Origin of the sequence: Candidatus Manganitrophus noduliformans (assembly GCF_012184425.1) — a bacterium.
Taxonomy (GTDB): domain Bacteria; phylum Nitrospirota; class Nitrospiria; order SBBL01; family Manganitrophaceae; genus Manganitrophus; species Manganitrophus noduliformans.
Window position 1 is genome coordinate 1 of record NZ_VTOW01000006.1, and the last position, 113,985, is coordinate 113,985.

Sequence of the window (113,985 nt, forward strand, 5' to 3'; positions counted from 1 at the left end):
AGGAAAAGCTCCTGAGAGTGACATCTAAACTAAAAGAAAAATGAAATTCAGCCGGCTTCATAAAGGCAACCAGAGGTTAACAGATAGACTTCGTGATCCAATATCCATTTTTTCAGCACCCTGCTAGAACCCGTGTTCGGACAAAGAAGCTCGCGGCGGTTACTAAGGCCTCTGAATTAACTCCAAAGCCAGAAGTTGAAGGGATATCCCAACACCTTAAGGAACTCATATCTGCTATAGATCAACGAATTTCTCAGCTTGAAAAAACTTTGGACCCAGAGCAACGGAAGGCCAACGAAAGAGAATTACAAGAGCTAGAAGACCGTAACTGGTTATCGACAATACTCCCTGAGGTTGAAGAAGAAATCTCTAGGCTCAAGATAATTGCTGCATTTGACATGGCTATTCAGGATACCGATACGAATCGCATTACGAGAAAAGCGACCGAGGTATCCCGCTCCTTGGTAACTGATAAGATACGTGATGCGTTTGCTGCGGAAGTAGCAGCATTAGGAATCGCAGACAGGCGGATTGAACTTGTCCAAGAGCCGAGCGGGTATGGTTCAACGAAGTTTAGAGTTTCGTTAATCCGTAGCCCCAGCAGCAAGGTCGCACAAGTCCTCAGCGAGGGAGAGCACCGATGCGTTGCTTTAGCAGCCTTTCTGGCTGAGCTCTCCACAGCTAACAACCCTTCCGGAGTTATATTTGACGATCCGGTATCTTCTCTTGACCACAATCATCGAGGTGTATTAGCAACCAGATTAGTACGTGAAGCAGCAAGCCAACGACAGGTTATCGTCTTTACCCATGATATTCCTTTTCTCATGCTACTGGATGATGAGGCACGCAGGGTTGGGCTCGATCCGAATTACCAAAGCGTTAACCGGGCCGACGACCGGTCCGGCATCTGCTCCCAGGGAACCCCTCTCAAAGCTCAGTCGATTCCGGAAATTCTTGACAAAATAGAGAAGCGTCTAAGTTCGACCAAAGAACTCTATCATTCCGGCCGCAAAGATGAATGGTGTGAACAATTTAAGGCAATGGCAGGCCGCTTGCGGGACGCATGGGAGCTTGCTGTCGAAAACGTGGTCGCACCCGTATTCCGGCGCTTTACCCACAAGGTCCACATCTCTGGCTTACGTCAACTAATTGTCATAACTGAACAAGATTTTATCAATATGAAGGAAGGTTACGATATCTGCTGTACCTATTGTCATACAGACCCTGCAGAGCTAAATAGACCAATACCAACTCCTGATCAAATTGACCTTGAGTTGAAACGTTTGCGTCTTTGGTTTGATAGCGTTCGGACCCGTCAAGACCAAAAGAGGTAGTTTACTGTTCATGCCCCATTTCTATACCGAAGACCAGCTTTGCGAGCAACCCGCGATTCAACTTTTTGCGACATTGGGCTGGGCAACCATTTCGGCAATGGAAGAAGTCTTCGGTCCAAGCGGAACGCTCGGGCGCGAGACAAAGGGCGAAGTGGCCCTGGGGCGGCCACTTCGGACCGCGCTAGAGCGGCTGAATCCTGGCCTGCCGACAGAAGCAATCACCACCGCAATCGATGACCTCACGCGCAACCGCTCCGCAATGATCCTCACAGCAGCAAACCGTGAAGTCTACACGCTGCTGAAGGAAGGCATTCCCGTCTCCGTGCCGGACCGGGAACGGGGCGGGCAGAAAACCGAGCGGGTCCGGATGATCGATTGGGAAAACCCGGAATCCAACGACTTTCTCCTCGTCAGCCAGATGACCATCACGGGCCCCCTCTACACCTGCCGTCCGGATCTGATCGGCTTCGTCAACGGGCTGCCGTGGATCGTCATCGAACTAAAGAAACCCGGCATTCCCGCCCGGCAAGCCTTCGACGACAACCTCACCAGCTATAAAGACCCGCAAAACGGCATCCCAGCCCTCTTCTGGTTTAACGCGCTCCTCATCGCATCGAACGGCACCGACAGCCGCATCGGCTCGCTCACCGCCGATTGGGAGCGGTTCTTCGAATGGAAGCGGATTGAGCGGGAAGACGAGCCGCGACGCGTGTCGCTGGAAGTGATGATCCGCGGCACCTGCGCGCCGCCGCGCCTGCTCGACCTCGTGGAGAACTTCACCCTCTTCTCCGAGCAAAAAGCCGGACTCGTGAAAGTGCTCGCGCAGAACCATCAGCTCCTCGGCGTTAACAACGCCATCGCCGCCACCCTCGCCGCGCGGAAGCAGGGCCACGGGCGCGGCGGGGTCTTCTGGCAGACGCAAGGTTCCGGCAAAAGCCTCTCGATGGTTTTCTTTTCCCAAAAGATTCTTCGCAAGGTGCCGGGGAACTGGACCTTTGTCGTGGTGACCGACCGCACCGAGTTGGACGACCAGATCGCGAAGACCTTCAAAGCATGCGGCGCGGTCAGCGAAGCGGAGGGGGAGATCTGCCACGCCCAGAGCGGCGCGCACCTTCGGCAACTGCTCGGCGAAAACCACCGCTACGTCTTCACCCTCATCCACAAGTTCCAGACGACCGAAGTTCTCTGCGACCGGCCCGACGTGATTGTCTTGACCGACGAAGCACACCGAAGCCAGTACGACACCCTTGCCCTGAACATGCGCACCGCGCTGCCGCGCGCGCTCTTCCTCGCCTTTACCGGAACGCCCCTCATCGCCGGGGAGGAGCGGACGCGCGAAGTCTTCGGCGACTATGTGTCGATCTACGACTTCCAGCAGTCGGTGGAAGACGGCGCGACGGTGCCGCTGTTCTATGAGAACCGCACACCGGAGCTGCGGCTGGAGAACCCAAACCTCAATGACGACATTTACGCCCTCATCGAAGCCGCGGAGCTGGACGAAGAGCAGGAGAGGCGATTGGAGCGGGAGTTGGGCCGGCAATATCACCTCCTCACCCGCGACAACCGGCTCGAAACGGTCGCGAAGGACATCGTAAAGCATTTCCTCGGCCGCGGCTTTCAGGGGAAAGCGATGGTCGTCTCCATCGATAAGGCGACCGCGTTTCGGATGTACGACAAAGTGCGCAAGCACTGGGAGGCCGAGTGCAAGCGGGTGGAAAAAGAGTTAGACCGGCTCACCCGCTACGGCGCGAAGTCCGACCCCGACCAGGTGAAGGAGCTTCAACGGCGACTCGACCTAATTCAAAGCACCGACATGGCGCTGATCGTCTCACCGGGCCAAAACGAAATTGCCCAGATGAAAGAGCATGGCCTCGACATCATCCCCCATCGAAAACGAATGAACGAGGAAGAACTGGACGAGGAGTTCAAGAACCCAACCAATCGGCTCCGCCTTGTCTTCGTTTGCGCGATGTGGCTGACCGGATTTGATGCGCCGAGCTGCTCGACGATCTATCTCGACAAGCCGATGCGGAACCACTCGCTGATGCAGACGATCGCGCGCGCCAACCGCGTCTTTCCCGGCAAGCAGAGCGGCCTGATCGTCGATTATGCGAACGTCTTCACCTCTCTGGAAAAGGCATTGGCGATCTACGGCGCAGGCAAAGGGGGGGCGATGCCGGTGCGGGACAAGCAAAAGCTGGTAGAGGAGTTGCGGCAAGCGGTTACGGGAGCGGCGGCGTTCTGTGCGGAGCAGGGAGTCTCGATTGAAGCGATCGAGGCGGTCCCCTCCGGAAATTTCGACCGGGTCAAGCGAATCGGCGAAGCGGTGGAAGCACTGATCACCCCCGACCCCCTCCGCAAAGGATTTCTGGCCCAGGAGCATCTGGTGCGAACGCTGTTCCAGGCCGTCAAGCCCGATCCGGTCGTCACCGAATTTGCCCCCCGCGTCTCTTGTCTCAGCACGATCGCCGATTCGATTCGCGAAAGAACCGGCGAGGGCCGGGCCGATATCTCGGCCATCCTCTCCGATGTGAACCATCTGCTGGACGAGTCGATCGCTTCCGACGGCTTCGTTATCAAGGAGAGTAAAGAAGGCTACGGCCGCATCGACCTCACGAAGATCGATTTTGCGGCGCTGGCGAAGCGGTTTGGTAAATCGAAAACAAAGAACATCGAGCTGGAACAGCTCAAGGCGGCGATTCGCGCCCAGTTGGACAGGATGGTTCGCCTCAACAAAACACGGGCCGACTACCTGGTCAAGTTCGAGGAGCTGATCGAGTCTTACAACACCGGCAGCCGGAACATCGAGGAGCTTTTTAAAGAACTCCTGAATCTGAGCCGAGCGCTTTCCGAGGAGCAGCAGCGCCACGTCCGGGAGCATCTCTCCGAAGAAGAGCTGGTGGTCTTCGACATCCTGACGCGCCCCGCGCCCGAGTTGAGTTCCGAAGAACGCGACGAGGTAAAAAAGATCGCGCGTGAGCTTCTTCAAAAACTGAAGGAGCTTCTGGTCTTGGATTGGCGGCAGAGATCGTCCGCCCGTTCTCAGGTAAAGCTTGCAATCGAAGATCTGTTGGACCGCGGTCTCCCGCGCGCCTATTCGCCCGACCTCTATCGGCAAAAATGCTCGGCGGTGTTCGAACACTTTTATGAAGCCTATACCGATAGGGGAGAGAGTCTCTATGGAAATGTAAGCTGAGAAAGAATAGATGAGCTCGCAATTAATCTGTTAGAAACCGGTTCTGCTCCCAATGGCGAGGAATCGCCCGGGTCATCCCTTCTTACCGTCCCGCCGCGCCTCTTCCGCCAGCTCGGCGAGTATCTGAAGCGCCTGCAGCGGGGTGAGGTTCATCGGGTCGATTTTCCGGAGGCGTTCTACAATAGGGCTGGTTTCCGCCGCGGGGGACGCAGGGGCGGGAGGAGCGGCGAAGAGATCGGGCTGCGCCGGGGGGGAGAGGGCCGGCTGCCAGGCATTTTCTTCAAGTTGTTTCAGCACCGCCTTGGCCCGATGGATGATCTCCGCGGGAAGCCCGGCGAGCCGGGCCACCTGAATGCCGTAGCTTTTGTCGGCCCCCCCTTCGACCATTCTTCTCAAGAAGATGATCTCGTCGTTCCACTCCCGGACCGAGACGTGATAGTTCCGAATCCCTTCGTTGGCGCCGGCCAGCTGCGTCAGCTCATGGTAGTGGGTGGCGAAGAGGGTCCGCGCCCCGAGGCGGTCCGAATGGGCGTGCTCCGCGATCGCCCAGGCGATGCTCATCCCGTCGAAGGTGCTCGTCCCCCGGCCGATCTCATCGAGCAGAATCAAACTCCGGGGAGTCGCGTGCCGGAGGATCTGGGCCATTTCGGTCATCTCGACCATGAAGGTGCTCATCCCTTCCGAGAGGGCGTCCTGCGCCCCGACCCGCGTGAAGATCTGATCGACCACGCCGATCGTCGCCTCGCGCGCCGGGACGAAGCTTCCCATCTGCGCCATTAAAACGATCAGCGCCACCTGCCGCATGTAGGTCGATTTCCCCGCCATGTTCGGGCCGGTGAGAATCAACAGCCGCTGGGAGGGGGGATCGAGGAGGGTATCGTTGGGAACGAAGCGCTCCCTCGCCCTCAACTGCTCCAGGACCGGATGTCGCCCTTCGACGATGCGGATCGTCCTCCCTTCGTTCACCGTAGGACAGACGTAGTTGTTTTGATGCGCCACCTCCGCGAGGGCCGCCGTCAGATCGAGAAGCGCGACCTTCTTTGCCATCGACTGGACCCGACCCGCCATCAGCGAGAGGTCGTGCCGGATCTCTTCGAAGGCCGACTCCTCCATTGCCCGGATCGCCTCCTCCGCCCCGGTCAGCTTTTCTTCGATTCTTCGCAGTTCGTCGGTGGTGAATCGCTCGGCCCGGGTGAGGGTCTGCTTGCGAACGTAGTCGGGGGGAATCTTCTTCAACTGGCTCTCGCTCACTTCGATGTAGTAGCCGAAGACCTGGTTGTAGCGGACCTTGAGCGATTCGATCCCGGTCCGCCGCCGCTCCTGAAGCTCGACCTGGGTCAGCATCGCGCGTCCCTCTTTCTGAAAACGCCGAAGCTCGTCCAGTTGCGGAAGATACCCTTCCCGAATCACCCCTCCTTCTTTGATCGAGAGGGGGGGCTCGGGGACGATGGCGCTCTCGATGAGCCGGTAGGCCTCATCGAGGTTATCCCAACTCCGGAGGGTCTCTTCCAACAGAGGCGCCGTCGCGCTCGACAAGGCCTTGTGAATCTCCGGAAGAAGCGCGATCGACTCCTTCAGCGCCACCAGATCCCTCGGGTGAGCCGCCTTGAGGCTGATTCGTCCGATGAGCCGTTCGAGGTCGGAGATCTTCTCGAGCAGATTTCGAAGGCGGGTCCGAAGCAGGAGATCGTCGTAGAACGAAGCGACCGCCTCCTGCCGTTCGATGATCTTCGCGGGGGAGAGGAGAGGACGGAGGATCCATTCCCTCAAGAGGCGTCCCCCCATGGCGGTCACCGTCCGATCGAGCAGGTGAAGCAGCGTTCCTGGGGCCCCCTCGCGCGAAGTCGGAACCAATTCCAGGTGCCGCTGCGCCAAGGGATGCAGGCGCATCTGCTCCCCGGAAGCGTGCGGCCGAAGCGAGAGGATGTTGCCGAGGGCGGTCTTTTGCGTCTCCTGAACGTGGCCCAAGAGGGCGCCGGCGGCAAGGAGCGCGGGACGATCCCCGCCGAGGGCGGCGACGGAATGGATTTGAAAGTGAGATTTCAGCAGGGCTTCCGTCCGCTCCGGAATGAAGAGGGCGGGCGCCGTGTAGCGGATCGGCCATCGCCGGAAAAAGAGCGGCGCCTCTTTCCCTTCGAGGGAGGCGGGGAGAATCACCTCCCTCGGATCGATCTTCGAAAGCTCGCTTTCGATCTCGCTCCAGCCGTCGGCGGAGGCGATCCGAAAATCGCCGGTGGAAAGATCGAGATAGGCAAGGCCGAGCGACTTGGCTTTTTCCAGCGGCGAGGCGAAATCCCAGGCGACGGCGGCGACGTAGTTGTTCTCCTTGGGGGAGAGGAGCTCCGGCTCGATCAGCGTTCCGGGGGTGATGATCCGCACGACCTCCCGTTTCACCAGCCCCTTCGCCAAGGCGGGGTCTTCCACCTGCTCGCAGACCGCCACCGCGAGGCCGGCCTTGATCAGCTTGGCGATGTAGCCGGAGGCGGCATGGTAGGGAATGCCGCAAAGCGGAACGGAGTTCTCTTTGCTTTTATCCCGTGAAGTGAGGGCGATCTGGAGGATCTTCGACGCGGTCACCGCATCTTCGTAGAACATCTCGTAGAAGTCGCCGACGCGGAAGAAAAGAATGGCGTCGGGATGCCGCCGCTTGGTATCGAGGTATTGTTTCATGAGGGGGGTGACTTCAGCCATTTCTTAAATCTCATTTTCCATTGACCATTTTTCATTTATCATTTTCCATTGCTCAATGACAAATGAAAAATGGCAAATGACAAATGGAAAATTGTTCCCCCGTTACCCGTCTCCCATTGTATCGTCCTGGCTGTCGTCATCGGTTGAATAGGCCGGACGTTTGGGGCCGGACGTCCTTAACGCTTCCGCGCGCAGATGGTCGAGGTCGGCCTCCAACACTTCGATCCGCTTGTTCAGCTTTCGTTTCTCCAGCTTCATCTTCAGCCATCCCGGAAAGGTCATCAGCACCGCGAAGAGAATCCCGATCAAAAAGGAGCCGATCACGATCAGATAAGCCGGGACGGGGGGGAAGGGCCCTCCCCCGATGAAGTGAAGCGAGATCTGCTCCTCTTGATTCATGTAGGAAAAGGTGAAGAGAAAGAAGACGACGATAATGAAGAGGATCAGTCGGAGCACGGCGGCCTCATTTGAAATGACGCTTCAATTGGCGGTAGGTCTCCCGGATGTCTTCCGGGATGACCCGCACTTCCGGGGTCACCGTCATGAAGTTGGTGTCGCCTCCCCAACGCGGGACGATGTGGAAGTGAAGATGCTCTTCGATCCCGGCCCCCGCGGCCTTCCCGAGATTCAGCCCCATGTTGAATCCGTCCGGTTTGTGCGTTTTGCGAAGAACCGCCAGCGATTTCTTCATCAGACGCATCATCTCGGTCGTGATCGTATCGGAAAGCGCTTCCAGGCTGTTCACATGCCGATAGGGCGAGACCATCAGATGCCCGTTGTTGTAGGGGTAGAGATTCATCATCACGAAGGCATGTTTCCCCCGCGCCAGAATCAGATTGTCACGGTCTTTCTTCTCCCCCGGCTTATCGCAGAGGATGCAGCCGGGCGTTTTCTCCCCTTTGATGTAGTCGATCCGCCAAGGCGCCCAGAGATGCTTCATCCTTTTTTCAGCTCCTCCATGATCTTCTTGAGGTCTTCCCAGACGGTTTTCTTCTCGTTGGGGTTGCGCAGGAGGTAGGCGGGGTGGAAGGTCGGAAGGAGCTTCACGCCGTGATAGTCGTGGAATTTCCCGCGCAGGGCCGAGATCTTCTGCTGCGTTTCGAGAAGGGTTTGGGCCGAGAAGGTGCCGAGGGCGCAGATGACCTTGGGGCGGATCGCCTCGATCTGCTTCAGCAAAAAGGGGCTGCACGCCGCGATTTCATCCGGCTGCGGGTTCCGGTTCTCCGGGGGGCGGCACTTGATGATGTTGGCGATGTAAACCGTTTCCCGAGAGAGCCCCATCGCCTCGATCATCTTGGTCAAAAGCTGTCCGGCCCGCCCGACGAAGGGTTGCCCCTGAGCGTCTTCATCGGCGCCGGGCGCCTCGCCGACGAACATCAACGCTGCATGGGGATTTCCCGTTCCGAAGACGATGTTCTTCCGGGTCGAGCAGAGTTTGCAGCGCCGGCAGTCGCCGATCTCGTCTCTCACCTCCGACAGGGTGCTTGCCGGGGTCGCCTCGGAGGCGATCGGAAAAAGGGCGCTCGGCGCTTCGGCGGCGAGGAGCGATGGCTCCGCCGGTTCGTAGGGTTTTGGTTTATTTTGATTTGGCATCCGTTGCGTCCCTTCATCCACTTGTATTGTGGGCACCGGCGAGACCTTCCAGGCATCGATCCCTTCCTGGCGATACCAGGAGAGCCGGGCCTTCATCTCGCGCGCAATCGCCGCTATTTCTTCCCGTCGAGGATCTTCCACCGGCGCGCCTCCCGAATTTTACGAAGCCATTCTTGATAATGCGATCCCGACGCGGAGAGGTGGAGCTCCCGCTGATCCTCTCCTGCATACTGAAAGGTGATCGTCAGCCGGGCCGGGGGGAGAACCTCCAGCCCTTTGTCGGCCCATTCGACGGCGGCGACACCCTCTCCCTCCAGGAATTCTTCCAGGCCGAGCGCCTCCATCTCGGCCGCCTTCTCCATTCGATAAAGATCGATGTGATAGAGCGGAAGCCGTCCTTCGTAACACTGCATCAGGATGAAGGTCGGGCTGGTGATGTAGCGCTCGGCGACCTCCAGTCCCTTCGCCAGTCCCTGAACGAAACGGGTCTTCCCGGCCCCCAACGGTCCGACGAGGGCGAGGACTTCGCCGCCGGCCGCTTCTCTTCCGATCCACTCCCCCAGGGCGAAGGTCGATTCGGAGCGATCGCTCCAGAGGGAGAGGCTCTCTTCGGGACGATCCTGGGCGGCCGGAGGAACCATCGATCCCTTCTTTCCTAAGCCGGGATGAAGCATCGCTCCATCGCCTTGGCCAAATTTTTGAGCGTTTCGACGTTGCGCACGATATGGGAAGGCTCCGTATCGGAGGGGCCGTCGTACGGCTTCCCCACCACCAGGGCGTCGGGGCCGAGCTGGAGGCTTGAGAACTCATCGAGGGGGGAGAGGAATTCTTTGACGCCGGCCTTCTCGAAGATCTCCCGGGCCGCTTCCGGGTTGAGCGATCGAAGTTGATAATTCGGCGCGGCCTCCGGCACGATTTGGCCGGCGTCTCCGGAAAAGGTCTCCTCATTCTTGATCGGCTTGAAATACTCCGCCTTGAGAAGAAGAAGATCGCACGGCAGATCGGCTTTGAGGCTGTAGATATAGTAGAGGATATGCTGGCGGCCGACTTTGACGACCTTGAAGAAGAGGTCGAATCGTCTGCCGTCGATATCGCCGGTGAAGTAGGGATAAACGAGCGCGTTTTCCTGCGCGACCAAACCTTGCAGCTCGGCGGCGAGGCGGAGGAAATTTTTCTTGATCCGTCGTTTGTCGATCCAGGAATGGACCACCATCGAAATGCCGATGACGGAGAGGATGAGGAGGAAAAAAGCGGTAATTTGGGACAGTGTCATGTAATGCCTCTTCATTTTTGTTTGTTTCATGATGTTCTGTAGGGGCGTATTGCAATACGCCCCTACGGCGGTAAGACGCCGGAATGACGTCTCACATAATTTTGAATCGCCTCCGGGATCTTCTGAATCAAATCGGAGGCGATCAGGCCGATCTCCCCGCGGTCGGCGGCGGCGAGATCGCCGGCCGTGCCATGGAGCGCCACCCCCCCGGCGGCGGCCTCGGCCGGGTCGATCCCCTGCGCCAGCCAGGCGCCGATCATCCCGGTGAGGGCGTCCCCGGTTCCGGCGGTCGCCATTCCCGGATTGCCGGTGTTGTTGACCCGAACGAATCCGTCGGGGGTGGCGACGACGGTGTGCGCTCCCTTCAAGACCAGAATGGCCCCCCATTGCTCCGCAAAATGGGCCGCGACGGTGAAGCGCTCTTTTTGAATGAGATCGGTCCGCTTTCCGATCAAACGGCTCATCTCTCCCGGATGCGGGGTCAAAATCGCCGGGGCCTTCCGTTTCTTCAGCGCCGAGAGATCGCCCGCGAGGGCATTCAGGCCGTCGGCATCGACGACGATCGGAAGAGAGATCTCGGCGATCAAGGTTCGGATCAGCCGCTGCGTCTCCTCGTTTTGCAAAAGACCCGGTCCGATGGCCACGGCATCTTTCCCCTGAACCGCTTGAAGAAGACTTTTCTCCGCCGCAAGCGAGAGGGTCCCCTCCGGCGTTTCCGGAAGGGGAAGGGTCATCACCTCCATCAAATCGGCCGTCGCGAGATCAATCGATTTCGGAAGGGCGACCGTCACCAGTCCGGCGCCGCAGCGCAGCGCCGCGAGAGAGGTCATCAGCGCCGCCCCTTTTTTGCCGAACGAGCCGGCGATGACGAGAAGGTGTCCCGCCGTCCCCTTGTGCGCGCCGCGCGGGCGGGGAGGGGGGAAGCCGGCGAGTCCTTCCGGGGTGATCAGATCGACCGGGATTTTGGCCGCCTCGATCATCGCCGGCGGGAAGCCGATGTCGATCACGGCGAGTCGGCCCCGGACCTCCAGCCCCTCCTGAAGAAAGTGGCCCCATTTCGGGAGGGCCATCGTAAAAGTGTAGTCGGCCTTCACCGCGACGCCGAGGACCTCGCCGGTATCGGCCGAGATCCCGGAGGGGATATCGACCGCAACGACCTTCCGGCCCGATCGGTTGATCAGGGTGATCGCCTTGGCGTAGTCCCCCTCGACCGGATGGGAGAGCCCGGTGCCGAGGAGGGCGTCGATGATCAGATCGCTTTCCGACAGCTCCCGCGTCAGATGGTTCCAGCGGAACGAGCCGGCCACGTGAAGGACGCCGCCGGTCTGCATCCAGATGTCGAGCGACGTCTTCGCGTCCCCCCCGACCTTCTCGATCGGCGAGAAGAGGTAGACGATGACCTGCGCGCCGCGCATCCGCAGATGCCGCGCCGCCGCGATGCCGTCCCCGCCGTTGTTCCCGCGTCCCGCCAGGATGACCACCCGCTTGCCGGCGGCCGGGCCGAGCGTTTTCTCGATCTCGTCTACCAATCCCCGGGCCGCATTCTCCATCAGCAGGAGCGAGGGAATGGCGTAGTCGGTCGTCGCCTTCCGGTCGAGCTTTTTCATCTCCTCCGCGGTCACGATTTTCATTGATTCGTCACCAAAATCACTTGCGCGATCGAATAGTCATGATCATGCGTGATGCTGGCGAAGACGTCGGCGACGTTTCGCGCGTCGGCCAGCTCGCGCGTCCGGCCCCAGAGCTTCACCTCCGGTTTGCCCGCCGGGTTGTTGATCGTTTCGATCTCCCGCCATCGGGTCCCCATCCGAAGTCCCGTCCCCAGCGCCTTGAGGATCGCCTCCTTCACCGCGAACCGGGCGGAGAGGTGGACGTGGGGCGCCTTTCGATGAAGGCAATAGGCCTGCTCGGTGGGGGTGAAGACCCGGTCGAGAAAACGAGGGCCCCATCGCGCCGTCATCTCTTGAATCCGGGAGATTTTGACCAGATCGACCCCGATTCCGACAATCGTCATGACTGAAAACCGGGGGCCAGGGGCCGGGGGCCAGGTGTCGGGGAAGAACGAAAAAGAGAGTTCCTTTGAGGCGCCCCCAGGATTTTCTTTTGGTTTTCCCCGGCCCCTGACACCCGGCCCCCGGCCCCCATCATCGGATTCGTTCCTTCATCTCGCGGACGGCCCGCTCCATCCCGACCAAGACGGCCCGGGCGATGATGCTGTGGCCGATGTTCAGCTCCTCGATCTCCGGGATCCGCGCCACGGCGGCGACATTCTGATAGTCGAGGCCGTGCCCCGCGTTGACTCCCATCCCGAGTTTGGCGGCGAGCCGGGCCGCCTCTAAAATTTGATTCAGCTCCGTCCGGCGGTCTTTTCCCCGGCTGTTGGCGTACGGGCCGGTATGGATCTCGATCAGATCGGCCGAGACCTTATGCGCCTCCTTGATTTGCGCCGGATCGGGATCGATGAAGAGGGAGACCTCAATTCCCCCGTCGTGAAGCAGGTCGATCGCTTTCTGCAATTCATCCCGGTTCGAGACGACGTTGAGTCCCCCCTCGGTTGTCAGCTCTTGCCGCCGCTCCGGGACAAAGGTCACCATTTCCGGTTTCACCTCAAGGGCGATCCGGACCATCTCATCCGTCGCGGCCATCTCCAGGTCAAGCTTGGTTTGAATCGTTTCCCGAAGGATTTTGAGGTCTCGATCGTGGATGTGGCGTCGGTCTTCACGGAGGTGGACGACGATCCCGTCCGCTCCTCCCAATTCCGCCAGGACCGCCGCAGCGATCGGATCGGGCTGTTTCGCCTTCCGCGCTTCGCGCACCGTCGCCACATGATCGATATTCACCCCGAGTCTCGCCAAGCGTTTCTCCTCTTTGTTGAACACGCACGCGCGTCGCATTCCCCGCAGCTTGCTGCGAAAGTTAGACGCGCGAATACAAATAGAGTCTTTCCATCCTTTCGGGTCGAAGATTCCCCGCAGCTTGCTGCGGGGAGCTTCAATAGGAAATTTTAGAAGAACCCCTTTAAATTCGGACCATTATTGCAGAAACGGACCAGGGGGTCAAGGGCCGAGGCGGGCGGTTTTTATCCATTTTACGGGATGTGCGGGGGCGGGTTTTAAACCCGCCCCCGCAGGAAATCTCGATCCAAAATCCGAAATCGCCGATCCGGCAATCGTCAGGCGAGGATCGCCATCCCCGCGGGGGGGAGATCGATCCGGACCGTCGCCCGGTCCTGATCATAGAGGACCGGAACCCGTTTGTTCCGGGGGGGGTGGCGAAGCTCCGTCTCGCCCCAATCGCCCCGGTAGAGAAAGGTCATCATCGAACCGGGGGGGTGCAAGGAGGCGTCTACCGTGACATCGGCTCCGCGGGGCGCGGTTCCATGGGGGTTGAGCGCGACCAATACCTCCTGATCGAAGAGAAGGCGCGACCAGGCGGCCAGCTCCCCGGCGCCGGGGATCGAGAAGGGCTGTCCCAGAAAGGAGGTCTCGCGAAGGTACTGGCGGCCGCGCCGCAGCGCGAGGCCGGTGGGGCTGTTCTGGTTTCGGATCCGCGCGATCGCCCTGATCCGAAGGAAGGTCGGATGGTTGGGATCGAAGAAATGGCAGCCGGCGGTTCCGAATGCGCCGAAGCTCCCGCCGAACATCGCCTCGCGGATGTAGCGGTCTTCGAAACCGGAGTCGATCGCCGGATCGTGGCGGTCCTCCGTCCCGTCGAAGGCCTGCTCGGTGCCGTAGTAGAGGCAGGGGATGCCGAGGGTGGTCAGCTGGACCCCGACCGCGTGGGCGACCTGCTCGGCCTTGTTGGGGATCGGATTGCGCGCCGCAAAGCGGTGCTTTCCATCGCGTCCGACCATATCGTGATCGTCGAGGATCGAGATATGGTAGCGCCCGGTCTCCCGATGGCTTCCGAGGATGTCGTGGCCGCTGAACTGATTGAAGAATCGGGCCGGCTCGGTCAGCCCTTTGACCAGGGCGGTGAGATTCCGGGCCGGCTCGCCGATATCGAGGGCGGCGTCCAGGTTGCGGCCGAAGATGTCTAGATAATCGCGCGCGAGCGCGGCGCCGCCGGTGACCTCGCCGACCAGGAAGAAGTTTTCTTTTCCGATCGACTCGGCATATTCGCGGATCGCCCCGCAGAAGTTTCGGGAGCCTTCGAAGCTGACATGTTTCACCGTGTCGATCCGGAAGCCGTCGCAGTCGCTCAACGCGATCCAATATTGATAAACACGGGCGACCGCCGAGAGGGCTTCGTTCCGGTTCAGGTTGATATCTTTGAGATCGAAGAAGTCGCCCCGGCGGAATTCATTTTCGGGATGGAGCGGATCTTCCCACGGCTCCGGATCCCACCGCCCGATCCGCCCGGCGCGGGTGTACCAATCGCTGTTTTGAAACTCCTTCGGCCAGACCCCGTCGTCGAGCGAGAGGATATCGGGAATGCTGGCGCCGGTTCCGGATCGCCAGCCGTGCATCGGATACGGTGGCGCATAGCGGTAGGGGAGGTCGCTCTTCGGCCGGCCCCCCTCATCGTAGAACCAGTTGTTGCCGGAGTGGTTGTAGATGATATCGAGGAGAATGTACATCTCGCGGTCGTGGGCGGCGTCGACCAGATCCCTCAGCTCCTGAAGGGTCCCGAATCGGGGATCGATATCGAGAAAGTTCTGAATCCCGTAGCCGTGATAGGTCTCCAGATCGGGCCGCTGGCGCCAGATCGGGCCGATCCAGAGGGTGGTGACGCCGAGCTCTTTCAAGTAATCGAGTTTGCCGGCAATCCCCTTGAGGGTGCCTCCCTGGAATCGCCTTCCCGATTCCTGCCAGAGTCGCCGATCGGCGGCGGCATGTTGATCGGGACGTTTCCAATCGAATAAGGGGCGTTCTTCTTCATGCCCGTCGCTGAAGCGATCGGGGAGAAAAAAGTAAAGGGTCTGGTCGCGCCAGGTGGCGGGGCTTGGCTGAACGCGGCCGCGGGGTCTAAGGTCGGCGGCCGAGAGGGTCGTGGGGGCGGATGGTTCGACGATGGTCGGCATGGTCGGTCCTCCTGGGATTGAGGTGAGGGGCTTTCCTCAGGATAGCCAAATGAGAGGAGAGAATTCAACTGTCGGTTTCGGAACGGGCTTATGTTAGAATAAAATTAAATGGTCATCACGGAGACGGAATCATGCCGATTACCATCGGGCGAGGGCCCGAGGTTACATTCACCAATCCATTGGGATGGCTTCGCGGTTGCCACGACCGGATCGCGCACTTTCTGAAAGTGCTGGCGACCGTGGCGATCCGGCGGCAATGGGGGGCGCTTCACCGGGCCGATCGGGAGGCGCTCGAAGCGTTTCTCCGCTACTTCCGGGAGGCGGCCCCGAAGCATACCGAAGATGAGGAGCAGTCGCTTTTTCCGAGGTTGAAGGAATCAACCGCTCCGTCCGCGGTCGCGTTGCGGCCGACGCTGGATGCGCTGGCGGCGGAGCATCGGACGATCCAAAAGATCCAATCTGAGGCTGAACAGCTTGTCGAACGGTGGCTGATGGAAGGGCAACTCCTCCCTCATGAAGGGAAGCGGCTGCTGGCGCTGCTTCCGCCGCTGCAGGGATCGTATGAAAAGCATATGGAGGTTGAGGATCGGGAGGTTTTTTCGGTCGCCGCCCGTGTCCTGACCGCATCGCAGATGGTTGCGATGGGGCGCGAGATGGCGAAGCGGCGCGGGATCGATCCCGACCTGGCGATCGCCTATCCGATGGAAGGTCCCCCGGCCGACTGAAGCAAGGCTGAAGAGGAGCGAAGCGAATGTCCCAAAAGCCCCTTGTGTTGTACCATGCCGGATGCGCGGACGGTTTTTCCGCCGCCTGGGTGGTGCATCAACTCGGAATCGACGCCGAGTTTCGCCCGGTCGACTATGAGCATGGCCCGCCCGACGCCACGGGGCGCGACGTGATGATCTTCGATTTCGCCTACCCGCGCGAAGCGCTTCTGGCGATGAAGGAAAGGGCCGCTTCGCTCGTCGTCCTCGATCACCATAAAACCCACGCGGAAGTTCTCTCCGATCTGCCGTTTTGCCGGTTCGATATGGAGAAATCGGGGGGACAGATGGCGTGGGAATATTTTAAGAAGGATGAGCCCCCTCCCTGGCTGGTCGCCTATACGGAAGATCGGGACCTCTGGCGCTGGGCGCTGCCTCACTCCCGTGAAGTAAACGCGGCCCTTCGCTCCTACCCGAGAAAGCTCGACGTTTGGGACGCGCTCGCAAAACGGGACGTGCTCGAATTGGTGGCGGAGGGAAAGGCGATCGCCCGCTACGAGGACCAGCTGGTCCGGGCGCTCGTCCGGCTGGCGCGGGAAATCGAATTCGACGGCCACAAGGTCCTCGCGGTCAATACCTCCGCCCTTCTTTCGGAAGTGGCGGGGAAGCTGGCGGAGGGCCGTCCCTTCGGGATCGCCTGGTTTACCCGCGCGGACGGAAAACGATCGGTCGCTCTTCGCTCCCGCGAGGGGGGAATCGACGTTTCGGAGATCGCCAAGCGCCACGGCGGCGGGGGGCATCGGAACGCGTCCGGCTTTATCGCCGAGGCGAAGGGGTTTGATTATTGATCGTCGAACGCAAACGATCGTGAGGTCGGCCGTCCTTCCTCCAGAAAAATCAGCTTCAACCGAACCGCCTCCTTGCTCCACGCCATCAAACCGATCGATCGCTTCAGCGAGAACCGCTTCGGTCCGGCGCCGCCCGGATTGAAGTAGATCATCCCGTCCTTCTGCTCGATGATTCCCTTGTGGCTGTGGCCGGAGATCACCAGATCGGGATCGGCCCCTTTCAGCCGCTCTTTCATTTCACCGGCCGGCTTCCAGTAATCTTTGACATTGTGAATCAGCAGGATTTCTCTTCCGTCGAGCTCGATCCGATCCACATCGGGGAGGCGTTCGAGCGGTGTGCCGAGATCATTGTTTCCCCGAATCGCCGTGACCGGCGCGATCTTCTCCAGGGCCGAGAGGACCTCCTCGCTTCCGATGTCGCCGGCGTGAAGAATTCGGTCGACCTTTTCGAAATGCTTCAGCGCCGCCGGATCGAGCCGGCCATGTGTGTCGGAAATGATGCCGAATCGGGTCATCGCCGCCCCGCTATAAAGCCCGGAAGGGATCGAGCGGTTCCAGCCCGTCGATTTTCCAACTCCCCTCCTCGAAAACCATCCGGTACTCGACCGCGGCGAGCCGGGCGTTTGCCCCGGCGACATCGACCTCCAGCGCGGCGCGGGTGTCGCCCGGGCGGAAATGAAGCCTTCGGAAGAGGACCTGCGCCGGCCGGGCGATCTCCTTAAAGCGGGCGCGAATCCTCGCCTCAAAGAGGTCCCGCGGGAATTTCTTTTGGAAGGCCTTGGAGACGAAGGTATAGGCGCCGCTGTAGTCGTCCCGCTTAAAGGCGTCGAGTTGTTGCCGGATGACCGACGCGATCTGCGCCAGCGTTTCCTTTCGATCGGCCGGGGGAGCGGCCGGTTCGGTGAGAGCGGCCGCTCCGTTCGATCCGTGGAGGGGGCCCCCTGCGGTGCAGCCGAGGAGAAGAGAAAGGAGCATCATCATCCCGGGAAGGATCAGGGCTCTTATCCCCACCCGATCGGCCCCCTTGCCCGAAGGGTGGTGATCGTGATGCCGTCCACTCGCCACCCTTCCTCTTCCCGGATCATTTGATATTCCGCCGTGACTTTTTTATGATTGAACCCGGTGATCTCGACCCGGGCGGTCGCGTGGGTCGGATCGGGGGCGAAGCGGATCTCACCGAGCGACACACTGAGCGACTTGGTGATTTCCGGATACTCGGCGCGGACCATCTGCGCGTACTGGTCGAGTGAGAGCCGGTCTTTGGTCTTTTTGGACACGAGGCGGTAGGCTTCCTCATAATTGTTGAACGTGAACGCGTCGAGCTGCTGCCGGATGACCGACGCGATCTCTTGCGCTTCGGGAGAGGGATCCGGGGCTTGAATGGGGCGCGTCGAGGGGCGCAAGGTAAACAGGGTGAACCAGAGGATCAGGCTGGGGATCATGGCGGCCTCCGAGGAAGGGGGTTTCTGCCGGATCGGATTATAACATGAGAAGTGAAGGAGAACCTAGATGTTAAAATCCAAAGGGTCACCGCGCGGCGTTCGATTTCAATTTCTACCAGGCGTAGGCTTCCGGCGCCTCTCCCCGGGGGCCGGGCCAGATTTTATCCAACTGCCGGAGGAGCTGTTCGTCGAGGGTGATCTCGAGCGCGCGGAGGCTGTCGGTCAGCTGCGCCAGGGTCCGGGGGCCGATGATCGGGGCGGTAACGACCGGATTGGAGAGGACCCAGGCGAGGGCGACCGTCGACGGCGATTCGCCGATCTGTTTGCAGAGATCTTCATACTGCGTCAACTGGGCGCGATGTTTTTCGACCTCGGACTGGAACTCCTCCGTGCTCCGCCGCCCTTCGGTCGGCTTTGCGAGGGCCCCGGCCAGGAGACCGCCGGCGAGGGGACTGTAAGGAATCAGTCCAAGGCCGTAGGCGCGGCAGACGGGGATGACTTCCAACTCGATCGTTCTTGTTTGCAGGCTGTAGATGCTCTGCTCGCTGACGAGTCCCATGAAGTGGCGCCGCGCGGCGAGCTGATTTGCGGTGGCGATCTGCCAGGCGGGGAAGTTGCTGCTTCCGACGTAGATCACCTTTCCCTGCTGCACCAAGATCTCCATCGCCTGCCAGATCTCTTCCCAAGGGGTTTCCGGGTCGATGTGATGCATCTGGTAGAGATCGATGTGGTCGGTCTGCAGCCGCCGCAGGCTCTCCTCGCAGGCCCGCCGGATGTGATAGGCGGAGAGCCGCCGCTCGTTCTCCAACTCCCCCATCCGGCCGTAGACCTTCGTCGCCAGGACGATCTGGTCGCGGCGGCCGCCGCCTTGCGCGAGCCAGCGGCCGATGATCTGCTCCGTCCACCCTTCGCCGCGCTTCCAACCGTAGACGTTGGCGGTATCAAAAAAATTGATCCCGAGCTCCAACGCCTTGTCCATGATGGCGAAGCTTTCCTGCTCACTCGTCTCCGGTCCAAAGTTCATCGTGCCGAGGCAAAGACGGCTGACCTTGAGCCCGGTTCGTCCCAATCCAACATAGTCCATTCGCGCATCTCCTTGTGTATTCGTTGCAGAGGCTGGGTCGCTCCGTTTTCGATGACTTGTCCCTTGCAAATTAACCGATTTCCCCTCAGAGTGCAAGCGCTGTTATAAGTTGAAAAAAGTTTTTACAAGGTATTGAAACCGATAAATCGCCTTGTATATAATTTTTATATTGATCCTGAACGTTGATACGAAGCATATCTGAAAAGAGAATTCCTCCTGCTCATGAAAACATGCCGGAACACTGGGAACGATGGATCGTTCATTGATCGTATCGCGGGTTTTTTATTGCCTTTGCGCGATGTTTCCGCGCCTACAGTCAGGATAAGCGTCGGATGGGTTCCGAATCAGCCATTGGGAAAGGAGGAGAATCGTCCGTATTGAAGGTAAAAGCGAGCCCATCGCAAAATCTATTTAAGAAGTCTCCCACGGGAATAAAAGGCCTGGATGAAATTACCGCCGGTGGATTCCCCAAGGGCCGTCTCACCTTGATTTGCGGCGGTCCGGGATGCGGTAAATCGCTGATGGCGACGCAGTTTTTGGTCAAGGGAGCGGTCCATTACGATGAACCGGGCGTCTACGTCTCTTTCGAGGAGCGTCCCGAGGAAATAATTCAGAATGTCGCTTCGATCGGATTTGATCTGGCCGGCCTGATCGCGAAAAAGAAAATCGTCCTCGACTATGTTCACGTCGAACGGAGCGAGATCGAAGAGATCGGGGAGTATGACCTCGGCGGGCTCTTTGTCCGGTTAGAAGAGGCGATCCAAGCGGCCGGGGCCAAGCGGGTGGTCATCGACACCATGGAAACCCTTTTTGCCGGACTGAGCAACGCCGCGGTCCTTCGATCGGAAATCCGGCGCCTCTTCCGGTGGTTAAAGGACAAAGGGGTGACCGCCGTTGTGACTGCGGAGCAGAACGGGGCCGCATTTACGCGGCAGGGACTGGAAGAGTATGTTTCCGATTGCGTGATCCTCCTCGATCATCGGGTCAAAGACGAGCTCTCCACGCGAAGGCTGCGGGTGGTGAAGTACCGCGGCTCGGAGCACGGGACGAATGAATACCCCTTCCTCATCGAAGAGAAGGGGATCTCGGTCCTTCCGATTACCTCCTCCCTCTTAGACCATCCTGCTCCGATGGATCGGATTTCAACCGGTATTGCCGGATTGGATGAGATGCTGGACGGCGAGGGCTACTTCCGGGGAAGCACCGTCCTGATCTCGGGGACGGCCGGCACCGGAAAGACGAGTATGGCGGCCCATTTCGCCAGCGCCGTCTGCCGCCGGGGAGAGCGGTGTATTTACTTCACCTTTGAGGAATCGGTCGCTCAGATTCTCCGCAATATGCGATCGATCGGGTTAAATCTCGGCGTCTGGGTAAAAAAAGGAGATCTGAAGTTCAATGCGGTCCGACCGACCCTCTCCGGCTTGGAGCGGCACCTCGTCAGCGTCCATAAAATGATTCAGGAGTTCGCGCCGATCGCCGTCGTCATCGACCCGATCACCAACCTGACCACGGTCGGGCAGACGATGGAAGTCCAACTGATGTTGACCCGGCTGATCGGCTTTTTAAAGGCGAAGGGGATCACGACCCTCTTCACCAGTTTGATCGGCGGGGGGCATGTTGTCGCGCAATCGGAGGTCGGCATCTCTTCCTTGATCGATACCTGGATTTTGCTTCGCGATATGGAGAGCGGGGGGGAGCGGAACCGGGTGGTCGAGGTCTTGAAGTCGCGCGGGATGGCCCACTCGAATCAGATCCGGGAGTTCTATTTCAGCAATCGGGGGATCAAACTTCTCGACGTCTATCTTGGACCGACAGGGGTGCTGACCGGCTCGGCCCGGATCGCGCAGGAGTCGCGGGAGCGGTCGGCCCTTCTGGCGCAGCGCCAGGAAGTCGAGCGGAAGCGGCGCGATGCTCTTCGGAAACGGAGAGGGCTTGAAACGCAGATCTCGGCCCTTCAGGCCGAACTGGACGCGGAGGAGCAGGAGTTGCGCCGGCTGTCGGAAGAGGAGCATCAGCGGTTCCAGCAAGTTCTGGCGGATCGGGCGGCTCTCGCCCGGAGCCGCAAGGCCGATCCTTCCTCGAACGGGATCAAGGCGGAAAAATCGAGAAGCTGAGACGCGATGGCACGGAGAAAAACAGGGGATAAAAAAAACAAATCGATGGAGCCCCTCTGGGAATTGCGTCTTTATGTCGCCGGTCTGACCGCCAAGTCGATGACCGCCTTGGCCAATTTAAAAAAGATCTGTGAAGCCCATTTGGATGGAAAGTATCGGATCGAAGTCATCGATTTATTGAAGCAACCGCAACTCGCGCGAGGAGACCAGATCTTAGCGACGCCGACGCTGGTTCGAAAGCTCCCCCCGCCTGTTAAAAAAATCATCGGCGATTTGTCGAACGCGGAGCGGGTTCTCGTCGGGCTCGACCTCCGCCCTATTCATGAGAGAACGTTAGAGTGAAGAGAGTCAGTAAAAAAACGAATGCCGCTGCTTCTATGATGGAAAATCTTTCCGTTGAAAAATATCAACTCCGGCTCTTCGTGACGGGGGCCACGCCTCAGTCGACGCGGGCCATCATGAACATCAGGGAGATATGCGAAACACATCTGAAAGGGAGATACAATCTGGAAATCTACGATCTCTACCAGCAGCCCTCTTTGGCGAAAAAGGAAGGGATCATCGCGGTCCCGACACTGATCAAACGGTCCCCCCTTCCGCCCAGGAGACTCGTCGGCGATCTCTCCAGCCAAGGGCGGGTTCTCTTGGGGCTGGGAATAACGGCTTAGCGCAGATCGGCGGCATGCGGCGGGAGGCGACCAAGAAAGAGCTGGCTGAACAGGTGGCGGAGCTTCGCGCGCGGCTTGAAGAGGCGGAAGAGACCCTCCGCGCGATCCGCAAAGGAGAGGTCGATGCCCTGATTGTCGAGGGGGCGGAGGGGCCCCAAATCTTTACCTTGAAGGGAGCCGACCATACCTACCGGGTTCTGATCGAAGCGATGGATGAGGCGGCTTCGGTTCTGGCGGACGACGGCACCCTCCTCTACGCAAATCGATGTTTTGCGAAGATGCTGAAGACCCCGCTGGAGAAACTGATCGGCCATTCGATTCTGCCGTTTATCGGGCCGAAGGACCAGGCGACCTTCGAAGCGCTCATCCGGGAGGGGAGGAAAGGAACCCGAAAGGGGGAGATCGCGTTAAAAACCGGGGGGGGGAATCTGCTGCCGGCGTACGTCACGGTGAACACCATCGAGCTCGATCAGGTTTGCCGGATCGGTCTGGTCATCACCGATCTCACCGAGCAGAAACGGAACGAGGAGATCGTTGCCGCCGAGAAGCTGGCCCGGTCGATCCTGGAGCAGGCGGCGGAGGCGATTGTCGTCTGCGACGAAGGGGGCCGGATCATCCGCGCCAGCCGGATGGCCCATCGCCTTTGCGATAAAAATCCGATCTTCCAGCCGTTCGATGCGGTTTTTCCCCTCTATTTGTCTCCGAAAGGATCGGCGGTGATTTCCGAAGCGCCCGGCGGCGATCAGGGCCGCCCCTTCTCGATCGCATCGGTTCTGAAGGGGGAGGCCATCCAGGGGGTCGAGGCGCGCTTTGAAAAAGAAGACGGAGAGCGGTTCGATCTGCTGGTGAGTGCCGGCGTCCTCTTCGGAGCCGGAAGCCGGCGGATCGGCTGCGTCGTGACGCTGACGAACATCAGCGAGCGCAAGCGGGCGGAGGAGGAGCTGAAGCGCAAGACGCTCGAAGCACAGGAAGCGAGCCGGTTGAAATCGTATTTCGTCTCCAATGTCTCTCATGAGTTGAGAACCCCGCTGAACAGCATTATCGGTTATACCTATCTTCTGCTCGGGGGAACGTATGGTTCCCTCGATGAGGCGCAGCGCACGTCGCTCGAAGCGGTCTCCCGGAACGCGAAGGAGCTCTTAATTTTGGTTAATGACATCTTGAATCTTTCGCGGATCGAATCGGGAAAGCTCTCTCTGGAGGTCGATTCCGTTCGCCTTCGCCCCCTGGTCGAGGAGGCTCTCACCGCGGTGAAGCCGCTTCTCACGGGGAAATCGCTCGCGCTGCAAGTGAAATTCGCCCCCGGCATCGGCCCTTTGCAGACCGACGGGTTCAAGGTCAAGCAAATTCTGATCAACCTTCTCTCCAACGCGGTTAAGTTTACACAGAATGGAAAGATTACCCTCCGGGTTGAAAACCGGCCCGAAAAAAAGGGGATCGAAATGGTCATCGAGGATACGGGAATTGGGATTCCGCCGGAGCAGCTCTCGAAGATCTTCGACCCCTTCTACCAAGCCGACGGCGATATGACCCGGGAGTATGGCGGGGTCGGCCTCGGCTTGACCATCGTCAAAGAGCTGGTCGCTCATCTTCAGGGGGATATCCAGGTCGAGAGTCAATACGGCGATGGATCGACCTTCACCGTTTTTCTCCCGTATCGGATTGAAGTTTAATATTTAGGAGCGAGGCCGGTGCAAGATGCACCGGCCTCTATTTATTGTTTTGCAGCGTTTCTATTTTGAGTTGTTGTCGGGTTGTTTCGACCCGTTGCCGTTTTTCCCCGCCTCGGCCCCCCCCTTGTCGCTGCTGGCCGGCGGGCAGGGAACGTGTCCGGCGTCGATCTCTTCATTGGAATTTTTGGTGAGCGGGCTGTCATTCCCCACCGCTTGATCTCGTCGGCCGAGATTCGCTGTCCCGTCCAACCCCGCCGCCTGGTCCCGGCTCGACGGCAATTCCCCGCTTAACCCGGGTGGACACTCGGCCGCCGTTTCCTGCCGGTCCCCGCTTTTCGGTTTTTCTTCGGCTGCCGCCGGGGAGTTTTTCTTTTCGGAGGGTTTTTCACCCCATCCTAGATCGGCCTGAATAAAAAAGATCCCCGTCACAAATACAAAAAACAAAATCCCGCGCATTTTCTTCATCACGACCTTGCTCCTCTGAGGTTGAAACCTCCCCCCGTCGCAAATACCCTATACATCCATGGTAATGTTTGAGGCGAAGGCGGGTCAAGAGAAGCCCCAAAGCGGTGCCGGAATGGAATGTAGGGATGTTAATAAATATGCTTGGAGTCCAAGAAACGACAACGCCCACCGATGAGTGGGCGTTGTCTGCATCCTGAGCTGATTTGTTTTGAATTGGGAATATGGATCTAAGCGGCTATCTCCCTCGCCGCGGGCTCGGCGGCAGGGCTTCGTAGCGTTGCTTTAAGTCGGGATGCTCCGATAAGAATCGGTTTACGGCTTCTTTGTCCGCAAAGACCTCCGGGCTTCGCTTCTGGTACTCTGCGATCGTGAGATCATGTTTGGCGAGCACCTTCGCCACCTCCGCATTGATCTCCTCTTCCATTTTTTGCAATTCTTCCATCGAGGGGCCCCCTCCCTCCGGATCGCCGAATCGCGGCGCTCCCCGCCGGCGGAAATAATCCCGCATCGATTCCCCCAGATCGATCCGCGCCTTCACATACTTTTCGACTTCCGCCGGATCGGTCGCGGTCCCCGGCGCGGTGTCGGCGGCCGATTCGGACATCATTCCCATCCACCCGATGGCGCCGATCATGAGGATGAAAACCCATCTGAGATTCGCTCGAAAGTGGTTCATTGTATCCCCCTGTCTAAGTAATGATTCATTTTAAATGACGATCCCTGATGAAAAGCTGATCGATAGTCTGCCATGGACGGGGGGAAGGTGTCAACGGTGTTCCTCCGTCTTGACATTTTTCCCCGAGAAGCTGACATTATTCTAAAATAGAGTAAACTTAAAAGGAATATTTTGATGTCGGAGGGAGATCATGCTCTCCCTTGTCTTTCACCTTGTTTTTGATTGAGGGGAGGTCGGAATGCGGACGGTTTGGAAGGCGTTGGCCGTTTGTTTTGCGGTTTTAGTCTTCGGGTTTGTTTCTCCGGCGATGGCCGGCGTATACACCTATTCTGATGTGATGATCGGCGGACGGAGCGCCCAGATGGGCGGGGCCTACACCGGCGTCGCGGAAGACGGGTCCGCGGCCTACTTCAACCCGGCGGGGCTGGGCCAGATCACGACCCCCAGCATGTCGATCTCCGCCAACGGCCTCGATATCCAGACGTACACCCTTGAAAAGCGCCTCTTCGAGCAGGATCTCACCTTCCGATCGAACGCATTTTATCCTTCCGCCTGGTCGGTCGTCCAGTCGTTGGGGGAGTATCGGCTTGCTTTTTCCGCAATCGTCCCGAGCAACCTTGATGTGATCTCAACGACGAACTTCAGAAATGTGGAACTGTTGCCGGGCCAGTTCTTCGATGTCGGATTGATCGACTCCAGAATCAAAGACCGTGTTTATCTCATCGGCCCGTCGCTGGCGTACCGGATCACGCCGACCTTGATGGTCGGTGCAACCCTCTATTATTGGTATGGTGAAGCCCTTCGAGAGACGACCCTCTTTTTCGGCGGAGCGAGCGGGCAGAGCCAGGTAGGGCAGTTCAGCCGGACAAGCACGACGACGCACGGTCTGCTGGGGCAGATCGGTTTCTTGGCCAAGCCTTCGGAGCGCTACGCCGTCGGCCTGCTCCTGCGGGCGCCGGTTCCTTTGGACCAGACGATCAAGACGGACAATCAGGAATATTCGTTTGATGCGACATCCGGTATTTTTACGAACAGTTTTTCACAAAGCGAAACAAGCCAGTCGGCCCGGCGCCCGCCCGGCGCCACCCTCGGTCTGGCGCTTCATCCGTCCTTGGGCCGGACATTCTCCTTTGATCTCTCCTACTACGGTTCCGCCGGTTATTCTGTTTCATCGAGGGAGATCGACATCCGCCCGGTTTGGAATGCGGCGTTCGGGTTTGAAGAAGTGATCCGGCCGAAATTCCCGATCCGGTTCGGCCTCTATACGAATCGAAGCGCCGCGCCCCGTCTGAATGATCGTCCAACGGTGCAGGATGACCGGGTCGATTCGTACGGGGCGACCCTCGGCGCCGGCTACATCGATGAACTTTCTACGTTCGATGTGGGGATGCGCTACGCGCTGGGGAAGGGAAAGACCAAAGATGCAACCACCGGAGAGCACTTTGACGTGAAATCCCAGGTGCTGACCTTTTTTGTCTCCGGCAGCGTTCTTTTCTGAGGGGTCGGTTAATTCGAACCCCGGTCGATCCACTTCCGGATTTTTTCTTCGTTTTGGACGGAGAGATTGAGGAACGAGACGCCGGCGCCGATGCCGGGATGAATGTAGAGGACGCGGGCGCGGACGCGGATTTCGTCCGGGTCGGCGTCGGCCAGTTTGAAGCGAAGCTCGAATTCGGCTCCGGTCTGAAAATCGGCCACCATTTCAATGTACATCCCGCCGATGCTCAGGTCCATGGTGCGCCGCTTCCCAACACCGACAATGTCGATATCTGTAATGAAGGGGACCCGTTTTGATGCGCACTGGTCATCCGTCATGGCGGCCTTCCTACACTAAAGGTGAGAATTCAGACAGGGGATGGACGGGAAGAAGATTAGCAAATGTTCCCTAAGGCGTCAAGGTGAAAGTGACGAAATTGTCTGATGCAGGATCGTACCGCTTCTATCCCTATCGTAACCCTGGGGGACTGAATCGGTTCCGTCTTTTTCACCCCGCGTTTTCTTTCTGCAGAAATTGCATTCGTCCTGTTGTTTCGTTTATGATGAATTTGTTTTGCGGTTCATTCAGGGTACATACGGGGCAGGGAGCGCGTGCTGGGATGATTCGAATTCGGAGGGTGTGGAAAGCGGTCATCGGCGTGGCTCTCATTTTTTTTCTCCTTTCCGGCCAGGCCCTGGCGGAAGAGAAGGAACGGAAGAAGTTCGATCTCTCGGCCGCCTTTCGGTACAGTCTTCCGATCGGAGAGGAAGAGCCGGGATTGGATTGGTCGGACCTCTATGAGGTGGGCTCCGTGGTGGCGCTCGAATTGAGCTATCGCGCCACCCGTCGTGTCGCCGTCTACGTTGGAGGGGCCTACCATCTCTACCGGGCGAAAGAGATTTCGCTGGAGACCCCTGCGGGGACCGTCGACGGGCGGTTTAACGATCAGGAGCTGCTCTCGGTTTATCTGGGGGTGAAGGGATATCTTTTCGGTCCGGCCCTTCCGCAAGAGGCGGCCGGCATCGATCCTTACCTGCGGGCCGATGTCGGTTTCACGCAATTCAACGGGGCGGACTTCAACGCCGAACCGATCGCCGATCGGAGCCGGAAGTTCGCCTTCTCCTTCGGCGTCGGCGCCGATGTCCTCACCTACACGAATGTTCTCCTTTTCTTCGAGATAAAATATGAGGATCACGGTATCCCCGATGAAGCGGGGGAGTCGTTCCGCGCGATGCCGATTTCGGTGGGCGTTCGGTATTTGATGTAGAACCGGGTTCTGTTTCTTCATCCCAAAATTGACTTTCTCTCCGCATCGCAGTATCATGCCGTGGTTTCCTGCCTGCCGGGTCGCGCTTCGGATTTGGTTCGTTCCACGGAGAAAGGTGATGTTCAATCGGATGACCTCGATCTTTATCCCCCTGATGGCGCTGAATCTATCCCTCATCTCCATCCTGGAGCCTCCCAGCCCCGTCATTTCCGATCTCAACATCTCGCCCGCGTCCGGCCCCGCCGGGAGCATCTACACGATCTCGCTTCGGATCGCGAGCCGGGGCGGTATTGTCCCGCTGCTTCATCAGTTGAGGGAGGGACGTGAAGAGCTCGACATCCCTCTTCGAGACGACGGCTTGGAAGGGGATGTGAAGAAGGGGGATGGGATCTACATCGGGCACAGCGGGGTCCCGCCTCGGGCGGCCAGGCAGACCCACCGCTTCGAGGTCTTCGTGCAAGATCACGCGGGGCGTAAAAGTAACGTGCTGGAGTATCGGTTCACGGTGTTGAAAGGGACGGGAGTTTGAAGGGAAACTTTAATCGGAAAATGTGATCCCCGTCTTCTGTACTTCTTGATACGGCAGCAGCCACACCATCGACTCGTCGTGCAAATCAATCACCTGAATCCGGTTGCCGAATGGGTCGCGGAAGTCGCAACGGAACCGCGGTTCCAGCGTGAGCCCATATTTTTTACCGACTTTTTCGCGGACTTCCATCACCTGTTTGTCGTCCCGCACGATGAGGGCAAAATGCCGCGTCCGGTCGGGCTTCACCTCGTCGACCTCGAACATAGCCAAGAACTGATGCTCGCCGAGCTTGAAAAAAGCGTCTCCTTCCCCATCATCGAGTTTTTCGAGATTGAAGACATCCTGGTAGAAAGCGATCCCCTTCTCCAAGTCATCCACTTCGATTGCAATGTGACCCAAGCCGTAGACATGCACGCTCATATCGATCTCCTTATTTCAGTGCGGTTGGCGGAATCATTTTTGAGTTAAGGACTGCTGCGGAGTCAATTTTTCCAGAAAATGCCGGGCGACCCGGTACCGAATGTAGCGGTCGAAAAGTGAAGCGGTGTAGTGTCCGGCGGGGAGGACGATCCAGTCGGGCTGTCCCAATGCCTTCCAAAGTTCTCGGGCGTTCGTATGAGGGATCACCTTGTCGAAGCGGCCATTGACCATCAAGATCCGCTCCGGGTCGAGCCGCCCTGCATAGGTGAGCGGGTCGACCGGTTTCAGCGCGGTGATCGCTTCCCGTTTGAATTCCTCGGCGCTCCACCCGTTCGCGAGCATGATCCGGTCCCGAATTCTTCCTTTGACATATCCTTGTGGGGAGGCCATGATCTCGGGAAGATTTCCCCCGCCGAGGAGATAGGCCGTCGCTTCGATCTGACCGTCGGCTTCCGTAAGAAGGGCGCCGACAATCGCGCCGAGACTGATGCCGAGGAGGCCGATCCGTTTTGCATCGACGGAGGGCTGGCGGGAGAGCCAATCGACAAGCTGCGCCGCCTCCGCCACCTGCAGCCGGATCAGCTCCGCGAGGGTGTCGAGCCTCACCGCGGCGCTGCGGAGGCCGGTCAGGTAGCGTTGGCTGCTGAACTGCAAACAAATGAATCCCTTTTTGACGAGCTCTTGCGCAAAACCTGAAATGATGCGGTCGCCCCAGATGCCGGGGAGCAGGAGGATCGCCGGAAAGGGTCCATTCCCCTCCGGCTGCCAGACGCGGACCGTCATGGCGCCGAGGTGAACTTCTTCAACGATGTAACCGTCGTCCTGATGAAAAACGGTCCGCTGAATCGCCTGGTAGGGCGGACCGGGATCTTGGAGGGAGAAGATCGGATTGGTTCTCACGCCGGGGGTCTCTCTATGTTTGTTGGGGTACTCGATACAGGCGGCCATCGATAAAAAGAGAAGCAAAAAGAGAATGGCCTGATTCAGCCGGTTCATAAGCCGGTCCTCATTGAGGACTTACACAGCGGGCGGGCGGTTCAGGGCGAGCGATGAAATACCCATCAAAGACGACACTTTATTCTAAAATAGCGGGAGCGCGGTTTACAACTATTTAATTGTGCGTTGAACGGTTGAAGCCGCCTACCGACGCCGAGGGGAAGGTTTTTTTCTCCGAGCGGTTTTCAAGGTCGCCTCCAGAATTCCGATCTTCCCATCGACCCGCGTCCGGCGGAAGCGCGAAAAGCCGGCGCGCTTCAGCCAGGCCGTCGCCTCCTGCCAGGTGTAGCAGCGGCCGCGTTCAGTGAAGAGAAGCATCATCAGGTTAAAGGAGGAGACGTCGGGGGGATGGGCCTGGTCTTTGTCGAGAAAATATTCGACGATGATGAGCCGGCCGCCCGGTTTTAATGCCTTTTTGATTTTTTTCAAAACCCGGCGGTTTTCTTCGGGGGAGTAGATATGGACCACATTGGAGTAGAAGATCACGTCATACGGCCCGCCGTAGTCGTCGGTGAAGAGATCCCCCCCGATGACGTCGACCTGTTCCGAGAGGTCCGCGCGCTTTGCTTCGGCAAGGGCGACTTTGACCGCCGCCGGGCGGTCGAAGATGGTGGCGTGAAGTTCGGGATATTTGACCAGCAGGGCGAAAGCGTACGAGCCGGCCCCTCCCCCGAGGTCGAGGAGGGTCCGGGCGCCGCGCAGATCGATGGGGCGGAGGATCTTCGGAGCAAGGTAGAAGCTTCGCTCGTGAAGGGCTTTGGAAAAATGTCTGCGGAAGGCCGGATTGTCGGGCGGGGAACGTTTCTTCGGCCGGCGGCCTTTTCGGACGGCGTCGGCCAGACCGATCCAGTCGTCCCAATGCTGGCCGGCGAGCCAGATGAAATTGGTGATCGATTGGATGCTGGCGGTGTCGAGGTAGGTTCGGCTGAGGGGGGTGTTACGATAGCGTTCGCCCGACTTGGCGAGGAGGCCCATCCCGGTCAAGGCGTTGAGGAGGAATTCCACCCCTTCCGGGGAGGCATCCGCCCTGCGGGCGATCTCCTTCGCCGTCGCCGGTTTCTTCCCGATATGGGTAAAGAGGTCGAGCTCCACCCCGGCGATCAGTGTGCGGGAATCGGTGAAGGCGTCGGCGGTGCGGAGGAGCTCTTCGTAGGTTCGGATCAAGGGGTGTCGCTCCGTTTGTTTTTCATTCCGAATTCCTCATTCCACGATTGTTCTTTAGAGCCCCATCCTCCGTTTTAAATAAAGGTATCCCAGCGAGAAAAGGCTCATCAGGATGACGGCGGCGAGGGTGAGGATCAAGATGCGGAGTTTGGCGCGGATTTCTTTTTCGATCAATGCGTCGAACCGCCGCTCGATCTCATCGATCTTGGCGTCGACCTTCGCTTCGATCAGGAGCATCTGCTCCGCCGCGAATCGGTCCGCCTCGGTGCGGGCGTGGGAGACAAATTCATTCCGCTTCCGATCGATGTACAGATCGGTTTTCTCCCGGACCCTTTCCGCCATCCGCGCGGTCACAAAAGGGCTGAGGACCTTTCCGATATTGATCCAGACTTGCCATGCCATCGACGACTACCCTTTCAACAAAAGGACCGTGAGCCAGCCCTGAACAAAAAAGAGGATCACGATCAGTGACAGCTCCACCTTCAATGCGCGGGAACGAAGTTGAAGAAGCTTTAAGAAGACGATCCGCTGGACCATCCGCGGGAGCGCGCGGTACCAGGCCCTCAGTTCGATCAGGTCGTATAGAAGATAGCCGGCGAAGAGGAGCGCCACGATCCACCGAAACGCCGGATAGGGTTCAAAGATTTCCATTCTGATGACCTTTCGGAATCTGTTTCGGCTGCTATCCTAACGATTCTTTCGACAAAGATCAAGACGGAAGAGGGATGCGCGGGGATAAAAAACAATCCGCCGCCGGAGTCGTCGGCGACCCGGCGGCGGTCTGTCTTGGGAAGAGATGCGATTAGAATCGCGAGGCGGTGAGTCTGACGTCGGCCCGCTGCCACGCCTTCTCGAACCGCCGCTTCGCCGAGGCCGCTTTTTCCTTTTTCCCTTGGGCCTTGCGGCTTTTCATCAGGCCGTAGAACGACCAGCCGTTGTTCGGATTGCGCTTCAGATCTTCCAGATAGACCTGCTCGGCCTCCGCCGGGCGCTCCGCCGCCAGGAGGACCGCGCCGAGATTCTGGCGGACCGGCTGATACCAGGGGGGCGGCTCCTCGTAGACGAGGCGGTCCTCGATCTCGACCGCTTCGTTGAGCGCCTTGACCGCGTCGTCGGTCCGGCCCTCGCCGGCGGCGATCTCTCCGGAGAGGACTTTGGTTGCGATCCGGAGGAGCGCCTGGCCCGAGTTGATGCTGATGATCAGATCGGGGCCGACCTCCTCGGCCAGCTTCGCCAACGAATCGAGCTCCGCTTGGGCTTCTTCCGTTTTCCCGGTTGCCGCGAGGGCGCGCCCGCGGGCGTAGCGCCAGATGCCGGTGGTGTATTTAAATTCGGTCGCCGGGGCCGGCTCCTTCAAAATCTCTTCCCACTTTCCGAACCGGGTCAGGGCGAAATAAGCGGTCGGCTTGAACATCTCGAGCGGCGGGACCCCCCGCACCAATTCATCGGGGACCTTCTCCACCAGATCCCGCGCCGCTTGAATCGCCACCTCACTCCTTCCGGCCATCGCCGCCGCCGCGTAGAGAAAGTGAATGTTGTGCGGGTAGTAGGCCATCGTGTAGAAACCTTGCGCTTTCCGGTCCTGGATAAAGTTCTCATCGGCGTGGATGGCGTGGACATTGGCCTCCTCGGCCTCTTTGTACATCCCGACCCGGATGTAGACATGGGCCGGCATGTGGACCAGATGTCCCGCCCCCGGCATCAGCTTGGCGAGGCGCTTGGCGCAGGGGAGGGCCCGTTCCGGCTCGAAGGAGGCTTCGACGGCGTGAATGTAGTAGTGGCAGGCGCCGGGATGATTCTTGTTTTTATCGAGCACCGCCTCGAGCGTTTCGACGATCTCTTCGGTGTTTCCTTTCGCCTCCCCCTCGTAGGTCCAATAGTCCCACGGCTGCAAGTCCATCAGCGCCTCGGCGAAGAGGGTCGCGGCGTCGGTGTCCTTCGGATATTTTTTGGCGACCTCGCGCATCGCGCCGGCGTAGGCCCGATCGCGCGACGCGCGGCTCTCTCCCGGCTCGGCGGCGTAACGCTTCGAGAGGGCGTCGATGTAGGCCCGCTCGGCTTCCGAGACGTTCGGGGCGAGGGCGACCGCATTCTGAACCAGCTCGTGCGCCGACGGCTCGGTCTTCGGCTCCATCGGCAGATTGATGTTCGGCCCCATTGCCAACGCCGCTCCCCAATAACACATGGCGCAGTCGGGATCGATCCGCGCCCCTTCCATGAAGGAGACGATCGCCTCCTCATGATTGAAGGCGTAGGTGAGCCGCAAGCCCTGGTCGAAATAACGCTGGGCTTGAGGAGATTTTGTGGTGATTTTGTGGTGATGTTTTCCGAGGTTGTCGTAGAGAGGAACCGAGGCGGGTTCCGCCTCCTTCGCGAGGGAGGGAGCCGCCCAGAGCAACGCCAGTAGCAAAAGTGTTCCGTATTTCATCGGTGTTTTCTCCTTTTCGATCGAAGTGACTGCCGAAGGGTAAGATGCAGGGGTGATGGAGTGGAGTATAAGCAGGGATCGTGGAGATAATCAAGGGGAATACAGAGCAGTCCCCCTTCTAGGAGAGGGAAACCAATCGAATTGATCGACCTGTCGAACCCTTTTTGGCGCGGGCCGATGGGGTATACCACTCTGTCCCAGAGCTCCGGGGGTTCTACACTTCCAACCCAAAAAGCAAGGGGTTGATTCTACAAAACCGATCTTGTTTTTTCTTCCTCTTGATTGACCTGCCCCCGCCTGCCTATAATTTAACCATGAATGTGAAATCTCTCGATCATTCGATCTCCTTTCGTCATCCTCCCTTTGAAGAAGGATGGATGAAGCTCTTGTGGGGGCAATTGAATCGGATTCGTCCCGACGGTGAGAGCCTGCGTCGCGCTCTGACCGGTTGGGGAAAAATGGCCATGTGGGGTCTGGTCCCCATTCTGGCGGGGGTTGCCTATCAAGCAAGGGTGAGCGCAAACAATGCCCGGCGTTATCCGGCCCCCGGCAGACTGATCGATGTAGGGGGACGCCGTCTTCACCTCCATGTGATGGGAGAAGGAAAGCCGACGGTGCTTCTGGAGGCGGCCGGATTCGGCTGCTCGGTCGACTATCTCGCGATCCAGTCGGAGATTTCGAAAACGACCCGCGCTTGCACCTACGATCGGGCGGGGATGGGATGGAGCGATCCCTGCGATGCACCGCGCAGCGTTCGTGCGCTCGTGGAAGATTTAAGGACGCTCCTCCGGTGCGTCGAAATCGAACCTCCTTATGTCCTCGTGGGCGGATCCGCCGGGGGACTGATCATTGAGTTCTTCGCGCGAACGTACCCGGAGGAGGTGGTCGGGCTGGTGCTGAGCGACGCCCTGGATGGGGAGGTGCTTGCGCGGTTGCCGCGCGCCAGCGCGCACGTAATGAAGATGGTCTCCCTTGGACAAATTTGCGCCCGCTTAGGAGTTCTCCATCTGCTTGATCCTTTCAGTCTAAAAAAGCTGCCGCTGGACGAGGGGAGCATCCGCTCGGTGCTGACCTATCGTGCCGCCGCCTGGGATGCGGCGCGATGCTTTCTGAAGAGTCTCGAGAGAAGCGAAATCGATCTGCGCGAGGCACCGCCGCTGCGGCCCGATCTGCCGCTTCGCGTCCTGACCCACGGCCTCACCGGCGACCTGCTCGGACCGCGGGGCGATCCTGAATTATTGCAGGAGATCGAACCGATCTGGCAGGCGCAACAGGCCGCCCTGGCACAGCGCTCCTCAAAGGGAAAGCAGATCATCGCGGAGAAGAGCGGCCATCGAATTATTGCGCAGCAACCCGATCTGGTTCTTCATGCGATTCAAGAAGTCATTGAGGCGGCCAAACAGGGTTGAACCTTCAAGAGACTTTCCATCGCTTCGATCTTCATGAAGCATCGATCTAACCGACTAAGCAGGATCATTGCTTTCAGCCATGAGAAGGAGCTTGGCATGCAAAAACGACAATTGGGGAGAGAGGGTCTGACCGTATCGGCCATCGGCCTTGGCTGCATGGGAATGTCCGAATTCTATGGTCGGAAGGATGATCAAGAATCGATCGAGACGATTCACCGGGCGCTTGATCTTGGGATTAACTTTCTGGACACCGCCGACATGTATGGAGTAGGACACAATGAAACCTTGGTCGGGAAAGCGATTGCGGGACGGCGCGATCAAGTCATCATTGCCACCAAGTTTGGGAATGTGCGGGGCCCGGACGGAAGCTTCCTCGGAGTGAACGGTCGGCCGGACTATGTCCGGTCGGCGTGTGAAGCGAGCCTGCGGCGGCTGAACGTGGAGGTGATCGATCTCTATTATCAGCATCGGGTTGACCCGGAGACGCCGATTGAAGAGACGGTCAGCGCGATGGCGGCGCTGGTGCGCGAAGGGAAGGTCCGCTATCTGGGGCTGTCCGAGGCGGCCCCGAGCACGATCCGCCGGGCGCAGACCGTTCACCCGATCGCGGCGCTGCAGACCGAATATTCTCTTTGGACCCGCGATCCGGAAGACGAGATCCTTCCGACCTGCCGCGCGCTTGGGATCGGTTTTGTCGCCTATAGTCCCCTTGGCCGCGGATTCCTGAGCGGAAAGATCAAGCGCTTTGAAGATCTGGAGGAAGGGGATTTCCGGCGCCTCTCGCCCCGCTTTCAGGGAAAGAACTTCAAGCACAACCTCGACCTCGTCCGGCGGATCGAGGAGCTGGCTGTTGAAAAAGGGGCGAGCCCTTCGCAGCTGGCGCTGGCGTGGCTGTTGGCGCAGTGGAATGAGATCGTCCCCATCCCCGGGACCCGCAAGCGATCCCATCTGGAGGAGGATATCGCCTCGCTGAATGTCGAGATCACGTTGGAAGATCTTCTCTCGATCAATGAAGCGGCCCCGCACGGCGGCACGTGGGGAGAGCGTTATCCCGAGCAGGGAATGCGGGCGGTGAATCTGTAGTCCCGTTCAGATCGGGTCGGAAAAAGCGAGGCCGGCCTTGGAACTGAAGGCCGGCCTCGTCGTTCAGGATCACTCTTCGGAGAGAACCTTGATTTCGTTTTGAAGCGATGCGACCTGTTTTCGATCCCGCACCAGATCGCCGGCTTGTCTCTTCTGGCTTTCGGACAGCGCGTATCCCTGCAATCTCACCGATCCATCTTCAACCGTGACGTTGAGCTTCGAAATATTGACCATCGGGTTTTTCAGAAGATCCGCTCTGATTTTCTTCGCCAGTGCGATATCCGGGGTCAGGGGCGCGACCACTTTGATGCGATCAACGAGTTCCTTCACGACGGGGATCTCGCCGGCGGTTTGCACCGCGTACCCCCGCTCATAGTGGGTGAGGACCGTTCCGCTGAGGATCACAATGCCGTTTTCGGTCTTCACGTCGACGTCGCTGAGATCGACATGATTGTCCCGGTCGAAAAGCGCTTTCACTCTGGTTGTGATTTCCAGGTCCGATGCGGCCGGACCCGTCGGCCCTTTCGGGGCCGACCAGGCCGGCGATACGGCCGTTGCGATCATGAGAAAAAAGAATCCGAAAAGGGTTCCCATCGGCAGGAAGGTTCTTTTCATGAGCGTCCCTCCTTATGAGTTTAGGTTGACGAAATGTGACGGCCGAGGGCTGGGCCGGATTCGGCACGTCCTTTAGCGCATATAGATGGGCGTGATAGTCTGCCCGGTAATATCCCGTTCTCGATCTCTTCCAGAATACCAAAAGAGGAAATCGATGGATAGTCACCCCTTGGGTATTACCCGAATAGACTAGACCCTATTTTCCAGAGGACTGACTCCGGTTATTTTCTCGAATTGAATGGACGATTCGGAGTTGATAGGCTAGAGAGCTTGGACAGGCCGGGACCGTACCCGGCAATTGAGAACCGAAAGCCTATCGATGCTCCAAGGGATATGCCGGAGCAGAAAGGAGGCGCGATGAGCATGAAAAAAATGACGATCGGATTGGGCCTGTGGACGGCTCTTTTCATGCTGCCTGACGGCTCGCTGCATGCGGCGACGCCTCGATCTGAAACTGAAAAGGCCTTTACCACGATCACGGGAAAAATCGACCGGATCGACGGGGGGATGATCTTCCTGGAGCCGGAGGAGGGGAGCGGAAAGCAGCGGATGTTCAGCCTGAACAAAGCAAAGGAAGAGGGGCTTCGGAATTTCAACGTCGGCGACCGGGTGACGGTCGAACTCGACCGGGATAATCTGATTGTCGATATTTACAAAGGGATGCCGAAGAGCGAGCCTGATGCTGCGGAGATGACGCGCTGAGGCACTGAGCGCGAGCAACGCGACCTCGCTCTATCCCGTGATTCTTCAAAGAGAAGCCCCGGGGGAGGTAATCCCTTGGGGCTTCACCCTTTCCGCTTTTGAAAACGGCGGGAGGAGGATACTCCTTTCGGATTACCCCTTTTGGGGGATCGTTATCGGGCTCAAACGTTGATAAGATAAAGTTAGGGTATCTGTTTCCCGGGATTCATTTACTGTGAGGTGAGAGAGATGAAACGTCGGACCGGCTTGGTTTTGATCGGAATCTGGATGGGAACACTCCTTTTCGGGGTTTTCCCGGCCGGGGCGGAGGGGGAGAAGGTCGTTCATCCGGTCAGACCGGTTCAATCGGAGCGGGATCTCGGTTCCGATCGCTCCGCCACGGTCGAGCCGGAAGATCGCGGGGGGGGCGGCCTCGACGATCCCCTTGAGTTTGAAGCCCGGCGCGAAACTCCGCCCCCGCAAAGGGAAGCGGAAGCGCTTCGGTTTCATCAGAATTCCACTTTGGAGCGCTTTGAGAATGCCGATGCGCATGGGCAGCTGGTTCTCTCCTTCTCGTCCGAGGGGGTGGAACTGAAGCTTCGAAGCATCACGGGTGCGGAGGCGCCGGTGGCCGGCGCGAACCGCTCGCCCGAAGAGTGAATGGACTAGATCGGGTCGAGTTTTTCCCCCCAGCAAGGATCGGGAAGACGCGCGAAGGTTTCCCGAAGCCCCTCCGCCCACTGCCGTTTGATTTCGCAGAAGTAGGGATCTTGTTGATCGATGCTCCGGCGGACGTCGACCCGCAGACGGTCGCGCTCGTAGCAGAGCAGATCGATCGGAAGACCGACGGAGATATTGCTTCGAATCGTGGAGTCGAAGGAGAGGAGGGCGCACTTGGCCCCTTCGTCCAAAGTACTGCTCCGGGTGATGAGGCGATCGAGAATCGGTTTTCCGTATTTACTCTCTCCGATCTGGAAGTAAGGGGTTTCCGCCGTCGCCTCGATGAAATTCCCGGCGGCGTAGATGTTAAACAAACGCGGCTGCTCGCCGCGAATCTGTCCCCCCAAGATGATCGACGCGATGAACTCTTCCCCATGCTGCTTCAGATAGCCGCCGTCGATCTCATAGATCTTCCGTAAAGCGCTTCCGACCAGCCGCGCCGCGGCGTACAGCGACGGCACATTCCAGATCGTCTCGCCGATCTCCGCGGAAGGATCTTCGTCCAAGAGATTGATCACCCCCTGCGTGATCGACAGATTCCCGGCGGCCATCAAAACCAACAGCCGGTCTCCCGGTTTTTCATAGACGGTCATCTTCCGAAACGTGGCGATATGATCGACACCGGCATTGGTGCGGGAGTCGGAGGCGAAAACCAGCCCCGAATCAAGCAACATTCCAACACAATACGTCATAGGACCTCCATTTAAATGAAAAGCGCTATTGTTGCGCGCTCATGACTTGAACCTGGACGTCCATGGTCTCATCGCCGCCTCCGAATCGAACGCCGCGCACCGGGCAGGCGTCGAGATAATCCCGCCCGACGGCGAGGCGGAGATGCGCGGCCTCCGCCGGGCTTCCGTTGGAGATGTCAAAACTCAGCCAGCCGATCCGGTCGACCCACGCTTCCGCCCAGGCATGCATGGCGAGCTCCGGATTCGCTTCGGTGCCGGTGTAAAGATAACCGCTGATATAACGCGCCGGAAGGCCGAGGATACGGCAGCAGGCAATGAAGAGATGGCTGTGATCCTGGCAGACACCGCTTCCTTGCGATAAAACTTCAGCCGCCGTGGTTTGGACCGTGGTGGTCCCTTTTACATACCGGACAGCGGCCCGAATCCGTTCCGCAAGGGAATGAAGGGCGGCGACCGGATCCGAAACGGTCCGGCCCCGGTCTTCCTCTGAAAAATGGCGGAGGCGCGGATCGGTCGCCGTCAGCGCGGTCTCCCGCAGAAAGATAAACGGGGAGAGCACTTCGCCCCGGTCGGGGCCGGGCGCCTCGGACATCTCAACCACCCCTTCGACCCCGATCCGGATCTCTTCGTGGGGCTCTTCGACGGTCAACAACTGTGTGAGATTCCCGAAGGCATCCACATATTCCGATGCGGCAGCGGGAAGGTCGAGGCGCCATTTCAGGATCTGCTGCCGCCGGTTTGATCGGGGGGTCAGACGAAGCGTCTGAACGCTGCGCTGGACCGGCGCGCTGTAGCGATACACGGTCTGATGCTTCACCTTCAGGCGCATATCTGTCCCCGAAATCCCTCGTCTATTTTTGCGCTTAGCCTGCCGAGTGCGCCGGTAAAATCGATCAGATAATCATGCAGGTGATATTGGAGGGTTTTTCGGATCCCGCCGTCGTGAAGCAGAAAGTGAAGATCTGCGGCAAGCCGCACCGCTTCGGGGCCGATCCCGCCCGAAAGCGGCCGGAGAAGATCGTTGACTCGGTCCATGCAGGCGTGAAGAGAGCAGGGAACCTCCTCCCGTAGAATCAGAAGTTCGGCCACCCGGCCGGGGGTGATCAGATCTCGATAGAGGCGCCGGTAGGCCGTGTCCGCGCCGACCGATCGGAGGATCGCAAGCCATGAATAATAGTCGGCCTCCCGCTTCCCCTGCTGGAGCAGGCAGGCGTACCGGGCCCGGAGGGTGCGTATGGTGTGATCGGCCCGTTCGAGGAAGGTTCCCAAATCGATTGGGCGGAGCACCTCCTCCTGACCGAGGGCGCTGTGGAGAATACCGCGGAAGAGATAGGCCCCTTCTTTGACCCGTTCCAGGAAGGGGATCACCCCCGTGGAGAGAAGGCGATCCTCATCGACCTCTCTGAGATCGAGCCAGATCGTATTTAAGCTCTCCCACATTTCGGGGGAGAGGTTCCCGTTGACGGAGCGGCCGTTTTCCCGAGCCGCCCGCAGAGAAGAAAGGAGACTCACCGGATTCTCCAGGTCGATGCTCATGAAGCGGAGGACCTTTGCGGCGGAAGGAGAACCGTAACGCGCAAAAAAATCGTCCCGCTGGCCGACCATGGCAAGGAGGCCCTCCCATTCCCGGTCGGCGGAGAGCGCGGCCGGCAGAAGCGAGGCCTGATAGGCGACCTCGATGGCGCGCGCGGTGCTCTCCGTCCGCTCGATGTAGCGTCCCATCCAGTAAAGGTGGTCGGCGACTCGCAGAAGCATGTTTTACTCCTCCAGGACCCAGGTATCTTTTGTTCCTCCCCCTTGGGAAGAGTTCACGACCAGGGAGCCGTCGCGTAACGCAACACGGGTGAGGCCGCCGGGGACCAGATGAACGGTCCGGCCGCTCAACACGAAGGGGCGAAGATCGACATGCCGGGGCGCGATCCCCTGTTCCACAAAGGTGGGACAGGTCGAAAGGGAAAGGGTCGGCTGGGCGATATAGCTCTCCGGATTGCGAAGAATGCGCTGCCGGAAGAGATCCCGTTCTTTCGCGCTGCTGGCCGGTCCGATGAGCATGCCGTATCCTCCCGAGCCGTGAACCTCTTTCACGACCAGCTCGCTCAAATGCGCCAAGACATAAGCGCGCTCTTCCGGATTGCGCAGTTGAAAGGTCGGGACATTTTTCAGAATCGGCTCTTTGCCGAGATAAAAGCGGATCATCTCCGGAACGTAAGCATAGATCGCCTTGTCGTCGGCCACCCCGGTGCCGACGGCGTTGGTGAGGGTGACCCCTCCGGCGCGGTAAACCGAAAGAAGTCCCGGCACCCCCAATGTCGAGTCGGAGCGGAAGGCGAGGGGATCGAGAAAATCTTCATCGATCCGCCGATAGAGAACATCGACCCGGACCGGTCCTTCCATCGTTCTCATGTAAACTTTGTTGTCCCGGACGAACAGATCGGATGCTTCGACGACTTCGATCCCCATCTGCTGCGCGAGAAAGGTGTGCTCGAAGTAGGCGCTGTTATAGGGACCGGGTGTGAAAAGCGCCACGGTCGGCTCATCGACCCCCGCCGGGGCGATCGAGCGGAGCGTTTCAAGGAGCAGCTCGGGATAATGTTCAACCGGCGCGATGGCGTGACGGCGGACGAGATCGGGGAAGAGCCGGGTCATCATCCGGCGGTTGGCCAGCATGTAGGAGACGCCGGAGGGGGTCCGCAGGTTGTCTTCAAGGATGTGAAACTCCCCCTCTCCGGTATGGACCACATCGAGCCCGGCGATGTGAATGTAGACCCCGCCGGGGAGGTTGATCCCCTGCATTTCGACCCGGTACTGGGGATTGCTGAAGATCATCTCGGCCGGGATGCGCCCCGCCTTGAGAATCTCCTGGCCGTGGTAGATGTCGTGAAGAAAGGCGTTGAGAGCGAGGACCCGCTGGCGGAGGCCGGCCGCCAGGATCTTCCATTCTTTCGCCGGGATGATCCGGGGGATGAGATCGAATGGAATCAACCGCTCGGCGCCGGCGGATTCACCATAAATCGCAAAGGTGATGCCGAGCCGGCGCAAAAGACGTTCCGCTTCGTCCCGCTTTTGTTTCATTTGCGCGGGAGGTACGGTTTGCAGCCAGTCGTTGAAGGAGGTGTAGTGCGATCGGACGGCGCCGCCTGAATCGCGCATCTCATCGAGGGTGTATTGCCGAAGCGCGGTCGGCTCCGACGCGGGGACCGCCGCCGTGTTTCTCATGATCCGAGGGAAGGAAAGCCGTTCCGGTTTCATTGCATCCTCCGTATCTGGTCAATAAAAAAGGCCTCCTCTCCAATAAACCCACCTCATTATGGGAGAGGACGCCTTGCCCGTCCGGGAATACAACGTTGTATCCGACCCTATAAAAAAGCAAGAGCCGTACCCTGCTCCAGAATCGGTGTGCAGACAGCAGATGGAATTGTTTTATCGTCAAAATTCAGCCGTTCACCGAAACGGCCCGACCCTGAAACGGCGACCTCGGATGACAGAATTGTCTTTTGTCCGACGATTTGAGGCGAAGCGTGATTACCGAGAGCATTGAAGAATGAGATTCCGGGCTGGATTTCATTTCCCTCTTGATTCTTGGTGAGAAGGGGAGTAATGAATAAGGTTGGTTTGGGGATCGTTTTCCACGGGGGTGAAGAACGAGACCATCGGGGAGTCGGCATGAAGTTCGACGCGGCGGCGATTTTAAACGCGATGAGTGAAGGGGTCTTCGCGGTGAATACCGATAAGAAGGTCATCTTCGCCAATCGGGCGTTGGGGCGGATGTTGTTTCATCATGATGAGGCGGCGGCCGATCTCCAAGCCGTTCAGCAGATTCTCAGCGACAGCATCTTCGTTCCGAAACATGCAGCCCTTCTCGATCGCCTGATGTTCAATCGAGAACGTGTTTCACACTATGAAACGGTTTTAAGAGACCTGAATGGAATGCCGATCCCGGTCCAGATCCATATCGATCTTCTTCTGGATGAAGCGGGGGAGGTGGTCGGCGCCGTGGAGATCGTCCGGAGTCTTGCCCCGTTCTCTTCAGAGCCGGGAGAAAAACAGTCGCGACCCTCCGGCCTTCGCTCGCTGGTCGGAAAGAGCAAGAAACTGTTGGAGATGCTCGATCTGGTGGCGTCGGCTTCCGGATCGACCGCGACCGTTCTGCTGGAGGGGGAGAGCGGCACCGGAAAGGAATTGATCGCCCGGGCGATCCATCAGATGGGCCCGCGGCGCGAGAAGCCGTTCATCGCCGTGAACTGCGCCTCTCTTCCGGACGAGCTTCTCGAAAGCGAGCTCTTCGGCCATATGAAAGGCGCCTTCACCACGGCGATTTATGATCGCCCCGGCCGATTTGAGCTGGCCGATCATGGGACCCTCTTTCTCGACGAGATCGGCGATATGAGCCCGACGGCGCAGGCAAAGGTGCTCCGGGTCTTGCAAGAGCATGAGTTTGAGCGGGTCGGGGGGACGAAGACGATCCAGGTCGATGTCCGGATCATCGCCGCGACCAACAAGGATCTCACCGAGGAGGTCCGCGCCGGAAAATTCCGGGAAGATCTTTACTACCGTATCCGCGTCTTCCCGATCCGTGTCCCTCCGTTGCGGGAGCGAAAGGATGATATTTTCCCCCTCATCAAACACTTCATGGCGAAGTTCAGCCGCGAGACAGGCAAACAGATCAGCAACATCTCGCCCGAGGCGCTTGAATATCTCCTCTCATACGATTATCCTGGGAATGTGAGGGAATTGGAGAATATGATCGAGCATGCCTTCGTGACCTCGCCCGGGCCGACCTTGTCGATTGAACATCTTCCGAAACCGGTGGCCCCTCTTTCAAAGCAAGCCCCCCTTTCCTCTCGGAAGGAGGGGACGCTGGCCAATCAAGAGAAAACATTGATGTTGAAGGCGCTCGAGAAAACAGATTGGAATCAGGCAAAGGCCGCTGAGGAATTGGGTATCAGCCGATCGACCCTTTGGCGGCGGCTCAAGGAGTATGGCATCAAAATCCCCAAGTAAATCTCATTCTGAAACTATTCCTGTGTCAACCTGAAACACTTGAAACACTTCAAAAGATACTCCTGAAAACATAAGTCATTGATAAACATTGGCTTTTAATTTTTTATGCATTTGGCATCTCCTTTGCTCTAGAGATAGGGCATACAACCTTTTGAAGGAGGGTGCCATGGAAAATGGATTTTTTGAGTTTGGGTTTTTTGCGTTGGCTGCTTTTGCGTTTGTGAATGTGATTTGGGGAGTAACTATGGATGCCCCGCCGGTTCGGAGAGGGATCGCGCATTCTGATTTGAAAGAATTGGAAGCGGGTATCCCGCTGGAGGGGGCTGAATTGGTCACCCCAACGCTTAAAGAAAAGATACACGTCGGTTAGTTCCCTCCCCCTGGAGGGCCCCCCACCGGGGTTGGAGCCGAATGAGAATGCACTGGCTCTAGCCCCGGCCCCGACGTGGGCATAATCAGAATTCAATCAAGAGGAAACGTTTTTTTATAGAAAGGGAAAGAGCATTGCTGACCGTATCGACGGCTTCTACCGTCATCAAATCAAAGTCGACTGCTCGGCCGCTGAAGAACCAGGGCGAACCGTTCTCCTGGCTAAAGGGGATGGTGACCAACAAGGTGGATCTCTGGAGGGTCTCGGATAGTCTGAATGTGAATCCCTCGACAGTTCAAAAAATATTGGAGGGGAGTCAGGTTTCGAGAAGCGTCACCAAGAAGATCCACGCCGCCTTTGAACAAGGAGGGGCGCTGGGCGACAAGCGAACACGCCGGAAAAATATTTCGCCGAATCACTCGACGGTCGAAAGGCTCATGGAAGTCTATGCTCTCTATGAGAAAGAAAAAAGTCTCAGAGGTGTCGGGGCGAAGCTCGGATTAAGCTGGGAGCGAGTGCGCCAGTTGTTAAAGAAGGGGGCGGCGATCGGGCTGTTCAAATACGAGCCGCCGAAGGCCCCGCTTCTTTCAAAGGAAAAAATATTGAAGGATTACCGCAAATTCCTCAAAATGGCCAAAGTGGCGAAGTCAAATCATGTCTCTGTGAATTATCTCTCAAAGCAGATCACGCTTCTGGGGATCTCCGACGAAGAGCTCGAAGCGGTCCGGACGGAGGGTCGTAAACTGCAAAGCATCAAACAGTACGACACCCTCGTTCGGAAACGGGGCGTCCATCCGACGACCACCGAATTGAGTCGATCGAAAGCAACCCGATCGCTCGCGTTCAACATCAGAAGGACGTGGGGATCGCTGGAAGCGTTTCGGAAGGAACGGAACATCGTTCCCGGCAGGCCGGTTCAGAAGACGAATGTAAAAGAAGAAGCGCCGGTTTTGGCGGGGGTGTAGGGTCGGTAAGTAAGATAGAAGGGTTAAAAAAAACACGCGGAGATCGAATCTCTCCGCGTGTTTTTTATTGCTGTTTTCTTATTTTCGCTCTTCGGCCCGTTTCGCTTGGTAGGCTTTGATCAGCTCATCGGAGATCTGTCTCGGCACCGGGGCGTATTTGAGGAATTCCATTGTGAATTCTCCTTTTCCCTGGGTGCCGCTGCGCAGATCGGTCGAGAAGCCGAACATCGCGGAGAGGGGAACTTCGGCTTCAATCTGGACGAAGCTGTCGTTGCTCTGCGTTCCGGTGATGATCCCGCGCCGCTGATTGATCAGCCCCATGACGCCCCCCTGAAATTCGGTCGGCGCTTCACACCCGAGCTTCATGATCGGCTCCAGGATGACCGGTCTTCCCTGAGGATAGGCCTCGCGGAACGCCGCCATGGCGCAGATCTTAAAGGCCATTTCGGAGGAGTCGACCGGGTGGGAGGCGCCGTCGTTGATGACGACCCGGACCCCGACCACCGGGAATCCGATCAACGTGCCGGTTTTGACCTGCTCGCGGAAGCCTTTTTCACAAGCCGGGATGAATTCGCGGGGAATCGCCCCCCCCTTGATATCATCGACGAACTCGAATGTTTCGACCGCGTCGGACGGAAGGGGCTCGATGTAGCCACCGATCTTGGCGAACTGGCCGGAGCCGCCGGTCTGTTTCTTATGGGTGTAGACGAAGTCGGCCCGTTGTGAAACCGTCTCCCGATAGGCGACCTGTGGTTGACCGTTTTGGACCTCGCAGCCGTACTCCCGCTTGATCCGCTCCATATAAATGTCGAGGTGCAACTCGCCCATTCCGGAAATGATCGTCTGGGCGCTCTCCTCGTCCCGGTGCACCCGGAACGTCGGATCTTCACGCGTAAAGCGGTTGAGCGCTTTGGAGAAGTTCCCGGCGCCGGCTTTGTCCTTCGGCCAGACCGCCAGGGAGATAACGGCGTCGGGGACATGCATCGAGGTCATCGTGTATCGAACCGTGCCGTCGGTGAAGGTGTCGCCGGAGGCGCAATCGACGCCGAACATGGCGCAGATATCGCCCGCTTCGGCGCTGTCGATATCGTGCATCTCATCGGCATGCATCCGGACCAAACGGGAAACGCGGATCTTCTTCCCGTTCGTCGAGTTATGAATGACATCTCCTTTGCTGAGCTTGCCCTGGTAGAGGCGGGTATAGGTCAACTGGCCGTACCGCCCATCTTCGAGCTTAAAGGCCAGCATCACCAGCGGTTTGTCCGAACGGCTCTCCAGGACCACTTTTGCCTCATTATTGTCCTGATCATGGGCCACATTGGTGACCTCCGTCGGATCGGGGAGATAGTAGCCGATCCCATCGAGGAGCAGTTGAACCCCTTTATTTTTGAAGGCGGAGCCCATCATGACCGGGATGAATTGAAGCGCGATTGTCGATTTCCGGATTGCCTTTCGGAGTTCCTCGGTCGAGACCGGCTTTTCTTCCAAGAATTTCTCGGCAATGGCATCGTCAAAATCAGCCATCGCTTCGATCAGGTCATGGCGCAGGCTTTCGGCCCGCTCTTTGAGCGCCTCCGGGATCGCTTCTTCCCGAATATTCTCGCCGTTGTCGCCGTCGAAGTAATAGGCTTTCATATTGGTCAGATCGATCGTACCTTGGTAATCGTGTTCGGCGCCGATCGGCATCGTGATGGCATGGGCGTTATGGCCCAGCTTCTCACGCAGCTGCTTGATCACGCGGAACGGATCCGCTCCAGATCGATCCAGTTTGTTGATGAAGGCGATCCGCGGAATCTTGTACCGGCGCATTTGCCGGTCGACGGTAATCGACTGGCTCTGCACGCCGGAGACGCCGCAGAGAACCAGGATCGCCGCGTCCAACACCCGAAGCGCCCGTTCCACCTCGATCGTGAAATCGACGTGGCCCGGCGTATCGATGATGTTGATGACATTGTCCTTCCAGGTGCAATAGGTGGCGGCCGACTGGATAGTGATCCCCTTCTCCCGCTCGAGTTCCATGGAGTCCATCTTCGCGCCGACGCCCGATTTTCCCCGGACCTCTTCGATTCGATGGATCTTCCCGGTGTAATAAAGTATCCGTTCTGTCAGAGTCGTCTTACCGGAATCGATGTGCGCTGAAATGCCGATATTTCGAACTTGACTGATGCTTGCCATGATTGCTCCTCACATGAAACACCCCGCCGGAACAGAATCCGGCGGGGTGCCCTTGGGTCAAAAAGGTTTCTGTCTTAGGAAACGAGTTTGACGTTGGTGGCTTGCGGCCCTTTTTGGCCTTGGGTCACTTCGAATTCCACCGCGTTTCCCTCTTCGAGGGAGCGGTAGCCGTCGCCCACAATCGCGGTAAAGTGGACGAAGACATCGCCTTGTCCATCTTCACGTGTGATAAACCCATAGCCCTTGCTGCCGTTAAACCACTTCACGGTTCCTTTGATCATTTTAGGTGCTTCTCCAACTGGTGTTATTATGCCAGCCCTTCGCTGGCGGAACGCCCACTGCTTACTTTAGTTTTAATCAGTCTTCAATAAAAAAGCTGCAGCGTGTTGTAAAAGGCTGCAGCTTCCGATGGATTCTGTTCAACTTTTACAATGGACTGCCTCTTATATATCATAACGAGCCGATTGCGTCAATAGGAAATTCGGTCGCGACGCAGGGAGAGGCATGCATCTCCCCATCTTCAATCATATCCGTAACGCGCGAGGATCTCTTCATCGAACCCGAAATAGTGGGCGATCTCGTGGACCAGCGTGATCTCAATCTCCCGGATGAGCTCTTCCGGGTCGGGAAAATCTTCCTCAAGCGGTTTGCGGTAAAGGTAGATTATGTCCGGGAGCATTCCGGAGTCATCGACGGTCCGCTCCGGAAGCGGGATTCCCTGATAAAAACCGTAGAGGGCTCCCTCCGGATCATCGTCGATCAGATCCTCGGCCTCCGGACCGGGCCAATCCTCGATGAGGATGGCGATGTTTTTCATCGCCGCCTGAAATTCGGACGGAATCCGGTCGATTGCTTTTCGGACAAGCCCTTCAAACGATTTCTTTGTCACGAGATCCTCAATTGAGTTTTTAAAAAATCCCCGATCAGTTGGATCTCCTCCGGAATGACTTGGTGTCCCATCGGATACTCCTCCAGTCGAGGCTGATACCCTTCCTTCACGAGGACCGTGTGTGCTTTTCGGGATCCGTCCACCGGAACCACCTCATCCATCGTCCCATGCACGAGGAGGATCGGGGTCTTTATAGAGGCAGGTGATTTCTCGGCAGTAAGCTTTTCTGGAGAGGCAAGATAACCGCTGAGCGCAATCATCGCCGCAAGCGGTTGGGGATAACGAAGGCCGACGTCGAGACTCATCACCGCCCCCTGTGAAAAACCGATCAACGCGATCCGGTCGGAGGGAATTCCCTCCCGGGTCATTAGCGTATCCAAGAGATCGAAGAGCAAACGGCGGCTTTCCAAAATTCCCGATTGGCCCTGCGGCGGGGAGGTGTACCACATCCGTCCGCCGAAGTCGTCGGGAAAGGGGAACGGGGCGTCGGGGAAAATCCAGCGTATTCCGGGAAGCGCGATCTCATCGGCCAGCGGGATCAGATCTTCCCCCGTGGTGCCGCGGCCGTGCAATGTGATCACGCATCCTTCAAACCTCCCTGATGGAGCTTTCTCGTGCCGTTCAAGGCGGTTCGGCATCGGTGTCTTTTTCCTCTCGCGCTTGAATCGATCTCAGACCCGGACTATATTCGAACGAAGCGCTCCATTGTCCGCGTCGGGTTCTCCTCAAAGACGATATCAGGACGGGCCTTTCATTTCAATTGAGAATTTCCCAGGAGGTGGAACATCGGTTTTTATTCGCGCGTCATTTTCCCAAGGCTCCTTGATTTCGCGATGCGCCGGGACGATCTATCCGAATTGAGGCGTACCCTTCTCGCCGATCTTCGCGGGGAAGTTCTGGAGATCGGATTCGGGACGGGGCTGAATCTCCCGCATTATCCGCCGGGGGTAAAGAAGCTTACGACGGTCGATCCCAATCCCGGCATGAATGCGCTGGCAAAGAAGCGGATCGCCGCCTCCCCGATTCCCGTAGAGACCCGGCTGCTCGATGCCGAACGGCTTCCGTTTTCGGACGGCTCATTCGATGCCGCCGTCAGCACCTGGACCCTCTGCAGCATCCCGAAAGTCGACCAGGCGCTTCGCGAAATCCATCGGGTCCTCAAGCCGGGAGGGCGCTTCTCCTTCCTGGAACATGGCCTTAGTGATGAGCCGAAAATTCAGAGGTGGCAGCATCGGTTCACCCCATTGAGTCAGACGTTCGCGGACGGCTGCCATCTGAATCGAGAGATCCATCTCCTTATTGGAAAACACTTCAAGGTCGTCCGGCTCGATCGGTTTTATCTGGCGGGGGCGCCGAGAATCGCCGGTTATTTCTATCGGGGGACGGCCGAGAAATCTTAACCGAGAAGGATTGCTTTACCGAAGGTCCGAAAGTGATCGAAGGATGGCGCGCGTGGCGGGTGACTTGTTCAGGGTATAGAAGTGGATTCCGGGGGCGCCGTTGGAGAGGAGCTCGCGGCATTGCGTCGCCGCGTGCCCGATTCCGAGCGCCATCACGGCCGCCGGATCGTCCTGAACGGCCTCCAGTTCGCAGAGAAGGGATGCGGGAATCGACGCGCCGCACATCTCCGTGAAGCGCTTCACCTGGCCGACGTTGGTGATCGGCATGATGCCGGGGAGGATCGGGACGCCGATTCCGATCGCCCGGGCCCTCTTTACAAAATCAAAATAACATCGGTTGTCGAAGAAGAGCTGGGTAATGATGAAATCAAGCCCGGTATCGACCTTGGTCTTCAGGTGGCCGAGGTCTTTGTCGAGGTCGCGGCACTCGACGTGCCCCTCCGGATAACAAGCGCCTCCAATCGAGAAGTGATGACGTTTGCGTATATAGGCGACCAATTCGTAGGCGTAGGAGAACCCGTCGGCGGTCCGGGTAAAGGTCGCTTCCCCTTTGGGCGGATCGCCCCGAAGGGCAAGAACGTTCTCGATCCCCGCCTCTTTGAGTTGACCGAGGACCCGATCAATCTCGTCCCGGTCCGATCCGACGCAGGTGAGATGCGCCATCGCCTCGACGCCGTGTTCTCCCTTGATCCGCTTGACCACCTCGACCGTTCGCTGGCGGTTGCTTCCCCCTGCGCCATAGGTGACGGAGACAAACGCCGGCGCCAGCGCCTTCAATTCGCCGATGGTCCGGAAAAGATGTTCCACCCCTTCTTCCGTTTTCGGCGGAAAGAACTCGAATGAGAAAATCGGACGGCCCGATTCAAAATAAGCTGGGATTTTCACCTGATGAACCACTCCGAAAGCATCGTTATTATCTTAAACGAAGATTCAAAAAACTGGAAGAAAAAAAATGGGGAGATCAATTGAGCGGGATCAGACGGATACCGGGCTCCTTCGATTCCGGATGATGAAATTTGAATCCGCCCGGCTCCTGATAATCGAGCGTCACCCCATCCATCCGGCGGGCGCTTTTGGCTTCGATCGCAACAGTCAAGCCGTCATGGTCTTGGACCTCGTCTTCTTCTTCGGGGCTTGAAACGAGGACGATTCTAAAAAGGAGGTGCCCGTCATCTCGGTTCTTCACCGTCAGCCGAACGACCGGATCGGCCGGATGCGCGACAATGAGTGCGTTCAATTTTTTCCGTGCTTCGGGGGTGATCTGAATCATCGATCTCTGAGTCCGATTATGACGAGCAGCTGACTTGAATTCCCTTTGCCCACTCCGGCGGCGGGGCGGCGTAATGATCTTGATCCGGCTGCTCGTCGAAGGGGCGCTTGAGGAGTGTCAGCAGCCGATCGATCTCGGTGTAGTTCCGTTCCAGGGTGGCCTTCTGGATGGCGGTCTGCGCCAGATAGTTGCGAAGAATATATTTGGGGTTGACCCGATCCATCGCGTTTTTTCGCTCTTCATCCCGCGCTCCATCGGCAAGCAATCGGGCCCGGTAACGTTCGGCCCAGGCATCGAAAGCCGCCGCATCGATGAACCGATCACGAAGATCGGCGTTTTTTTCTCCGGGGGCCTGCTTGAAATTCCCCAAGGCGCGAAAGAAATTTGTATAGTCGATCCGGTTGGCCTGAAGGAGAGCGAGCAGGTCGACCAAGAGGGGGGCGTCCCCGCTCTGAAATTCTTTGAATCCCAGCTTCCGCGCCATCCGTGTGATGTAGTGCGCGTTGAAGACCGGCTCGTATTGATCGAGCGCTTCCGATGCCGCTTCTTTCGAGATCAGCGGCGAGAGGGCCTGCGCCAGGGCGCTTAAGTTCCAAAGGCCGATCTGCGGCTGGCGATGGAAGGCATACCGGCCGATGTGATCGGAGTGATTGCAGACGAAGCCGGGATCGTACGCTTCCATGAACCCGTAAGGGCCGTAGTCGAATGTCAGTCCCAGGATCGACATGTTGTCGGTGTTCATCACCCCGTGGGCGAATCCCACCGCCTGCCATTCCGCCATCAACCGGGCGGTCCGAAAGACGACCTCCGTCAGAAAGAGGGCGTGCCTTTCCTTCTTTTCCGCCAATTCGGGGAAGTGATGGGCAATGACATCATCGGCGAGGGTCTGGAGATGCTCGTGCTGGCGGCGATAATAAAAAATCTGGAACGAGCCGAAACGGACATGGGAGGGGGCGAGGCGCAGCAAAACCGCGGCGGTCTCCACCGTCTCCCGGAAGACCTTCTGATCGCTCCCGACAATGGAGAGGGCGCGGGTGGTCGGAATTCCAAGCCCATGCATCGCCTCGCCGCAGAGGTATTCGCGAATGGTGGAGCGGAGAACGGCGCGGCCGTCGCCGTCGCGGGAGTAGGGGGTGCGGCCGGCGCCTTTCAATTGCAGCTCCCACCGCTCCCCGGATCGGGTTCGAACTTCGCCGAGCAGGATCGCCCTCCCATCTCCCAGCTGCGGGACATAGACGCCGAACTGGTGGCCGGAGTAAAGCATGGCGAGCGGCTCGCTCCCCGGGAGGAGCTGATTGCCCGCAAAATAGCCGACGAACTCCGGACGCCCTCCTTCATTGGGATTAAGCTCGATCAACCCCGCCGCATCCGCATTGAAGTGGACGAGGTAGGGGTCGGGGAGCGGCGTCGGAGAGAGGCGGGAGTAGAACGCGGCGGGAAGGCGCGCGAAGGAATTATCAAAATGAAGTGTTTCAAGTGTTCTCATGAAATCCTAAAGCAATCTCCCAAAGACATTATACATCAGCGGCGCGACGGTTTGTAAAGGTCGTTCGCTCGATCAAATTTTTTTGCGTTACCATCGGAGGATGAAAAAGGGGAGTTCGATCCGGAGAGGCTGTGGAGAGGCAGACTGGGATCTGACTTCAAAGTCGGTCAAGCTGTGGGGCGCCGCATCTTCCCCTTTGCGTTTTAGTTCGGCCAGCGCCGGCGGTTGATCCGTTCCGGGTAATGAAGATTCCGGCTTCTGTTTGTTGACTTGCTGGCTGTATCCGATATTAAACGAGACAATGCCGCCGCCGATCGCGACGGCGGTGCCGACGCCGACGCCGACGTAAACCCGTCTATCACGGGCATGCGCGTTCCAGGGCCCGAGGAGGAGGGCCAACCCGATTATAAACAGAACCGTCATCCGTCTCATGGCGATCTCCTTATGGAGCGGGAGAACCTTCTTCCCCGATGATTACTCGCCCCGTTCCTGATAAATCTCAAAATAAGCGTCGATGCTTTCGTGAAGTTGCCTTCGGATCTCCGCCAGGCTGCCATTCATCACATGCAGCGGCATTTCCCCTTCGGTCCCATCGGGGAGGGTGATCGGAACATGCGGATGAACTTGCTCCGGGGCGGTTCCGGGGTCGAGCCGAATTCCGTAGGTGAGGGTGTACTCCGGTTTGACGATCTTCAGCTTTCTCTTTCCGTTCTCTTTTTTATCGGCCATCTCGGGAAAGTCCTTCCGTTCGTGGGGGACGCCTCTGCTCCCCGCAATTACCCCGGGTAGAAGATCTGCTCCAAATCATACGGGATTCGAATCGATCTTGTCTACTCCGGCAGTTTCGGCGGGGTGATGTTGATCGGCTCGCCGGTGAGCGATTTGAGGAATTCGACCAGCGCCTTTTTGTCCTGATCGGTCAGAAGGCTCAGAGGGGTGAGCAGCGGATGGCGGGGGGAGGTGGTCGGCTCCGCCTTGACGTAGAATTCGACCACCTCTTCCAGCGTCGCGAAGATGCCGTTGTGCATGTAAGGCGCGGTCTGGGCGATGTTGCGGAGGGTCGGCGTCTTGAAGTGCTCCTTCTCCGCCTCGTCCTGGGTGATCGCGTAGCGGCCGATGTCGTTGGGGATTCCCTCTCGTTTCGGCAGGCCGAGCGGATGAAATTTGTTGTCGGTAAAGTTCGGTCCGTTGTGGCAGGTGACGCATTTTCCTTTTTCGTTAAAGACCCGGATGCCGTGCTGTTCGGTCGGGGTCAATGCGTTATCATCACCCGCCATAAACCGATCAAAGGGAGAGTTGTTGGAGAGAATCGTCCGCTCGAAGGCGGCGATCGCTTGCGCGATGCCGTCGGCCGTCACCCCGGTTCCGAAAACTTTTTTAAAGGCTTCGACATATCCGGGAACGGCGTTCAGCTTTTGCACGAGGCGGTTTAAATCTTCCCCCATTTCGATCGGATTTTGGATTGGACCCAGGGCCTGTTCCTCGAGCGATCCTGCGCGGCCGTCCCAAAAGTGTGTTTTGTTGTAGGCGACATTGAAGATCGTCGGCGCGTTCCGGGTCCCCTTCTGTCCGCCGATGCCGACCGACACCGGCCGGGCATCCGAGAAGCCATGTTCCGGGTTATGGCAGGTGGCGCAGGAGACGGTATTGTCCCGCGAGAGCCGCGGATCGAAGAAGAGCATCTTCCCCAGTTCTACCTTGGCCGGGGTTTGGAGATTGTAGGGGGGAATCGACGGCGCAAGGAGCGGATGGAGATGAAACGGCGGATTCGGAAGGGTATCGAAGAGGGTCTCCGGAGGATACTTGTTGCTCTTCTTCGGGCGGGCCTGAAGCGGGGCCTCCCATCCCAGGAAGAAAACCATGAAAATGATGAGCCCGAAAGTGATCCAACGGTATTTTGTTTTCTTCACACGATCCTCCTCAACAAGAAAGCGGGCCGATTATAGGGGGCGGTTCAGCTTCTTGTCAAGGTGGAATGAGGCCGGAATGTTCGGGACAAACAGAAAGGATGATTCGTTACGAGGGAAACGAGACCCCTTTTTTCTCGACCAGGAGCTTTGTCGCCTCCTCCGCCGCCAGCGGACGGCTGAAGAAGTAGCCTTGCATGCGGTCGCACTTCAGCGATCGGAGGAAGGCGAGCTGCTCGGCCGTTTCCACCCCTTCCGCGACGACCTTCAGCTTAAGGCTATGGGCCATATTGATGATAGCGCTGGTGATGGCGGCATCATCCGGATCGGTTGTGATATCGCTGACAAAAGAGCGATCGACCTTCAAGTTGGAGATCGGAAAGCGCTTGAGATAACTCAGCGAGGAGTAGCCGGTCCCGAAGTCGTCGACGGAGATCTGTATCCCCATGCCGTCGAGCTCGGAGAGCACCGAGGTGATGATTTCCAGCTTTTGCATCAAGATGCTCTCGGTCAATTCAAGCTCCAGGTACGCTGGGTCAAGCCCGGTTTCGGTCAAGGTCCGCCGGACCGTCTCGATCAAGTTTTTCTTTTGGAACTGGCGTCCTGAAAGGTTGACCGCAACCCGGATCGGCGGGAGGCCGGCCTCCTGCCATGCTTTGTTCTGCGCGCAGGCGGTGCGAAGCACCCATTCTCCGATGGGGAGGATCAATCCGGTCTCTTCGGCGAGCGGAATGAATTTCGCGGGGGAGATCAGCCCCGATTCGGCGTGATGCCAGCGGACCAGCGCCTCCATCCCGACAATCGCTCCCGTGTTTAAATCGACCTGAGGCTGGTAGTGTAAAAGAAATTCTTTCTTCTCCAGCGCCTTCCGAAGGGAGTTTTCCATGGCGAGCCGCTCGGAGACCTTGGCGTTCATTTCGGGAAGATAGAACTGGTAGTTGTTCCGTCCCTGTTCCTTCGCGCGATAAAGGGCGGTGTCGGCGTTTCTCAGCAGCTTATCGGGGGTGTCGCCGTCGTTGGGGTAGAGGCTGATCCCGATGCTGGGGGTGACAAAAAGCTCATGCCCCTCGATAAAGAAGGGGGTCATAAAAATATTGACGATCCTTTGGACCACGATCGGGACATCTTGCGTCTGGGCGATGTCGGTGAGCAAGAGGGTGAATTCGTCTCCGCCGAGGCGCGCAACCGTCCCGTTCATGGCGTTTAGACGGGCGACCGTGTCGGTCCGGCGGAGGCAGATGTTCAGCCGGTCGGCAACCCCTTTGAGGAGAAGATCCCCGACACCATGCCCGAGTGTGTCGTTGATGAGCTTGAAGCGATCGAGATCGAGAAAGAGAACCGCCACCAGCCGTTGATGCCGCTTCGCCGTCATCAACGCCAGCCGGAGATGCTCCATAAATAAAGCCCGGTTCGGCAAACCGGTTAAAGAATCATGATTGGCGAGGTATTGTAAACGCTCTTCGGAGAGTTTTCTCTCGGTGATATCGATCACGAAGCCTTCCAGGGTCAGCAGTTTCCCATTGGACGCAAAGATCCCGATTCCTTGCTCCCACACCCACTTCTCGTTTTGAGCGGCATCCACCATTCGATAGACCAATTTGAATGAGTGTTTCTCCTTGAGAGCGGTCTTGATGTCCGCTTCAATCCGCTCCAGATCGTCGGGATGGACCAGTTTCGCGAAAGAGATTTTCGTGTTTCCGATCAGGTCGGAAGGAGAATAGCCGGTCAACTCCAACGCTCCCTCGCTGGCAAACTCCATCGTCCGGTCCGGGTCATATTTGCAGCGATAGGCCATCCCCGGGAGATTGCCCATCAGCGTGGAGAGAACCCGCTGGCTTTCCCGCAGCGCCTCCTCCGATTTCTTCCTTTCCGTTATATCCTGAGCCAGCGAAATGATTCCCTGGATCTGGCCCGCCGCGTCCCTCATGACGGAACCGGAAATCAAAACGGGGATTTTTCTCCCGTCTTTCGAAAGATAGGTGCTCTCGAACACACCCGATCCCATTCCTTTGAAGGGGGAGTCATCCGCGAAAATAAACTCAACCGGCCGGCCGACGAGCTCCTCTTCGGTATACTTCAACAGATTCCGGGTCGCCCGGTTAATCGTTTTGATCAGACCATCCGGATCGATCACGATGAGGGCGTTCATCATGCTATCGACGATGGAGTCGACGTAGTCTTTATCGAGGGAGGTCGTCTTCTCTGTCTTCAATCTGTTTTCTCGGTCAATTCTGTTTGTCGATCTTCTTCGGAGGACTCCCTCCGAAGGGTGAACGCTGGAACTCCAATGAAATCAACTAAGAGAGCAGGGATTTCCATTCATTGCAGGATCCGACCCCCTTTAGTTTACTACCTCTTGATTTTCTGTCAATTGAGGAGCCATATGCCATACACCACGGCCCTCCGGAGAGGGCCGATCTGCCGGTTCTGTCGTGCCGGTCTGGTCATGCTATTTGTTTGACAATCTAAGCCTTTTTAAATAGAATGGTTAAATTTCAATCAGTTCGATTTCTCAACTTATTTTCGAAGAGGGTGGGGTGGAATTTCAACGGATCAAGCGGCTGCCGCCGTATGTGTTCAATGTCGTCAATGCCATGAAAATTGACGCCCGCCGCCGGGGCGAAGACATCATCGATTTCGGAATGGGAAACCCGGACCAGCCGACCCCGACGCACATTGTTGAAAAGGCCATCGAAGCGCTCGAAAACTCAAAGAACCACCGCTACTCCGCCTCAAAGGGGATCACGAAGCTTCGGCTGGCGGTCACCGACTGGTATAAGCGGAATTACGCAGTGGAGCTCGATCCCGACACGGAGGCGATCGTCACCATCGGCTCCAAAGAAGGGATCTCGCATCTGGCTTTGGCGACGCTCGGCCCGGGGGATGTGGTGCTGGTTCCCAGTCCGACCTATCCGATCCACCCCTACAGTGTCGTCATTGCCGGCGGGGAGGTCCGCTCCATCCCGCTGGCGCCCGGGCGCGATTTTTTCGAGGACATGATCACCGCCTTCAAGCAAACCTGGCCCCGTCCGAAAATGTTGATCATCAACTTTCCGCACAATCCGACCACGCAGGTCGTCGAGCTTGATTTCTTCAAGAAGATCGTCGATTTCGCGCGCGAGAATCAGGTTCTGGTGGTCCATGATCTGGCCTATGCCGATCTGGTTTTCGACGGCTACAAAGCGCCGAGCTTCCTTCAGGTGCCCGGGGCGAAGGAGGTCGGCGTCGAATTTTATACCCTTTCAAAAAGCTACAACATGCCGGGATGGCGCGTCGGCTTCTGCGTCGGAAACCGGGAGATGGTCGGGGCCTTGACCAAGCTGAAGAGCTATCTCGACTACGGGATCTTTCAACCGGTTCAGATCGCCGCGATCATCGCGCTGAACGGACCGCAGGATTGCGTCGGTGAGGTGGTGGAACTCTACCGCCGCCGGCGGAATGTCCTGGTCGACGGCTTAAACCGGATCGGCTGGAAAATTGAGAAGCCGAAGGCGACGATGTTTGTCTGGGCGCAGATTCCGGAGCCGTTCCGGCAGATGGGGTCGCTCGAGTTCTCCAAGCTTCTCTTGACGGAGGCGAAGGTTGCCGTCGCTCCCGGGATCGGGTTCGGAGAATACGGCGACGATCATGTCCGCTTCGCCTTGGTCGAGAACGAACACCGGACGCGTCAGGCGATTCAGGGGATTAAGAAGATACTGAAGGAACGTTGAATATTCGCACGGTAGGGGCGTATTGCAATACGCCCCTACAATGGCCGTAACGGATAACGTCATCTGAATTTATGAAATCATCCATCAAAGTCGGCTTTATCGGTTTTGGGACCGTCGCCACCGGCGCGGTGAAGATTCTAACCGAACAGAAGGGGCTGATCCGAAGGCGGCTCGGCTGTCCGATCGAAATCGTTCAGATCGCCGACCTCGACGTCAAACGGAGCCGGGGGGTCTCCCTTCCAAAGGGGGTTCTGACGACCGATGCCATGAAGGTCGTCCGGCATCCCGAGATCGATATCGTCGTGGAGCTGATCGGAGGATATGATCCGGCGCGGCAGTTCCTCCTGGAGGCGATCCGGCGGGGAAAACAAGTCGTCACTGCGAACAAAGCGCTGCTCGCCGCCCACGGGGAGGAGATCTTTCGCGCGGCGGTGGAGCGGGGGGTTGATGTCGGCTTCGAGGGGAGCGTCGGCGGCGGCATTCCGATCATCCACGCGATCAAAGAAGGCCTGGCGGCCGAGAAGATCGCGGCGATTTATGGGATCGTCAACGGCACCTGCAATTACATCCTGACGAAGATGACCGACGAGGGGAAGAAGTTCTCCGAGGTCCTGACCGAGGCGCAGCGGCTCGGTTATGCCGAGGCCGACCCGACCCTCGATATCGGCGGGGCCGACTCGGCGCACAAGCTTGCGATCTTAACCTGCCTCGCCTTCGGGACGGCGGTTCCGCTCAAGGAGATCTACACGGAAGGGGTCGATAAGGTGACGCCGCTCGACATCGCTTTTGCAGAGGAGTTCGGCTGCAAGATCAAGCTCCTCGCCATCGCGAAAGCGGCCGACGGCGAGATCGAGGCCCGCGTCCATCCGACGATGATCCCCAAGGAGTATCTCCTCTCCCGGGTCGCCGGGGTCCATAACGCGGTCTATCTTGTCGGCGAAGCGATCGGAGAGGCGCTCTTTTACGGGCGGGGGGCGGGAAGTCTTCCGACGGGGAGCGCGGTGGTCAGCGATTTGATCGACATCTCCAGGAATATCTTGAAGGGGGCGAACGGCCGGGTCCCGCCGGCCTCCTTCCTGCCGGAGGCCCGGCCGGCGCTTCGGATCAAGCAGATGGACGAGATCGAGAGCCTTTACTATCTCCGGTTCATGGCCGAAGATCGTCCGGGGGTTCTCAGCAAGATCTCCGGCGTGCTGGGCAAACACCGGATCAGCATCTCGTCGGTCATCCAACAGGGAAGAAAGGCGGGGGGGAATGTCCCGCTGGTGATGATGACCCATCGCGCCAAGGAGAGGGACGTCCAAGAGGCGCTCTCTAAAATCAATCGGATGGATTACGTCTCGGAGCCGACCGTGCTGATTCGTGTGGAGGGGGAAGATGAGTGAGGCCCCGAAAGGCCGGTTAGGCGGTTTCGCCGGGAGCAAGCGATGGCCCGGGATCATTGAAGCCTACCGAGAATTCCTTCCGGTCACCGACCGGACGCCGGTCATCACGCTGCATGAGGGAAACACGCCGCTTATCCCGGCGCCTCGGCTCGCCGCGGCGGCGCACGCCGACATCGATCTCTATCTCAAATTCGAGGGGGAGAACCCGACCGGCTCCTTCAAAGACCGGGGAATGACGCTGGCGATCTCGAAGGCGAAGGAAGAGGGGGCGAAGGCGGTCATCTGCGCCTCCACCGGAAATACCTCCGCCTCTGCCTCGGCCTACAGCGCCCGGGGGGGGATGAAGGCGTATGTCTTGATCCCGGAGGGAAAGATCTCCCTCGGCAAGCTGGCCCAGGCGATGATCCACCGGGCCACGGTGATTCAGGTGGATGGGAACTTCGATGAGGCGTTGGAGTTGGTGAAACAGGTGGCCGGGAAATATCCGATCACCCTGGTCAACTCCATCAACCCGTATCGTCTTGAAGGGCAAAAGACGGCGGCCTTTGAAATCTGCGACCATTTGGAGACGGCGCCGACCTATCATTTTCTCCCGGTCGGCAACGCCGGCAACATCACCGCCTATTGGAAAGGTTATCAGGAATATTATCATCGTGGAAAGGTGACGACCCTGCCGAAGATGATCGGTTTTCAGGCCGCCGGCGCCGCGCCGATCGTTCTCGGGCATGTGGTCGAGAAGCCCCGAACGATCGCCACCGCCATCCGCATCGGGAACCCGGCCAGTTGGAAATCGGCCGTAGAGGCGGCGGCCGAATCGAAGGGGGAGATCAACCTGGTGACCGACGATGAAATCGTCGAGGCCTACCGGATGATCGCCGGTTTGGAAGGGCTCTTCTGCGAGCCGGCCTCGGCCGCCGGGGTGGCCGGCGTAATCAAGTTGAGCAAGCGGGGGTTTTTTAAAAAGGGGGATACGGTCGTCTGCACGTTGACCGGCCACGGCTTGAAAGATGCCGACTTTTCGATGAGCATCGCGCAAAAGCCGACGACAGTCAAGGCGCGTCTGGATGATGTTTTGAAGGTCATGGGGTTTTAATTGTAGGGGCGCACCGACGTGTGCGCCCTTTTTTCCATTGGAGGATCGGGCGGACACACCGGTCCGCCCCTACGAGTGGACCTGATTTCAAATAATGAAATACGTTGTTTTGGTTGCGGACGGGATGGCCGACCGGCCGATCGAAGCGCTCGGCGGGAGGACGCCGCTTGAAGCGGCGAAAACACCCAACATTGATCTCCTTGCGACCTGCGGAGAAATCGGCCTGGTCCGGACGACGCCGGATGGATTCGTCCCGGGGAGCGATGTCGCGCATCTGTCGATCTTCGGTTATGACCCGCGCCGGTTTTATCCCGGGAGAGGGGCGCTTGAGTCGGCGGGGATGGAAGTCTCGCTCAATGAAGGGGATGTCGCCTTCCGATGCAACCTCGTGACCCTTCGGGACCGGCAGAAGGGATATGCCTTCAACGAGCTCTCCGCCCGGGTATTTTTAGAGGACCCCACGGCGGGGAAGATCGGCGACGAAGAGGCCCGGGAGCTGATCGATCTGCTCAACAATCTGCTCGGAAGCGATCAGATTCAGTTTTATACAGGGAAGGGATATCGGCACCTGATGGTGTGGGTCCACGGCGTCTCGAAGGTGGAGTGCCTCCCCCCTCACAAGCTGATCGACAAGGAGATCGTCTCGGTTTTTCCCCGCGGGGCCGACAAGGGAATTTTAAAGAAGCTGGTTCAGAGCGCCTTTACCGTTTTATTGGGCCATCCGGTCAACGAAGAGCGGATGGCGCGAGGGGAGCGGCCGGCCAACGGCGTCTGGTTCTGGGGGCCGGGACGAGAAGCCGAATTGCTCCCCTTCTCAGAACGGTTCGGGAAGCGCGGTACGGTGATCTCGGAGGCCGATTTCCTGCGCGGTTTGGGACGGAAAACGGGAATGAAGGTCATTGATGTCCCCGGCGGCGACGACGCGGCAAAGGTGAAGGCGGCCTCCGAAGCGCTTGACGCGCACGATCTGGCCTATCTCCATTTCGAAGCGTGTGATGCGGCGGGGCATGCAGGCGACCTGCAGTTGAAGGTGGAGGCGATCGAACGTTTCGATCGGCAGATCGTCGGCCCGTTGCTCTCTCAACTGAAAGAGAAGGGGCCGTGGCGGCTGCTTCTTCTCTCGGATCACGCCACGCCGGTATCGACACGGGACGCGGTCGCCGATCCGGTTCCCTTTCTCCTCTGCCGGGGGCTTGGCGGGAAAAAAGAAGAGCGCGCCTTCTCGGAGAGGGACGCGGCCGGAAACGCGATTTTCTGGCCCGAAGGCCATCGATTGATGGAGCATTTCTTAAGGGCATAAACAGGGATGGGTTGTAAATGTTGATCGTTCAGAAATTCGGCGGGACCTCCGTCGGAACCACCGACCGGATTAAAAACGTGGCGCGGCGGGTCGCGCAGGCGCGGGCGGAGGGAAACGATGTCGTGGTGGTCGTCTCCGCGATGAGCGGGGAGACCGACCGGTTGATCGGGCTCGCCCACCAGATTTCCCCCCTTCCCGATCAGCGAGAGATGGATATGCTGATTTCGACCGGAGAGCGGGTGACGATCGCCCTGCTGGCGATCGCCCTTCAGGAATCGGGGGTGGCGGCGCGCTCCTTCACCGGAAGACAGGTCGGCATCTTGACCGACGCGGTCCACACCAACGCCCGGATCGAGCAGATCACCGCGGAGCGGTTGAAGGAATCGCTCGCCGAGGGGGTCGTCCCGGTGGTGGCCGGTTTTCAGGGGATCAATCAGCGATCGGATGTGACGACCCTCGGCCGGGGGGGCTCCGACACCACCGCCGTCGCATTGGCCGCCGCGCTGAAGGCCGATCTCTGCGATATTTATACCGATGTGGACGGGGTCTATACGACCGACCCGAATATCGTTCCGAACGCAAGAAAGTTGTCGAAGATCTCCTATGAGGAGATGCTGGAGATGGCGAGCCTGGGGGCGAAGGTGCTCCAGACCCGTTCGGTGGAATTTGCGATGAAATATCAGGTTCCGGTCCGTGTCCGGTCGAGCTTCAACGACCACGAGGGGACCCTGGTGACAAAGGAGGATCTAGAGATGGAGCAAGAGGTCGTCTCGGGGGTGACCTACGATAAAAATCAGGCGAAAGTAACCCTCCTCGGCGTGCCCGACCGGCCGGGGATCGCCTCGAAAATTTTCGGCACCCTCGCCCGGGAGAATGTGGTCGTCGATATGATCATCCAGAACGTAAGCCAGGGAGGGATGACCGATATCTCCTTTACCGTCCCGAAGGGAGATGCGCGGCGGGCGAAAGAGACCCTTTCCAAATTGGCGGAAGAGATGGGGGTGCAGGACATTCAATTGACGGAGAACATCGCCAAGGTCTCGATCGTCGGGGTCGGGATGCGTTCCCACTCCGGGGTGGCGGCCAAGATGTTCTCCAGCCTGGCGGCGGAGGGGATCAACATCATGATGATCTCCACCTCCGAAATCAAAATCTCCTGCGTCATCGATTCGAAGTATACCGAGCTGGCGGTCCGGACCCTTCATGATGTTTTCGAGCTGAGCAAGACCCCGCCGCAGAAGAGCGAAAAGGGCAAGGCGAAGACGGCGAGGCGGGCTTCAAAATAAAAGGTCTTTGCGGGCGCGAGCGACGCTCGAAGAGGTCTCACAACCGCAAAGACAGGAGTGACCATGCAGATCGTTGAGATCTACGACACCACGTTACGCGACGGCGCACAGTCGGAGGATGTCTCCTTCTCCGTCGAGGATAAGCTTCGCATCGTACAGAAGCTTGATGAGCTCGGCCTTCATTACATCGAAGGGGGATGGCCGGGGGCGAACCCGAAGGATATCACCTTCTTCGAGGAGATGAAAAAAATCCCGCTCAAGTCGTCCAAGCTCGTCGCTTTCGGCGCCACGCGGAAATCGAGAAACAAGGTTTCGGAGGATCCCAACATCAAAGCGCTGGCCGAGGCCGGCACCGAGGTCGTCACCCTTTTCGGCAAGAGCTGGGACCTGCACGTCACCGAGGCGCTCGGGATCACACTCAAGAAAAATCTGGAGATCATCTCCGATTCGATCGAGTACCTTCGCTCTCAGGGGAAGCGGGTTTTTTACGATGCGGAACATTTCTTCAGCGGTTATCTGGCGAAGCCCGACTACGCGCTGAAGACGCTGGAAGCGGCCAAGCGGGCCGGCGCGGAGTGCATCATCCTCTGCGACACCAACGGCGGGACGATGCCGTGGCAGCTCCGCGAAGCGCTGGAGGTGGTTCAGCGCGAGATCGGCGGCTCGCTCGGCATCCATACCCATAACGACTCCGAGATGGCGGTGGCCAACGCCTTGACGGCGGTCGAAATCGGCGTGACCCAGGTTCAGGGGACGATGAACGGGTTCGGGGAGCGCTGCGGAAACGCCAACCTCTGCTCGCTCCTCCCGAATCTGAAATTGAAGATGAAGATCAACTGCATCGCTGACGACCAGCTCAAGCGGTTGAGAGAGGTCTCTCACTTCGTCAGCGAGATCGCCAATCTCCCCCACAACAAACACCAGCCGTATGTCGGCGACGCCGCCTTCGCCCACAAGGGGGGGATTCACGTCCACGCCGTCCGGAAGAATGCGGAAACATACGAGCATGTCGCTCCGAGCAAAGTGGGAAATCGGCAGCGGGTTCTGATCTCCGACAACGCCGGAAAGAGCAACCTTCTGGAGAAGGCGAAGGAGTTCCGGATCAACCTGGCGAGCGACAGCCCGCATCTTACGGAAATTCTCGAACAACTCAAAGAGCGGGAGCACCAGGGCTACCAGTTCGAGGGGGCGGAGGGCTCCTTTGAGCTGATGATGAAGAAGGCGCTCGGAAAACATAAGAAGTTTTTTAATCTGGTCGGCTTTCGCGTGATCGTCGAAAAACGAAAGGGAAGCGAGGAGACCTTCTGCGAGGCGACCATTATGGTCGAGGTAGGGGGCCAGGTGGAGCACACTGCGGCGACCGGAAACGGACCAGTCAATGCGCTCGACCACGCGCTTCGAAAGGCGCTCGAAAAATTTTATCCGGCCCTCTCTCAGGTCAAGCTCCTCGATTATAAGGTCCGCGTCTTGACCGCCAGCGACGGGACCGGATCGAAGGTCCGGGTCTTGATCGAATCGGGCGACGGCGAGAAGAATTGGGGGACGGTCGGTGTTTCCGAAAACATCATCGAAGCCAGCTGGCAAGCATTGGTGGACAGTATCGAGTACAAACTATTGAACAGCTGAGCGCCGCGCCGCTTCAGGCGCGCTTGCGTGTTTACCATCGGTCAGCCTATAATTTAGGAATGAGAAATCGCTCGATGCAGATTGCGAAAAATAGGCTGACCTCCATCCTCCCCCTCCTTATTATTATTCTCTTCGTCTCCTGCACGGAGCAAACCGCTTCCACTCCTGTCGTCGCCTCCGCTCCCGAGCCGCACTTCGAAGAGATTGAGCCGATCGGCGAGATCCCCGCGCGCGAGCTCCTCATCACGGAGAAGGCCTTCATCCGGGTGGCGAAGCGGGTCACGCCGGCGGTGGTGAACATCAGCACGGTCCACTTCGTCCGTCATCCCGATTCCGCTCAAGACAGAGGGTTTTTCCAGGACTTCCTGGGAGAGCTCTTCAAGGACCCTCCCCGCCGTGAGTTCCGGCAGAGGAGCCTCGGCTCCGGCTTCATCATCAGCAGAGACGGCTACATCATCACCAACCATCATGTCATTTCCGAGGCCGACAAAATCACGATCAAGCTTTCGGACCGGAGAGAATTCATCGGAACGATCATCGGAAAAGACCCCAAAACCGATCTCGCGATCATTAAGATTCCCCCTCAATCCGATCTGCCGGTGGCCGACCTTGGCGACTCGGGCCGGCTTCAGGTGGGAGAGTGGGCGATTGCGATCGGAAACCCCTTCGGTCTTGACCGGACGGTGACCGTCGGCGTCATCAGCGCGACCGGAAGGACCGACCTCGGCCTGACCGATCAGGACAACTTTATCCAAACCGACGCCTCGATCAACTTCGGAAACAGCGGCGGCCCGCTGCTGAACGCCAGGGGGGAGGTGATCGGCATCAACACCGCCATCGTCGCCACGGGACAAGGGATCGGCTTCGCCATTCCGATCAACATGGCCAAAACGGTCGTCGAAGCGTGGGTCGATAAAGGAACCATCAGCCAGGGTCGCCTGGCCCTGCCGTAGCACCCCTTCCCAATACGAATTTCCTTCCGTTGACTTCCGGCGTTTCCTACACTACTATTATCGATAGAGATAACGTAAGACGGAGGAGTTAAATGTCCACGATCACCATTTCTTCGAAGTACCAGATCGTCATCCCCAAAGAGATTCGGGAAAAACTCCGCCTCAGCCCTCGACAGAAGCTTCAGGTGTTGGAGAAGGGAGGGGTGATCAGTTTGGTCCCCGAGGTGCCATTGAAATCTCTAAAGGGTTTTGTCAAAGGGATGGATCAGAGCAATCTCCGTGAGAAACAGGAGCGAGCGTGAAAGTTTTGATCGATTCCAGCGGATGGATCGAGTTCTTCACAGGGGGGCCTCTTTCCGACCGATACGGATCTTATTTGAAAGACCGCTCCCGCCTGATCACGCCGACGATCGTTCTGTATGAGGTTTACAAAAAGATCAAAAAAGAAAAGGGAGAAGAGAGCGCGTTGCTGGCCGCGGGGCAATTGAACGCAACGGAAGTCATCCCCATGACCGAGTCGATCGCACTTTTGGCCGCCGATTTAAGCCTTCAGCATCGGATCGCGATGGCCGACGCGATCGTTTATGCGACTTCCCGGGAGCGGCAGGCTCAGGTAATTACCAGCGATGCCGATCTGAAAGATCTTGAGGGGGTCGTTTATCTCACGACCGGGACCTGATTTTCTGAGAGAATATAAGAAATGGGAGCGATAAGCGATAAAGGAACCATCAGCCCAGGGTCGCCTGGCCCTGCCGTAATCTGGAATACCAATTAGAAATTTTTCCTTGACAAGATTTTGAGAGGGGTTTATAGTCACGCCCGTTGCACCGGAATTATCCCATTACGGGAGCCTCCATGCACCCTCTCTTCGAGCGTCGGCTCCGGCCGATTGCCACGGTCATTCTGGTTTTCTTCTCCTGGTTCTGCATTGAGCCGTGGAACTTCGCGGTGGCGGCGCAGACGCCGGCCCCACCCGCCAAAGTCTCAAGCAGAGAGAAAGGCCCTTCCGAAAAGCTCGAAGAAACGCTCCACAAAATTAAAAGCCTTACCCAAGCCCTTGATCAAGATCTCGCCGCCGATCAAGAGATCCAGCCCCGGATCGATCAGCTTGCCGAACAGCAAAAGAACGTCGCCGCCCTTGATGCCGCCGTTCTAGATGAATTTACCGAGACCGAGGCCTTTCTCAAAGCGAAGCATCTTCCGGCTGAGATTCTGGATCGGCATGCCAAGGCGCTCGCGGAGTATCAACAGAACATCCAAACCCTTCGGAAAAATCTGGACGATACCGTTCGGATTCATGGCGAGCGAAAGCGGGCGAAGGGGCGGGGAGATCTCAAAGGGGCCGATCAGAAAAAAGGGGAACTCAGAGCGAAACTGAAGGCGGCCAAGTCGCACCTTGAAGAAAAGGTGAAAGAGCGGCCGCACCAGAAGCTCGATCCGAACAACCTGCCGCACCGGATGCCGAAAGTCAAAGAGCGTGCCCCTCGGCTGAAGAAGGAAGAGTTCACCGAGTTCCAAAAACCGATTCAACTTGCCTTCAACGGCGATCCCTCCACACTGATGTTGGTCCAATCCACCCAAGATCTTCCCACGCCGGCCGATCTAGCCGAGACGATTGAGGTCCAATTCACGCCGGAGATCCAAGATCTTGCCGCGCAGTTGGAGCACCATCCGGTGAAGATTTACAACTGGGTCCACAACAACATCGATTATGTCCCGACCTACGGCAGCATCCAGGGGGCACAGATGTGCCTGATGACGAAGCAGTGCAACGATATCGATACGGCTTCGCTTTTGATTGCGCTCTTGAGGACGTCCGGTATTTCAGCGCGATATGTTTATGGGACGATTGTTCTCCCCATCGATAAAGCCATGAACTGGGTCGGCGGCTTCACCGATGCCAAATCGGCGGTTACATTCATCACCAGCGGAGGCGTTCCTGCCGCGGGCGGGATTAGCGGAGGCAAGATCACGGAGGTTCGGCTGGAGCATGTGTGGGTCGAAGCCTACGCCGACTACATTCCCTCCAGAGGAGCAGTTCATAAACAGGGGGATACCTGGGTGCCGCTCGATGCGAGCTTCAAGCAGCATCTTTTTACCCCCGGCGTCAAGTTACAAACCGCTGTTTCCTTTGATGGTCCGGCCTTTCTGGACCAGGTTCAGGCCACCGCAACGATTGATCCGAATACCCCTTCCGTCACCGGTGTGGATGCCGCCTATGTCCAAGCCTCCCTGACCGATTACCAAAACCAGATTCAGAGCTATCTCACGGCAAATCATCCCAATGCTACAGTCGGAGATGTCCTGGGGACAAGAACGATCAAAGAAGGGAAATCGAATATACTGCAACTGACGCTTCCATACAAAACACTCGTGACGGCCGGACGGTACTCACAGGTTCCGGATACCCTTCGACATAAGATTACGTTTGAGTTGAGCACCGACGCATTCTTCGGACCGGATTTCTCCTACACCGCTTCCCTTCCGGCATTGGCGGGAAAGCGGATTACCCTCTCTTACGATCCTGCCACGTCGTCTGATCAAGACTTGATCAATCAATACATCGATCAACTTGCGACCTCGATTCCGGCTTACTTGGTCCATCTTCAACCAAAGCTAAAAATCAATGGCGAGGTCGTTTCAAGCGGACCATCCATTGGCATGGGCCTAACCCAAACCCTGACACTTACGTTTACTTCCCCCTCCATCGGGCAGGACATGGTCTCGCATTTGATCTTGGCTGGAGATTATAGTGCGGTGGGGTTGAACCTGGGTCAGGTGACTGCCGACTTACTTCAAAAGCGGATTGACCTCAACGACTTCTCGGAACCGGTCGGGGAGATGCTTCATCAGACGCTACTTTCCTACTGGGGAGAGTTGGACGCGTTTAACAAAATTATTTCATCACAATCTCATGTCGCTGTGATTCGCCATCCTTCGGAAGGACTGGCTGCTGCAAAAGTGACTCCGACGTATCTGTTCGGCGTTCCAAATAAAGCCAGCTATAAGAGCCGAACGCTCGATATTGCCAGAGATTTACAAACGGTTATACACCAACGAGGAGATGGAGAGAAAATTTTCTCTTACTTTACTCAGGCAGGTATCTATTCGTCTGCATTGGAAGGGCTGATCTTCGATCAGCTCTTTGGAAGAAATCTCGGAGATGGAATATCAGCAGTAAGAATACTTGAGTTGGCAAATGGACGGGGAGTTCCGATCTATCTTGTAAATGCCAGTAATATTGGAGGCATTCTTCCATTATTAGAAATTTCAAATGAAGTTAAATCAAACATTCAGAATGCTGTTGGAGCTGGAAAAGTTATTCAAATTCCTAAACGAGAAATTACCCACGGTGGATGGCGAGGAGTGGGGTATGTGGTACAGGACCCTACCAGCGGCGCAGGAGCTTATCTTATATCTGGAGGGTTACTCGGGGGATCGGATGAGACAGCAGAAACCGTCTTTCCCTTGCCAGAAATACCTGCTTCTCCAGTTGTTGTATATCTGTTAATTGGTATCCTCGCCACTTTGGCAACAGCAGCGGGAGCGCCTACTTTAATTATTGCCGGAGGTGTTATCGTAGGGATTTTCTTAACGCCTAGTATTGCGGAGGCCACTACCGCAACGTATCCCAATACACAAGGTGGTAGCCTAAATCAGGGAGCAATCATCGCTATTATCCTTGCTATTATTAAAGGCATCTCTGATTCGATTAGTAGAACAAGGCCACCTGAGGACTGGATTGTTTTACGGCACTACACAAAACCCGAGAGCCTTCTTAAAATCTTTACTCCCGTCTTTGGACTGTTGCAGGCGGGAGTAGGAGAGAGCCGGGGAATATTTCTTACAGAACTTAAGTTGCACCCAGCGGGGTTTCGGCCTGATGGAACACCCAATTATGTATATATTGCAACTGCACTACAGTTATTTGATAAACTCGGAAATATTGAGGTAGAGCGTGGACAAGCGTTCATCGAATTAAGAATAAATAGGGCTGAATTTCCGCCTGGGTCATTTAGTATCCTTAAACCATGTGCGCTTCAAGAGGTCCAACCATGTAATGAATGGTTATATCCTTTTAGTACTCTTGAAATTAACTCGTCTCGTGTGAAGCGGATAGACTCCTTTCCGTATTAATACTTTAAATTAACAAGAGAGCATATTGTTGAGATACCTTATGAAAAAGTTTGATAGCGTAAATCAATATACGAACTTATATACAGCATATGATTTTCTTTTTGGGCTGGGAGTAGATAGGAAGATTTTCGATATCACCAATAGGACTGACCCGTCATTTTTAGGAACGTTTTCCCTTCCGTCTGATGGGTACAGAGAGGAGCTTTGTTTAGCCTACCAGAATTGGATCTTCTTTAATGCTGGCTACCAGGGAATCTACTTGCTTAACGTGGGAGATCCTTCACAGGCTTTGACAACTAAGTTTCTGCCGGGGACTTTAAAAATAGGGCTGTTCAAAGATGAATTTCTAATTGGAAGTTTTCAGGGCCTCGGGGCTAGGGTATACAAAATCGATAAACTCCCAAACACAGTGCAGGTAGGACAGATTCCTGGTGCAGATTCCCTATTTGATTTTTTCTTTTATAAAGACCACCTCTTCGTAGCGTGTCGGGAAGAGGGATTTAAAGTCTTCGACCTCTCCAATTTGGAAAAACCGAGACTTGTCTCACAATTTTTTAAAGACTCACTCTGCTTTGCCCTGGAACACTACCATGAGGAGATTGCTCTTTTTAAAATCGAAAGCGGGACAATCTTCGTCATGGACATCAGCCACCCGGCGAAACCCAGAAAAGTTGCAGAAATTAAAGTCAATCTACAACCCTACAAGAACTTTTTTGTTGATTATCCCTATTTGATTGTGTGTTTGAGAGAGAAAGAACGTTTCTTCAACGTCTATGATTGCTCAGATCCGAGCAGACCTCGGTTAGTTTACACGTATTCATCCCCGGACCTTAACTATTATACTCATCAGGGACATTTGATTGTCGCATGGGGACTCGCGGAAGAGGTAGACCAGCAAGGAAAAATAATTGAATTATCTCAATTATCGCAGCCGTTTGAGGTGCTTCAGGTGATTTCACGTGGTGAAATCCAAAAGCTAGCCTCATTTCAAAAGACGGAACGAATTCATTCGGTCGCTATAAAAGCGAATCATATCTACATTGCGAAAAACGACGGACTATTTGTCATGAGTGTTTTAGAGAATAAATAACAAGCCTTTGGAACTGAAGTACGTAGAGTCATAAAGTGGATTTAAAGCATGCCAAATGGTAGTGGATCTCCGCAGTGTTATAACTGCGACTTCTACATAACTTCTCAAGATGGAAGAAATTGTCGGAAACATAATTTTATTATGCCAATTATTTCAAGTGAGATTTTGTGAAAAGGGAAAAGGGGACAGGCTACTTTTCTTGGATTTTTCTCGGGCGTCCACGGGGCGTGAGGCTCGATACCAGCCCCAGCAGTTTCGCGATCATCGTCTGCCAGTCGGGCGAGCCGAAAGGCGCTTGGCGATTGACAGCGGTCCGGATGCGGGAGAGTTCTTGAAGAGACAGCGGCGTTTCAAGCAGATGATTCCAATCGACAGGTAAGGGAATCGGAATGAACGCGCTAAGGGCTTCAGGTGTTTTGGGTTGGACCACGAAGTGAAGGTGGTTGGGCATCAGGCAGAAGCCGAGGAGCATGACCGGATGTTTGGTCTTTGCGACGGCAAGCAGGTCGAGGAAAGCGCAGTAGCCTTCCTCATGATGAAGACTGAGCTACCGGAGTTCAATGAGTAATTATGCATGATCAAGTAAAAAAAGAAGTGATTTCTCAATTATTAGGCGAGCATTTGGGTTCTCATGTTCAGGGAGACTCATTATATTTTTTCAAACCTGATTACTATGAAAAGACTCCAGATCCAGAAAAAAAAGACCTAATCAAAAAAATGCTATTGGAAATTTTATCGACTAAATCTTTACTTCCTCAAAAGAGACTCCGCGCCTTTGCTGCCTATGCTTCAGCGGACATTGGAATGATGGAAGCAAAACCATATATCGAAAAGATAGCTGCTGAAAAATCAATTCGGAACAGTCAGTACTACGATATATTTGCAATGGCATTAGAAAAATTAAAATGATTGCGTTATATAAGGCAGAATCCTTTCTCGCTCAGGCGTCTAAATGAAACGCTCTCTTTGGGCTTTCCTCTGGATTTTGATGATCGTTTTTACTGCAACTGATACTTACGCCCAGGAGGCGTCGATCCATAACGGCTTAAGTTATCTCCATTCCACCCAATCTCCCGACGGCAGCTGGGGCGGCGCCGCCTCCTCCACCATTGACATCATCCCGGCTACAGCAACCGTCGTCGAAACCTTCCGCCTCCTCGAATCCGCCCCCTCTTCTCAGCAACTCCTCGGCCGAGGCTTTCTCACCAATCAAACATTGTCCGAAACCGACTACATCGCAAGGAGAATCCTGGCCCTGGCCGGAACAACCTCTGTCGTCGCCGCCGATCAAACGGCCCTCCTCTCCCTCCAGAACAAAGCCGGAACCGTCGGCTTCGCCAGCGACAACGGCTGGGGCGGGCTCGCCGGATATGGCAGCACCCTTTTAGATTCAAGCTTGGCGCTCCAAGCCTTTGCGGCGCTAGGCTACACCGATGCCACGGTCATCGCTCCTTCGGTCGGGTATCTCGTCTCGAAACAAAACCCCGACGGCGGCTGGGGCTTCGTCGCAGGCCAATCGAGCCACCCCTACACCACCGCCCTTGCTCTGAAGGCCCTGAGCGGCTACGCCAGCCAATACGCCCTGAACACCCCCATCCAAAACGCCGTCAATTACCTTCTCTCCCAGCAAACCGCCCCCGGCGACTGGGAGAACACCATTTACCTCACCGCCCTCGCCTACATCGGCCTCCACGACTTCATCCCGCAGGAGCCGACCGCCTCGGCCGTCAAAAACGTTCTTGCCTCCCGGCAACTCCCGAACGGCAGTTGGGGAGACGATCCATACCAGACCGCGCTGGCGATCCGGGCGCTGGCCCTGGCGGAGACCCTTCCTGCGAATCCGACCCTCGCGATCATCCGCGGACGGGTGATCGATGCCCAAACCGGACAGCCCCTTTCCGGCGTGGCGGTCGGCCTCACCGGGCCGGTCCCGGATAACCGGGTCACCGTGGGAGACGGCCTGTTCGAATTCAGAGATCTGACGCCGGGCGCGTATGCGGTGGCGCTGTCGCTGGTCAATTACGGCTCCCTCAATACGAATACCACCGTCGCCCAGGGACAGGTGATCGATCTCGGCACCCTCCAGATGACCCAGGGCGCGACCGCCGCCACCGGCACCGTGACGGGAACGATCTTCGATGGAGAGACCGGCCTGCCGCTCGAGGGGGTCGCAATCAGCATCGACGGCGGCCCCCCGCTCGCCTCCACCGCCGCCGACGGCTCGTACCAGATCAGCAATGCCCCGGCAGGGACGATCCTCCTCAGCGCCCTCCGGGCCGGCTATATCACCACCGCCATGACCGCCACATTGCAGCCGGGCGGGCACCTGGTTTTCTCTCCCAATTTATATCCCGGCATCTCGGCCAGTCTGACCCTCATTCAAGGGGTCGTGACCAGCGCCGTCACCGGCCTTCCACTGGAAGGGGTGGTTATCTCCCTCTCCGGCGCCACCAGCGGCTTTGCCACGACGAATGCCGAGGGCCGCTACACCATCGCCGTGCAGCGGGGGGTCATCACCATCACCGCCTCCCTCGCCGATTACGACACCGTGACCGCCGAAACGAATGTTCATTTCAATAACGTCACCATCTTTTCACCGAAGCTCTATCCGGCGAATACCACCCCGCCGGGAGAGAATACCGCGGGAGTCACCGGCCTGGTCCTCGACGCCGGGACCAATCAGCCGCTGGCAAACGTGACCGTGGCCGCAACCTATCGGAACGGCTCCCAAACGTTGACGACCGGTCCGGACGGTCGATTCTTGGTGGAGGGATTGATCGTCTGGACGACCGATCTCCAGTTTACCCTCTCCGGATATGCCGCCAACGAAAGCAGCGCCGTTTTGAACCCCCTTCAGACCGTCGACATCGGCCAGGTCCGGATGCGGAAGGAAAAGGTCGTTCTCCTCTTGCCCGATCTTGCGATCCGGGCGATCGACCGAACCGGCCTCCTGACTGATCCGCAGACGTTGGCCCTCACCGGCGCGCTGACGGCCATCGTCTCCAACCTCGGCACGGCGACCGCGTCGTCCGGCATCGATCTGCTTGCCTTCCAAGACACCAACCTCAACGGTGTCTATGATTTCGGCGCCGACACGCTCCTGGGGAGGACGACCCTCTCGACTGAAATCATCGTGGGAGGAGAGGCCGCCGCATCGATCCCTCTCCAGGGGAGCCTTTCGTTCCTCGATGCCCCGATTCACCTCTGGATCGACAGCGCCAAGGCCATCGTCGAGCTCGACGAGGGGAACAACATCGCCACCACCGCCGACCATTGCGTCGCCGTCCCCGACATTCGGACCTTCAGCCCGGTCTTAAAATGGGCCTGGAGAGAAAGCACGATCTTGCCGAACCACCGACAGGTGATGAGCATCCCGATCGTCGCCCCGCTCGAAGATACCAATGGGGACGGAAAGATCGATTCCAAGGATATCCCCGCCGTGATCTTCCATGCCTTCCAGGGGGGCCTCTACGATCGGGACGGGGTGCTGCGCGCCGTCAGCGGGAAGGACGGACAGGAGCTCTGGACCGTCACCGATCCGGCCTACCGAACCAATGGGACTGGAAGCATCGCTGTCGCGGATATCGATGAGGACGGCCGGGTGGAGATCATCGTTCCCGCAAACGGAGGAGGGGTCCTGGCATTCGAGCATGACGGCACCTTCAAGTGGAAGAGTCCGCAGCCGGCTCTGCCCGGATGGGGAGGGGCCGCCGTCGCCGATCTGGAGGGGGACGGACAGCTCGAGATCATGATCGGGCATACCGTTTTAAACAGCGACGGGACGCTGCGCTGGCGGGGAGGGGGGAGCGACGGCTCTTATCTCTCGATCGCCGCCGACCTCGATCTGGACGGCACGCTGGAGGTCATCGCCGGTTCGACCGCCTACAGCAACACCGGCCAGATTCTCTGGCGCAATCCCGCCGCCGACGGATTCGCCGCCGTCGCAAATTTTAATGACGACCCTTATCCCGAGGTCGTCGGCGTCGGAAACAGCCGCGTCGCCCTCTACAGTCACACCGGGGCGACGATTTGGGGGCCGGTCCTGGTGCCGGGCGCGGGGGGCGGGATGCCGACCATCGGCGACATCGACGGAGACGGTCTCCCCGAAATCGGCGTCGCCGGGGCGAGCCGATACGTCGTCTTCACGGCGGACGGGAGCATCCTCTGGACATCGCCGACGCAAGATCTCAGCTCGAAGATCACCGGCTCTTCCGCCTTTGATTTCGACGGAGACGGGCAGGTCGAGGTGGTCTATGCCGACGAAAAATTCCTCCGGGTCTACCGGGGGAGCGACGGCGCCTTGATCTTCCAGACCCCGAACACCAGCGGGACCGCCTATGAACTTCCGGTGATCGCCGATGTCGACAGTGATAACCATGCCGATATCGTCGTCGCCATCAACAATTATTATCTCTCCGGGTTCGGCTCGGGGATTCGCGTCTACCGGGACCAGAACAACAGCTGGGTCAACACCCGGAAGATCTGGAACCAGCACAGCTATCACATCACCAACATCAACGACGACGGAACGGTCCCGACCGCGGAGCGCAACAGCTGGGAGGTCCACAATAGCTATCGCCTCAACGCGCTGATCGACGAATCTCCCATCGCGGCCCCCGACCTGACCGCCTCGCTCTTACAGGTGATCGATCATGGGACCGGCCAGGCAGTGAGCCTCCGCGTGCGGATCGGAAACGGCGGGGCGTTTGTTTCTCCGGAGGGGGTCCTTGTGGCGTTCTACCAGGGGGACCCCGCCTCCGGCGGAACGCTGCTCGGCACGAAAGAAATCGGAAGCCTGTTAAAGGGAGCCTATCAGGATGTGGTTTTGGACGGCGTTTCGACTCTTACCGGCGGGCTCGATCTCTATGCGGTGGTCGATCCCGAGAACCGAATCCTGGAATGCGGCGAGAACAACAACATCGCTCGAACCGCGCTCGCCGCGAACGCGCGGCTCGGAACGATTCAGCCGGCGACCGACGCCGCCGTTTATCCGGCGAATGCGCCGGTGCAGCTCAGCGCCCTGATCACCAACACCGGCGCCCTGTCCGGCCGCTTCACCGTGGAGCTGCGGGTGGAAGATGGGGAGGGCGCGGTCGTCGCCGGGTTTGGCGTGAAGCCGCTCGGTCTGCTGGCGGGAGGGGCTGCGGTCACCTCGACGGAGGAATGGAACACCGCCGCCATTTTGGCCGGGAGCTATCGGCTGCACGGCTTTCTGAGAAGGGAGGAAGGCCTCCTCTTGAGCGAGGCGACGATTCCGTTCGAGATCCGCTCAGTGCGGCAGGCCGCGGCGACGATCCATCCCGACAAGATCGCCTACGCCTCAAATGAAGCGGTGGCGTTGAGTTCAACGATTACGAGCCAAACCGTGAACGACCTGCTGACGAATCTGACGGCGACGGTCCGCGTGACCGATCCGTCGGGGGGTGTTTTCTTTATCGAATCGAAGCCGCTGGCCGATCTTCTTCCGGAAGGGCGGGCCGGCTTTAAATCCTTCACGAATACCGGGACCGCGCCGGCGGGAACGTACACCGCGACGCTGGAAATACAATCGGGCGGAAACCTTCTCACAACAGCCACGCAGTCTTTTGAAATTCTCTCCAGCCTCTCTCAGGCGGCGGCGCTTTCCGGGGAGATCGCCGCCGACCCGCGCCGCATTCTGGAGCGGGAGAGCACCACCCTCACCTTCACGGTCCGGAACATCGGAAATGAGATCGACCTGCCGCTGATCGAAACCTCCATCTTGATCGTCGATCCCGACACGGAGACGCCGGTCCGGACCCTTCCGGGCGAGGTCTCCCTCAACGGCCGGGAGGTCTTCATCGACCGGATTCCCTTCGAGAGCGGAATCCTCCCGCCGAAGCCGTATCTGATTGTCCTTCAGGGAACCACCGCGGGGGTCACACAGACCCTCGGCAGCGCGGGACTGCAGATCGACCCCGTTCCAAACCATGCCCCTCTCGCCGATGCCGGGCCCGATCGGCTCGGGCTCACCGGACAACCGGTTCTGTTGGATGGAAGCGGAAGCGCCGATCCGGACGGCGACCCGCTGACGTTCGCCTGGCATTTTATTGCCGTTCCGCCGACAAGCCAGGTCACCGACGCCGCCCTTGCAAACGCGTCGACGCCGGCCCCTTCGTTCGTTTCCGACGCCGACGGGACCTACACGCTGCGTCTGGTAGTGAACGACGGTCTGACCGACAGCCCGCAGGATACGGTCTCGGTCTTCGTCAACCCGGCCCCTCATTTCGACCTTCACCCCGAAACGATCAACTTGAAGAGCAACGGCGGATCGAAGTCGGTCACCGGTGTCCTGACCTCGCCGGTGCTTTCGGCCTTTGCATTCTTTACCGCTCAGGACGGGGCGACGGTCACAGCCTCCTTCACACTGGAGAATCGGTATGTCGATCAGGATGGGAATGTGATCACCTTCACCCTTCCGGCCGATGCTTATCCCGGCGATGACACGGTTCATCCGGTCGATGCCGACGGCGACGGGGATGTCGATCTTTATCAGCTGACATTGAAATTCAACCGCGATCTGATCATTGCCGGTTTCAAAGATGCCAATGGAAACCTCAAGATCAGCCAGCCGACCGATCTGATTTCGACCGTCTTCGGAAATGACCTCGTCATCGGGAGCGACACAAACGAGGTGATCTCACCGCCGCAGGTCTCCAAGGGGGGAAAGTAGGCGGTAAGGCCGGATATTCCTCTTCTCTTCCGTATTCCCTACGAATAAAACACTTGACATTATCGGCAACCTATTGTATTTTATGGCCAATTTGCAAGCTCTCCGAAAGGGGAGACGGTCTTCAAGAATAAACCCAGCCGGATGGACCAAAGAAAGGGGTCACGATGAGAAAAGCCGACATCGCCAATGAAGTCTTCGATAAGTTAGGGATCTCTAAGAAGGAATCGGCCGATATTCTTGAAGCCATACTAAACTCAATCAAGGAGGTCCTCAAGAAAGGGGAGATGGTCAAGATCGCCGGTTTTGGAAATTTTGTCGTTCGACAGAAGCGGGCTCGGAAGGGTCGAAATCCAAAGACAGGCGAGGAGATCGGAATCACCCCCCGCCGCGTGGTGACATTCAGACCCAGCCAGGTCTTTAAAAAGTTCGTCAACCAATAGGCATAGGAGAGGATGCAGGACAAACTCTTTTATAAGATTGGGGAGGTCAGTCAGCTCACCGGCCTGGAAGCATACGTCCTTCGTTTTTGGGAATCGGAGTTCCCGGCCCTTCATCCGAAGAAGAGTAAAGGAAACCAACGGGTCTACACGAAGCGGGAGATCGATCTGATCCTTCAGATCAAGAAGCTCCTCTACCAGGAGGGGATGACGATCGCGGGGGCAAAGAAGAAATTGAACGGCGCCCCCGTTCCATCGGAGCCGCCGATGAGAGAGCCTCGTCACGAAGAGACCCTCGATCGGGTTCGAAGGGAACTGGAAGAAGTTTTACACATTTTAAGTTAGGCGGGGCGTAGCGCAGCCTGGTAGCGCACTCGTTTGGGGTGCGAGTGGTCGCTGGTTCAAATCCAGTCGCCCCGACCAATTTGTAGGTGAGCGGTCCATCTTTCGTGAAGAGAGGTCAGACCGCTCACCGACAGGCCCAGGGTCATTGAGATAAGATCTGAAAGCTGCTTGGCAGCTTTTTTTGTTTTGTGCCGGGGCGCCGCGCCTCTGCTCCGGTAAGGGTAGAGAGGTTTTTGTTTTGAGCAAGAAGGAAAAGGTCATTCTGGCGACGAATGATGACGGCGTCCACTCGCCCGGCCTGCATCAGCTGGCCGACGCGCTCAAAGAGGTCGGCCAGGTGGTGGTGATCGCCCCCGATCGCGAACGGAACGCGGCGGGCCATGCCCTGACCCTTCATAAGCCGCTTCGCGCCGACGAGATCCGTCCGGGGGTGTTCAGCGTCAACGGGACGCCGACCGACTGCGTCAATCTCGGGGTGCTCTATTTGCTGAAGGGGTCGCGACCCGATCTGATCGTTTCCGGGATCAACAAGGGGGGGAATCTCGGCGACGACGTGACCTATTCCGGGACGGTCTCCGCGGCGATGGAGGGGACCCTTCTCGGGATTCCTTCGATCGCTTTCTCCCAACTGGGCGACGGCCAGTATCACTTCGAAACGGCGGCGCGGTTTGCCGTCGGGCTGGTGCGGCTGGTTCTGAAGGAGGGGCTTTCGCGGGAGGTCTTCCTCAACGTCAATGCCCCGAATCTTCCCCCGAACGAGATCAAGGGGGTTCGGATCACTACGCTCGGCAAGCGGGTTTTCGACGACAGCACCATCATCGAGAACGCCGATCCGCGCGGGAGAAAATATTTCTGGATCGGCCTCAACGGAATGAAATGGGAGAAGCGGAAGAATTCCGATCATGAGGCGGTCGAGCGCGGGGAGATCTCGGTGACCCCGCTTCATCTCGATCTCACCCATCACGAAACGGTCGAACGGCTCCGCTCCTGGAAAGAGCAGCTGGAGACGGAGATCCGCTAAGTTGCGGTAGGTCCGGATCAAACCGCTCCGATGATTGCCATCGGAGAGGGAGACCGGACGGAGAAGCCGGCTTGTTCCTGCAAGAGATAGAACAACCATGAATCATTTTGAGACCGCGCGGCGCCGCATGGTCGAAGACCAGCTGATCCCCAGGGGGATCAAGGACGAGCGGGTGCTGGCGGCGATGCGGAAGGTCCCCCGGCATCTCTTCGTCGAGGAGGCGTTTCGCGACCGGGCTTACGGCGACCATGCCCTTCCGATCGGGGAAAGGCAGACGATCTCCCAGCCGTACATGGTGGCGTTGATGTCGGAGGCGCTGGCGCTGAAGGGGACCGAGAAGGTGTTGGAGATCGGGACCGGATCGGGCTATCAGACGGCGGTGCTGGCGGAATTGGCGGCGCGGGTCTGTTCGATCGAACGGATTCAGCTTTTGGTTTCGAAGGCGTGGAAGATGATTGAAGAGCTCGGCTACCGGAACGCTGTCATCCGTCAGGCCGACGGCTCGTTCGGCTGGAAGGACGAGGCCCCGTTCGACGCGATCTTGGTCGCCGCGGGAGCGCCTCAAATTCCGTCGGTCTTAATGGATCAGCTCAAGGTCGGGGGTCGGATGGTCATCCCCATCGGAGAGCGGACGTCGCAAACGCTGAAGAAGATCGTCAAGGAAGAAAAGGGGCCTGTCACCGTCTCGATCACACCCTGTCTTTTTGTTCCGTTCTTGGGGGCGTCCGGTTGGAGCAAGGATGAGGAATCGACGGGAACGGACGCTCATAAATGATACCGTCCGCATCTTGACACCGCAGCCCGCCTGAAATCATACTAGGCCGTTCAGCAGGAATAATCGATGCTAAAAATCAGCAATACTCTTTCCGGCGAAAAAGAGCCGTGGTCCCCGATGATGGACAAAGAGGTCCGCCTTTATGTCTGCGGCGTGACCGTCTACGATCATTGCCACCTCGGCCATGCGCGGTCGGCGATCGTCTTCGACGTGGTTCGAAACTATCTGGAGTACAAGGGGCTCTCGGTGCGCTACGTTAAAAACTTCACCGACGTCGATGACAAGATCATCCGCCGCGCGCAGCAGGAGGGGAAGGAGTGGAAGGAGATTGCTGAAAAGTATATCGCCTCCTACGAAGAGGACATGGCCCGGCTGGGGGTGCGGCCCCCCACGTCGGCGCCGAAGGCGACCGAATACATCCCCGAAATGATCGGGCTGATCGAGACATTGATTTCGAAAGGGATCGCTTATCCGGTAGAGGGGGATGTCTATTATGAGGTGGCGAAGTTCCCCTCGTACGGAAAGCTTTCCAAGCAGAAGCTCGACGAGATGGTTTCGGGCGCGCGGGTGGAGGTCGACGAGCGAAAGAAAAGCCCGCTCGACTTCGCCCTCTGGAAGTCGTCGAAGCCGGGGGAGCCGGCCTGGGAGAGCCCCTGGGGGATGGGGAGACCGGGGTGGCATATCGAGTGCTCGGCGATGTCGATGAAGCTGTTGGGGGAGACCCTCGATCTGCACGGCGGCGGCAAGGATTTGATCTTCCCGCATCATGAAAACGAAATCGCCCAATCGGAAGCGGCGACCGGAAAAGAATTCGTCCGCTCCTGGGTCCATCACGGCTTTGTGACCGTCGATCAGGAGAAGATGTCGAAGTCTCTCGGCAATTTCTTTACGGTGAAAGAGATTTTCGAGAAGTTGCGCCCGGTTTATCGAAAAGACGAGGTCATTGCCGAGGTGATCCGCTTTTATCTCCTCTCGACGCATTATCGATCACCGCTTGATTTCTCCGATCAGAGTCTCAAGACGGCGAAAAGCGGTCTTGCTCGCTTTTATGAACTCTTTAGAAATTTGGAGGAGACGGGGGGATCTTCAACATCAGCGAAAAAAGACGCAACCGGGTGGGAGCGGTATCGAGAAGCGTTTGAAGCGGCAATGGACGATGATTTCAATACGGCCCGCGCGATCGGTGTGCTCCAGGAATTTCGTTCCGAGATCAATGTTCAGATGTCAAAAGCCAGCCAGACCTCTGTTCTACCGGCGAGAGATCTTCTGAGAGATCTCGGCGGGGTCCTGGGGATTTTCCGAGTTCCGCCGTCGATGTGGCCCTTCCACACATTAGAAGCGGAACCGGGTAGATACGATATTGCGGGTGTGAACGCCTCGCTTCAAGTCTCGATTGATGACAATACGGTTCAGTCCTTCGTCCGCGAGCGGGAGGAGGCGCGCCGGAAGAAAGATTGGAAGAAGTCGGATGAGATCCGGGATCGGCTGGCCCAAGCGGGGATTGTCCTCGAAGACCGGCCGGACGGGACAACGCGGGTGAAGCGATGAGAAGAGAGAAACCTCCCAGAGATCCAAAACCAAGGGAGCCGCGGCCTTCGGTCTCCGTCGAAGAGGCGGTGATCTACGGGATCAATCCGGTCCTGGAGGCGCTCCGGGCGAGGCGGCTGAACAAGGTTTTCCTTGCGCCGGGACGCGGCGGCCAGGAGGTCGACGAGATCCGGTCCAATGCCCGGCAGCAGCGGGCGACGGTCCAGACGGTTCCCCGCGACGTGCTCGATCGAATGGCCAAGACCGCCAAACATCAAGGGGTGGTCGGCCTCCTCTCGGCCCAAAGTTATACCGAGCTTGATGAGATTCTGCAAGGAATTCGACGGCGCGGGGAAATTCCTTTTCTCCTGGTCCTCGATGAGGTCGAGGACCCGCGCAACTTGGGGGCGATCATCCGGACCGCCGATGCGGTCGGCGTCCATGGGGTCATCATCCCGGAGCGGCGCGCGGCCGGGTTGACCGGCGTGGTCTCGAAAGCGTCGGCCGGCGCGGTGGTCCATGTCCCGGTGGCGCGGGTGGTGAATATCTCGGCGACCATCGACCGGCTGAAGAAAGAAAATATCTGGACCGTCGGTATCGAGGCGGGGGCGCAGACTTCCTATTTGGATTATGATTTTGCCGATCCGGTCGCCGTCGTCGTCGGAGCGGAAGGAAAAGGGGTCCATCAAAAAGTGCTCGAGCACTGCGATCAGGTCGTCTCGCTGCCGATGCGGGGGAAGGTTTCTTCGCTCAACGTCTCGGTCGCCGTCGGCGTGGTCGCGTATGAGGTTTTAAGGCAACGCAACGAAAGATTAAAGAAAGGAGAAAATTAATGGAGGTATCACGCGACACCCATCTGAAATTGGCGTTCCTGCTCTGGGCACTCGTCGGCACCGGTCTGCTGATCGCCGGGGGAATTTTTCTTTTCGGCGGACGAACGATGAGCGAGCTCGACCCGGCCAGGGGGACGCCCGGAATCGCCGAAGGAATCGGGTTGCTGATCGCGCTCATCATCGGATTCGCGAAGGGGAACTTTGTTCTCCCGAAGATTGCCAAAAAGAACATCGCCCGAATCGAGCAGCTTCCCGAGAAGAGCCCCTTCTACATGACCTTCAGCGTAAAAAGCTGGCTGTTGATTCTCGTTATGATTTTGATCGGCCGGACCATCCGTTTTTTCGGAGCCCCGGCGCTGGTCATCGGCGTCATCTACGCGGCGGTCGGTTTCGCTTTGGCGTTGGGGAGTCGGAGCTACCTGGTCGCGCCGTCGGTCGGCACAATGGAAAAGAAGATCCCTTCGTAATCGAGGGGCCTTCTTCATAAAAAGGAGAAGAGAAATGCCTGCATCCGAATCCGAATTTAAAGGAAACCCAATGCTGGTCTTGAGCCAGGGACCTGATGATAAGTTTCCGTTTCAGTTTGGCTTGAAGAAAGCGAAGCTGATTTTGGAGAATCTCGACGAGATCAAGAAATTCGTCGAAAAACATTCCAACAAAACCTAGCGATCATCCTTACCGATCGAAGGTCTCTTTTCCGGCACCGGCCGGGCCCGCCATCCTCGATGCGGACCGGTCGGCGTTTGTGCATTCCGGCCATGATTTCGCCTGATCGATCCTCCCTCCGCAGAGGCATTCCCGACCACCCCTCGATTCTAAGGGACATCCCCTTTTGGAATAATACAGGCTAAGCTGCTTGCGGAATTGAAGCCGCATGCTACACTTACTTTCCAAGAGTTGCGGTTCTGTCCGAAATAGGCTGAGGATGGTTTCTCAGGCGAGGAGTCTACAATGACCGGAAGCATGCGGTGTTCCAAATGCGGATTGACCCAGCTGGCCCGATCGGCCTGCAAAGCGTGCGGCGCGCCGATCGCGGGGATCGTTTCCGATCTTCCAATCGAGCCGCGGCCTGCCGTCCCTCATCCGATCAAAAGGGAAGAGGCGCCGAAATCCGAGGCGACCGAGACCGATGTCAACGCGGGGGGGACAGGCCTCGTCCACCCTCTCTCCTTCCATGGAACAGGAGGGGCGCTCTTTGCCATCCGGATCATCAACATGTTTCTGACCCTGGTGACCCTCGGCATTTATCACTTCTGGGGAAAGGTCCGCGTCCGCAACTACCTTTGGGGGCAGATGGCGTTCAACGGAGACCGATTTGCCTATCACGGCACCGGGAAAGAGCTCTTCATCGGATTCCTCAAGTCGGCCCTGGTATTCGGTCTCCTCTATGCCCTTTTCCAGGCGGTTCCTTTTGTCCCCGGGGGACTCACCGCCCAAATCGGCGTTCTCCTTCTTGCGTATGGCCTCTTATTGACCTTCATTCCCCTTGCCATGGTCGGGGCGCGCCGGTATCGCTTGAGCCGGACCTCCTGGCGGGGGATCCGGTTTTCGTTTCGCGGAGAGGCCGCCCCGTTCATCAAGCTTTTCATCGGGGGAACCCTCCTCAGCCTCGTGACGTTGGGACTCTACTATCCGATTTTTATGGTCGATCAATATCGATTCATGGCGACGCACACCTACTTCGGAAGCAAGAAATGGGAATTCAACGGGCGAGGGGGCGATCTTTGGGGAAGTTTTGCGGCCGCTGTTTTTCTATCGATCTTGACCCTCGGTCTTTACTGGTTTTGGTTTCTTGCTAAAAAGCAGCGATATTTGTGGGAGCAGACCACCTTCGGCGCGGCCCGCTTCCGGGCTTCCATGACCGGCGGGGGATTGCTCCTTCTGAATCTCGGAAATATTTTTCTTCTCCTGATGACCTTGGGCCTTGCCTGGCCATGGGTGGTCGTCCGAAATATTCGCTACACCCTCTCTCACCTCACAATGGAAGGCCCGCTCGATCTGGCGTCGGTTCAGCAGGAGAGCCAGAGCGCCTCGGCCACCGGGGAGGGGCTGGGCGGGCTTCTCAATCTCGATTCCGATTTCGGTGCCGCTTGAACCCTTCCCCTTTGCCGATGGAGTGGCGCGGTTACTACCTCGACGGTCAAACCGCCCATCGGCAAACGGCAATCATTCTCCTCACCGGCAGCGGTCTGAAGGTGACGACCGAGCGGGAGAAGACGTTCTTCTGGCCTTATCGCGAGATTCGCCAGACGCAGGGCTTCTACCCGGGCGAGCAGATCCGGTTGGAATGGGGCGGGCCCGACCCGCAGATCCTTCTCATCTCGGAAGAAGGATTCTTGAATGCGCTTCACCGTTTGGCCCCCGATCAGGCGGCCCACTTCAACGACCCCACCCGGCGGAAGCGGCGTCTGAAACTCGCTTTCCTTGCCGCCCTTTTTACAGTCGTCTTTTCACTCACCTTTTATTTTTGGGGCATTCCCGCCCTCGCTTCGATGCTCACCCCGCATGTTCCCTTCTCCTGGGAGGAGCGGATGGGGGAGGCGATCGTCGACCAATGGGTCCCGCCGGAGAGCCGATGCAGAGGAGAGAGCCAATCGGCCCTCATCGAGGATCTTGTTAAAAAGTTGACCGGCTCTCTTCCGGATGCGCCGTACCGCTTTCGGGTCATCGTCGTCGATCATCCGCTGGTCAATGCTTTTGCCGTGCCGGGCGGGACCACGGTGATCTTTCGAGGGCTGCTGGAGCGGATGCAGACGGCGGAGGAGCTCGCCGCCGTCCTCGCGCATGAGTTGCAGCACAATCTTCGGCGCCACGCCACGCGATCGATTCTGCAGGACACGTCGATGGGGCTGCTCCTTTCGGCCCTGACCGGAGATTCAACGGGAGGGATTGCATTCGGACTCCAGAGCGCGAAGACATTGGGGCTGATGCACTACAGCCGGCAGAATGAAGAAGAGGCCGATCGGGAGGGAATGCGGATGCTCATTGACGCGGGGATCGACCCGAAGGGAATGATTACCTTCTTCGAGATGATCAAAAAAGAAGGGATGGAAATGCCGGCCGCTTTGAAGTACCTCTCTTCCCATCCGCTGACGGAGGAGCGGATCGAACGGCTGAAAAGTCTGGCGAAAGAAGCCCAAGGCCCGTTCGTCCATCTCCTTCCGGACGACCGATGGGAAGAGCTCCTCCACATTTGCCAATCGCAGGCCGGGCAGCCGTCTATCGAATGAATGACACTCAAACGCTTGACAACGATTTTCGAAACAGATAAGATTTCCAGCCTATGCGGGAGTAGCGCAGTGGTAGCGTAGGAGCTTCCCAAGCTCTTGGTCGCGGGTTCGAATCCCGTCTCCCGCTCCAATTTGTCATAAATTTTGTAATCGGTTCACACGGGGTTTGGTGTCTCCCCGCGACCACTGCGGGTTCGACGGCGCACCGAACTTGCGGTGGAACCGCAAGTTCGGAACAAAGATAGAGCGAAGCTTCCAAACGACGCGCTCCCCGTTTTGTGGGGAGCCATCCCGTCTCCCGTTCCAACGATATCGGCCGGGGCCCTTTTTAAAGGTCCCGGTTTTTTTATGTTTATGATAAGGACCAAAACGGAATGAAATGGTGCGACGGAAACCCTCGCTTTGAATTCCTCCCCGAAGATCGGCCCACCCGCGTTTATCTCCTCCGCCACGGGGAGGTAACGACCTTCGAGCGAAGGACCTTCAACGGCCAAACCGATGTCGGGCTCACTCCGCGAGGGCTTTTGCAGCTCGAAGAGGTCGCGGCGCGCCTTGCCTCCTGTCCGATCCGAGCGGTTTATACGAGTGACCTTCAGCGAAGTGTCCGAGGAGGAGAGGCGATTGCAAAAGCATGCGGTGCTTCCCTCTTCCAGATGTCTGAGTTACGAGAGAAGAACTTCGGCCTCTGGGAGGGACTCAACGCAGAGGAGATCTCAAACCGAGACCCGGAGGGATGGTCCGCCTGGTTGACGAATCCGGCCGACAGCCGCCCGGGAGGGGAAGAGTCGTATCGCGAGGTTGGAGAGCGGGCATTGGCGGCCTTTGAGATCATTTTAAGGAAGCATGCGGGGGAAGAGGTGGCGGTCGTCGCGCATGGCGGGGTCAACAAGGTTCTTCTCGCCGACGCGCTTGGACAGTCCCCGACGGCCCTTTTCCGGATCGAGCAAAAATATGCCGCGTTGAACATCATCGATTACTTCAAAAACAGAGCTGTCGTGAAACTGATCAACGGCTGATTGACAATCGGGTCGCGGGTAGGATAAAAAGGAACGATTTCTAAAACAAGAGGGAGCGGAGGTTATGGGGATGAAAATGAAGGTACCGAAAGACATTCTCTTGGAGAGTCAACTTTCCGGCTTGGGAACACCGAAGCGGGGGAAGGTGCGCGATATTTATGATCTGGGAGACGCGTTCCTCTTTGTTGCGTCCGACCGGATCTCCGCTTTCGATGTCGTCCTTCCGGAGGGAATTCCCGGAAAAGGTTATGTCCTCACACAGCTCTCTCTGCATTGGTTCGACCTCTTCGCGAAAATGGACGATTCGGTCCCGAACCATGTGATCACCGCCGATTTTGACCGCTTCCCTGAAAAGTGCCGTCCTTATCGGGAGGTTCTGGAAGGGCGGAGCATGCTGGTTCGGAAGGCCGAGCCGCTTCCGGTCGAATGCATCGTCCGAGGGTATCTTTCCGGCTCCGGCTGGAAGGAATATCAAAAGACAGGGACCGTTTGCGGCGAGAAGTTGCCGGCGGGCCTGGTTGAATCGGCCCGTCTTCCGGAGCCGATCTTTACCCCTTCGACCAAGGCGCCGATGGGAACCCACGATATCAACATCTCCTTCGAAGAGATGAAGTCGACGGTCGGGGTCTCCCTCGCGGAAGAAGTCCGCGCGGCCAGCCTGAACATTTATAAAAAGGCGGCGGCGCATGCCGAAAAGCGGGGGATCATTATTGCCGATACCAAAATGGAGTTCGGTCTCGATCCGAAGACGAAACGCCCCCTTTTGATCGACGAACTCCTCACCCCCGACTCTTCCCGTTTCTGGCCGATGGACACCTACGCCCCCGGCAAGGGGCAGCCGAGCTTTGACAAACAGTATGTCCGCGACTATCTCCTCTCGGTCAATTGGAACGGCACTCCCCCTCCGCCTCATCTCCCCGCCTCGGTGGTGGAGCAGACGAGCCGGAAATATTTTGAAGCCCTCGAACGTTTGTCAAAGTAAGGGTGGCAAAGTAAGGGCCGTCCGCTGGGATCGGGAGTATATTGATTGACGAACCGGCGGTAGAGTGTTATAATCCGTTCCACGTCACTTTTTTGGGTCCGCGTATATCCACACAAACCCCAAAGCTTTTTGGGGTTTTTTTTTGAGAGGGAATCGACAGAAGCATGAAGGCCGAAATCCAGAACAAGTTGAGAGAAGATATTCGAAACATTGCGATTATCGCGCACGTCGACCATGGAAAGACGACCTTGGTGGATAAGATGCTCCGGCAGGGAGGGGCCTTCAAATCCCATGAAGGGGTCGTCGAGCGGGTCATGGACTCCAACGACCTGGAACGGGAGCGCGGCATCACGATTTTGGCCAAGAATACGTCGGTTCACTATAAGCAGTTCAAGATCAACATCGTCGATACCCCGGGCCACGCCGATTTCTCGGGAGAGGTGGAGCGGACCCTCAACATGGTGAATGGGGTTCTTCTGCTGGTGGACGCGTTTGAAGGGGCAATGCCCCAGACCAAGTTTGTTCTCAGAAAGGCGCTGGAGCTCAACCTCCGCCCCATCGTCGTCATCAACAAAATCGACCGGGCCGACGCCCGACCGAAGGAAGTGGTCGATCAGGTGATCGATCTTTTCCTTGAATTGGAGGCGAATGACGACCAACTCGACTTTCCGATCGTTTACGCCTCGGCCAAAGCGGGCTTCGCCAAGCTGAACCTGGAGGACTCCTCCACCGATCTCTCGCCCCTCTTTGACACGATTATCTCAAGGGTCGGTCCTCCTGCCGGAGATGAGACGGCGTCGTTGCAGATGCTGGTGACCTCTCTCGATTATGATAATTTTGTCGGCCGGATCGCGTTGGGGCGGATCTTTCGCGGGAAAATTCGCGTCGGAGAGACCCTTGCCCTCGTTCAGGGAGAGGGAGCGAATATCAAGGGAAAGGTCACGCGAATTATCGGATATGAGGGGCTGAAAAAGGTGGAGTTGGCCGAAGCGGCCGCGGGTGAGATCATCGGCGTCGCCGGCTTTGAAGAGGCGCAGATCGGCGCCACCTTGGCCGATCCGAATGCGCCGGAGGCGCTGCCGACGATCTCCATCGGCGAGCCGACCATTTCGATGAATTTCATGGTGAACACCTCTCCGTTCGCCGGGAAAGAGGGGAAGTTCGTCACGAGCCGGAACCTTCGGGAGCGGCTTTATCGAGAGCTCCGGTCAAACGTCGCCCTCCGAATCGAAGACACGGGCAACACCGATGTTTTCAAGGTGTCGGGACGGGGAGAACTCCATCTTTCGATTCTCATTGAGACGATGCGCCGGGAAGGTTATGAGTTCGCCGTTTCGAGGCCGACCGTCATTTTAAAAGAGATCGACGGAAAAACCTATGAGCCGATCGAGCGTCTGATGCTCGATATCGAAGAGGCCTATATCGGAACGGTGATGGAGGGGCTCGGCCGGCGGCGGGGAGAGATGGTCAACATGGGAAACACGCTCGGCGGGCACGTTCGTCTCGAATTCGAGGTCCCCTCCAGAGGATTGATCGGTTACCGATCCGAATTTTTAACCGCCACCCGCGGCACGGGGATCATGAACTACACCTTTTCCTCTTTCCAACCGCACAAGGGAGAGATCACCTCTCGAACAAAGGGGGCGCTGATTTCGATGGAAACCGGCGAGGCGATCCTCTTTTCGCTCCATCATATTCAAGAACGAGGCGTTCTTTTCGTCTCTCCCGGAGAGAAGATTTATGAGGGAATGGTGATCGGCGAGCATTCCCGGGCAAACGACCTGGTTGTGAATGCCTCTAAAAAGAAACACCTTACCAATTTCCGCTCTTCCACTGCAGAGGACGCCCTTGTATTGACTCAGCCGAGAAAAATGAGCCTCGAAGAGGCGATTGCCTTTCTTGCGGACGATGAACTTCTGGAAATCACCCCTCAGACAATCCGATTGCGGAAAAAATACCTAAGCGAGCTCGACCGGAAGCGTCTGGCCAAAAAATAGGGTTTGCCTCTTTGCCTGGGCAGACCTTTGATTCTGGATGGAAAAAGGTGTTTTGGCAGCGATTTTTGATTTGACAAGCGTTCTTCCGCTGTTATATTATGAAAAATATTTTAAAGGTATCCCACTCATTCAATCAGTGATCGAGCCTTCGGTCATTCACCTGAGAAAATAAGGAGTTGTAATGAAGCAGACGCAAGAGCCCGCCTATCGTGTTCTTACTGGTCCGGAGGGGCTTCTCCCCCCTGCCGCTGCGATCATGGGGATTCATCTTCCGGAAGATGGAGAGGGTTTGGTCGAAGGAAGGATCGTCCCTGAAGAAAAGGCGATGGAGGCCGCGGCGATTGCCATGCTGACGCGGAAAAACCCGACGCTCTTCCCGGGACCGCTGATGCTGTGGGGATGGAATGAACATACCATCGAGAAGTCAGCTCCTTTTTTTGAAGTGGCGCGGGAAATCCCCGGCGTTCGCATTATCCCTATGCCCGATTATCGTCCGATCTATCCGAAGATCGATCCGGAAGCGGTGATCAATCCATGCCATCCCAATCTCACCATCTGGCATAATAAAATCGAAGCATGCGTTTTCATCGGTGTCCACTGCCATTTCGCGAATATCACCCTCAAGATGATCCGTGCGGGAACGAATTGCTACACCATCGCCCTCTGCGCCGAAGCGGGCCATGAAGATGCGATGGCCTCCGTCCCCCAGTTCACGGCTGAAAAGCTGAAGAATTTTGCCGAGACGCTGAAACGGGTGAAGAAGAACGGGATCAAGCCGCTGTACGAGGGCCAGGGAATCATCCCCTCCGGATGGGCCCAAATTGCGGGGCTGACCGGGGTCGAGGCGGTGAAGCCTGAAGAGGAGATGGTCGAGGCCGGTTTCGCGCACGATTTGGAAAAAGGGTTGGACGAGAACGAAGAATAACCCGCTGGTTGAATTTTTATTTTGATATTGACCCCCAAGAGATTTTTTGGGGAGCCCTCAATAAGGAGGTCACCGAATAATGAGCGAAGGACTCGGAGAAGAGGTTAAAACAAACCCACAGGGAGACGTCATCACGGCGGCCCCGGCCCCCACGAAAGAGGCGAAGAAGGGAGCGGCGGCGCAGAGAGTCGTCGATCCCGATTATCTGTTTTTGCAAGCTCCCCGCGAGAAAACGTTTATTACGGGGAGCGAGGCGGCGAAAGAGGCGATCCGGCGCGCGAATGTCGACGTGGCGATTTCCTATCCGATCACTCCTCAGAGCGAAACGATGCAGCAGGTCGGTTATCTCTACGCCGAAGGGTACGTCAAAGATTATTATCGCGGCGAGGAAGAATATGGCGTGATGTCGGCGATCGCCGGGGCCTCCCGCTCCGGAGTGCGTTGTCTCTCCGCAACCGCCGGACCGGGCCTAATGAGAGGTCTTGAGGTGATCTCCTCCTGGCCGGGCGGACGTCTCCCGGCCGTTCTTCTGATTATGTGCCGGGTGATCAACGCCCCGCTGGCGATTCAGCCTGACAATGTCGAGCTCTCCTACATGCTCAATACCGGCTGCCTTCTCTTCCATGCCGAGAACCAGCAGGATTTTTATGATTATGCGCTTGCGGCGTTTATGATCGGCGAGAAGCCGGAGGTCACCCTTCCCGTCGCGGTGGCGGTGGATGGTTTCTTCGTCACGCATGCGCGCGGATGGGTGTCGCTTCCAGCGGCGGATATCAAGCTTCCTCCCCGGGATTGTTATCATGAAGCGGTGCCGATGATGGATAACGAAAATCCGCCAATCCGCATTTCGCGCGACGCGCCGATTCAGAAATCGAACTTTATCTCCTATCAGATGCATGCTTCCTGGCAGCAGGAGATCTGGGCGGCGCAGGAGCGTTCTCGCAAGTGGATCGAGCGATGGCTGGGAGGATTGGTCGAGGTGGTCAATCCGAAAGCGAAGATCATGATCGTCGCCTCGGGCGCCGCCGTTTCGCAGTCCCGCGAAGCGGTCCGGCAGGCGGCCGAGCAGGGGATTGAAGTCGGTTTGGTGAAGATCAAATCAGTCCGTCCTTTCCCGGCCGAAGAGGTTAGGGCGGCGCTCGATCATGCTGAAAAGATTCTTGTTCCAGAGTTCAACTATGTCGGCTGGCTCGCCAAAGAAGTGAAGTCGACCATCCGAGGAAGCGAGCGGGTGATCTCCGGGCCGAGGGTCTTCGGCGGGATGTCGATGCCGACGGAGTTGATCTTGGAATACATTATGGGTACTCCAAACAGACGGTAAAAAGGAGGTTCTCTCATGGCTTTAGAAACAATTCGCGTCTCTCCCGGTTTCCAGAAATTTTTACCGAAGGAATATCAGGATCTCGTCGAGAACGGTCCTTTTACGAAGGAGAGAAAGGTCTCGGAGCTCGGGTCATTCAAGGAAATTCTCGAAGAACATCCGATGTGCGCCGGCTGCGCGATGACCCTCTTCATCCGGGTGACCCTTCTTGCGTTGCCGAGCGTCGAGAATTCGGTCATTATCGGGACCGCCGGCTGCGGGCGGTTGGCGTTGAGCCAGGCGGCGATTCCATTCGTCTACGGAAACTACGGAGACACCAATGCGGTCGCCAGCGGATTGAAGCGCGGTCTCTCGGTTCGCTTCAAAGACAAGCCGAAAGATGTGATCGTGATGGCGGGAGACGGCGGATTGGCCGACATCGGTTTCTCTGCGGTGATGCACTCCTGGTTCCGGAAAGAGAAGTTCACCACCATCATGCTCGATAACGAAGTCTACGGAAATACCGGCGGACAAGAGAGCGGGATGACCCAAAAGGGGATGGTTCTGAAAATGGCCCCGAACGGGAAAAAATTCGAAAAGATGGATATGATCGGTCTTGCGAAGACCTCCGGCGTGGCCTACATCGCCCGAATCGCCCCGACCAATCCGACCCGCGTGGCGAACACCGTCCGGAAGGCGGTTTTGATCGCGCGTGAGGTCGGCCCGACCTACATCCAGGCCTATACCTCCTGCAACATCGAATATGCGATCCCGACGCCGAAGGTGATGGATGACGCCCGGGAAGTCGAAAAAGATCGTTATGGTTTTATGGAATACATGACCGACGACGCCAAAGCCTATTGGGAAAAGTCAGAGGCCGATCGCCGGAAACTGAAAGCGCCTCAGACAAAATAGGACAACGGCGAGTAGACGATAAGAGGAGGTTGAGCATGGCGGCAATCGATACGGGAGTAAAGCGATTTAACATCCGAATGGCTGGCATCGGAGGTCAGGGGGTGGTTACCGCCTCCCATATCTTGAGCAACGGGGTGATCATCGGAAAAGGGGAGAGCACGCTGGTTCCCTTCTTCGGGTCCGAGAAACGGATGGCGCCGGTCGAAAGCTACGTCCGAATCGCGTCGGGGAAGATTTATGAAATCGGGGAGATCATTTATCCCAACATCATCATGATTTTCCATCCTCAGGTCATTACCCATGGCAAATCCTATACGATGCCGTTTTATTGGGGGCTGAAGAAAGACGGGGTCGTGTTGATCAACAGCGACGCTCCCGTTCCGATGATTCCGGATCAGGTTCGGGAGCTGGAGGAAAACAACGCGAAGATCTGCTACATTCCCGCGACGAAGATCGCCAACGAGGTCGGCGGGACCGACCTGGCGACCAACATGGCCATGTGCGGCGCCATCGCAGGGATTATTCAGATGCCCGATTTGAAATCATTGGAGCAGTCGGTGAAAGAGCGTTTTCTCGGGAAAGGATTCGTCGTCTCGGGGGGAACCGCTTCGCTGGACAATGTGATCGAAAAGAAGTTCGCCAAAAAAGCGGAACTGGTGGCGAAGAATTTCGCGGTGGTACAGGCGGCCCATGAGTACGCGATCGAACAGGGGTGGAATCAGTGGCAGAAAGATCGGGTCACCGCCTCGGACAAGCTGCAAAAAGCGGGTGTGAATTAATCAACATTTGGAGGTGATGGATGTATTCAGTCGCGGATATTGATGTAGACATTTGCGGTGCAACGAAATGCCGGCTTTGCACCCAGTTTTGTCCGGAGTCCAATACGATTTTATACGATTCGGTCCGGGCAACGGCTTACGTCGCGGTAGACCGATGCAAAGGATGCGAGATTTGCGTCGGTGTTTGCGATGATTTGGCGAAGCATCACGCGATTAAGATGGTCCCGATTACCGAATTAAAGAACGGATTCGAAATCCGGAATGTCGGATTCAAAGACACCCTCGTTACAACGAAATAGTCTCTACGGCATTCACCATTCACATCGATGGGCTGATCTGATACAATCAGGTCGGCCCATTTTATTTTAAGTTGAGGTCGGTCATGAAATGTCAAAAGTGCGGCCATGAGAACGATCCGGCCATGCCCTGGTGCGACAAGTGTTTAACCGAATTCCCCTCCTCGAAGGGCCGCTATTTGGCCTGTCCGGAATGCCGCCATCAGAACGATCCCGACGCCTTTCACTGCGAGGTCTGCCACGAGCCGCTCCGGCCGGGCCAGTCGGAGTGAGGGGGCCAAAACGATGACGCCGCTCCCCGACATCCTGGAGGCCGATCTTTCGATCGTCTTCGTCGGGATCAACCCGGGAACCACCTCCGCTCAGGTTGGACACTACTACGCCCGTTCAACGAACCTCTTCTGGCCGATGCTCCACGAGAGCGGCCTTCTTCCGCATCCGCTCAAACCGGAGGACGATTGGAAACTGGTCCGATTCGGGATCGGGCTGACCGACGTCGTCAAGCGCTCCTCCGACAGCGCATCTGATTTGACGAGAGCCGAATTTGAAGCCGGAGCGATCGTCGTTCAAAATAAGATCAGGATGTACCGTCCGCGGATCGTTTGTTTGAATGGATTGACCGCATACCGAGCCCTCTTCGGCCGGAATGAAGGGCCGGGGGCCAAACCCCAAAGGATCGGGGAGAGCCGCGTCTTCGTCGTCCCTTCAACCAGCCGGCGAAACGCCGGTTATCCTCGGGAGACGGTTCTCTTCTGGTTCAAGGAGCTCGAGCGGTTTCGAAGGGAGAAAATGGCGTGAGGCGGATCGGCGTACTGGGGCTGTTCGTCTTCATCTGCGTCATCATCGCATTTTCATCGAACGGAGCGGCGTCCTCTTCGCCGACCCTCGCCGTCGCCGCCGCCTCGGACCTTCAGTTCGCCATGGGAGAGATCGCATCGGCCTTCGAGAAGTCGACGGGGAGCAGGGTGAAAGTCTCCTTCGGCGCCTCCGGGAGCTTCGTTGCACAAATCACGGCGGGCGCGCCGTTCGATCTCTTCTTTTCGGCCGACGAGTCGTATCCGAAGCGGTTGATCGAGACGGGACTGGCCATTCCGGAATCGTTTTTCCGATATGCCACCGGACGGCTCGTCCTCTGGGTGCCGAACGGGTCTCCAATCGACGTCGCCAAAGAGGAGATGCAGGCCCTCCTTCACCCGTCGGTCCGGAAAGTCGCCATCGCCAATCCGGCCCATGCCCCCTACGGCAAGGCGGCGGTGTCGGCGCTGCAATCGTCGGGGCTTTATGAGCGGGTGCAATCCCGTCTTGTCCTCGGAGAGAACATCTCGCAGGCGGCCCAGTTCGTTCAGTCGGGGAATGCCGACATCGGCCTGCTCTCCCTCTCTCATGCGAGCGCCGCGCCGATGAAAGAGAAGGGGCGATTCTGGCTGGTCCCGGTCGACGCCTATCCCCCGCTGCACCAGGCGGCGGTGATTTTGCGTCGAAGCCGGGAAGCGGCATTGGCGCAGTCGCTGATCGATTTCATCAAAGAGGGGGAGGGGAAGGCCATTCTGGAGCGGTATGGCTTCACCCTCTCGTCGGAGGCGAAATGAACTGGGAGGCCCTTTGGCTTTCGATCGAGTTGGCGTCGTTCACCTCGGTTCTCCTTCTTTTTCTCGGGATCCCGCTGGCCCACTGGATCGTCATCTCCCGATGGCGCTGGAAGTTCTTGGTGGAGGCGGTGGTCGCTCTTCCGATCGTTCTCCCGCCGACCGTTCTCGGTTTTTATCTTTTGATGGCGTTCGGCCAAAACAGTCCGCTCGGCGCTTTTTATGAGTCGATCGCCGGCACCACCTTACCGTTTACTTTCGGCGGTCTTTTGGTCGCCTCCATTCTTTACTCCCTTCCCTTCGCGGTGCAGCCGCTGGCGACGGCCTTCGCGGGGGTGAATCCCCGATTGGTTCAAAGCTCGTGGGTGCTCGGCGAGTCGCGTTGGAGGACCTTTCTTCGGATCGTCCTGCCGTTGTCGAAAAGCGGAATCATCACCGCGTTCGTCCTCAGCTTCGCGCATACCCTGGGAGAGTTCGGCGTCGTCCTGATGGTCGGCGGAAATATTCCGGGGGTGACGCGAACGTTGTCGATCGATCTTTACGATCAGGTCCAGGCGCTCAATTATCGGTCGGCGGGAAAGACGGCCCTTTTTCTGCTGATCCTCTCGTTTTTTTTCCTCTCCATCGTGACTTATATGAACCGGAAGCGACAAGGAGCAGAGGGTGGAACTGAACGTTGATCTCCACTATCCCCTCCCGAAGGGCGGGGGTCTGCAGGCACAATTTTCCGTTTCACTCGATTCTCCCCGGATCGTTGTTCTCTTCGGCCCGTCGGGGAGCGGCAAGAGCACACTGCTCCATTGTCTGGCGGGACTTCTTCAGCCGGGGCGGGGAGAGATCCGGCATGGCGACACGATTTGGTTCGATGCGTCGCAAGGGATCTCACTTCCGCCGCAGCGGCGTTCGGTCGGCCTTCTCTTCCAGGACTACCCTCTCTTTCCCCATCTCACCGTTCAAGAAAATATCGCCTATGGCCTGCGCCGGTGGAACCGTGCGGAGAGCGAGCGGTCGGTCCGCGGTTGGATCGACCGGTTTCAGCTGGGCGGAAAGGAGAATCGATTTCCGGCGGCCCTCTCGGGGGGGGAGCAGCAACGGGTGGCCCTGGCGCGGGCGCTCGCGCCCAAGCCGCGTTTATTGTTGCTCGATGAACCGTTCTCCGCGCTCGATCTTCGCACGCGGGCGCTTGTTCGCGCGGAGGTACGGCGATGGGTTGAGGAGGAGCGGGCGACGGCATTGGTCGTCACCCATGACATCGTTGATGCGATGACGTTGGGAGAAGATTTGATCATTCTCTCGGAAGGGGTGATTCTTCAACGGGGCCGCCCGCTCGACATTTTCAGCAGACCGGCCAGTCCCGAGGTAGCGAAGATCGTCGGGGTGGAGAACCTGTTGCCGGCGCAGGTGATCCTTGCTTCGGAAGAGCGGGTGGTACTGGAGGTCGGGAAAGGACGAATCATCGCCGTCGGAGAGGCGCCCCCCGGCGGTCGTTGTTTCGTTTCGATCCGCGCCGAGGAGGTGATCCTCGAGCGGGGAAGACCGGCGCAGAGCAGCGCGCGCAATCGCCTCGTCGGCTTCATACAAGAGTGCATTCCAGTCGGCGCGCAGGTCCGCGTGGTGATCGATTGCGGCTTCTCCCTGACGGCGCTGGTGACCCGTCAAGCGGTGGAGGAACTCTCTCTCCGGCCGGGCGCGGAGATCACGGCGGTGATCAAAGCCTCCTCGGTTCACCTGATTCCGACGGAATGAAACGGGTCCTTTAATCCTCCTCCTCGACCGTTCCGGCCTTGCCGCCCCCGTAAAAGGTGTAGTTGATCGTCTGCAGGAAGAGGTCGTTCATCGCGTCCAGATTGGCACTCATCTTCAAGATGATCTCTTTCAAGAGCTGATGGACCAGCGCGGGCTGCTCTTTCTCCATCTCGTCGTAAACAAACCGATGGAGCAGAAGCACCAAACCGTCCGCGGTGACTTTTGCCCGGGACGCATGCCGCCGGCTCACGAAGAAGGAGAGCTCTCCGAAGAATTGTCCGGAGGGAACGGTCGCGATGACCTGCCGATGGCCGCTGGGGGTCTTCTTCGTGATCTCCACCGACCCTCGCTGAACCAAATACAAAATGCCCGGGAGGTCCTCTTCTTTATAGATGACGTCATTTTTCTTATACTCCCGCTCTTCCAACTTCTGGACAAGATACCGGAGCTCATCGACCGTCAACTGTGAAAAAAGGGGGAACTGTTTCAGCGCTTCAACGGTTGTTTTGGTTGCCATTCGTATCCACCTCCTTGTATTCTCAATCGGGTTTCCGTGTCTGCGAACTTGTTCTTAGACGCCATCCCGTCCGTAGGCACAATATATGAGACGAGGATCGCGTGTCAATGCCTCTTGTCAGGAAAGCGTATTTAAGCGGGAGTCTTGAAGAAGTCCCTCACGTGACGATCACGAGAGTCGAAGCCGCGCTCTCGTCGAACATTCGCATTAGCAGGAATAAATTCCCTCTTTCAATCCACGGAGATCTTCCGATTGACACTCCTTTTAAAACTGTAATAATTGCGGCGACAGCTTGTCCCTGGGGTGGTCCACTCAGGGTCGGTTTGTCAAGAGGTGCCATGGATGGTTAGATTAGTGTCGGCGGTTATCGGGACATCGCCCATATTGAACCCAGGGATTTTCGGAATCCTTGGGTTTTTTATTTTTGCGAGCGGTTCGGAGAGAGGGAAGGGGTGAGCAAAGAGCTCGAACAACGGGTCCTGGACCAGACGCGAGAATTGACGGCGGCCAACGAAGCGCTGAGAAAAGAGACGATCGAGCGCCGGCGCGCCGAGGAGGCGCTGCGTCTGAGCGAAGAGCAATTCCGGGGCGCGTTCGATCACGCGCCGATCGGCATGGCGCTCCTCCGTCCGGACGGCCGCTGGCTGACGGCGAACCCCGCTTTTTACCGGATGCTCGGATATGCAGAGCCGGAACTGTTGGAGGAGACCTTTCAGTCGATCCTCCATCCCGAAGACCTCGAAGCGCATCTGAAAGGCGCTCGGCAGTTGCTGGCCGGGCAGATCAACCTCTTCGCCGTGGAAGAGCGCCTTTTCCATAAGGATGGCCGGATCATATGGACCCACGCGAGCGTCACGGTTGTCAGAGCCGCCGAAGGAGATCCGCTCTATTTTGTCGCCCAGATACAAGACATCAGCGGGTCCAAGAGAATTCAAGAAGCGTTGAGGGAAAGCGAGGAGCGCTTCCGCCAGCTGGCCGAAAATATCACCGAAGTTTTTTGGATGACCAATCCCGATAAAAACGAAATACTCTACGTCAGCCCCGGCTACGAAAAAATTTGGGGACGGCCGCGTCGGAGTTTGTGTGAGCGGCCGTCCGAATGGCTCGATGCGATTCATCCGGACGATCGGGAGCGGATCCAAAATTCGGCGATGACCCTTCAGGCCTCGGGCGCCTACGACGAAGAATACCGCATCATCCGGCCGGATGGATCGACCCGATGGATTCGGGACCGGGCTTTCCCGATCAAGGATACATCCGGGCGCGTCTACCGCATCACCGGAATTGCCGAGGACATCACCGAGCGGCGGCAGGCGGAGGAGCGGATCCGTTTTCAGGCCAACCTGCTCGACGTGGTCGAACAGGCGGTCATCGCGACCGATATCGCCGGGGTCATTCTTTACTGGAACCGTTTTGCAGAAAAATTATACGGGTGGTCCACCGGGGAGGTGTTGGGTCGAAACATTATGGAGATCACCCTTTCCGATCTTTCTCTTGATCAAGCCGGCGAGATCATGAATCTGCTAGCGCGGGGTGAGGGATGGTCGGGAGAGTTTCTTGTCCGCCGCCGGGACGGCGCTTCCTTTATGGCGATGGTCATCGATACCCCGATTCGAGATGACCAAGGGAAATTAATCGGAATCATCGGAGTCTCTTTTGATGTGAGCGAGCGCAAGCGGGCCGAGATAGAAAGGGATCATCACGCCGCCCAGCTTCAAGGTTTGGCCGATGCTTCCCTGGCGATGAATTCGGCAATTTCATTGGATGAAACATTGAAGATTGTGACCGACAAAACTCGGGAGATCATCGGAGCGCATATGTCGGTGACCGGCATGACGATCAACGGGAAATGGGAGCAGGCGATCAGTGCCGTTTCGTTTTCGGATAAATATGAAGCATTTCGGCACTACGATGAGCGGCCCGACGGCTCCGGCATCTATGCGATGGTCTGCCAGGCCAATCGCCCGCTGCGGATGACGCAGGCCGAATTGGAGGCCCATCCGAGATGGCGCGGATATGGAAAACATGCGGGCGCGCATCCGCCGCTTCGCGGCTGGCTGGCCGCTCCCCTGGTGGGGAGAGACGGAAAAAACATCGGCCTCATTCAACTCTCCGACAAATACGAGGGTGAGTTCACCCAGCAGGACGAGGCGATCCTGGTTCAAATGGCGCAGCTCGCGTCAAACGCAATTGAGAACGCGCGGCTTTATGAAACATTAGAGAAAGATATTCAAAACCGGAAGAGAACCGAGGAAAGGCTGAGGGAGTACGAAAAAGCGGTTGAAGGTCTGGAAGAGATGATCATCGTGGTGGATCGAGACTACCGCTACTTGATTGCGAATCGGGCGTTCTTGAACTATCGGGGGATGGAGAAAGAGCAGCTCATTGGTCGTTTCGCCCCGGATCTATTGGGAAGAGAAGTTTTCGAGAAAATCGTCAAGAAAAAATTAGACGCGTGTTTCCGAGGTGAAGTGGTTAAATACGAGATGAATTTCAGCTATCCGAAGCTTGGCGAAAGAGTTTTGTCTTTATCATACTTTCCGATCGAAGGGCCTGCCGGTATCGATCGCGTCGCCTGTGTGATGCAAGACATCACCGAGCGCAAGCAGGCGGAGGAAGCGCTGCGGACCAGCGAGGAGCGCTTCCGGCGCTACTTTGAGCTGGGTCTGATCGGCATGGCGATCACCTCGCTCGAGAAAGGGTGGATTGAGGTCAACGATGAGATCTGCAGGATTTTAGGTTACGAACGAAGAGAACTGCTGGAAATGACCTGGACGGAGGTAACACATCCGGACGATCTGGACGCCGATTTTTCGCATTTCAATCGGATGCTTTCCGGTGAAATCGACGGCTACTCGATGGAGAAACGATTCATCCGAAAGGATGGGCAAGTGATTCACGCCGCCATTTCGGTAAAATGCCTGCGCCGCCCGGACGGTTCGATCGATTACATGGTGGGACTGCTGCAAGATATCACTGAACGCATGCAGGCGGAGGCGCGGCTGGCCTATCAAGCCAATCTGCTTACGCATGTCGGAGACGCCATTCTCGCGACCGATCACCGGTTGGTCCTGACGGCATGGAATCTCGCCGCCGAGAGGATCTACGGCTGGAAGGCGGAAGAGGTGCTCGGCCGGAGGGTGTCCGATGTCATTCGCTCGGAGTGGACCGATGCCCAACGATCGGAAGCCCTTGACGTCCTCATTAAAACCGGGACGTATCATACCGAAGTCATCCATACTCATAAAGACGGCAGGAAGATTGATATCCAGGGATACACGATCGCCCTCCGGGACGAAGCGGGGCGAATTACCGGCTACGTGAGCACGAACCGAGACATCACCGAGCGCAAACGGGCGGACGAGGCCTTGCGTCAATCCGAGGAGAAATACCGCACCCTCTTCGAAACCATGGCGCAGGGGGTCATCTATCAAGATGCCGCCGGGAAGATCGTCGCGGCGAATCCGGCGGCGGAGCGGATCCTGGGATTGACGTTGGATCAGCTGCAGGGAAGGACCTCGTTCGATCCCCGCTGGCGGGCTATCCGGGAAGACGGCTCCGATTTTCCTGGAAAAAATCATCCGGCGATGGTTGCGCTGAGAACGGGGGAAGCGGTCATAGAAGTGGTGATAGGTGTTTTTCATCCGAAAACGGAGACGTATCGCTGGATCAGCGTCAATGCTGTCCCGCAGTTTCGTGCCGGGGAGGACAAACCCTATCAAGTTTACACCGTTTTTTCGGACATTACCGAGCGTAAAAAGGCGGAAGAGACGATTCGAGCGGCCAAGGAGTTCTCCGAGAACCTCATTCAGACGGCCAATGTAATGATCCTCAGTCTCGATACCGAGGGGAGAATCGACATCTTTAACAAGGCGGCCGAAAAGATCACCGGTTATACCCTTTCCGAGCTGAAGGGGAAGAATTGGTTCGAGACACTCGTTCCCCGGGATCGATACCCCTCTGTCTGGGAGTACTTTACCCAAGTGGTGGAGGGTGGGATGCCGAAGGCCTTCGAGAACCCGATTCTCACCAAAACGGGTGAAGAGCGCTACATCCTGTGGCAGAACAATCAGGTGAAGGTCGATGGGAAGGTCGTCGCCACGATTTCGTTCGGAAACGATATCACGGAGCGGAAAAAGGCGGAAGAAGCGCTGCGTGCCGAGCATGCTTTTCGAGAAGCGATTGAAGAGGCGATGCCCGCCGGGGTCATGGTCGTCGATTCGACCGGCCGGCAGACCTACGTGAATCAATCTTTCTGCGAGATGGTCGGCTGGAGCGCGGAGGAATTAAACGGCGCGGCCCCCCCCTTTATCTTTTGGCCCCCCGAGCAGATCGATCGGATTAAAGAGAGCTTCGAGAGGCACACCCGCGGGCGCGTCAAGGCCGGACCGGTGGAGCTGATCTTCCGCCGCCGCAACGAAGAGCGGTTTCCCGTCTCGCTCCTCGTCTCCTCTTTGGTCGATCACCAAGGAGAACCGGTCGGCTACTTGGCGTCGGTGCACGACATGAGCGTCCTGAAAACATCCCAGGAAAAGCTGGAGCGGCGGGAGCGGCAGCTGCTGCAGGCGCAGCGCCTCGCTCACCTTGGAAGCTGGAGCTGGGACTTGGTCTCCGATACCGTGACCTGGTCGGACGAGCTCTACCCGATTTTCGGCGTCGTTCCGGAACGGTTTACTCCCACGTATGAGGGCGTGGTTCACCTCATTCATCCGGACGACCGTGAAAGATTCAAGCAGGCCAATCGGACGGCGCTCCGCGGCGGCCGCTCCTTCGAGGTCTCTTTCCGCGTCATCCGAACGGAGGGGGCCGTCCGGATACTCCACGCGAGCGGAATGGTCAGTCTCGATCCAACGGGTCGCCCCGTCTCGATTGTCGGTGTCGTCCAAGATATCACCGACATCAAACAAGCCGAGGAGACCCTCCGTGAGAGCGAGGAGCGGTACCGATCGCTCATCGCGAATATTCCCGACGCCGCCTGGCGGGTGAGGGAAGACGGACAACCGATCTTCATCAGCCGGAATATCGAAAAGATCATCGGCTATACCTCCGAGGAGATTTGCTCCGGCGGCTTCACTTTAACATTCGGCCGGATTCATCCGGAAGATCGTGAGCGGGTCGCGCGGGCCTTCAAATCGCTCTTCTCTAAAAACCAAAAGTTCGACGTCGAGTACCGGGTCCAAAGGAAAAACGGAGAGTGGATCTGGATCCACGATCGGGCGGTCATGACTTACCAGAGAGAAGGAATCCGATATGCCGATGGAATCGTATCGGACATCACCGAGCGAAAGAAATCGGAGGAGGCGGTCCGGAAGAGCGAGGAGCGGTTTCATCTCATCGCGCGGGCGACGAACGACGCCGTCTGGGACTGGGATCTTCCCACGAACACGGTCTGGTGGAACGAGAGCTTCAAGACCCTTTTCGGATATAACGAGATCGAGCCGGGGGTCGAGTCGTGGAGCAAGCGGATTCACCCGGAAGATAAAGAGCGGGTCCTCGCCGGCACACACGCCGTCGTCGAGCGCGGCGGGCAATTCTGGTCGGCGGAGTATCGTTTCCTTCGGGCGGACGGAAGTTATGCGACCATTTTGGATCGCGGTTATGTCGTTCATGTCAAAGACGGAAAGGCGACCCGGATGATCGGCGCGATGATGGACATCACCGAACGCAAGCGGGCCGAGGATGCTTTGACCGAGTATGCCAAGCGTTTGCGGAGTCTTTCCGGTCAGCTGCTGGAAGCGCAAGAGACCGAACGGCGTCGCATCGCCCGAGAGCTTCATGACGAGATCGGACAGTCCCTGACGGCCATCAAACTCCAGCTGCATGGGTCGAAGCGCCTCTCTGATCGGCGCATGGAGGAATGTATCCAAATGGTGGATCAGACCCTTTCGCAAGTGCGTAACCTCTCGCTCGATCTGCACCCCCCGGAACTCGACGAGTTGGGGTTGGTCGCCACATTGCGCTGGCATTTGGACCGACAAGCGCATGCTGCAAACTTGATTTCCAACTTTTCGGCCGATCCGCTTCCGGCCCGGCTCCCTCCGGATCTTGAGATCGCCTGTTTTCGGGTCGCGCAAGAAGCGCTGACCAACGTGATCCGCCATGCGCATGCCGGCGAGGTCTCGATTGAATTACGGCAGCGAGAGAATGAACTGCATCTTACGGTCGAAGATGATGGTGAAGGGTTTGACGTCGGGGCCGCCCGCAGTCGGGCGATACAAGGGACGAGCCTGGGATTGGTCGGAATGCAGGAACGGGCCGAATTGGCCGGAGGGCGGTTGGAACTGGATTCCGCGCCCGGTGAAGGAACGCAGGTCCGCGCCATCTTTCAATTGGCCGATACGGCTCCAAAAAAACAGTCAAAGCGGAGAAAACGATGAACCTCATTCGTGTACTGCAGGTCGATGATCACAAACTGGTTTGCGCCGGGATGCGGCTGCTCCTGGAAGGGCTGGAGGGGGTTCAGGTGGTCGCGGAGGCGCACGATGGCCGGGAGGCGCTGGCGTTGGTCAAGGTCCATCATCCCGACATGGTTCTGATGGATATTGCGATGAAAGGTTTAAACGGATTGGAAGCGACCGCCCATCTCAAAAAAGAATTCCCGGAGATCCGGGTGATTATTCTCTCGATGTATTCCAGCGAAGAGCATGTTTTGCAGGGGTTGCGGGCCGGCGCCTCCGGCTACTTGTTGAAGGACGCCGCGACACAGGAGCTGGAGCAGGCGATCCGGGCGGTGATGCGCGGCGAAATGTATCTCAGCCCGCCGGTTTCAAAGCAGGTCATCGGGGATTATGTTCATCGGGTCTCCCAAGGATATAAAGCGACCTGCGAGCTGACCCACCGCCAGCGCGAAATTTTGCAGATGATCGCGGAAGGGCAGAGCACCAAAGAGATCGCCCACCAGCTCGATCTGAGCGTCAAGACGATCGAGACCCATCGCGCCCAGTTGATGAAGCGGCTCGGAATATACGATATCGCCGGTCTGGTCCGCTGCGCCATCCGAATGGGCCTGATCACCCCCGACAAATAACAGCCGAAATAATCCACCCATATCCTCCTACCGATATTAAACTAGAAAAAAGTGGGTCGGAGCCTTCCCGATCCCGCTAAGGTTTTCATCACCTTAAAATCAGACACTTCCCCATTGCGGATTATCCCCTTTCGCAGCATAAATAATGCAGGAGGGATTTTCCCGTCGCAGCATCGAACGCGAATGTTCGACGCTGCGAACCGCCGTTCGGATGCGAGGGGCTCTTGTTCCGCATCGTGCGGGGAAGAGCGGATGATCAATCAGTTAAAGGACATCTTGTCGGCGAAGGAAAGAAGATGACCGATTCGATCAAGGTACTTTTGGTGGAAGACAATCCCGCCGACGCCCGGCTGGTGCGGGAGTGGTTGGTGGAAGCGAACACGGTCCGATTTCGGATCGCGCACGTCGATCGGATCGTCGACGCGCTTGAGGCGCTCGGCAAAGAAGCGTTTCACGTCGTTCTGCTCGATCTCTCCCTTCCCGACGCCCAGGGGCTCGAGACGCTCAAGCGGATCCGGAGCGAAGCGCGCGGCCTCCCGATCGTGGTGCTGTCGTATCGTCAAGATGAGGACCTTGCTCTCCAGGCGATCCGAATGGGGGCGCAAGATTATCTGATCAAAGCGGAGGAGAGCGGCGGCCTGCTCGCCCGCTCGATCCGTTATGCCATTGAGCGAAACCGGGCGGAAGCTCGGCTTTCCCCGAAAGAAGAAGGGCTCGGCGAGAACCATCACCTCTTTCGGGCCGTCATCGAGGGAACCACCGATTATATTTATGCGAAGGATCTTCAAGGGCGGTACGTGATGGCAAATTCGGCGGCGGCGCGCCTCCTCGGGAAACCGACCGAAGAGATCCTCCGTCGGACCGATCATGAATTGTTTGATCAGAGGGGGGCGTTGCTGATCACAGAGGACGACCGACGGACCATCCAGACCGGCGAGACGCAAACCTTTGAAGAGAGCGTCATGATCGATGAGAGGGTGCGGACGTTTCTCTCGACAAAGGCGCCGTGGCGCAACCAGCGGGGGGAGGTGATCGGCTTGGTCGGAATCAGCCGGGATATCACGGAGCGAAAAGAGGCCGAAGAATCGATCCGCGCCCATGCCCGGCAGCAGAAAGCCCTTGCCGAATTGGGTCAACATGCGCTCGCCGGGTTCGACCTCTACGCCCTCCTCGATCAGGCGGCCGTATCGGTCGCCCGCGCCCTTGAAACGGAATATTGCAAGATTTTGGAGCTTCTTCCCAACGGCAAAACCCTCCTCCTCAGGGCGGGGGTCGGTTGGAAAGAGGGGCTGATCCGAACCGCCACTTTTGCCGCAAATTCGGAATCGCAAGGAGGATATACCCTTTTGGAAAAAAGCCCGGTGACCGTCGAAGACCTTCGAACCGACGCCCGATTCACTTCCCCGACGTTGCTTCGCGAGCATGGGGCGATCAGCGGCGCCAGCGTGATCATCCCCGGCGCAAGCCGGCCGTTCGGCACCCTGTCGGTTCATTCGACCCGTCCGCGCCGTTTCGCCCAGGAAGAGATCCGGTTTCTGGAGGGGGTCGCCCACCTGCTCGCCACGTCCATCGAGCGACGGTGCGCCCAGGAGATGATCCGGCACCAGGCGTATTACGACATGTTGACCGGCCTTCCGAACCGCTCCCTGCTGGAGAATCATCTCTCGCTGGCGATCGCCCAAGCCGACCGGCACAACGACCTGGTCGCCCTGATGTTCCTCGACCTTGATTGCTTTAAAGAGATTAATGACACGCTGGGACATCCGACCGGAGACCAGCTGTTGAAGGCGGTCTCCGAGCGGCTGGCGGCCTGCGTGCGGGACGGGGACACCTTCGCCCGGATCGGGGGAGATGAGTTCACGATCCTCCTTCCGGAGATCGACACCATTGAGAAAGTCACCCGGGTGGCCGAGCGGATCATCGCCGCTTTTGCCCCTCCTTTCCGGCTGGACGGGGCGGAGCATTCTGTCAGCGCCAGCATCGGCATCGCGCTCTATCCTCATGCAGGACGCGACACCGAAACGCTCCTCCGAAACGCCGACACCGCTTTGTATTGCGCCAAGAAACGGGGGAGAAACACATTTTGCTTCTTTTCCGAAAACGATCGGCAAGAGGCCGCCCCCCCGTTGCGTCGCGGATGACCGGCGGTCACCGGTCCGTCTTCCGGCCAAAGGAGCGCGCGCTTCGGCCGCCGGGAGGGGATCTCGAAGTCAGCGCTTCGGCTTTGAAGAGGCCGGTCCGATCCGAACAGGATTTTAGGCTATTGGAGAGAAAAAATGGAATCGAAGCGGATCAACGCCTTGCTGATTGAAGACAATCCGGGCGACGCCCGCCTTGTCCAGGAGATGCTCTCCGATGTGAAGGAGTTTTCCCTTTCTTTTAAATGCAGCACCCGGCTCTCTGCGGCGCTCCGGTCTCTTCGCGAAGCGCCGCCCGACATTATCCTTCTCGACCTCTCTCTCCCCGACGCGCAAGGGCTCGAGTCGCTCGGCCGGCTGTTGAGCGCCGCGCCCGGCATCCCGATCATCATCCTTACCGGACTGAGCGATGAGAAGGTCGCGGTCGAGGCGATTCAGAAGGGGGCTCAAGATTATCTCGTGAAAGGAAGGATCAGCGGCGACCTTCTGGCCCACGCGATTCCTTATGCGATCGAGCGCAAGCAGGCCAACGAGCTGCTCCGCGCCCGCGCCCGGCGCCAGGCGGTCATCGCGGAGCTGGGGCAGCGGGCCCTTTCGGGAATGGCGCTCCCTGCATTGATGAATGAGGCGGTCGCCTTGGTCGCTAAGACGCTGGAGGTGGAGTACTGCAAGGTGCTCGAGCCGCTTCCGGACGGGAGCGCATTGTTGCTGACGGCCGGGGTCGGTTGGAAAGAGGGCCTGGTCGGACGAGCGACGCTCGGCATTCTGGAGAACTCTCAGGCCGCCTATACCCTCGCCTGCAATGGACCGGTGGTGGTGGAGGATCTGGAGACCGAGACCCGTTTTAACCCGGTGATGCTGCGCGATCATGGGGTGGTCAGCGGAATGAGTGTTCTGATCCCCGGGCAAGATTATCCGCATGGGGTCTTGGGGGTGCATACAAAGAGGCGGCGAACCTTCGGGAAGGAGGATGTGCTCTTTCTCCAATCGATCGCGAATGTGCTTGCCGCCGCCATTGAACGGAGAAAAGCGGAGGAGCGGATCGAGCACCAGGCTTACCACGACGCTCTGAGCGGTCTCCCGAATCGATTGCTGTTCGAAGATCGCCTCTCGATCGCCGTGGCGCAGGCCCGTCGAGGCGAAGAGAAGCTTGCGGTCCTTTTGATCGATCTCGATCGCTTCAAGGTGATCAACGATACCCTCGGCCATGCGATCGGAGACGAGCTGCTGCGGGGGGCGGCGGCCCGCTTCATCGGCTGCGTTCGGGAAGGGGACACCGTCGCCAGGATGGGGGGAGACGAATTCGCCGTTCTTCTCCCGCAATTGGACAACGATGAGACCGCGGTTCAAATCGCCGGCCGGATCGCCTCTTCCCTAAACCCGCCGTTCCCTCTCGACGGCCGGGCGCTCTTTGTGACCGCCAGCATCGGGATCGCCCTCTACCCGCATGCCGGGGGCGACGCGCAGACCCTTTTAAGGCATGCCGACATCGCCCTCTACCGGGCCAAAGAGCAGGGAAGAAATACCCTCCGCTGTTACTGTCCGAGCATGAATGCAAAGGGGTTTGAGCGCTTGTTGCTTGAGAGCGCGCTGCGCCAGGCGTTGGAGCGGGAGGAGTTCCTTCTTCATTTTCAGCCGCAGGTGAATCTGAAGACGGGAGAGATCATCGGATTCGAGGCCCTCGTCCGTTGGCGCCGGCCGGAAATGGGACTGATCTCCCCGGCCGAATTTATTCCGCTGGCGGAGGAGACCGGCCTGATCATTCCGATCGGGGAGTGGATTTTGCGCGCCGCCTGCGCTCAAAATAAAGCCTGGCAGGAGGCCGGTTTTCCGTCGATGCGGGTGGCCGTCAATCTCTCCGCGCGCCAGTTTCATCAGGACAATTTTGTGGAAACGGTCCGTCGCGTCCTGAAAGAGACCCCCCTTGATCCGAGCTTCTTGGAGCTCGAATTGACGGAGAGTGTATTGATGGGGAAGGAGCAGAGCATCCTCAGCATGCTTCGCGAGCTGGCCGCCATGGGGATTCATCTCTCCATCGATGACTTCGGCACCGGGTACTCTTCGCTGGCCTATCTCAAGCGTTTTCCGATCGAGAAGCTCAAAGTCGATCAGCTCTTCATCCATAACATGACCACCGATCCGAACGACGCCGTCATCGCCCGGACCGTCGTCGCGATGGCCCACTCCCTTCGCCTGAAGGCGATTGCGGAAGGGGTCGAAACCGAAGCGCAACTCGCCTATCTCCGGTCGATCGGGTGCGATGAGATGCAGGGGTATCTCTTCAGCCGCCCCCTCCCTGCCGAAGAGGCCACTCAGTTGCTGATTCAAAAGAAGGGGCTTTCATTCGCTCCCGATTGCTCGATATGACGGATGAGAATATCTGATTCTGTTTGAATATAACGGCTTGAAAACAATGGTTGAGCGTTTTTAACAGAGCGGCCGCCCGGCCCTTTCCGAGAATCCCTCCCTCCGAACACCTTGCGCAAGCTTTTCGCCGCGCTTATAATAAAGTATTTTCCAGACACACGGTGAGAGCCGCGCCCCTTCTCATTCGGGATCGCCCTTCACGGGACCCGCTTCACCTGTCACCCGGAGTCATTGATGGCCCATCCCAAGAAACGGCTTACAACCAACGCGGCCGGGAATTTCTTCGTCGACGCCACCTGCATCAACTGCGATACCTGCCGGCAGCTGGCTCCCAAGAGCTTCAAAGAAGAGGGAGATTATTCGGCGGTGGCGCGCCAGCCGGAGGGAGACGCGGAGCTGCTTCAGGCGTATCAAGCGCTTTTGGCCTGCCCGGTCGGATCGATCGGCACGGAGCAAAGCGACAAAGCGCGGCTGCAAGAGGCGATGAAAAGTTTTCCTCTTCTGTTGGAAGACGGGGTCTACTATAACGGATTTAACTCGGAGAAGTCGTTCGGCGGGAACAGCTACTTCATCCGCCATCCCGACGGAAACTGGCTGGTCGATTCCCCCCGATACGTGGGGCGCCTGATTAAAGCTTTTGAGGAGATGGGGGGAATTCGCACCATTTTTCTGACGCATGAGGATGATGTCGCCGATTCGGCCCGTTATGCCGAGCATTTCGGGGCGACGCGCATCATCCACCGGGCCGACGCGGCGGCTTCGCCGGGGGCGGAGCGGATCGTGGATGGAGAAGAGCCGATTGTGGTTTCGGAGCCGTTTCAGATCATTCCGGTTCCGGGGCATACCGAAGGGAGCATGGCGCTGCTTTACGATGGGCGGTTTCTCTTCTCGGGCGATCACCTCTGGTGGGACCCCGAACGGAATGCGCTCGGCGCTCCGGAGCGGCTGGTGTGGGACGGGGAGCGCCTATTGACGTCGGTCGCCAAGCTGCGCGGCCATCCCTTCGAATGGGTGCTGCCCGGCCACGGCGACCGCATCCGCCTCACCCCCGCCGAAGCGGCGGCGCACTTAGATCGTCTGCTCGAGCGCCGTCGCGCGGCGCGGCCATAAACCGATCTTCAACCCGTTTCGGCGCGCAATCTCCAGGGTGGACTTGTATTCGCGGAGAAGATCTTCCCTCTCTTGAAGAATCTCGCCGAGAAAGGCGTCGTCGTTTTCGGAGACTTCTTCCAGCGCTTTCTTATAATAGTCGGCTTCCGTCCGGGCGAAGAGCTCGCCGTTTCGGATGGCGATCGCCTTGTGGATCAGAAATAAAATGACGACCGTCTGGAGCAGGATCAATCCAACCAAGATTCGTTGCTTTGAAAAATCCATCCAATCCCTCGTTCTATTTCAAGGAACAACGATTTTCTTTTTCTTTTGTTGTGTTGCGATCAAATGCATTTCGGCCAGGATTTTGAAGAACGATCCCATCCCGAGCTTCGCCTGTTCTCTCAGCTTCGGATCGAGCCGGCCGTGGCGGGTCAACAATTCAAGCCCTTCCAAATAGATCATGGCCTGCCGGTAGTAGCGTTGGATCGGCCCCCGTTTCCCTCCATCGGTCTGCTTGATGGCCGTCATGACGATCTGGTACGTCCGCTGCCAGAAATAATCAAAAAGCGCTTCATCCGTGGTGAGGGAGCGGTCTTTGTCGGTTGGGGTCGGTTTCCGTAGGCGGTCAACAAGCATCGGTTTCTCCTGGCATTCGAAAATGGCGGCGCCGGCCATTTTCTCTCAATCGTTAATAACCCATCCTGGGATCAAGCCGTCGTATTCTACAATTCCAGACCAGGATATGCAATAAAAAAATATCCGAGGGGCGGAAAAAAATGGGGCTCAACCGTGAAAGTCGTTCGGCCGGCTTATCCCGGACGCGACGATGCCGCCCGGCAACGGGGAGGACGATGAAACCGTCCTTGTTTTTGTGATAAGATAAAAAACCGGGGAAACTGAGATGAATCGGCTCGATGAATGAGGGCTCTCATGAAGAAAATCGGATTAACGGCGGTTTGGCTGGTGATGGGGTTGTGGATGGTTATTGTCCCGATGGCCGCGCACCCGTCGGAAAACGCCGCGGCGCCGGGCGCCGGGAGGGAGATGGCGACCTTCGCGGGGGGCTGTTTTTGGTGCATGGTTCCCCCTTTCGATCAACTGAAAGGGGTGGTCTCCGTGACGTCCGGCTATACCGGCGGCCATGTCGAGAATCCCACCTATCAGCAGGTCACGGGCGGGGGAACGGGACACGCCGAGGCGGTGCGGATCGTTTATGACCCCGATCTCATCGGTTACGACAAATTGCTGGCGATTTTCTGGCTGAACATCGATCCGGTCGCCATCAACCGCCAGTTTTGCGACTCCGGGGAGCAGTACCGGAGCGAAATTTTCTATCACGGAGAGACGCAAAAGCGCCTGGCGGAGGAGTCGAAAGCGGCCATCGAAAAATCGGGGCGCTTTCGGGAGCCGATCGCGACGAAGATCACCGCCGCCTCCGAATTCTATCCGGCGGAGGATTATCACCAGGATTTCTATAAAAAGAGTCCGGTCCGCTACAAGTTTTATCGTTATCTCTGCGGGCGGGACCAGCGTCTCGAGGAATTGTGGGGAAAGGCTCAGGCGGGGCACTGACCGTCATTTGTACCGGCCGGCCAGATCGGCCAGCGAGACAATTCCGGCCAGCCGCTTCTCGCGGCTCAGGACGACCAACCGCCGAAGTTGTTTCTCCTGCATCAGCTTGGCCGCTTCCTCCACCGCTGCATCCTCGAAGCAATAAACCACTTCTGCAAGCATGGCATCCTGGACTTTCGTCCGGGCCGGATCTTCCCCCACTGTCCGGAGGTGGACATCTTTATCGCTGAGCATCCCGACGACGAAGTCCCCATCACACACCGGCAAGACGCCGATCTTCCGCTCCTGCATCTTTTCAGCCGCCTCTTGAAGGGTCGCTTCGGGGCGGATCACCTCGACATCCTGCGTCATAATTTCCTTCACCTGCATTCCATTTCTCCCCTTTGTTTAGTTCCATTATAAAGATAGCTTGTTGTCCAGAATGGGGTCTATCCTCCGAAAGGATTAATCCTTTCAGGGAATAGCACCGTTCAAGCTCATCAGCTAGACTAAATTGTCGCCTATGATTAAAACCAAGAGGAGGAACGAACATGATGAAGAAGATTTTTAGTTCGATCGGCGTGTTTGTGATGATATTGGCGCTGGCCGGCGTCGGCTTTGCCGGCAAAGCGGTCACCGGAGAAATCGTCAAAATCGACGGCGAGATGGTCTCGATCAAGGACGACTCGGGCAAGGTTCAGCAGGTGCATGTCGATCCCAAAGGGACCAAGAAGACCGGCGAGCTCAAGGAAGGGGCGAAGGTCACGGCCCAGGTCAATGATCAAGGCCATGCCGAATCGATTGAAGTAAAGAGTTAAGCGGCGTCGCGAATATTGAAAGGCCCTCCCTTACGCACTACGAGTAGGGGAGGGCCTTTTCATTTTCTCAAATTGACTTTCTTTCCGGGGAACAGTATCATGCGGGTGTTTGCCTGGGATAGCCCACGGAGATTTTGCCGCCCAGCCTGTCTCTTGCCTTCTGAAATATTCAATTGAGGAATTAATGAATAAGTCACTTGCTGAATACCTTCAATCTTTATCAGAGACAGATCTTTACCCGCTTATACGCGATTTGTTACGTGTCATGGGCTATAAGCAAGTTACCATTACACACGGCCCGCTTGAGGTAGGAAGAGACTTAGTTTTTCTGGAGTCAGATCCAATCGGTCGACATATTTGGAGAGGTGTGCAGGTTAAGACGGATTCTTTAACAGGGAGCCTTGCTACAGAGAAAGGAGCTAGAGCAGTAATTAACCAGTGTGAAGCTGCTTTGGACACGCCATACACAGATCCAAACGGTCAGGAGGTAGGCCTTTTTGAGGTATGGCTGGTGTCACCTTATCCAGTAAGTGATTTTGCAAAACTTAGCATTAAAGGAAAACAGAAGATAGGGTCTAAGGTACATATTATAGAAGGTCCAAGATTATGTGACCTTGTTGAAGAGTTTATTCCCGATCTTATTGAGTCTGGTTCGAAGCCGATAGAGAAGTACCTTCGGGCGCTTATTGCCTTTTGCGATTCGCCTGAGGAATATTTATCAACCAAAATGAAGATGACATATTCCATATCGGATATCTTTATAGATCCGCTAGTAGCGATCGAGTTAATAAAGGGAGACTCACTTTTTAAGAAAGAGCCACTATCTAAAGTGATGCGGTGTGAGGAACTAAAAAGCAGTTTGAATTTTGTAATACCTCTTCTTAGAGAGAGCCTATTACCCGCTGTTGAGTTTTATTTTATGTCTGAGCAAATAAAAAACCTTTCAAAGTTATCAAAAGCGCTCAGTTCAATAGCGTGGTATAAAGAAAGTTCTTCGACATTTCGAGAAGCTTTACAACCCTTGTTATTTATCATAGGAATCAATGAAAAAGATGAACACTCAGCGTCTAGAACTCAAAGTTCAGAAAAATCATTTGCATCATGTATGGAGTATGAAATTCTAGAGGAATTTGAGGGGGAATTATGTTGTTTAACTCATCCCGAGGTTGAAATTCTTAAAACATATGCAAATTTGAATAAATTACGGCCTAACTCTGTAAGGCAGAAAGGTAATTCTCTGGATGAGGAGTTATGGGTAAAGGCAGAAAGTGGCAGAGGGCAATTCCTCATACGATTACTTGATGCGTATAAAGGTTCTATAGATCAATTGAGTTCTATGAACCAAGTTGTTACACATGTGAGAAAATTAATTTATGAAAAAAAACTAAAAAACAAAAAAATGTATGAAGAGGAAATTAAAAGTGCCCATGATTCCATTACCAAGGTCATAGGTTTCTTAGACCAATTTGATTCTGAATTAAGACAACGCTATAAGGCATTATATTCTGAAATTTCTAATATTCATATGCAACCTGATATAACGACACTACATCACGAGATTCGAACAGTTACTGAACTAGGACAAATAACCTCTTTTACTGATGCTTTTTATGGGAAGACTTCTGAAGAAGATTACAATTGTAAATGATCAAGTAAAAAGGACCCACCGCGATAAAGTAAAATGGACCCACCCCTCTGGGTTATAAGGTTGCTGTTTGGACTGCTTCCTTCATTCTTTTCTGGCTGCTCTTGAAGCGATACGATTC

General features: G+C 57.4%; 107 protein-coding genes and 2 tRNA genes. 66 read left to right on the forward strand and 43 right to left on the reverse strand.

Going from position 1 to position 113,985, the window contains the following annotated elements; translation table 11 throughout:
- The first annotated feature begins 92 nt into the window (after positions 1-92).
- Together MNODULE_RS21520 and MNODULE_RS21525 are read left to right on the forward strand one after the other, a co-directional pair.
- On the forward strand, positions 93-1,334 hold the full coding sequence (locus tag MNODULE_RS21520; protein WP_168063258.1) for an AAA family ATPase: 1,242 nt from the start codon (positions 93-95) through the stop codon (positions 1,332-1,334).
- 10 nt (positions 1,335-1,344) lie between these two features.
- Positions 1,345-4,530, forward strand: coding sequence for a type I restriction endonuclease subunit R (locus MNODULE_RS21525; RefSeq protein ID WP_168063259.1), 3,186 nt, complete (start codon positions 1,345-1,347; stop codon positions 4,528-4,530).
- 72 nt (positions 4,531-4,602) lie between these two features.
- Here the strand turns inward: MNODULE_RS21525 and mutS are convergent, their stop codons facing one another.
- The 10 genes from mutS to MNODULE_RS21575 all read right to left on the reverse strand — a co-directional run bounded on the left by mutS (position 4,603) and on the right by MNODULE_RS21575 (position 15,110).
- A complete protein-coding gene (gene mutS / locus MNODULE_RS21530; protein ID WP_168063260.1) occupies positions 4,603-7,221 on the reverse strand; it encodes a DNA mismatch repair protein MutS in 2,619 nt (872 codons plus the stop codon).
- A gap of 102 nt (positions 7,222-7,323) precedes the next feature.
- Positions 7,324-7,677, reverse strand: coding sequence for a lipopolysaccharide assembly protein LapA domain-containing protein (locus MNODULE_RS21535; RefSeq protein WP_168063261.1), 354 nt, complete (start codon positions 7,675-7,677; stop codon positions 7,324-7,326).
- A gap of 7 nt (positions 7,678-7,684) precedes the next feature.
- Positions 7,685-8,161, reverse strand: a complete 477-nt coding sequence (locus MNODULE_RS21540) for an HIT family protein (protein WP_168063262.1) — start codon at positions 8,159-8,161, stop codon at positions 7,685-7,687.
- Complete coding sequence (locus tag MNODULE_RS21545; RefSeq protein WP_202882311.1) at positions 8,158-8,955, reverse strand: uracil-DNA glycosylase family protein; 798 nt, start codon at positions 8,953-8,955, stop codon at positions 8,158-8,160. Before MNODULE_RS21545 ends, MNODULE_RS21540 begins: the two co-directional genes overlap by 4 nt.
- On the reverse strand, positions 8,928-9,488 hold the full coding sequence (gene tsaE / locus MNODULE_RS21550; protein ID WP_202882312.1) for a tRNA (adenosine(37)-N6)-threonylcarbamoyltransferase complex ATPase subunit type 1 TsaE: 561 nt from the start codon (positions 9,486-9,488) through the stop codon (positions 8,928-8,930). Before tsaE ends, MNODULE_RS21545 begins: the two co-directional genes overlap by 28 nt.
- Positions 9,470-10,087: a hypothetical protein gene (locus MNODULE_RS21555; RefSeq protein WP_168063263.1), complete on the reverse strand. Its 618-nt coding sequence runs from the start codon at positions 10,085-10,087 to the stop codon at positions 9,470-9,472. The genes tsaE and MNODULE_RS21555 overlap by 19 nt, the downstream gene beginning before the upstream one ends.
- A gap of 62 nt (positions 10,088-10,149) precedes the next feature.
- Positions 10,150-11,718, reverse strand: coding sequence for an NAD(P)H-hydrate dehydratase (locus tag MNODULE_RS21560; RefSeq protein ID WP_168063264.1), 1,569 nt, complete (start codon positions 11,716-11,718; stop codon positions 10,150-10,152).
- On the reverse strand, positions 11,715-12,101 hold the full coding sequence (gene acpS / locus MNODULE_RS21565; RefSeq protein WP_168063265.1) for a holo-ACP synthase: 387 nt from the start codon (positions 12,099-12,101) through the stop codon (positions 11,715-11,717). The genes MNODULE_RS21560 and acpS overlap by 4 nt, the downstream gene beginning before the upstream one ends.
- Before the next feature lie 130 nt (positions 12,102-12,231).
- Positions 12,232-12,942: a pyridoxine 5'-phosphate synthase gene (locus tag MNODULE_RS21570; RefSeq protein ID WP_168063266.1), complete on the reverse strand. Its 711-nt coding sequence runs from the start codon at positions 12,940-12,942 to the stop codon at positions 12,232-12,234.
- A 317-nt stretch (positions 12,943-13,259) separates the two neighbouring features.
- Entirely contained in the window at positions 13,260-15,110 is a 1,851-nt protein-coding gene (locus MNODULE_RS21575) for an alpha-amylase family glycosyl hydrolase (protein ID WP_168063267.1), read from the reverse strand.
- Between the two features lie 131 nt (positions 15,111-15,241).
- Here MNODULE_RS21575 and MNODULE_RS21580 point away from each other — a divergent pair, with 131 nt between their 5' ends.
- Positions 15,242-15,835: a hemerythrin domain-containing protein gene (locus MNODULE_RS21580; RefSeq protein ID WP_168063268.1), complete on the forward strand. Its 594-nt coding sequence runs from the start codon at positions 15,242-15,244 to the stop codon at positions 15,833-15,835.
- A gap of 26 nt (positions 15,836-15,861) precedes the next feature.
- Positions 15,862-16,662, forward strand: coding sequence for a DHHA1 domain-containing protein (locus MNODULE_RS21585; RefSeq protein WP_168063269.1), 801 nt, complete (start codon positions 15,862-15,864; stop codon positions 16,660-16,662).
- Here MNODULE_RS21585 and MNODULE_RS21590 read toward each other — a convergent pair.
- From MNODULE_RS21590 to MNODULE_RS21605, 4 genes are all read right to left on the reverse strand, one after another.
- Positions 16,656-17,177, reverse strand: coding sequence for a metallophosphoesterase family protein (locus MNODULE_RS21590; RefSeq protein ID WP_168063270.1), 522 nt, complete (start codon positions 17,175-17,177; stop codon positions 16,656-16,658). The genes MNODULE_RS21585 and MNODULE_RS21590 overlap by 7 nt on opposite strands.
- A 10-nt stretch (positions 17,178-17,187) precedes the next feature.
- On the reverse strand, positions 17,188-17,727 hold the full coding sequence (locus tag MNODULE_RS21595) for a DUF4864 domain-containing protein (RefSeq protein WP_168063271.1): 540 nt from the start codon (positions 17,725-17,727) through the stop codon (positions 17,188-17,190).
- Entirely contained in the window at positions 17,664-18,104 is a 441-nt protein-coding gene (locus MNODULE_RS21600; RefSeq protein WP_168063272.1) for a DUF4864 domain-containing protein, read from the reverse strand. Before MNODULE_RS21600 ends, MNODULE_RS21595 begins: the two co-directional genes overlap by 64 nt.
- A 112-nt stretch (positions 18,105-18,216) precedes the next feature.
- A complete protein-coding gene (locus MNODULE_RS21605; RefSeq protein WP_168063273.1) occupies positions 18,217-19,188 on the reverse strand; it encodes an aldo/keto reductase in 972 nt (323 codons plus the stop codon).
- A 332-nt stretch (positions 19,189-19,520) separates the two neighbouring features.
- Between MNODULE_RS21605 and kaiC the strand changes: the two genes are divergently transcribed.
- The 4 genes from kaiC to MNODULE_RS21625 are packed head-to-tail and all read left to right on the forward strand — an operon-like array spanning position 19,521 to position 23,643.
- Complete coding sequence (gene kaiC, locus MNODULE_RS21610) at positions 19,521-21,302, forward strand: circadian clock protein KaiC (RefSeq protein ID WP_168063274.1); 1,782 nt, start codon at positions 19,521-19,523, stop codon at positions 21,300-21,302.
- A 6-nt stretch (positions 21,303-21,308) separates the two neighbouring features.
- Positions 21,309-21,644: a circadian clock protein KaiB gene (gene kaiB, locus MNODULE_RS21615; RefSeq protein ID WP_168063275.1), complete on the forward strand. Its 336-nt coding sequence runs from the start codon at positions 21,309-21,311 to the stop codon at positions 21,642-21,644.
- Entirely contained in the window at positions 21,641-21,970 is a 330-nt protein-coding gene (locus MNODULE_RS24890; RefSeq protein ID WP_202882314.1) for a circadian clock KaiB family protein, read from the forward strand. The genes kaiB and MNODULE_RS24890 overlap by 4 nt, the downstream gene beginning before the upstream one ends.
- 14 nt (positions 21,971-21,984) lie before the next feature.
- Entirely contained in the window at positions 21,985-23,643 is a 1,659-nt protein-coding gene (locus tag MNODULE_RS21625; protein ID WP_168063276.1) for a PAS domain-containing sensor histidine kinase, read from the forward strand.
- Between the two features lie 60 nt (positions 23,644-23,703).
- Here MNODULE_RS21625 and MNODULE_RS21630 read toward each other — a convergent pair whose 3' ends face one another.
- Together MNODULE_RS21630 and MNODULE_RS21635 are read right to left on the reverse strand one after the other, a co-directional pair.
- Positions 23,704-24,111, reverse strand: coding sequence for a hypothetical protein (locus MNODULE_RS21630; RefSeq protein ID WP_168063277.1), 408 nt, complete (start codon positions 24,109-24,111; stop codon positions 23,704-23,706).
- Positions 24,112-24,343: 232 nt separating this feature from the next.
- Positions 24,344-24,784, reverse strand: coding sequence for a DUF4168 domain-containing protein (locus MNODULE_RS21635; protein ID WP_168063278.1), 441 nt, complete (start codon positions 24,782-24,784; stop codon positions 24,344-24,346).
- A gap of 238 nt (positions 24,785-25,022) precedes the next feature.
- Between MNODULE_RS21635 and MNODULE_RS21640 the strand changes: the two genes are divergently transcribed.
- Positions 25,023-26,282 carry an OmpP1/FadL family transporter gene (locus MNODULE_RS21640; protein ID WP_168063279.1) on the forward strand — a complete coding sequence of 420 codons (1,260 nt, stop codon included), beginning with the start codon at positions 25,023-25,025 and terminating at the stop codon, positions 26,280-26,282.
- An 8-nt stretch (positions 26,283-26,290) separates the two neighbouring features.
- On the opposite strand, the gene MNODULE_RS21645 is transcribed toward MNODULE_RS21640, so the two are convergent.
- Entirely contained in the window at positions 26,291-26,599 is a 309-nt protein-coding gene (locus MNODULE_RS21645) for a PilZ domain-containing protein (protein WP_168063280.1), read from the reverse strand.
- Positions 26,600-26,880: 281 nt separating this feature from the next.
- Here MNODULE_RS21645 and MNODULE_RS21650 point away from each other — a divergent pair, with 281 nt between their 5' ends.
- Together MNODULE_RS21650 and MNODULE_RS21655 are read left to right on the forward strand one after the other, a co-directional pair.
- Positions 26,881-27,528: an outer membrane beta-barrel protein gene (locus MNODULE_RS21650; protein ID WP_168063281.1), complete on the forward strand. Its 648-nt coding sequence runs from the start codon at positions 26,881-26,883 to the stop codon at positions 27,526-27,528.
- Positions 27,529-27,583: 55 nt separating this feature from the next.
- Positions 27,584-28,057 (forward strand): hypothetical protein, encoded by a 474-nt coding sequence (locus MNODULE_RS21655; RefSeq protein ID WP_168063282.1) that lies wholly within the window; start codon positions 27,584-27,586, stop codon positions 28,055-28,057.
- A 9-nt stretch (positions 28,058-28,066) separates the two neighbouring features.
- Here the strand turns inward: MNODULE_RS21655 and MNODULE_RS21660 are convergent, their stop codons facing one another.
- The 6 genes from MNODULE_RS21660 to MNODULE_RS21685 form a co-directional block, all read right to left on the reverse strand.
- Positions 28,067-28,477: a VOC family protein gene (locus tag MNODULE_RS21660; protein WP_168063283.1), complete on the reverse strand. Its 411-nt coding sequence runs from the start codon at positions 28,475-28,477 to the stop codon at positions 28,067-28,069.
- A gap of 33 nt (positions 28,478-28,510) precedes the next feature.
- Positions 28,511-29,473, reverse strand: a complete 963-nt coding sequence (locus tag MNODULE_RS21665) for an alpha/beta hydrolase family protein (RefSeq protein ID WP_168063284.1) — start codon at positions 29,471-29,473, stop codon at positions 28,511-28,513.
- A 144-nt stretch (positions 29,474-29,617) separates the two neighbouring features.
- Complete coding sequence (locus MNODULE_RS21670) at positions 29,618-30,637, reverse strand: methyltransferase (RefSeq protein WP_168063285.1); 1,020 nt, start codon at positions 30,635-30,637, stop codon at positions 29,618-29,620.
- Positions 30,638-30,691: 54 nt separating this feature from the next.
- The gene (locus MNODULE_RS21675) at positions 30,692-31,039 is read right to left on the reverse strand and encodes a hypothetical protein (protein ID WP_168063286.1); all 348 of its coding nucleotides are present in this window, start codon (positions 31,037-31,039) and stop codon (positions 30,692-30,694) included.
- Positions 31,040-31,045: 6 nt separating this feature from the next.
- Positions 31,046-31,288, reverse strand: coding sequence for a hypothetical protein (locus tag MNODULE_RS21680; protein WP_168063287.1), 243 nt, complete (start codon positions 31,286-31,288; stop codon positions 31,046-31,048).
- A 151-nt stretch (positions 31,289-31,439) separates the two neighbouring features.
- Positions 31,440-33,065, reverse strand: coding sequence for a hypothetical protein (locus MNODULE_RS21685; protein WP_168063288.1), 1,626 nt, complete (start codon positions 33,063-33,065; stop codon positions 31,440-31,442).
- A 377-nt stretch (positions 33,066-33,442) separates the two neighbouring features.
- Here MNODULE_RS21685 and MNODULE_RS21690 point away from each other — a divergent pair, with 377 nt between their 5' ends.
- Both MNODULE_RS21690 and MNODULE_RS21695 read left to right on the forward strand, forming a co-directional pair.
- Positions 33,443-34,474 carry an alpha/beta fold hydrolase gene (locus MNODULE_RS21690; RefSeq protein WP_168063289.1) on the forward strand — a complete coding sequence of 344 codons (1,032 nt, stop codon included), beginning with the start codon at positions 33,443-33,445 and terminating at the stop codon, positions 34,472-34,474.
- Positions 34,475-34,570: 96 nt separating this feature from the next.
- A complete protein-coding gene (locus MNODULE_RS21695) occupies positions 34,571-35,557 on the forward strand; it encodes an aldo/keto reductase (protein ID WP_168063290.1) in 987 nt (328 codons plus the stop codon).
- A gap of 69 nt (positions 35,558-35,626) precedes the next feature.
- On the opposite strand, the gene MNODULE_RS21700 is transcribed toward MNODULE_RS21695, so the two are convergent.
- Positions 35,627-36,172, reverse strand: a complete 546-nt coding sequence (locus tag MNODULE_RS21700; protein WP_168063291.1) for a BON domain-containing protein — start codon at positions 36,170-36,172, stop codon at positions 35,627-35,629.
- 357 nt (positions 36,173-36,529) lie between these two features.
- On the opposite strand from MNODULE_RS21700, the gene MNODULE_RS21705 reads away from it, so the two are divergent.
- Together MNODULE_RS21705 and MNODULE_RS21710 are read left to right on the forward strand one after the other, a co-directional pair.
- Complete coding sequence (locus tag MNODULE_RS21705) at positions 36,530-36,874, forward strand: hypothetical protein (protein WP_168063292.1); 345 nt, start codon at positions 36,530-36,532, stop codon at positions 36,872-36,874.
- 228 nt (positions 36,875-37,102) lie between these two features.
- Positions 37,103-37,513, forward strand: a complete 411-nt coding sequence (locus MNODULE_RS21710; RefSeq protein ID WP_168063293.1) for a hypothetical protein — start codon at positions 37,103-37,105, stop codon at positions 37,511-37,513.
- 5 nt (positions 37,514-37,518) lie between these two features.
- On the opposite strand, the gene MNODULE_RS21715 is transcribed toward MNODULE_RS21710, so the two are convergent.
- From MNODULE_RS21715 to MNODULE_RS21730, 4 genes are read right to left on the reverse strand one after another with little or no spacing between them, the layout of a single operon-like run.
- The gene (locus MNODULE_RS21715) at positions 37,519-38,265 is read right to left on the reverse strand and encodes a proteasome-type protease (RefSeq protein ID WP_168063294.1); all 747 of its coding nucleotides are present in this window, start codon (positions 38,263-38,265) and stop codon (positions 37,519-37,521) included.
- Positions 38,266-38,290: 25 nt separating this feature from the next.
- Positions 38,291-39,094 carry a transglutaminase family protein gene (locus MNODULE_RS21720; protein ID WP_168063295.1) on the reverse strand — a complete coding sequence of 268 codons (804 nt, stop codon included), beginning with the start codon at positions 39,092-39,094 and terminating at the stop codon, positions 38,291-38,293.
- Entirely contained in the window at positions 39,085-40,020 is a 936-nt protein-coding gene (locus MNODULE_RS21725) for an alpha-E domain-containing protein (RefSeq protein ID WP_168063296.1), read from the reverse strand. Before MNODULE_RS21725 ends, MNODULE_RS21720 begins: the two co-directional genes overlap by 10 nt.
- Before the next feature lie 3 nt (positions 40,021-40,023).
- Positions 40,024-41,481 (reverse strand): circularly permuted type 2 ATP-grasp protein, encoded by a 1,458-nt coding sequence (locus MNODULE_RS21730; protein ID WP_168063360.1) that lies wholly within the window; start codon positions 41,479-41,481, stop codon positions 40,024-40,026.
- Positions 41,482-41,862: 381 nt separating this feature from the next.
- Here MNODULE_RS21730 and MNODULE_RS21735 point away from each other — a divergent pair, with 381 nt between their 5' ends.
- The 3 genes from MNODULE_RS21735 (at position 41,863) to MNODULE_RS21745 (ending at position 44,601) form a co-directional block, all read left to right on the forward strand.
- Positions 41,863-43,266: a sigma-54 interaction domain-containing protein gene (locus MNODULE_RS21735; protein WP_168063297.1), complete on the forward strand. Its 1,404-nt coding sequence runs from the start codon at positions 41,863-41,865 to the stop codon at positions 43,264-43,266.
- 166 nt (positions 43,267-43,432) lie between these two features.
- Positions 43,433-43,636 carry a hypothetical protein gene (locus MNODULE_RS21740; protein ID WP_168063298.1) on the forward strand — a complete coding sequence of 68 codons (204 nt, stop codon included), beginning with the start codon at positions 43,433-43,435 and terminating at the stop codon, positions 43,634-43,636.
- Positions 43,637-43,770: 134 nt separating this feature from the next.
- Positions 43,771-44,601, forward strand: coding sequence for a hypothetical protein (locus MNODULE_RS21745; protein ID WP_168063299.1), 831 nt, complete (start codon positions 43,771-43,773; stop codon positions 44,599-44,601).
- Positions 44,602-44,679: 78 nt separating this feature from the next.
- Here the strand turns inward: MNODULE_RS21745 and fusA are convergent, their stop codons facing one another.
- The 4 genes from fusA to MNODULE_RS21765 all read right to left on the reverse strand — a co-directional run bounded on the left by fusA (position 44,680) and on the right by MNODULE_RS21765 (position 48,303).
- Positions 44,680-46,776, reverse strand: coding sequence for an elongation factor G (gene fusA / locus MNODULE_RS21750; protein ID WP_168063300.1), 2,097 nt, complete (start codon positions 46,774-46,776; stop codon positions 44,680-44,682).
- Between the two features lie 74 nt (positions 46,777-46,850).
- Positions 46,851-47,057: a cold-shock protein gene (locus MNODULE_RS21755; protein WP_168063301.1), complete on the reverse strand. Its 207-nt coding sequence runs from the start codon at positions 47,055-47,057 to the stop codon at positions 46,851-46,853.
- Positions 47,058-47,296: 239 nt separating this feature from the next.
- A complete protein-coding gene (locus MNODULE_RS21760; RefSeq protein WP_181071169.1) occupies positions 47,297-47,665 on the reverse strand; it encodes a metallopeptidase family protein in 369 nt (122 codons plus the stop codon).
- Positions 47,662-48,303, reverse strand: coding sequence for an alpha/beta hydrolase (locus tag MNODULE_RS21765; RefSeq protein ID WP_272953316.1), 642 nt, complete (start codon positions 48,301-48,303; stop codon positions 47,662-47,664). The genes MNODULE_RS21760 and MNODULE_RS21765 overlap by 4 nt, the downstream gene beginning before the upstream one ends.
- 195 nt (positions 48,304-48,498) lie before the next feature.
- Here MNODULE_RS21765 and MNODULE_RS21770 point away from each other — a divergent pair, with 195 nt between their 5' ends.
- Positions 48,499-49,065 carry a class I SAM-dependent methyltransferase gene (locus MNODULE_RS21770; protein ID WP_181071171.1) on the forward strand — a complete coding sequence of 189 codons (567 nt, stop codon included), beginning with the start codon at positions 48,499-48,501 and terminating at the stop codon, positions 49,063-49,065.
- Positions 49,066-49,080: 15 nt separating this feature from the next.
- Here the strand turns inward: MNODULE_RS21770 and metF are convergent, their stop codons facing one another.
- The 7 genes from metF to MNODULE_RS21805 form a co-directional block, all read right to left on the reverse strand.
- On the reverse strand, positions 49,081-49,950 hold the full coding sequence (gene metF, locus MNODULE_RS21775) for a methylenetetrahydrofolate reductase [NAD(P)H] (protein WP_168063303.1): 870 nt from the start codon (positions 49,948-49,950) through the stop codon (positions 49,081-49,083).
- 76 nt (positions 49,951-50,026) lie between these two features.
- Entirely contained in the window at positions 50,027-50,335 is a 309-nt protein-coding gene (locus MNODULE_RS21780) for a HesB/IscA family protein (protein ID WP_168063304.1), read from the reverse strand.
- A 16-nt stretch (positions 50,336-50,351) separates the two neighbouring features.
- The gene (locus MNODULE_RS21785; protein WP_168063305.1) at positions 50,352-51,821 is read right to left on the reverse strand and encodes a protein adenylyltransferase SelO; all 1,470 of its coding nucleotides are present in this window, start codon (positions 51,819-51,821) and stop codon (positions 50,352-50,354) included.
- Between the two features lie 87 nt (positions 51,822-51,908).
- A complete protein-coding gene (locus tag MNODULE_RS21790) occupies positions 51,909-52,253 on the reverse strand; it encodes a hypothetical protein (RefSeq protein ID WP_168063306.1) in 345 nt (114 codons plus the stop codon).
- 42 nt (positions 52,254-52,295) lie between these two features.
- The gene (locus MNODULE_RS21795) at positions 52,296-52,550 is read right to left on the reverse strand and encodes an allantoinase (protein WP_168063307.1); all 255 of its coding nucleotides are present in this window, start codon (positions 52,548-52,550) and stop codon (positions 52,296-52,298) included.
- 101 nt (positions 52,551-52,651) lie between these two features.
- Positions 52,652-53,731 (reverse strand): cytochrome c peroxidase, encoded by a 1,080-nt coding sequence (locus MNODULE_RS21800; protein ID WP_168063308.1) that lies wholly within the window; start codon positions 53,729-53,731, stop codon positions 52,652-52,654.
- A 106-nt stretch (positions 53,732-53,837) separates the two neighbouring features.
- The gene (locus MNODULE_RS21805; protein WP_168063309.1) at positions 53,838-55,940 is read right to left on the reverse strand and encodes a sensor domain-containing protein; all 2,103 of its coding nucleotides are present in this window, start codon (positions 55,938-55,940) and stop codon (positions 53,838-53,840) included.
- A 325-nt stretch (positions 55,941-56,265) separates the two neighbouring features.
- Between MNODULE_RS21805 and alaC the strand changes: the two genes are divergently transcribed.
- The 39 genes from alaC to MNODULE_RS22000 all read left to right on the forward strand — a co-directional run bounded on the left by alaC (position 56,266) and on the right by MNODULE_RS22000 (position 96,709).
- Complete coding sequence (gene alaC / locus MNODULE_RS21810) at positions 56,266-57,438, forward strand: alanine transaminase (protein WP_168063310.1); 1,173 nt, start codon at positions 56,266-56,268, stop codon at positions 57,436-57,438.
- Between the two features lie 71 nt (positions 57,439-57,509).
- Positions 57,510-58,823, forward strand: a complete 1,314-nt coding sequence (locus MNODULE_RS21815) for a homoserine dehydrogenase (protein WP_168063311.1) — start codon at positions 57,510-57,512, stop codon at positions 58,821-58,823.
- Positions 58,816-59,916, forward strand: a complete 1,101-nt coding sequence (gene thrC, locus MNODULE_RS21820) for a threonine synthase (RefSeq protein ID WP_168063312.1) — start codon at positions 58,816-58,818, stop codon at positions 59,914-59,916. The genes MNODULE_RS21815 and thrC overlap by 8 nt, the downstream gene beginning before the upstream one ends.
- A gap of 94 nt (positions 59,917-60,010) precedes the next feature.
- Complete coding sequence (locus tag MNODULE_RS21825) at positions 60,011-61,216, forward strand: cofactor-independent phosphoglycerate mutase (RefSeq protein WP_168063313.1); 1,206 nt, start codon at positions 60,011-60,013, stop codon at positions 61,214-61,216.
- 17 nt (positions 61,217-61,233) lie between these two features.
- Positions 61,234-62,502 carry an aspartate kinase gene (locus MNODULE_RS21830; RefSeq protein WP_168063314.1) on the forward strand — a complete coding sequence of 423 codons (1,269 nt, stop codon included), beginning with the start codon at positions 61,234-61,236 and terminating at the stop codon, positions 62,500-62,502.
- A gap of 63 nt (positions 62,503-62,565) precedes the next feature.
- Positions 62,566-64,128, forward strand: coding sequence for a citramalate synthase (gene cimA / locus MNODULE_RS21835; protein WP_168063315.1), 1,563 nt, complete (start codon positions 62,566-62,568; stop codon positions 64,126-64,128).
- A 74-nt stretch (positions 64,129-64,202) separates the two neighbouring features.
- Entirely contained in the window at positions 64,203-65,081 is an 879-nt protein-coding gene (locus MNODULE_RS21840; protein WP_181071173.1) for a trypsin-like peptidase domain-containing protein, read from the forward strand.
- A 92-nt stretch (positions 65,082-65,173) separates the two neighbouring features.
- A complete protein-coding gene (locus tag MNODULE_RS21845; protein WP_168063317.1) occupies positions 65,174-65,383 on the forward strand; it encodes an AbrB/MazE/SpoVT family DNA-binding domain-containing protein in 210 nt (69 codons plus the stop codon).
- Positions 65,380-65,760 (forward strand): PIN domain-containing protein, encoded by a 381-nt coding sequence (locus MNODULE_RS21850; RefSeq protein ID WP_168063318.1) that lies wholly within the window; start codon positions 65,380-65,382, stop codon positions 65,758-65,760. The genes MNODULE_RS21845 and MNODULE_RS21850 overlap by 4 nt, the downstream gene beginning before the upstream one ends.
- Before the next feature lie 176 nt (positions 65,761-65,936).
- Positions 65,937-69,218, forward strand: coding sequence for a transglutaminase-like domain-containing protein (locus tag MNODULE_RS21855; RefSeq protein ID WP_168063319.1), 3,282 nt, complete (start codon positions 65,937-65,939; stop codon positions 69,216-69,218).
- A 40-nt stretch (positions 69,219-69,258) separates the two neighbouring features.
- Positions 69,259-70,308: an LVIVD repeat-containing protein gene (locus MNODULE_RS21860; protein ID WP_168063320.1), complete on the forward strand. Its 1,050-nt coding sequence runs from the start codon at positions 69,259-69,261 to the stop codon at positions 70,306-70,308.
- Positions 70,309-70,729: 421 nt separating this feature from the next.
- Complete coding sequence (locus MNODULE_RS21865) at positions 70,730-70,876, forward strand: hypothetical protein (RefSeq protein ID WP_168063321.1); 147 nt, start codon at positions 70,730-70,732, stop codon at positions 70,874-70,876.
- Positions 70,877-70,878: 2 nt separating this feature from the next.
- Positions 70,879-71,217 carry a hypothetical protein gene (locus tag MNODULE_RS21870; protein WP_168063322.1) on the forward strand — a complete coding sequence of 113 codons (339 nt, stop codon included), beginning with the start codon at positions 70,879-70,881 and terminating at the stop codon, positions 71,215-71,217.
- Between the two features lie 43 nt (positions 71,218-71,260).
- Positions 71,261-76,999, forward strand: a complete 5,739-nt coding sequence (locus MNODULE_RS21875) for a carboxypeptidase regulatory-like domain-containing protein (RefSeq protein WP_168063323.1) — start codon at positions 71,261-71,263, stop codon at positions 76,997-76,999.
- Between the two features lie 164 nt (positions 77,000-77,163).
- Positions 77,164-77,439: an integration host factor subunit alpha gene (locus MNODULE_RS21880; protein WP_168063324.1), complete on the forward strand. Its 276-nt coding sequence runs from the start codon at positions 77,164-77,166 to the stop codon at positions 77,437-77,439.
- A 12-nt stretch (positions 77,440-77,451) separates the two neighbouring features.
- Positions 77,452-77,781 carry a MerR family transcriptional regulator gene (locus tag MNODULE_RS21885; protein ID WP_168063325.1) on the forward strand — a complete coding sequence of 110 codons (330 nt, stop codon included), beginning with the start codon at positions 77,452-77,454 and terminating at the stop codon, positions 77,779-77,781.
- A gap of 1 nt (position 77,782) precedes the next feature.
- A tRNA-Pro gene (locus MNODULE_RS21890) sits at positions 77,783-77,859 on the forward strand.
- Between the two features lie 160 nt (positions 77,860-78,019).
- A complete protein-coding gene (surE, locus tag MNODULE_RS21895) occupies positions 78,020-78,802 on the forward strand; it encodes a 5'/3'-nucleotidase SurE (protein ID WP_181071175.1) in 783 nt (260 codons plus the stop codon).
- A 97-nt stretch (positions 78,803-78,899) separates the two neighbouring features.
- Positions 78,900-79,577, forward strand: a complete 678-nt coding sequence (locus MNODULE_RS21900; RefSeq protein WP_168063326.1) for a protein-L-isoaspartate(D-aspartate) O-methyltransferase — start codon at positions 78,900-78,902, stop codon at positions 79,575-79,577.
- A gap of 66 nt (positions 79,578-79,643) precedes the next feature.
- A complete protein-coding gene (cysS, locus tag MNODULE_RS21905; protein WP_168063327.1) occupies positions 79,644-81,125 on the forward strand; it encodes a cysteine--tRNA ligase in 1,482 nt (493 codons plus the stop codon).
- Positions 81,122-81,937 carry a 23S rRNA (guanosine(2251)-2'-O)-methyltransferase RlmB gene (gene rlmB / locus MNODULE_RS21910; RefSeq protein ID WP_168063328.1) on the forward strand — a complete coding sequence of 272 codons (816 nt, stop codon included), beginning with the start codon at positions 81,122-81,124 and terminating at the stop codon, positions 81,935-81,937. The genes cysS and rlmB overlap by 4 nt, the downstream gene beginning before the upstream one ends.
- Positions 81,937-82,404, forward strand: coding sequence for a hypothetical protein (locus tag MNODULE_RS21915; protein ID WP_168063329.1), 468 nt, complete (start codon positions 81,937-81,939; stop codon positions 82,402-82,404). The genes rlmB and MNODULE_RS21915 overlap by 1 nt, the downstream gene beginning before the upstream one ends.
- 34 nt (positions 82,405-82,438) lie before the next feature.
- Entirely contained in the window at positions 82,439-82,603 is a 165-nt protein-coding gene (locus MNODULE_RS21920; protein WP_168063330.1) for a hypothetical protein, read from the forward strand.
- A 285-nt stretch (positions 82,604-82,888) separates the two neighbouring features.
- Positions 82,889-84,031 carry a YjgN family protein gene (locus MNODULE_RS21925; protein ID WP_168063331.1) on the forward strand — a complete coding sequence of 381 codons (1,143 nt, stop codon included), beginning with the start codon at positions 82,889-82,891 and terminating at the stop codon, positions 84,029-84,031.
- Positions 84,028-85,167: a M48 family metallopeptidase gene (locus MNODULE_RS21930; RefSeq protein ID WP_168063332.1), complete on the forward strand. Its 1,140-nt coding sequence runs from the start codon at positions 84,028-84,030 to the stop codon at positions 85,165-85,167. Before MNODULE_RS21925 ends, MNODULE_RS21930 begins: the two co-directional genes overlap by 4 nt.
- A 55-nt stretch (positions 85,168-85,222) precedes the next feature.
- Positions 85,223-85,297: transfer RNA gene (locus tag MNODULE_RS21935), tRNA-Gly, on the forward strand.
- 244 nt (positions 85,298-85,541) lie between these two features.
- Positions 85,542-86,183: a histidine phosphatase family protein gene (locus MNODULE_RS21940; protein WP_168063333.1), complete on the forward strand. Its 642-nt coding sequence runs from the start codon at positions 85,542-85,544 to the stop codon at positions 86,181-86,183.
- A gap of 76 nt (positions 86,184-86,259) precedes the next feature.
- On the forward strand, positions 86,260-87,165 hold the full coding sequence (locus MNODULE_RS21945) for a phosphoribosylaminoimidazolesuccinocarboxamide synthase (protein ID WP_168063364.1): 906 nt from the start codon (positions 86,260-86,262) through the stop codon (positions 87,163-87,165).
- A 164-nt stretch (positions 87,166-87,329) separates the two neighbouring features.
- Positions 87,330-89,162, forward strand: a complete 1,833-nt coding sequence (typA, locus tag MNODULE_RS21950; protein ID WP_168063334.1) for a translational GTPase TypA — start codon at positions 87,330-87,332, stop codon at positions 89,160-89,162.
- 181 nt (positions 89,163-89,343) lie between these two features.
- Positions 89,344-90,087 carry a carbon monoxide dehydrogenase beta subunit family protein gene (locus MNODULE_RS21955; protein ID WP_168063335.1) on the forward strand — a complete coding sequence of 248 codons (744 nt, stop codon included), beginning with the start codon at positions 89,344-89,346 and terminating at the stop codon, positions 90,085-90,087.
- A 79-nt stretch (positions 90,088-90,166) separates the two neighbouring features.
- A complete protein-coding gene (locus MNODULE_RS21960; protein WP_168063336.1) occupies positions 90,167-91,408 on the forward strand; it encodes a transketolase C-terminal domain-containing protein in 1,242 nt (413 codons plus the stop codon).
- Positions 91,409-91,423: 15 nt separating this feature from the next.
- Complete coding sequence (locus MNODULE_RS21965; RefSeq protein ID WP_168063337.1) at positions 91,424-92,302, forward strand: thiamine pyrophosphate-dependent enzyme; 879 nt, start codon at positions 91,424-91,426, stop codon at positions 92,300-92,302.
- Positions 92,303-92,337: 35 nt separating this feature from the next.
- Positions 92,338-93,081 carry a 2-oxoacid:acceptor oxidoreductase family protein gene (locus tag MNODULE_RS21970; RefSeq protein WP_168063338.1) on the forward strand — a complete coding sequence of 248 codons (744 nt, stop codon included), beginning with the start codon at positions 92,338-92,340 and terminating at the stop codon, positions 93,079-93,081.
- Between the two features lie 20 nt (positions 93,082-93,101).
- Positions 93,102-93,380 carry a 4Fe-4S dicluster domain-containing protein gene (locus MNODULE_RS25545; protein ID WP_168063339.1) on the forward strand — a complete coding sequence of 93 codons (279 nt, stop codon included), beginning with the start codon at positions 93,102-93,104 and terminating at the stop codon, positions 93,378-93,380.
- 83 nt (positions 93,381-93,463) lie between these two features.
- Positions 93,464-93,649 (forward strand): hypothetical protein, encoded by a 186-nt coding sequence (locus MNODULE_RS21980; RefSeq protein WP_168063340.1) that lies wholly within the window; start codon positions 93,464-93,466, stop codon positions 93,647-93,649.
- A gap of 13 nt (positions 93,650-93,662) precedes the next feature.
- A complete protein-coding gene (locus MNODULE_RS21985) occupies positions 93,663-94,175 on the forward strand; it encodes a mismatch-specific DNA-glycosylase (RefSeq protein WP_168063341.1) in 513 nt (170 codons plus the stop codon).
- Positions 94,172-94,966, forward strand: a complete 795-nt coding sequence (gene modA, locus MNODULE_RS21990) for a molybdate ABC transporter substrate-binding protein (RefSeq protein WP_168063342.1) — start codon at positions 94,172-94,174, stop codon at positions 94,964-94,966. Before MNODULE_RS21985 ends, modA begins: the two co-directional genes overlap by 4 nt.
- Positions 94,963-95,643: a molybdate ABC transporter permease subunit gene (gene modB, locus MNODULE_RS21995; protein WP_168063343.1), complete on the forward strand. Its 681-nt coding sequence runs from the start codon at positions 94,963-94,965 to the stop codon at positions 95,641-95,643. Before modA ends, modB begins: the two co-directional genes overlap by 4 nt.
- Entirely contained in the window at positions 95,627-96,709 is a 1,083-nt protein-coding gene (locus MNODULE_RS22000) for an ATP-binding cassette domain-containing protein (protein WP_168063344.1), read from the forward strand. The genes modB and MNODULE_RS22000 overlap by 17 nt, the downstream gene beginning before the upstream one ends.
- 10 nt (positions 96,710-96,719) lie before the next feature.
- On the opposite strand, the gene MNODULE_RS22005 is transcribed toward MNODULE_RS22000, so the two are convergent.
- On the reverse strand, positions 96,720-97,226 hold the full coding sequence (locus tag MNODULE_RS22005) for a Crp/Fnr family transcriptional regulator (RefSeq protein ID WP_168063345.1): 507 nt from the start codon (positions 97,224-97,226) through the stop codon (positions 96,720-96,722).
- Between the two features lie 452 nt (positions 97,227-97,678).
- Between MNODULE_RS22005 and MNODULE_RS22010 the strand changes: the two genes are divergently transcribed.
- From MNODULE_RS22010 to MNODULE_RS22030, 5 genes are all read left to right on the forward strand, one after another.
- The gene (locus MNODULE_RS22010; RefSeq protein ID WP_168063346.1) at positions 97,679-103,603 is read left to right on the forward strand and encodes a PAS domain S-box protein; all 5,925 of its coding nucleotides are present in this window, start codon (positions 97,679-97,681) and stop codon (positions 103,601-103,603) included.
- Entirely contained in the window at positions 103,600-104,253 is a 654-nt protein-coding gene (locus tag MNODULE_RS22015; RefSeq protein WP_168063347.1) for a response regulator, read from the forward strand. The genes MNODULE_RS22010 and MNODULE_RS22015 overlap by 4 nt, the downstream gene beginning before the upstream one ends.
- 296 nt (positions 104,254-104,549) lie before the next feature.
- On the forward strand, positions 104,550-106,394 hold the full coding sequence (locus MNODULE_RS22020; RefSeq protein WP_168063348.1) for a diguanylate cyclase domain-containing protein: 1,845 nt from the start codon (positions 104,550-104,552) through the stop codon (positions 106,392-106,394).
- A 135-nt stretch (positions 106,395-106,529) separates the two neighbouring features.
- Positions 106,530-108,758: a two-component system response regulator gene (locus MNODULE_RS22025; RefSeq protein WP_168063349.1), complete on the forward strand. Its 2,229-nt coding sequence runs from the start codon at positions 106,530-106,532 to the stop codon at positions 108,756-108,758.
- 234 nt (positions 108,759-108,992) lie between these two features.
- Positions 108,993-109,868: an MBL fold metallo-hydrolase gene (locus tag MNODULE_RS22030; RefSeq protein WP_168063350.1), complete on the forward strand. Its 876-nt coding sequence runs from the start codon at positions 108,993-108,995 to the stop codon at positions 109,866-109,868.
- Here the strand turns inward: MNODULE_RS22030 and MNODULE_RS22035 are convergent.
- Together MNODULE_RS22035 and MNODULE_RS22040 are read right to left on the reverse strand one after the other, a co-directional pair.
- Positions 109,827-110,132, reverse strand: coding sequence for a hypothetical protein (locus MNODULE_RS22035; RefSeq protein WP_168063351.1), 306 nt, complete (start codon positions 110,130-110,132; stop codon positions 109,827-109,829). The genes MNODULE_RS22030 and MNODULE_RS22035 overlap by 42 nt on opposite strands.
- Positions 110,133-110,150: 18 nt before the next feature.
- Positions 110,151-110,486, reverse strand: coding sequence for a hypothetical protein (locus MNODULE_RS22040; RefSeq protein ID WP_168063352.1), 336 nt, complete (start codon positions 110,484-110,486; stop codon positions 110,151-110,153).
- Positions 110,487-110,843: 357 nt separating this feature from the next.
- Here MNODULE_RS22040 and msrA point away from each other — a divergent pair, with 357 nt between their 5' ends.
- A complete protein-coding gene (gene msrA, locus MNODULE_RS22045; protein ID WP_422666769.1) occupies positions 110,844-111,422 on the forward strand; it encodes a peptide-methionine (S)-S-oxide reductase MsrA in 579 nt (192 codons plus the stop codon).
- Positions 111,423-111,425: 3 nt separating this feature from the next.
- Here msrA and MNODULE_RS22050 read toward each other — a convergent pair whose 3' ends face one another.
- Positions 111,426-111,791 carry a CBS domain-containing protein gene (locus MNODULE_RS22050; protein WP_168063354.1) on the reverse strand — a complete coding sequence of 122 codons (366 nt, stop codon included), beginning with the start codon at positions 111,789-111,791 and terminating at the stop codon, positions 111,426-111,428.
- Positions 111,792-111,952: 161 nt separating this feature from the next.
- Between MNODULE_RS22050 and MNODULE_RS22055 the strand changes: the two genes are divergently transcribed.
- Positions 111,953-112,219, forward strand: coding sequence for a hypothetical protein (locus tag MNODULE_RS22055; RefSeq protein WP_168063355.1), 267 nt, complete (start codon positions 111,953-111,955; stop codon positions 112,217-112,219).
- Positions 112,220-112,403: 184 nt separating this feature from the next.
- Positions 112,404-113,867: a restriction endonuclease gene (locus MNODULE_RS22060; RefSeq protein WP_168063356.1), complete on the forward strand. Its 1,464-nt coding sequence runs from the start codon at positions 112,404-112,406 to the stop codon at positions 113,865-113,867.
- Positions 113,868-113,985: the final 118 nt, after the last annotated feature.

Excerpts from the sequence above, each read along its gene's own strand:
- MNODULE_RS21525 (WP_168063259.1), top strand. The coding sequence starts at position 1,345 with ATGCCCCATTTCTATACCGAAGACCAGCTTTGCGAGCAACCCGCGATT.
- mutS (WP_168063260.1), bottom strand. The coding sequence starts at position 7,221 with ATGGCTGAAGTCACCCCCCTCATGAAACAATACCTCGATACCAAGCGG.
- MNODULE_RS21540 (WP_168063262.1), bottom strand. The coding sequence starts at position 8,161 with ATGAAGCATCTCTGGGCGCCTTGGCGGATCGACTACATCAAAGGGGAG.
- tsaE (WP_202882312.1), bottom strand. The coding sequence starts at position 9,488 with ATGCTTCATCCCGGCTTAGGAAAGAAGGGATCGATGGTTCCTCCGGCC.
- MNODULE_RS21555 (WP_168063263.1), bottom strand. The coding sequence starts at position 10,087 with ATGACACTGTCCCAAATTACCGCTTTTTTCCTCCTCATCCTCTCCGTC.
- MNODULE_RS21560 (WP_168063264.1), bottom strand. The coding sequence starts at position 11,718 with ATGAAAATCGTGACCGCGGAGGAGATGAAAAAGCTCGACCGGAAGGCG.
- acpS (WP_168063265.1), bottom strand. The coding sequence starts at position 12,101 with ATGACGATTGTCGGAATCGGGGTCGATCTGGTCAAAATCTCCCGGATT.
- MNODULE_RS21575 (WP_168063267.1), bottom strand. The coding sequence starts at position 15,110 with ATGCCGACCATCGTCGAACCATCCGCCCCCACGACCCTCTCGGCCGCC.
- MNODULE_RS21580 (WP_168063268.1), top strand. The coding sequence starts at position 15,242 with ATGCCGATTACCATCGGGCGAGGGCCCGAGGTTACATTCACCAATCCA.
- MNODULE_RS21585 (WP_168063269.1), top strand. The coding sequence starts at position 15,862 with ATGTCCCAAAAGCCCCTTGTGTTGTACCATGCCGGATGCGCGGACGGT.
- MNODULE_RS21590 (WP_168063270.1), bottom strand. The coding sequence starts at position 17,177 with ATGACCCGATTCGGCATCATTTCCGACACACATGGCCGGCTCGATCCG.
- MNODULE_RS21600 (WP_168063272.1), bottom strand. The coding sequence starts at position 18,104 with ATGATCCCCAGCCTGATCCTCTGGTTCACCCTGTTTACCTTGCGCCCC.
- MNODULE_RS21605 (WP_168063273.1), bottom strand. The coding sequence starts at position 19,188 with ATGGACTATGTTGGATTGGGACGAACCGGGCTCAAGGTCAGCCGTCTT.
- kaiC (WP_168063274.1), top strand. The coding sequence starts at position 19,521 with ATGGGTTCCGAATCAGCCATTGGGAAAGGAGGAGAATCGTCCGTATTG.
- kaiB (WP_168063275.1), top strand. The coding sequence starts at position 21,309 with ATGGCACGGAGAAAAACAGGGGATAAAAAAAACAAATCGATGGAGCCC.
- MNODULE_RS21625 (WP_168063276.1), top strand. The coding sequence starts at position 21,985 with ATGCGGCGGGAGGCGACCAAGAAAGAGCTGGCTGAACAGGTGGCGGAG.
- MNODULE_RS21635 (WP_168063278.1), bottom strand. The coding sequence starts at position 24,784 with ATGAACCACTTTCGAGCGAATCTCAGATGGGTTTTCATCCTCATGATC.
- MNODULE_RS21640 (WP_168063279.1), top strand. The coding sequence starts at position 25,023 with ATGCGGACGGTTTGGAAGGCGTTGGCCGTTTGTTTTGCGGTTTTAGTC.
- MNODULE_RS21645 (WP_168063280.1), bottom strand. The coding sequence starts at position 26,599 with ATGACGGATGACCAGTGCGCATCAAAACGGGTCCCCTTCATTACAGAT.
- MNODULE_RS21650 (WP_168063281.1), top strand. The coding sequence starts at position 26,881 with ATGATTCGAATTCGGAGGGTGTGGAAAGCGGTCATCGGCGTGGCTCTC.
- MNODULE_RS21655 (WP_168063282.1), top strand. The coding sequence starts at position 27,584 with ATGCCGTGGTTTCCTGCCTGCCGGGTCGCGCTTCGGATTTGGTTCGTT.
- MNODULE_RS21660 (WP_168063283.1), bottom strand. The coding sequence starts at position 28,477 with ATGAGCGTGCATGTCTACGGCTTGGGTCACATTGCAATCGAAGTGGAT.
- MNODULE_RS21665 (WP_168063284.1), bottom strand. The coding sequence starts at position 29,473 with ATGAACCGGCTGAATCAGGCCATTCTCTTTTTGCTTCTCTTTTTATCG.
- MNODULE_RS21675 (WP_168063286.1), bottom strand. The coding sequence starts at position 31,039 with ATGGCATGGCAAGTCTGGATCAATATCGGAAAGGTCCTCAGCCCTTTT.
- MNODULE_RS21680 (WP_168063287.1), bottom strand. The coding sequence starts at position 31,288 with ATGGAAATCTTTGAACCCTATCCGGCGTTTCGGTGGATCGTGGCGCTC.
- MNODULE_RS21685 (WP_168063288.1), bottom strand. The coding sequence starts at position 33,065 with ATGAAATACGGAACACTTTTGCTACTGGCGTTGCTCTGGGCGGCTCCC.
- MNODULE_RS21690 (WP_168063289.1), top strand. The coding sequence starts at position 33,443 with ATGAAGCTCTTGTGGGGGCAATTGAATCGGATTCGTCCCGACGGTGAG.
- MNODULE_RS21695 (WP_168063290.1), top strand. The coding sequence starts at position 34,571 with ATGCAAAAACGACAATTGGGGAGAGAGGGTCTGACCGTATCGGCCATC.
- MNODULE_RS21700 (WP_168063291.1), bottom strand. The coding sequence starts at position 36,172 with ATGAAAAGAACCTTCCTGCCGATGGGAACCCTTTTCGGATTCTTTTTT.
- MNODULE_RS21705 (WP_168063292.1), top strand. The coding sequence starts at position 36,530 with ATGAGCATGAAAAAAATGACGATCGGATTGGGCCTGTGGACGGCTCTT.
- MNODULE_RS21710 (WP_168063293.1), top strand. The coding sequence starts at position 37,103 with ATGAAACGTCGGACCGGCTTGGTTTTGATCGGAATCTGGATGGGAACA.
- MNODULE_RS21715 (WP_168063294.1), bottom strand. The coding sequence starts at position 38,265 with ATGACGTATTGTGTTGGAATGTTGCTTGATTCGGGGCTGGTTTTCGCC.
- MNODULE_RS21720 (WP_168063295.1), bottom strand. The coding sequence starts at position 39,094 with ATGCGCCTGAAGGTGAAGCATCAGACCGTGTATCGCTACAGCGCGCCG.
- MNODULE_RS21725 (WP_168063296.1), bottom strand. The coding sequence starts at position 40,020 with ATGCTTCTGCGAGTCGCCGACCACCTTTACTGGATGGGACGCTACATC.
- MNODULE_RS21730 (WP_168063360.1), bottom strand. The coding sequence starts at position 41,481 with ATGAGAAACACGGCGGCGGTCCCCGCGTCGGAGCCGACCGCGCTTCGG.
- MNODULE_RS21735 (WP_168063297.1), top strand. The coding sequence starts at position 41,863 with ATGAATAAGGTTGGTTTGGGGATCGTTTTCCACGGGGGTGAAGAACGA.
- MNODULE_RS21740 (WP_168063298.1), top strand. The coding sequence starts at position 43,433 with ATGGAAAATGGATTTTTTGAGTTTGGGTTTTTTGCGTTGGCTGCTTTT.
- fusA (WP_168063300.1), bottom strand. The coding sequence starts at position 46,776 with ATGGCAAGCATCAGTCAAGTTCGAAATATCGGCATTTCAGCGCACATC.
- MNODULE_RS21755 (WP_168063301.1), bottom strand. The coding sequence starts at position 47,057 with ATGATCAAAGGAACCGTGAAGTGGTTTAACGGCAGCAAGGGCTATGGG.
- MNODULE_RS21765 (WP_272953316.1), bottom strand. The coding sequence starts at position 48,303 with ATGCCGAACCGCCTTGAACGGCACGAGAAAGCTCCATCAGGGAGGTTT.
- MNODULE_RS21770 (WP_181071171.1), top strand. The coding sequence starts at position 48,499 with ATGCGCCGGGACGATCTATCCGAATTGAGGCGTACCCTTCTCGCCGAT.
- MNODULE_RS21780 (WP_168063304.1), bottom strand. The coding sequence starts at position 50,335 with ATGATTCAGATCACCCCCGAAGCACGGAAAAAATTGAACGCACTCATT.
- MNODULE_RS21785 (WP_168063305.1), bottom strand. The coding sequence starts at position 51,821 with ATGAGAACACTTGAAACACTTCATTTTGATAATTCCTTCGCGCGCCTT.
- MNODULE_RS21790 (WP_168063306.1), bottom strand. The coding sequence starts at position 52,253 with ATGAGACGGATGACGGTTCTGTTTATAATCGGGTTGGCCCTCCTCCTC.
- MNODULE_RS21795 (WP_168063307.1), bottom strand. The coding sequence starts at position 52,550 with ATGGCCGATAAAAAAGAGAACGGAAAGAGAAAGCTGAAGATCGTCAAA.
- MNODULE_RS21815 (WP_168063311.1), top strand. The coding sequence starts at position 57,510 with ATGAAATCATCCATCAAAGTCGGCTTTATCGGTTTTGGGACCGTCGCC.
- thrC (WP_168063312.1), top strand. The coding sequence starts at position 58,816 with ATGAGTGAGGCCCCGAAAGGCCGGTTAGGCGGTTTCGCCGGGAGCAAG.
- MNODULE_RS21825 (WP_168063313.1), top strand. The coding sequence starts at position 60,011 with ATGAAATACGTTGTTTTGGTTGCGGACGGGATGGCCGACCGGCCGATC.
- MNODULE_RS21830 (WP_168063314.1), top strand. The coding sequence starts at position 61,234 with ATGTTGATCGTTCAGAAATTCGGCGGGACCTCCGTCGGAACCACCGAC.
- cimA (WP_168063315.1), top strand. The coding sequence starts at position 62,566 with ATGCAGATCGTTGAGATCTACGACACCACGTTACGCGACGGCGCACAG.
- MNODULE_RS21840 (WP_181071173.1), top strand. The coding sequence starts at position 64,203 with ATGCAGATTGCGAAAAATAGGCTGACCTCCATCCTCCCCCTCCTTATT.
- MNODULE_RS21845 (WP_168063317.1), top strand. The coding sequence starts at position 65,174 with ATGTCCACGATCACCATTTCTTCGAAGTACCAGATCGTCATCCCCAAA.
- MNODULE_RS21855 (WP_168063319.1), top strand. The coding sequence starts at position 65,937 with ATGCACCCTCTCTTCGAGCGTCGGCTCCGGCCGATTGCCACGGTCATT.
- MNODULE_RS21860 (WP_168063320.1), top strand. The coding sequence starts at position 69,259 with ATGAAAAAGTTTGATAGCGTAAATCAATATACGAACTTATATACAGCA.
- MNODULE_RS21870 (WP_168063322.1), top strand. The coding sequence starts at position 70,879 with ATGCATGATCAAGTAAAAAAAGAAGTGATTTCTCAATTATTAGGCGAG.
- MNODULE_RS21875 (WP_168063323.1), top strand. The coding sequence starts at position 71,261 with ATGAAACGCTCTCTTTGGGCTTTCCTCTGGATTTTGATGATCGTTTTT.
- MNODULE_RS21880 (WP_168063324.1), top strand. The coding sequence starts at position 77,164 with ATGAGAAAAGCCGACATCGCCAATGAAGTCTTCGATAAGTTAGGGATC.
- MNODULE_RS21885 (WP_168063325.1), top strand. The coding sequence starts at position 77,452 with ATGCAGGACAAACTCTTTTATAAGATTGGGGAGGTCAGTCAGCTCACC.
- MNODULE_RS21900 (WP_168063326.1), top strand. The coding sequence starts at position 78,900 with ATGAATCATTTTGAGACCGCGCGGCGCCGCATGGTCGAAGACCAGCTG.
- cysS (WP_168063327.1), top strand. The coding sequence starts at position 79,644 with ATGCTAAAAATCAGCAATACTCTTTCCGGCGAAAAAGAGCCGTGGTCC.
- rlmB (WP_168063328.1), top strand. The coding sequence starts at position 81,122 with ATGAGAAGAGAGAAACCTCCCAGAGATCCAAAACCAAGGGAGCCGCGG.
- MNODULE_RS21915 (WP_168063329.1), top strand. The coding sequence starts at position 81,937 with ATGGAGGTATCACGCGACACCCATCTGAAATTGGCGTTCCTGCTCTGG.
- MNODULE_RS21920 (WP_168063330.1), top strand. The coding sequence starts at position 82,439 with ATGCCTGCATCCGAATCCGAATTTAAAGGAAACCCAATGCTGGTCTTG.
- MNODULE_RS21925 (WP_168063331.1), top strand. The coding sequence starts at position 82,889 with ATGACCGGAAGCATGCGGTGTTCCAAATGCGGATTGACCCAGCTGGCC.
- MNODULE_RS21940 (WP_168063333.1), top strand. The coding sequence starts at position 85,542 with ATGAAATGGTGCGACGGAAACCCTCGCTTTGAATTCCTCCCCGAAGAT.
- MNODULE_RS21945 (WP_168063364.1), top strand. The coding sequence starts at position 86,260 with ATGAAGGTACCGAAAGACATTCTCTTGGAGAGTCAACTTTCCGGCTTG.
- typA (WP_168063334.1), top strand. The coding sequence starts at position 87,330 with ATGAAGGCCGAAATCCAGAACAAGTTGAGAGAAGATATTCGAAACATT.
- MNODULE_RS21955 (WP_168063335.1), top strand. The coding sequence starts at position 89,344 with ATGAAGCAGACGCAAGAGCCCGCCTATCGTGTTCTTACTGGTCCGGAG.
- MNODULE_RS21960 (WP_168063336.1), top strand. The coding sequence starts at position 90,167 with ATGAGCGAAGGACTCGGAGAAGAGGTTAAAACAAACCCACAGGGAGAC.
- MNODULE_RS21965 (WP_168063337.1), top strand. The coding sequence starts at position 91,424 with ATGGCTTTAGAAACAATTCGCGTCTCTCCCGGTTTCCAGAAATTTTTA.
- MNODULE_RS21970 (WP_168063338.1), top strand. The coding sequence starts at position 92,338 with ATGGCGGCAATCGATACGGGAGTAAAGCGATTTAACATCCGAATGGCT.
- MNODULE_RS25545 (WP_168063339.1), top strand. The coding sequence starts at position 93,102 with ATGTATTCAGTCGCGGATATTGATGTAGACATTTGCGGTGCAACGAAA.
- MNODULE_RS21980 (WP_168063340.1), top strand. The coding sequence starts at position 93,464 with ATGAAATGTCAAAAGTGCGGCCATGAGAACGATCCGGCCATGCCCTGG.
- MNODULE_RS21985 (WP_168063341.1), top strand. The coding sequence starts at position 93,663 with ATGACGCCGCTCCCCGACATCCTGGAGGCCGATCTTTCGATCGTCTTC.
- modB (WP_168063343.1), top strand. The coding sequence starts at position 94,963 with ATGAACTGGGAGGCCCTTTGGCTTTCGATCGAGTTGGCGTCGTTCACC.
- MNODULE_RS22005 (WP_168063345.1), bottom strand. The coding sequence starts at position 97,226 with ATGGCAACCAAAACAACCGTTGAAGCGCTGAAACAGTTCCCCCTTTTT.
- MNODULE_RS22015 (WP_168063347.1), top strand. The coding sequence starts at position 103,600 with ATGAACCTCATTCGTGTACTGCAGGTCGATGATCACAAACTGGTTTGC.
- MNODULE_RS22020 (WP_168063348.1), top strand. The coding sequence starts at position 104,550 with ATGACCGATTCGATCAAGGTACTTTTGGTGGAAGACAATCCCGCCGAC.
- MNODULE_RS22025 (WP_168063349.1), top strand. The coding sequence starts at position 106,530 with ATGGAATCGAAGCGGATCAACGCCTTGCTGATTGAAGACAATCCGGGC.
- MNODULE_RS22030 (WP_168063350.1), top strand. The coding sequence starts at position 108,993 with ATGGCCCATCCCAAGAAACGGCTTACAACCAACGCGGCCGGGAATTTC.
- MNODULE_RS22035 (WP_168063351.1), bottom strand. The coding sequence starts at position 110,132 with ATGGATTTTTCAAAGCAACGAATCTTGGTTGGATTGATCCTGCTCCAG.
- MNODULE_RS22040 (WP_168063352.1), bottom strand. The coding sequence starts at position 110,486 with ATGCTTGTTGACCGCCTACGGAAACCGACCCCAACCGACAAAGACCGC.
- msrA (WP_422666769.1), top strand. The coding sequence starts at position 110,844 with ATGGCCGCGCACCCGTCGGAAAACGCCGCGGCGCCGGGCGCCGGGAGG.
- MNODULE_RS22050 (WP_168063354.1), bottom strand. The coding sequence starts at position 111,791 with ATGCAGGTGAAGGAAATTATGACGCAGGATGTCGAGGTGATCCGCCCC.
- MNODULE_RS22055 (WP_168063355.1), top strand. The coding sequence starts at position 111,953 with ATGATGAAGAAGATTTTTAGTTCGATCGGCGTGTTTGTGATGATATTG.
- MNODULE_RS22060 (WP_168063356.1), top strand. The coding sequence starts at position 112,404 with ATGAATAAGTCACTTGCTGAATACCTTCAATCTTTATCAGAGACAGAT.